Below are 113,931 nucleotides of genomic sequence, written 5' to 3' on the forward strand. Positions count from 1 at the left end.
TTGATTTTATTGCGGCACTGCCCAAAACCATATCAGCGGCTGCTGTTACAACCATTGCGCCATTGTCCGAATATAATGCTGTGGTACCTGTACCTAAATCAAGCGTGCCCGTATTTATGGTTAATGATTCTAACGCACCATATGACACATTTGTTATAGTCGTTGTATCAGCTACTTTGATATTAACGGTATTGGCATAGCGCTTATTGTTATCGGTAATTGGTGCTAATGTGTCTACATCGCTTAAAGATTCAACACGAATATCTAATGTGTCATTGGCCTTTATAATTCCACCTGAAATTATAGCTCCACCGTTGTTAGCCGATAATTGGATATTTTGCTCTGCTGCCAGAGACGTATCGGTAAGGGTGATTGCATCTGCTATATTGCTGGTTGACGTCAATACAATATCCTGTTTTGCAGAAACTGTATTGTTAAGCTCAATCTTACCCTCTGCGGTCAGCGTAAAACTGCCCGTAGAGGCTGCTGCGTCTCCGCGCATGCGTACGCCAACCCCGGCTTCAGTTGCTATTAGTTCAATCCGACCCGCATACATACCACCCAGCATTGTCGAGTCTATTGCATAATCAGATGTCACGCCCAATGTGTTAATCGCTGCCGCTGTTCGGCTTGATAAGTCCCATTCATTTGTTCCGGCAATAAGTTTGATATCGTTTGCGTTTACTTGTCCATCTAATGTTACGGACCGTGCGACTATATCAAACATCTGCTGAGCGCTTAAGTTGGCGCCACTGCCATTGATTAGCACATCACCTTGCTTTATTTCTAAACCAGTTAAATCACCATTGGTAAAAATGGGCGTTCCGGTAGACAAGGTCACGCGGTCCGTATTTATGAATCCACAACCACCGCACGTAATACCCCACGGATTTGCAACAATAACGTCTGCTTTTGCGCCCGCAACCTCGGTATAACCTACAAGGGTTGAGCGATTGGCAGCCACTACTTCATTTAGAATTACAGCCGCTGCATTATTAAGATTGGGATTGACTTGTACTTGACCAGCTAGTTCTGATGGCGCAGGGGTGAAGTTAGCGTTTGCGTTGTTGTTAAGCACTAACCCCCTGGAATCTACATTGTATTGGGTAAATCTGTTATGAGACAACCCATTAGCATTAGCTCCAGCTATATCTACAATTGGCACGCCATTGGTTGATGTATATATCTGTGTAGCATTGTTAGCCGAAATGACATCGGCAATACCAGTAGTAGGCCACATTAAACCTACAGACACTAGTGCTGATAACAACACTGTGGACTTCACTGATCCAGATACTGAATTTTTACCGCGTGAGCGGGCTAATTCAGAGGCAACCACATAACATCCTAGGTTCTTGTTCCACACTAAACGGAATACATGATTCATAGTAGCGCACCATTTTTAGTTAGAATGCAATGCCAATACGGACGTAGCTGATATAGCCTTCGTCAGTCATATAGTTTGGCTTTTTGATTGCTTTTGAGGTGTTAACGTCGATATTGAGTGAAGCAATTGACAGCGTCATGCCTAAGGCTGCGCCACTGAGCGAACCGTCCGGTACATTTTTAGAGTTGTTGCTAACTTGGCCATAGTCAAGTCCTGTATATACACGGAGAGAACTTGTAAGACCGGCAATTGCCGCTGTATTTATTGGCAGTGTAAGGTCATTACGCACGTAAAAACCACTTTCACCCGATAGACTGTTAGACGAAAAACCTCTGACAGTGTATATACCGCCAATTAACAATGCCTCAGAACCAAATAGTACATCTTCAGCGTACTGACCAGTAAGTCGTGAAGATGCTATAAGTGTTTTATTTTTTACATTAAAGTTACTTGAAAAGCTTCCAGCATATTTCCACTTGTTAAATTGTGCTTGGGGCGCGACTGTGGGCAAGTCAGCTTCATCCTTCAGTGCACCAAACCAATCCACTCCTTTCACATGACCAATTGAAACTGTGCCTGTGCCTATGGAGTATGATTTTGTGTAGGTTAAATCAAGATCAATATTTGATAACTTACGACTGCTAATAGAAAGAAAATTATCGTCGAGGTAATTTTTGCTGTCTTTGTTATTAACTGTAGACGATACACTCCATTTTGAAGAGCGGTCTCTGAAGAGTGTGCGATCTAATCTTAAGGATAGATTTTGTGATGTTCCTGATGACTTAAGTGAATTACCGCTGGCTAGCATTAGTGGACTACTGTAATTCGATTCTGAGCCGTTGATAGAAAACGTGCTATAGCCTAAAGGTACCACATACGTGAGAGAGTTTGATTTTGATCCTCTTTCAGAGCCATCATACGGTGTTGTTCGGTTGTGACTTATGCTAATAAAATCGTTAAATCCAAATGGATTGTCGAGGGTTAAATTGCCTGTTGCTTGATCCTGACCCGTGGACTCTTGACCATAATTGTCATAACCGAGGTTGGCACCCCACCTTTTCTTTGTTTTATTTGTTAGTGTTAAAACACTCGTGCCTATGGTTTTCCCAGGGGTAATCGACATTGTCACGTTATTGGATTGTAATCGATTGATCTGGTCTATTGTCTGTTCTATATCTCGTAGATTAAGCGGCTCACCTATTACCCCTGGATACACATTCATTATTGATATAGAGTTTGTGTTGTTATCGTTTATACTAATCCCTTCCAACAGGCCTTCTACAATTTGTAAGACTAATATACCTCCTTGCAAATCCTGTTTCGCTAAGTAAACGCGTGTAGTAATAAACCCTTTTTCTAAGTAAATTGCAGTAACTTCGGCCATCAGTCGCTCGATATCACCCACATTCATGCAAGTCGATTCATAAGCTTTTAGTAGAGATTTGAAATCTTTTGGTTTTAATTTCTCAACGCCTTCCATTTGGATTTCATTAACTTGTATACATATCCCATTTGTTATAGAAGGCTTTATTTCTTCCAGTGGAGGACTTAAATTTGCTGGAGGTCTACTGCTTTTTAAATCTTCTTCATATTGCAATTGTAACCTTAACTGCTGTTCTTGTTGAATCTGTTGCTGTTGCCTAACGGCGTCATTAATATCGTTAAGGTTTGCTGCAGATAGGGGCGATGAACATAATAATCCGAATGTGATGCAGAATAATGATGTTGTTCTACCAATTTTTTTTATCATTACGGTGCCTTTGAAATCCCTTTGTACGTGTTCTCATAAGATAATGAGACAGTTTTTTAATGTTTTTCTTATCTAAATTTTTTGAATACTTTGAGTTGGCCAATACATAGCAACTTTTTGCTATTGGTAAATAACCCACTAGTTAAATAGTTAGTCACCCAGCTTTTCTCTATCTTAGCGTGAGCTTGCTTGCATTTTACCTTTTTCAAAGCTTTTTGTAGGTGCTTGCAGAATATTGACGTCAATATACTGACTTGCACTTCTTTATTATTTTGGTGGCTTTCTAATATCTTTTTTTAATTCCAAAACGTTATATCACAAGATTTCGCGGGTATATTGATTTATTGTTTCCTTAGTTACAATTTTGGCTTTACTCATGCGCACTATTTATTTGCACAACTACCGGATTTGTGGATTTTTTTTGGTGCGAAATTTACAATTAACGTTCATTATCATTCAACATTATTTCATTCGATGTTCTGCACCTGCTCGCGCATCTGCTCGATAAACACCTTTAGATCCACTGCTGCCTGGGTGCTGCGACTGTCGATCGCTTTTGAGCCCAAGGTGTTGGCCTCACGGTTGAATTCCTGCATTAGGAAGTCCAGTCGCCGGCCCATTGCCTGGTCGCCATTCAGTGCGTGCCGTGCTTCCACAACGTGAGTGTCTAGGCGGTCTAGCTCTTCCGCCACATCCATTTTCTGCGCAAGTAACACCAATTCCTGCTCTATGCGTGAGGCATCCAGCTCAAGGCTGACTTCGTTGAAGCGGTCTATCAACTTCTGTCGATGAGCGGCGAGCATGCGCGGCATCATTTCGCGCAAACTGGTAACGCGTTCGCTGATTGCCAGCAAACGCTCTTCTAGTAACTTTTTCAACTCACTGCCTTCGCGCGCTCGTTGTGCCTTGAGCGCCTTGAGGGCGTCTTCGAAGAGCGACCTTGCTTGTGTGCTCAACTGACCGTCATCCTGCTGGCTCACTCCTAGTACGCCGGGCCAGCCAAGCACTTCCAGTGGGTTGATAGTAACGGGGCTGTCGATCTGTTGACTGATTCGTCGCGCTGCTCTAAGGAGCTCGTCGACCAAAGGCTGATTGACCTGCAACGATGTCGCATTATCTGCCGCAGGGTTAAAACGCAGTGTGCATTCCAGTTTGCCGCGCGCAAATTCCTTGCGAAGCCGTTCCCGTAGTGGACCCTCGAGCGCCCGAAACGCCTCCGGTAGTCGTAAAGTAGGCTCAAGGTAGCGATGATTAACGGAACGAATTTCCCAGGCTAAATTGCCTTGGTCGGTGCTTAATTCGCAGCGTGAGAACGCGGTCATGCTGTAAACCATGGACTGGCCTCCGGTGTGTAGATCAAGGGGGGGAGTATTCTACTCCGGTCGACTCGCAGGTGTCGCCCAGTCGGGTTGGCCCGTATAATCCTTACACACATACCCGCAGTATAAGGATTCCATGATGAAACGACCCAGTGGCCGCGAAGCCGATCAAATGCGCCAGGTAACTTTAACCCGCCATTACACCAAGCATGCTGAGGGGTCGGTACTGGTCGAGTTCGGCGACACCAAGGTTATCTGTACCGTCAGTGCTGAGTCTGGCGTTCCCCGCTTCTTACGCGGCTCCGGCCAAGGCTGGGTAACAGCCGAGTACGGCATGCTGCCACGCTCCACCGGCGAGCGCATGCAACGCGAAGCCAGCCGTGGCAAACAGGGTGGCCGTACTCTGGAAATTCAGCGTTTGATTGGCCGCTCGTTGCGTGCAGCGGTCGACCTGAAGAGTCTGGGTGAAAACACCCTGTATATTGACTGTGACGTGATTCAGGCCGACGGTGGTACCCGTACCGCTTCTATTACCGGTGCCTGTGTTGCTCTGGTAGACGCACTGCGCGTGATGAAACAACGCGGAGCGATCAAGAAGATGCCAGCGGTACAGATGATTGCGGCAGTGTCTGTCGGCATTTATCAGGGCGTGCCGGTACTGGATCTGGACTATCTTGAAGACTCAGCTGCGGACACTGATCTCAACGTGGTCGTGACGGATAAAGGCGGCTTTATTGAAGTGCAGGGTACTGCCGAAGCGGCGCCGTTCAGCGCTGAAGAGCTCAATGCCATGCTGGCGCTGGCCAGACAGGGTGTAGATGAGCTGTTTATTAAGCAATTGGCTGCGCTGGAAGATTGATGAGGCCATTGTTGCAGTGACCGATTCGCCCCTAGGTAAGGAGTACCTGATATGACAGATGAAACTCCCACCGTTGCAGAGCCTGTTATGCCAGGACCGGAAGCGCGTAAATGGGCCTTAATCGCCCATTTGTCGGGTTTTGTCGGGTGCCTGATTCCCTTTGGCAGCTTGATTGGGCCTTTACTGGTCTGGCAGCTGAAAAAGGACGATGACGTGTTTATCGATGATCAGGGCAAGGAGGCGTTGAACTTTCAGATCAGTGTGGCTTTGGCCGGGCTGGTTAGCGCGTTGCTGATGATTGTCTTGATCGGATTTTTGTTGATTTGGGTAGTGATCATCGGTGCGGTTATTCTGATGATCATTGCGGCAATCAAGTCCAATGAGGGGCAGACCTATCGGTATCCCTTCTGCTGGCGGGTGATCAAGTAGCTTCGAGGGTTCGCCGCGCGGTCGCGGCGCCAGCGAAGTCGAGCAATAGCGGCGAGGGCGCTGGCTTATCCAGCAGCGCCAGCCCAAGGTACAAGCTATCGCTCAGATGCTCAGCGTCCAATCATAATCGATGATGACCGGGGCATGTTGCGAGAAGCGCGCATCACGGGGAATACGTGCATTCTTGACGAAGCGGCGCAGCCCAGGTGTGAGTATCTGATAATCAAAGCGCAGGCCTAGATTCAGACTTTCTGCCTGCTCGCTGTCCGGCCACCAACTGAACATTTCGGCCTCACGCGTGACTTCGCGCAAGGCATCCACATATCCCAGATTGCCAAAAATCTCGTCCATCCAGGCCCGTTCTGGGGCCATGAAGCCTGGCTCGTTCTGACAGTCGCGCCAGTTTTTTACGTCCAGCTTGAGGTGCGAGCTGTATAACGAACCGCAATAAATGAATTCACGGCGCTTGCGTCGCTGCTTGTTCAGATAGCCGGTGAAGTCATTCATGAACTTGAACTTCTGGTTCAGGTTCGCATCACCTCCGCGCCCGGAAGGCAACAACAGGCAGCCTATGCTGACCTTGTCGAAGTCGGCCTGGATGTAGCGGCCATAACGATCGGCCAACTCAAAATCCAGGCCCATGATGATCGCCTTGGGCGCGGTGCGGGTATAGATTGCGACACCGCCCTGGCTGGGTACCTCGGCCTCGAAGCAATACTGCCAGTAGCCGTCCAGCCAATAGGGATCCTGCTCCAGTTCGGGGGCGGTAACCCGTATATCCTGTAGACAGATGACGTCGGCGTCCTGTGTGCGCAGCCAGTCAAACAGGCCCCGGGCTGCCGCCGCCTCGATGCCGTTAACATTCAGACTGATGATGCGCATACGTGGCTCCCCCAAAATCGAAAGTGTATGATACCCGAGCCAGCATTTTTTTTGTCAATAAGAGGATCGGGATGCACGAATATCAGCGCGAGTTCATACGTTTTGCCTTGGACCGCAAGGTCCTGCGTTTTGGTGAGTTTACGCTGAAATCCGGACGCAAGAGCCCCTATTTCTTCAATGCGGGTCTGTTTAACACCGGTTCGTCGCTAAGTCGTCTGGGACGTTTCTATGCGCAGGCGTTTGTGCACAGTGCGATTGAGGATGTTGACGTCATATTCGGGCCCGCTTACAAAGGCATTCCTTTGGCAGCAGTGACAGCAGTTGCACTTGCTGATAGCTTTGATCGCGATGTGCCATATTGCTTTAATCGCAAGGAAGCCAAGGATCACGGCGAGGGTGGAAGCCTGGTAGGTGCCCCGCTCGCGGGACGCGTGCTGATAATAGATGATGTAATCACTGCAGGTACCGCTATTCGCGAAGTGATGCAGATCATCAGCACGGCAGGTGCCAAGCCGGCTGCCGTGATGGTCGCACTCGATCGCCAGGAACGTGGAAGAGGCGAGTTGTCAGCGATCCAGGAGGTGGAGCAAGATTTTGCTATTCCGGTGGTCAGTATCGTTTCACTGACGCAGGTCCTGGACTTCCTCGAAGAGGATGCGGAATTGCGTCATTATCTGCCGGCAGTCCAGGATTATCGTGCAGAATATGGAATCAAGGAAGGACAGTCCTGACAAGGGTGTAGTCCTGGCTTTTGCACCCGGAGTCACTGGCTCCTCGCACAGAGTTATTGCTTATGCTTAGGTCATTTTGCATCATTGTTGGGATTATCGGTTGTGCGCTCAATGCGCATGCTGAGCTCTATCGTTACGTTGATGAAAACGGCATAACGGTTCTCGATGATCGCGTACCGTCAGGATCCGTAAAGCACGGCTATGAAGTGCTCGATAATCAAGGCCGTGTCCGGCAGACAATCCCTGCTGCGCGCTCGCCGGAACAGTTGGAGGCTGATCGAGCGGCCCACGCGGCGCAAAAGCAGCAGCTCGAAGACGACACTACGTTGTTGCGTCTTTACAGCAGCGTCCCCGATCTGGAAAGGGCAAAAGCCCGCCAGTTGAGCCAGATTCAGATCTTGATTGAAACCACCCACAGCAATATTTCTGATCTGCAGGTGCAGCGTGAAGCATTGCAAGGTCGGGCCGCGATTCAGGAACGTGCCGGGCGCGCTGTCGATGAGATGATACTGCGTGAGCTAGCCGAAGTGGATGCCGAGATCGCTCGCCTGGAACGATTGATCTCTGCCAAGCAGATGGAAGTGGAGGAGGTCAAGTCCAGATTCGCGGTAAGCCGCGCCAGGCTTGGGGTGCTGCTGGGTAGTTAGCATCTCAAGTCTAACTCAGCTCAGTCTTCCTTCAGGTTGAAGGCGTTCGAATGTGCTTACCGCGTCGCGAAAAACCTGTGGGATAGGCGAGGGTCGGCGATTGCTCTGGTCCGCATGGACATAGACAATCTCGCCGTTGACCAATATCTCGGTATCCCGATAAATCCCGATCAGAAATTGCATGCTAGAGTTACCCAACCGGGCAATGCGCACATGCACCTCAAGCACATCGTCAAAGCGCGCTGGCGAGCGGTATTCCAGTAACGTCCGTACGGCAAAAAAATCGCTGCCCTTGGCACCGGTCTCGCCACTGTAGGTTTGACCCATCGCGCGAAAATATTCGGTGATGCCCACGTCCGCATAAGTCAGATAGTGACCGTTGAAGACAATGCCCTGCATGTCTGCCTCGGCCCAACGTACCCGCAGTGACTGGCTGAAACGGAAGTCATCCTGTTGCATCGGTTAAATATCCTGCTTGCTGTTAGTGATGAGCGTGCCGACGCCTGTGTCAGTAAAGATCTCCAGAAGGATCGCATTGGGTACCCGCCCGTCGACGATAATTGCGCTGCCGACACCGCCTTGTACTGCGTCCAGCGCGCAACGGATTTTCGGCAACATACCACCGTAAATAGTGCCATCGGTGATCAGCGCATCAACCTGCGCTGTGGTCAAGCCAGTAAGCACGTTTCCGGCCTTGTCCATCAGCCCTGCGATGTTCGTCAGTAGCATCAGCTTCTCGGCCTGTAATGCCTCAGCAACCTTGCCCGCCACCAGGTCGGCGTTGATGTTGTAGGAGGCCCCGTCGACACCCACTCCGATGGGTGCGATGACTGGAATATAATCGTCGGAGACCAAGCGGTTGATCAATCGGGTATTCACCTCGACCACCTCGCCGACATGGCCGATATCGATGATCTCCGGCTTGTCGAGACCTGGCGTATGGCGGGTTACCTTGAGCTGGCGGGCCTTGATCAGGCCCGCGTCCTTGCCGGTCAGGCCGATTGCGCTACCGCCGTGTTGATTGATCAGATTGACGATGTCTTTGTTGACCTGCCCACCCAGTACCATCTCGACCACATCCATGGTCTGAGCATCGGTCACCCGCATGCCGTCGACGAAGTGACTTTCAATGTTCAGGCGCTTGAGCAGGTCGCCGATCTGCGGTCCGCCACCATGCACTACGACGGGATTGATGCCCACCGTCTTCATCAGCACAATATCGCGGGCGAAACTGTTTTTCAGCTCATCGCTTTCCATCGCATTGCCACCGTATTTGATGACAATGGTCTTACCGGTGAAGCGTTGTATATAGGGCAGCGCTTCGGTCAGTACCCGGGATACCTGGGTGGCGGCGTCACGACTCAGCATAGTGGTCAGTTTTCTCCTGAAAAAGTCAGAATGTCAGTTGCAGATCGCTGGCGACCAGGGCCAATTGATCACGGAATAATTGCTTTATGCGTTCCAGCTCATCGGGCTTGTCCGCTTCAAAGCGCAGTACCAGCACGGGGGTAGTATTCGATGCACGCACTAGGCCCCAGCCATGGGGGAAGTCGACGCGGATGCCATCCAGAGTTGAGATACGGCCAGGGCCCCATTCGGCCTGTTTCTTCAGTGCTTTGATCAGCTCGAATTTACGTTGCTCGCCTACGGTCAGATTGATTTCCGGAGTAACCAGTCCGGCCGGATGCTTACTGAATAGATCCTGGCCCTGACTGTCTTCCGGTGGTTGAAGCGACATAAGCTCGAGAAGCCGGCAAGCGCTGTAAAGACCATCGTCGAAGCCAAACCAGCGCTCTTTAAAGAAGATATGGCCGCTCATTTCGCCACCCAGTAACGCGCCGGTTTCGATCATCTTGGCCTTGATCATGGAGTGCCCCGACTTCCACATGACTGGCCTGCCGCCCATGCGGCTGATCAGCGCTGGCAAACGCCGGGTGCATTTAACATCGAATACGATGTCGGCCCCGGGGTGGCGCGTCACTATGTCTTCGGCAAAAAGCATCAACAAACGATCGGGATAGATCATTTCGCCGCTGCTGGTCACCACGCCCAGACGATCGCCATCGCCATCAAAGGCAATACCTATGTCTGCGCCAGTGCGTTTCACTTCGGCAATCAGGTCCTGCAGATTCTCGATGTGCCCCGGATCAGGGTGATGATTCGGGAAATGACCGTCGACCTCGCAGTAAAGCGGTATGACGTCGCAGCCCAGATCTTCGAGGAGCGATTGGGCAATGACGCCCGCCACACCGTTGCCGCAGTCGACGACGACCTTGAGCGACCTTACGAGCACCACGTCCTCGGCTATTTGGCGGCGATATGCGTCCAGCAGCTCCACCTGCTGACGACCACCAGAGCCGGTATTGAGGTCGTTTTTCTCGAGGCGTTCGCGAAGTGCCTGAATGCGCTGGTCGGCCAGTGTTTCGCCGGCAATGACGATTTTAAGACCATTGTAGTCGGCGGGATTGTGACTGCCCGTCAACATGACCCCGGAAGTAGCTTGTGTGGTGTGAGTGGCGTAGTAAAGCACTGGAGTTGGGACCATACCCAGGTCGATCACCTGACAGCCACTTTCCATGAGGCCGCGAATCAGCTGCTCAACCAATGTTGGGCCGGAGAGGCGACCATCACGGGCTACGGCGACGTTTGGCTCGCCGCAGGCGATGCTTTCACTGCCGATGGCGCGGCCGAGCCAATAAACTGTTTCGGCTTTCAGGGTCTGGTCTACCACGCCACGAATGTCGTAGGCGCGGAATATCTCTGCTGGGATGTTGGGTATGGTCAAGTGCGTCGTTTCAGCTGTGGCCGAGTTGCCGAACATGTCGCTGTCGACATCGGCCATATCGTCGATGATATCAATGTCGAGGATGTCGTGATCGGGCAGTACCGGTTTTGATGGCGCTAGCGCTTTCTTACTCGCTTCTGCAGAGCTGTCCTCGCGGTCTGGAATGGGTCCCGGTTTGCGGCCCAGTCCGGAGGCCAGTTGCATGATCTGCTGGGCAACCGGCGCCAGCGGACTCATGCGCAAGTCTGCAATCTTGTGTCCTTGAGCTAGTTGGCTGAGCACGGATGCATCAGCTTTGAGGTCAATCGTCCAGCTACGTTGCAGCCAGAATAATCCGGCAAGAATGCCAAAGAGGGCCAGTAGCGCTGAGGCGAGCAGCAGCAGTGGGTTGGCTACACCCGCAACCAGTGCGGCACCGGGTTGAAACTCGATATGCCATGCCGGGTTTTCAGATGGCAGGGTCAATATGTCACCAAATCCGCTGCCCGCCTCGTACAATGTTTGCGTAGGAGCACCCGGAAACTTCTGAATCAGCTTCACCTGACCGGCGTCTATCGATAGCGGTGGAAGGGATACCAGTACACGCTGTAGATCGAAGGCGGCGACTAAGGTTCCGCCGATAGGTGCGTTGTTGGAAACACGTAAAGGGGTTACCACAAATAGACGCCATTTCCCGTCGATCGGATGAGCTTCCATAGGCACTGGCATGTTGCGCTCGGCTCGACGGACCATATCCAGCACAGCAAAACTGGGTGGCTCCTGTCCGTCAGTGGGCGCCTCGGCCTGACCGATTGCGAAGATCCGTATGGACTGGCTGTTAGCCAGATAAAAGCGCAGCATACGTTGGGTGCTGGCGCTGCTGCCCTGTTGCAGTGCGACCTGAAGCTGTGGGTTGGCGGCCAGACGTGACAGGTCATTTTGCAGCTGTTGAGCAGACAGGTTCAGAGCGCCAAGCTGTTGTGTTGCATAGGCACTGGCCAGGTCATCACGATAGCGATCGTTATTGTTGGCAAGCAGAGCGAGCCACATCAGACATGCGGCTAGCGCCAGTCCAGTGAGTGCAATCAATAGTGGCACGAGGGTGCTGGGCAACGATAACGACGACTTGGCTGGGTCCTTGCTTCTGGATTTCATCACTGGGTAACGCCTCCCTGTCCATTGCGCTGAATTGATTTCAACGACTGCCTGTATGACCGAACCCGCCAACACCGCGTGCGCTGTCTTCGAACTCGTCCACCACTTCCAGTTGTGCCTGCAATACCGGAACCAGTACTAGCTGCGCAATGCGCTCGCCGGGCGTCATCGTGAACGCCTGAGCGCTCCGGTTCCAGCAGGATACCATCAGCTGACCTTGGTAATCGGAATCTATCAGACCCACAAGGTTGCCCAGTACTATTCCGTGTTTGTGGCCCAGACCAGAGCGAGGCAGAATCATCGCTGCTAGCCCTGGATCGTCAATATGAATGGCTAGCCCCGTGGGTATTAATTCGGTTTGACCGGGCTGTAGCGTTAAAGGTTCATGCAATAAAGCGCGCAGATCCAAGCCAGCCGATCCTTCTGTGGCGTAGTGGGGCAGGGGCCATTCCTGGCCGAGCCGGTGATCGAGTATCTTTGCCTGTAATTTACGCATGGGAATGTCCATTTTTTATTTTTAACCCTCATTCGATCGCGTCGAGGTGATTTCCTATGTAGCCGATAATCTGCCGAGCAAGCTTTTGCTTGCTTGCTTGCGGGAGGTGCTCCTGGTGTAGGGCGCGATCGATCAAAGTCACCGCATTATCATCACTGTTAAAGCCAATACCAGGCGCGCTGACGTCGTTGGCGATGATCAGGTCAAGATTCTTGTGGGTGAGCTTATCGCGGGCATAGGCCAGGACGTCGTGGGTCTCTGCGGCAAAACCCACGCACCAAGGTCGCTGCGCGTGGCTGGCGATCTCGGCCAGGATGTCCGGGTTGGGTACCAGCTCTAAAACCAGGCCGGCATTGGCCTGGGGATCTTTCTTGAGTTTTCTGGGTGCATAATCCACCGGACGGTAGTCAGCTACCGCAGCAGAAGCGATGAAGATGTCAGCGGGCAGTGCGGCCTCGCAGGCCGCCTGCATATCCCGTGCGCTGATTACGTTGATGCGATCAACTCGCGGCGGCGTTGGCAAATGGACCGGCCCGGCGACCAGGGTGACTCTGGCACCCGCTTCGGCAGCTGCTTCGGCCAGTGCGAAGCCCATTTTGCCGGAGCTGTGGTTGGAGATATAACGTACAGGATCGATCGCTTCCCGTGTCGGTCCGGCATTAATCAGCACATGCTTGCCGGTCAGCAGCTTTCGCTCGAAACATGCGCTGGCCAGAGCGGCGATCTCGGTAGGCTCGAGCATGCGACCCAGCCCTACATCACCGCAGGCCTGTTCGCCGGCAGCTGGCCCGAAGATGCGCACATCCCGCTCGCGCAGCAGGGCCAGATTCGCCTGAGTGGCCTGATCGCGCCACATCGCCTGGTTCATTGCCGGAGCTATTGCCAGTGGTGCATCTGAGGCCAGCACCAGGGTCGTCAGAAGATCATCTCCGCGGCCCTGGGCCAGTCGCGCCATCAGGTCTGCTGTGGCCGGCGCAATCAGCACTAGGTCGGCCCAGCGGGCCAGGTCGATATGTCCCATGGCGGCTTCAGCAGCGGGGTCAAGCAGATCCCCGTGAACCGGATGGCCGGATAGCGCCTGTAGCGTCAACGGTGTGATGAACTCGCGAGCAGCCTGCGTCATGACGACACGGACTTCTGCGCCGGCATCGCGAAGGCGACGTATAAGCTCCGCGCTCTTGTAAGCCGCGATGCCGCCACTGACACCCAGGAGCACTCTCTTGTTCACCAACCGCTGCATGTCTGACCCCCAGCTAGTGCGCCCGTGGCGCTACGTGTGCAAAACCCACCTAAAATACCACAGCACAAGCATCAAGGCCTGCACCTCGACCGGTCAGATTACAGCCTCTATACTAAATTTTCATATCACTGCGCACGAACAGGAAGTACGTGCTCTCGACGCAAGGAACGGCGTATGCCTATTACCGACTGGCCAGTGGCCGAGCGGCCCCGTGAGAAGTTACTCAATCAGGGCGCTGCAGCGCTATCTGATGCTGAGTTGTTGGCTATTTTTCTGCGTACCGGCCTGCCTGGACTCAGCGCAGTCGATCTGGCGCGGAAGTTATTGATTGGGTTTGGCAGCTTGCGTGCGCTCTTGCATGCCGAACAGGCTGATTTCTGTCTACATGCTGGACTGGGCCCGGCCAAGTTCGCACAATTGCAGGCAGTCATGGAAATGGGGCGCCGACACTTGTTCGAGGATCTCAAGCGCGGGACCGCATTGACGTCGCCGGGTGCGGTGCGGCATTACCTGCGCAGCCGTATGGCTCATCTGCCACACGAAGTCTTTGCTTGCCTGTTTCTGGATAATCAGCATCGGGTGATTGTTTTCGAGGAGCTGTTTCGCGGCACGCTCGACAGCGCCAGCGTCTATCCGCGAGAAGTGGTCAAAAGGGCATTAGCTTGTAACGCCGCCGCATTGATTCTGACGCACAACCATCCGTCGGGTGTGGCCGAACCCAGCCAGGCTGACCAAATGCTCACCAGGCGGCTGAAGGAGGCGCTGGCATTGGTGGATATCCGCGTGCTTGACCACCTTGTTATAGGTGATGGTGAGCCCGTATCCTTTGCCGAGCGAGGGTTGATATAACGCCCTAAAAATTAAAAGTCATTGCTTGCGAGGGCATGTTTTGGTATAAAGCTCCGCTCTTCTCGGGGCTGCGCTTGCACGGATTCATTTGGCGAGTCTGTATGATGCTTGCCCCGGCTGGAAAACAAATTAATTTATGGCTTCCAACCAGTTCGGGTTGGGCAAGTGGTTGGAGAGGGTTAACCATGTCTCGAGTATGTCAGGTGACCGGTAAAGGTCCAGTGACTGGGAACAATGTTTCCCACGCTAACAACAGAACCAAACGTCGTTTTCTGCCTAACCTGCAGCACCATCGTTTTTGGGTTGAGGCAGAGAAGCGTTTTGTACGTCTTCGTACGTCCACTAAGGGCATGCGCATCATCGACAAGCGCGGTATCGATGTAGTGCTTGCTGAAATGCGCGCCCGCGGCGAAAAAGTCTAAGGAGCAGTCCCATGCGTGAATTGATTCGTTTGGTTTCTTCTGCCGGTACTGGTCATTTTTACACTACCGACAAGAATAAGCGTACTACTCCCGATAAGATCGAAATCAAGAAATTCGATCCGGTTGTTCGCAAGCACGTGAACTACAAGGAAGCCAAGATCAAGTAAGATCTGGCTTGCAACAAAAAACCCGCCTCGGCGGGTTTTTTGTTGTCTGCTGATTATCACCCTGGCCTATTCTCCGCCAACTGCAAAGTTCGGCAGGCGGTCCACAGGCTGTGTGAAAGCGAAGGGGATGGATACGGTGTCCAGGCCCACATTCTTTTGTACGACAAAGTGCAGGTGAGGACCGGTACTGTTTCCGGTATTGCCCGACTGCGCGAGCAGACTGCCGGTGCGCACTCGCTGACCTTCATTGACCACCACCGAGCGCTGCTTGAGATGCAAATAGACGCTCATCGTGCCGTCATCGTGCAGCAGCCGCACAAAATTGCCCGAAGGATGGGTGCCACGGCCGTTCTGATTGTTTTCTATCTTGATGACAACGCCGTGTCTGGCCGCCATGATCGGTGTGCCCTCAGGCATTGCGATGTCGATGGCGTATCGACCTTTTGCGCCTGTGTGACTGTAGCCACCACCAGGCCCCTGCGTGACGCGAAAGGGGCCGCCTTTCCAGGGCAACGGGTAATCTATCAGTGCATGCTTAGCCCGGGGATCACCCAGCGCATGGCGCAACTTGTAACTGAAGCTGGGGGCTCCGGTGCCGTCTGGCGCTAGCGTCAGCAGACGAATCTGCTCGCGGGGTTGCAGTACCCAGCGCACGGGTTTCTCAGGTACTCCGGTCAAATGTCGCGCCGACTCGATGCTCAGCTCGACCTCGACCGGAGCGTAAAGCTCGTTGTGCACGATCAGCGTTTCGCCACCCGGATGTTTCTTGGTCGTGACATAGACCTGTTGATCGAAAGTTTCGACCATGGCGTCACGGAACGTAAAGACCTGCGCGCCCTTGACCTCCTTGTCGGTATAGGTCACCACGCCGTTAGCGTCGGTATATTTGTAGATAGTCGAGGCGTACAGCAGAGGGCTCGCCAGAAGTAGCGTCAGGCCCAGAAAAAAGGTTCGCATCCTTTGCAACCCTCATAGTGAATAGAAATGCGTATGGCTCAATGGTAACCCGATCAGCGGACTCTGGCGAGCCGTGCATCCGGGCTAGTATTGCGGGGGTCAGTAAGCGCTTGGTGCGGGCTGCAGCGAGTAGCTGCGCAATGTCGCAGCGAAATCTTGCAACGCGTTTATGCCACTTGCCTCCGCTTGGACGCACCATTCGCGAAGAGCATGCAGCATGTCGTGACTATTCGCGCTGGTTCGCGTCCAGATCTGCTGCAACGCCAGGCGCTTTTCGTATATTAACCGCAGACGCTGACTGTGCTCGAGAACCTGCTGGAGGCTCTCTTCGTTGCGACTGCTAAGCAAGCTGCTTTCCCGGCTCAGCAGTTTTTTGGCGCGGCGGAACAGATGCTGGGCGGAGTCATCGACACGCTGCATCTCCTGAGAAACCAGCGGCTTGATGACCAGTTTGCGATATTGCGCCATGATCTGAAAACGGTTGTTCAGCACTGCCATTGCAGTATCCATATCCAGGGTCTGCTTACCCTCTATACGGTGGGCAATAGGTGCCGTGCGTCGGACTTTGGCCAGGCCCAGCATGCTGAATAGACGAATCCACATCCAGCCGATATCGAATTCCCATTTCTTTACCGATAGCTTGGCCGAGTTGGGATAGGTGTGGTGATTGTTGTGCAGTTCTTCACCGCCGATGATGATACCCCATGGGAGGATGTTGGTGGCAGCATCCCGGCACTCGAAATTGCGATAGCCCAGGGCATGACCCAGACCATTAATAACGCCTGCGGCCATAACGGGAATCCACATCATCTGTATCGCCCATACAGTTATACCCAGTACGCCGAATAGTGTCAGATCTATGATGGCGAGGAGCGTTACACCGGCTAGCTGAAAGCGACTGTACAGATTGCGCTCGATCCAGTCGTCCGGGCAGTTCTTGCCGTAGATGCGAAGGGTGTCTTCGTTTCTGGCCTCTTCCTTATAGAGCTCGGCGCCTTTGCGCAATACCGTTGCTAGGCCCTTGTGCACGGGGCTATGAGGATCCTCGATTGTTTCGCATTTGGCGTGATGTTTGCGGTGGATTGCAGTCCACTCACGGGTATTCATGCTGGTTGTAAGCCACAACCAGAAACGGAAGAAATGCTTTAGCGCCGGGTGAAGTTCCAGCGCGCGATGGGCTGAATAACGGTGTAGATAAACGGTCACGCTGACAATGGTGATATGGGTCAGGACCAGTGTCACGGCAAGTATTTGCCAGCCGGATAGTTGTAATGAACCTTGATACCACATGGTCTGTAGTTACCTCTCTGAAGACTTTTCTTGCTGCATCGGCGACGTTACTGAGGCTCGATTATGTATCAGCGCAACCACAAATGACACGACCGTCAGTCATTTGTGGTTGCGCCGCGCAGGTGGCGAGAGAGAGTATGTAACTTATCTTGTACATGGGGGATATATTTGTATAAGTAGTGTACAAAAGTAGTGCTAGTTAACGTCACTATTTTTGGAGAGTCTCATGATTGCATTTACTCAACATTTTACCCGCCAAGCCCGTCATTTGATGTTCGCTTTTCTGGGAGCAGGCATGCTGGTCGCGGTGCCTGTCCACGCTGATGATCACGCTGGTATGGCGAAAATGGACATTGTCGATACAGCTGTCGCTGCAGGCAGCTTCAACACATTGGTTGCCGCAGTGCAGGCTGCCGATCTGGTTGAGACGCTGAAAGGCGAGGGCCCGTTCACCGTTTTTGCTCCCACTGATGAAGCTTTTGCCAAGATTCCTGCTGCTGACCTCGATGCCTTGCTGGCGGACAAGGAAAAACTGACTGCAGTACTGACCTATCACGTGGTTGCCGGCAAGGTAATGGCGGCTGATGTGGTCGGCATGACAAGCGCTGAAACAGTGCAGGGCAGCTCACTGACGATTGATGCGACTGATGGCGTAATGGTCGATTCAGCGACTGTAGTCAAAACGGATATCGAGACCAGCAATGGCGTGATTCACGTGATTGATACGGTACTGATGCCCGGTATGTAATATTTTTTGTTGGTAGCAAAAAGGCAGACTTTGGTCTGCCTTTTTTATTGACTCAAGGTACTCTTTATCGGCCTTGGTTGATGTCAGTGTCTCTCAGGTTTTCTGTAGCAGGTTCTCTTCGTTGGACGCGCGCAGGTCAGCGGCAACCTGCTGGTCGATGGTGGTATCAGCGGCGACATCCTCGGCTAACGTGGGCGACGAGGGTGAGGTGTCCTTGGCTGGAACCTGGTGGGGCGACATGGGGGCCTCGATAGCTGTTGCCGGAGAGCTAGGGCCGCGCAAGTGAATGCGATAGATTGGTTCGGGCATTTCGATGCCGGCCTGATCGTACGCCGCTTTGACCTGGCGGATAGCCTCGCTGCGGGCCTTCAGAAAATCACTGTCGCGCTGGTTGATCCAGGCTAGAAAGCGCAACTGCACGGTGCTATCGCCCAGTTCGGCTACCAGTACCTGCGGTTCCGGATCTGGCAGAATCCCAGTCGTGGAGGCTAGTGTATCAACCCCCAGTTTGCGTGCTTCCTGCAAGTTGAAGTCGACCGAGACACCTACCATGAACTCCAGCCGCCGCAGGGGATTGCGCGTGAAGTTGGTCATTGCCGAGGTGATAATCAGACTGTTGGGTATGCGTAAATGGTTGCCATCGCGGGTCATCAATACCGTGTCGCGTGATGTGAGACGCATAACGGTGCCATTAAATGTGCCGACCTCGATGATATCGCCGACATCGAAGGGATTGCGCGCGCTCAGCAATACGCCGGCTAGATAATTTTCCACGATATTGCGAAAAGCGAAACCTACCGCTATGCCGGCTACCCCTGCGACCCCAAGGATAGCGCCAATCAGCGCCGTGGCATCGAGAATCTCAAGCACGATTAGCACGCCCAGCCCGGTTATGGCCAGCCGCATAATGCGTTTACCGAGATTGGATGCAAGCTCCGAGAGTCCAATATGACGTAACCACGCGCCGCGCGAGCCAGCCCAGCGTCCCAGTAGCCAGAACACAATCAGCACGACCAGCGCCACCAATATTACGTGTGCAAGCTGGAGTAACTGATTGCCCATGTCCTGAAATTTTTGTGTGGCTGGGCGTACCCGTGCTGAAACGTCAGTTTCTTCTACAAGCCGGCTTTGCACATGGATGACCCCCTCGACGCGACGGGCTATAGCCATCAGTTCCCGTACCGAGCGGGCGTTCGGTACATCACCGGTCAGCGTGACCACACCTTGATTTACGTCGACCTCGATGTCGTCGACAATATCGATGGCCCCGAGTACGGCTTGCAGCCGCGAGCGAATCGCCGAGTCGTCAGGGGTATTGGTTACCCGAATTTCCGGGCCCAACTCGACGCTATCCTGTGCTAGCGCGGGCAGAGAGCTGAACGTCAGGCAGATTAAGGCCGCGAGCGTGGCGGTGAAGATGCGTTTAATCATGGCTGGTTCCTTTATCTTTGGCCCGAATCAGAGCACGTTTGGCTAGCGCTCGATCTGATCTGACTACGTAACCCGGCGCACATCTATGATCATGCCATGTCAGACCAAGAAAATGCCCCGGCATTCTGCGTTCAATAGCTATGTTACAGTCAGGATTAATCACATATCGATGGGGTTGTATGACAACTGAATCCTTTGTGCCGCTCAATATGGATCGCCATGAAGCGGTATGTGTTCGGCCTGGAGACCAGTCTTGGCAGACGGCGCCCCAGGCTCCGGTCAAGCGCTGGCCCTTGGAGCGCGAAGCGCCGGAAAGTGGACAGGTAACCAGCCTGGTGGAATATTTGCCAAACGCGCGTTTTCCCGCGCACTTACATCCGGATGGTGAAGAAATCTGGGTGCTCGACGGTGTATTCAGCGACGAGGGTGGCGACTACCCTGCTGGCAGCTATTTGCGCAGTCCGGCAGGTTCGAGCCACAGCCCGTTTTCGAAACAGGGTTGCCTGATTTTCGTCAAACTCAACCAGTTTGCCGATAAGGATGACCGTGAAGTACGCATGCTGCCTTCGGATCAGATATGGAGCAAGCGCAGCGATGGCATCGTGGAGTGCGTACTGCACCGGTTTGCCAGTGAGATAACGCTGTTGCAATGTTGTGCGCCGGGGCAGGCGCTGGAGTTGCCCCAGGGTCACGGAGAGCTGCTGGTGCTTAGTGGTAGTCTGCAAAATGCTGAAGGTGATCTGCCGGCCCTTAGCTGGCTGCGCTGTCCGGATATGGGCGGTCAAAAGTTGGCTAGTCGGGACGGTGCGGTATTGATGATTAAATCTGCCGACCTGGGGGGGTACTAGGCAAACAGCCAGATAAGAGCTATGCCTAGAATGATCCGATAGATGACGAAGGGTTGCATGCCAATACGGCTGATAAAGGCTAGAAAAAAGTGGATACACAAAAATGCGCTGATGCCCGACATCAGCACACCACCAGCCATGAAAACCCAGTCTACCGGTAGGCTTGATTTGTACAGATCCCAGGACTTCAGCGCGCAGGCCATCAGGATAACCGGAATGGACAGTAGAAACGAAAAGCGCGCAGTGGCTTCACGGCTCAACCCCAATAACAGGCCGGCAGTCATCGTGATACCCGAACGAGAGGTTCCCGGAAATAAAGCCACAGCTTGTGCTAGACCAATCAACAGCACATCCTTCCAGCTCATCTGATTAACCTCCCGGACACCGCGGTGGCGCCAGTCTGCCCAGCTCAGAACCAGACCGAACACGATCAGCCCGGCGGCAATATACAGCGGCGAACGCAGTTGGTCTTCGATCGCATCCTTCAACAAAAGACCCGCGAGACCCACTGGTATGGTTGCAAGAAGCACACCCCAGGCCAGCTTGGCGTCATCATCCAGCTGCCGGTGAGTAACCGAACGGGTCCAGCTGATAGTCATGTTGACCAGATCGCGGCGAAAATACAGCATCACGGCAGCCAGGCTGCCTAGGTGTAAAGCCACATCAAATGCCAGGCCCTGATCCGTCCAGCCCAGCAGCAAAGGGGCGAGAATCAGGTGAGCAGAACTGGAAATCGGGAGGAATTCGGTAAAACCCTGTATTGCGGCCAAAACGACGATTTGCAGCCAATCCATGAAGACTATCCATTGCGCTAGTGAATTCAGGCGGCAATTAAACCACGCCCGGTTTCCTCAGGCGACTGTTCCGATCAATGAAACGCCCGTTGTGCGCTGCTATCCTGGCTATGGTCGACCAACACGGATGGTGATCAGGATGACCGCATAGTTGCGGCATGGCATCGTATATCTACCGACAAGAACAAGAGGATGGCTGCTCATGCGCTGGAAACACCGACCCGAAGGATCCAACTGGGGCGACTTTGGCCCCAACGATGAGCTGGGCAGACTCAATCTGCTGACCCCCGACAAGGTGCTACAGGGTGTAGCTGAAGTACGCGAGGGTCGCAGTTTCTGCCTCAGCTTGCCACTGGATTACCCTGGTGGTAATGCCCTAAACCGGTTGCGTCATGCGCCCAGGCGTTTCACCTCCGGCCGTGGTGACAAGCTCAACTACAACTTCGCACTCAATCGGATCAACCCGTCCTTTACCGATGTGGTCAGCGACGATGCGGTACTCCTGTATACCCAATACTCGACCCAATGGGATGCGTTGTCGCATGTTGGCAGCCTATTCGATGCCGATGGTGACGGCGAATCTGAGCCCTTGTATTACAACGGCTGGCGGGCCGGGGAGGATATTCAGGGCCCGGCAGGGCACGAGGACGTTCTCGAGGGTGTCAATGCGCAGCGTCTGGGTATCGAGAAGATGGCGGAAACGGCGGTCAGTGGACGGGCGGTCATGATTGATCTGGAGCGTCATTGCGGGCACGAGCGTGTTCTGGTCGATCATGCTCGGCTGCAAGAGATCATGCAGGCCGACGGTGTCGTCGTCGAGCCCGGTGACATGGTGTGCCTGTATACCGGATTCGCTGATGTGATTTTGAGCATGCACCGTCAGCCCGATGCAGAGACATTGGCATCCAGTTGTGCCGTACTGGACGGCCGCGACCCGGCGCTGCTGCAATGGATTACGGATAGCGGGTTAAGCCTGCTGATTGCCGATAATTATGCCGTAGAAGCTTACCCTGCTCGTGAGGGACAGGGTTGCTGCGCTGCCTTGCCGCTGCACGAGCACTGTCTGTTCAAGCTAGGCATTCATCTGGGCGAGCTTTGGTATCTCACCGAGCTTGCTCAGTACCTTCGTGCGGCTGGCCGCAATCGCTTCATGCTCACTGCGCCACCGCTTCGCCTGCCTGGCGCAGTAGGTTCACCGGTAACGCCGGTGGCACTGGTCTGATCAGCGGTCGGCGCTGACCTGAAAGCTGTCCGACAACTGGTGCAGGCGGGTTGCAGTTTCCTTTACCTGGCCCGAACTGGATCGGAGTGTACCGATGACCTTGGCCATGGAGGCGGTGACTTCCGCCACATGCCCCGCTTGTCTGCCATGTTCTTTGCTATTGGTGTCCATGACTGCAATGACCTCGAACAGCTCTTCCACCGTCCGATGCAACTTGTCGTTGTCATTAGCCGCGTTGCTGGCGCGGGTCAGTTGCTGGTCAACATCGCTAACGCCTTGCTCCATCAGGTTCACAGCCTGGTGGGTCGCGTCACGTATGGCAGTGATGCCTTGATTGATCTCGGCAGCAGCTTTGGCGGTGCGTGACGCAAGCGCGCGGACTTCATCGGCGACCACAGCGAAACCACGACCGTGCTCCCCCGCCCGCGCAGCTTCGATTGCTGCGTTCAGCGCCAATAGGTTGGTCTGGCTGGTAATGTCTGTGATCATCGAGACCATACCGGCGATCTCGCCGGAGCGCTGGTCCACTTGCTGCACACTGCTGGCGGACGTTGCCACGATATCGCGGATCTTGCGTGTACCGTCGGAGAGGGTCTCCAGTCGCTGACTGGCCGACTCCACTACCTCGGCCATGGTGCGTTTCATCTGCGCGGCTGTCTGCGAAGCGCTATCGATCGTTCTTACCTGAGCTTCAATCATGCCGAGCATCTGCTGGATAGTCAGTGTGACCTCCTCTGCGGTGTCGCTGGCTTTCTCGTTATGTCCTAGCATTTGCTCGCTATTGTGCAGCGCATGTTGACTGGCGTGTTTGACGCGCCCAACGATGGTGTCCAGATTATCGATGAAACTGTTGGTCCAACGCCCTAGTTCGCCGGTTTCGTCAGCGACCAGCCGCGTGGTGTCCATGCGCTGGCTAAGGTTACCTTCACCCTCAGCAATATTACGGATGATCTCGGTCATGCGACCCATGCGCCTAGCCAGCTTCAGCGTGCCGCGGCGCCAGAACCAAAATGCGCTTAGAGCGACTACACCCAGATTGAGTAGACTGGCAGAAGGTTGGCCAAGGCCGGCGTAGGCAATAGCAATCTGGCTGCAGCTGATGAGTAACATCAGAGCCAGAAACTGCTTCATCAGGTCATAACTTAGGGATCGGTATCGGTAAACCTCCTCTAGGTCGGCTTCGCACATCATACCCCAGCGATCGGGAGAGCCACTCAGGCTAAAAGTCACACCTTTGCCAATGACTGGAATGTGACGGTAATCGGAGTAGCCCGGATAAGTGACGAACAAATTCTGTCCCTTGCGGATGGTCTCACGCACGCCTGGGTGCAATGCTTTAGTGGCCGGGTCGGTAAAGCGCACCTCGAACTCGGTATGCTCGCGCACGTTGACCGTTCCCCACTGGGTGGTGATGCCTTCCTTGAGGTTGCCGCCGTGGCTGAAGGTATTGTCTTCGAAGCGCGAGCGAGAAAGTGCACGGCCGGGCTCAATGCCTGAGTCGAATCGTGATTCGACCATAAACACATAGTTGTCGCCGGATTCCTGATAGATGTGACCGGCCTCGCGTTGGATCAGATCACCGAGCACGTCGTTTGGAACACGGGCGCAAAGACAACACTGCTGGCCCTGGTATTCCAACGGCTGGTAGAACATCAGTGTTACTGGATCATGAAAGCTGGAGCTTGATGGGCCGAGGGCTTTGGTTCGCTGATCAATATAAGGGCCATGCAGGAAGGGTTGACACAAACCGCTTTGAACCGCTTTCGGGTTCAGTGCAGTGGAGGACGTCCGTGTGGCGGTGCTTATCAGAGAGCACCCGGTAGCGTTGACAATAAACAGTTCACTGGCATCGGCGATCTTGCGTATCCGTGTCAGCAGGTATTGATGGTCCACTGTGGTACCAGCGTCTTCCAGGTCGCGGGCTATACCCTGCAGCGTGGTCCACTGGTTGTCGCACCATTGCTGCAGCAGACGCATGCGAGTATCGGCCACGCTATTGAATATTTCCTCTAGCTGCTCATACCGATTGTTGTTTATCCAGCAAGCCCAGCCCATGCCAAGTTTGCCGGCCGAGCCGAACCAGGGTAACCAGCTGCGCTCAGCGCCTGTGAGGGTCATCTCATCACTGCGAATGGACACTAGGGTGCTCTCCGATGGGAAGGGAAAAGATTTCTTTTGCAAGAAACGCCCCACCAGAGATATAAAGCGGCATTTTTACGAACTACGCGGCCTCTCTGCCACGCGGGTTTCAGAGGTGTGTCCGGGCTTAGCACGTGTTTGGAGCATCCTAACCCGGGACATGATCTTTGCCTGCCCCGAACCGGTGCGCCAGGAGTTGGGCGCGACTTGTTCCCTCAGGCAGGCGCCCATCGGCGATGCAGCCAGGTCGTCCCTACCGCGAGTGCGATCAGACCGAACGAAAGAATGAAGAGCATGGCCTCGGTAACGGGTACATAGGGGTTGTAGGGCATCGCCAGGAACAGGCCGCCGACCACAAACAAGGCTCGCAGCGGCCAATGCAATAGACCCCGCTCGCTTAAATCACCCAGTTTGGGTAGGTAACCCTGCAGCCCACCGGCAATCAGGATGATACCGCCTACGGCACAGGTGATCGCAATGATGATCTCCGAGGCCGATCCCTGCAGCAGCAGTGCTGGCTCGAGCACGAAGAAGAAGGGTATGAAATAGATGATACTACCCATTTGCATCGACACGAAGCTGGTCTTCATTGGACTGCTGCCGGCGACGGATGCCGCGGCAAAAGCGCCAATCGCAACGGGCGGAGTGATAAAGCTGAGCATGCCCCAGTAGAGAATGAACATATGCACTGCCATTGGGTTCATGCCGCCATTTATCAGCGCGGGTGCCAGGGCTATCGCCAGGAAAATATAGGCGGCAGTGACTGGCATACCAATACCCAGTATGAAGCTCGTCAGCGCGCCCATGATCAACAGTACCAGCATGTCACCACCGGCAATAAACAACAGGTCGTTGGCAATGGTGCCGGACATGCCGGAAACCGCCAGCGCACCCATGATCAGGCCCACGCCCGCCATAAGACCGGTCAGTTCCGCAAAGAGCGCACCACAGGCCTCAGCGAACTCCTTGAAATCCTTCCATTGCCAGCGGCTATGCTTGCGTAGCTGGTTGATTACCAATAGCAAAGCGGTGGCGTAGAAGGGTGCAATGGCCTCCTGTTTCATGAACAGCAGCATCCAGATAAGAAAGGCGAAGACGAAAATGTAATGCCAGCCTTCTTTCAACGTCTGTTTTATCTTGGGCAGATCAATCGCTGGCAGGCCCTTGAGGCGGTTGCGTGCGGAGTAGAAATCGATCTGAACGAAGAGTCCGAAGAAATATAGCGCAGAGGGTATCGCTGCTGCCAAGGCGATCTCGCCATAGGGAATGTCCAGAAACGTCGCCATGACGAATGCAGTGGCGCCCATGACTGGTGGCATGAGGACGCCGCCGGTCGAGGCACAGGTCTCGACACCGGCTGCGTATGTCTTGGTGAAGCCGACCTTGCGCATAGCCGGGATCGACAGTGGTCCGGTGGTTAGAACATTGGTTACCACGCTGCCCGACATCGAGCCCATTAGGCCGCTGGAGAAGATTGATACCTTGGCCGGTCCGCCACGGACCTTACCCAGCAACGCGAACGCCAGGTCGATAAAAAACTTCCCACCGCCCGTGCGCTGCAGTGCTATACCGAACAACAAAAAGCCGATGACCAGATTGGCGAACGCCTGGGATGGAATGCCCAGTAGACTTTCATCACTGTTAGTGTGGTAGATAGCAACCAGGTCGATCGGCGTGGAAATACCGGCGAAACTGTCGGGCAGATATCCCGCCAGCATCGGGAACAGCGAGGCCATGAATACAACGATGAAAATCGGCCAGCCGCCACAGCGGCGGGTCGCTTCGAGCGCAATTGCCCATGTCAGCAAGCTGATATACACCACACGCTGAGGCGCCGCATACTCCCAGCCTTCATCCACAGCCTCGTTGGAATTGATAATGAAGAACACGCAACAACCGATACTCGCCAGGGCCAGCATCCAATCGTACCAAGGTGTCTGGTTGACGCGCCGGCCGCGACCGGCGGGGATGGCAATGAACACCATCGGCAGCATCATTGCCAGCAGCCCGTATATGTACTGGCTGGTCAACATGGTAAAGCCGGTGTAGCTACCAAAATTGAAAATCTGATAAATGGCTAGCGCCGCGGTCATGACGGCGGTTATACGCAACAGATTTCCGGCTACTGGATTGCGGATGGATTCTTGTTCTTCGGACATGAGCTGCCTCGTGCTAAAGCGTGATCTGGCGAACCGTTAAGAAAACGGACAGGGTGGAGCTGCGCTAGCGGCTGAAGCCAGGATCAAACCCTGCCTCGGTCAATGCTACGCTCCGGCGTTTCATCCAGCTTGACTGGAAAGCCTGGCCGCGCTCGTCAATGGCGGCGAGTTGCTGCTCCCAAGCGGTCTCGAGCACTCGCTGACGGTCTAGTAGGCGCTGGTTATGGGCCTCATACTCTATACTCCAGACGCCTTGTTCGCGAAAATAGCGAACGGCGCCCTCGTGGTACGGCATGACCCAATCGAATACTTGGCGACTGAGCTCCCAGCCCTCTGCACCGGGCGCAAGTGTTTTGAAGCTATCGTAGTGCTCGTCTACAAACTGGGTTAATGCATAGACTTCATCGGCGTTGCGGTCAGCATTGGTCACCAGAATGGGCAGTGCGTAGCCTCCACCATTCCAGGGATCCTGTTCTGAGACCCCCGCACCCCGAGTTTCGACCTGGGGCAGGTAATACGGGATGACATTTTTCGCGCGAGCCCAGGCGGTCTTGTCTTCTTCGGACTCGTTGGGCATTTCCAGCCAGCTGATACCGCGTGGGCTGGCGGCAATGCGTTCCATCAATGGTGTGCGGGTAGACATAGGCATCACATCGGCGTGGCCGTTGATAATGGCCTCGATCGCCTCGTTGGTGCCGGAGGCGTCCACACGTCGTACGTCATCCCAGGTCAGGCCACCGTAAGCCAGAACAGCACTGGTGATCATGTTGATCGAATCGGCACCGCGAATGAAAATCACCTTTTGCCCTTTGAGTTCCCGCGGGTGCTCCAGGCCGGTGTCGCCAGCGGCTGCCAAGCCAAAACTCTGAGTGCCTTGAGAGGCTAGCACCATGCGGATCGGTTGCGGACCCCAGTCCGGCTTGTTGAACAAAAAGATCCCTTCCTGGCCAAAATAACTGGCAATGCCGCAGAGGCAATAGCTGGCGCGCCCGGTTTTCAGCGGGATCATCCGTGACACGTCGTTACGTCCAGGCAGAATACGGATATTGCTACCTTCTTCGAACTTCAGGAGTCCGCCCAGAGCTGCTGCCTGCGCGTAACCGGCAGCGCCGGTACCATAAGCGGTCCAGACCATCACGCGGGGTAATGCAGATTCTGACGCGACAGCCAATGATTGTGTCAGCACCATTGCTAGTGTGGCGACGAGCCGGTAGGAAGGAAATCGCATGGAAATAAACCCTATTTTGTTTCGCTGTGCGGAACATTGTTATGTTTATGTTTCGCTTAACAGAATAACATTTTACTTTACATGAAATGTATTGCAAAAGACTTGGCGTAATGAAACGTTAATCTTGCGTTTAAAAAGCCAAAAATTGATACAGATTGTTGCTCAGAGCAGAATATGGATTCAAGCATGTCGCGCCTGGTTGTGCGCAAAAAAAACCCCAATTCCTGAGAATTGGGGTTTTCTAGCAGCGCATTAAATTATGCCGCTTGAAACGCCTATTAGACCTTGGATTCCAGCTCAGGAATCGCATCGAACAGGTCGGCGACCAGACCGTAGTCGGCCACACCAAAAATAGGTGCTTCTTCATCCTTGTTGATCGCAACGATCACCTTGGAGTCTTTCATGCCAGCCAGGTGCTGAATAGCGCCAGAAATACCGACGGCAATGTACAGGTTCGGCGCGACGATCTTACCGGTTTGACCGACCTGCATGTCGTTGGGTACGAACCCGGCATCGACAGCTGCGCGTGATGCACCCACTGCAGCGCCAAGCTTGTCGGCGAGCGTGTAGAGCATTTCGAAGTTTTCGCCGTTCTGCATGCCACGGCCGCCGGAAACAACGATCTTGGCGCCGGCCAGCTCGGGACGATCGGACTTGGCCAATTCTTCATTGACGAAGCTCGATACACCGGCATCCTGGGCGCTGGATACGGCTTCAATGCTGGCGCTGCCACCTTCGGCTGCAACGGCATCAAAACCAGTGATACGCACAGTCATGACCTTGATAGCGGCGTCCGACTGCACGGTGGCGATTGCGTTACCCGCATAGATGGGGCGCTTGAAAGTGTCAGCGCTTTCCACTTCGATGATCTCGGAGATCTGGTCTACGTCCAGCAAGGCAGCTACCCGCGGCATGTAGTTCTTGCCGTTGGTGCTGGCCGGGCAGATTACGTGGCTGTAATTCTTACCCAGCTCGGCAATCAGCAGTGCGATATTTTCGGGTAACTGGTGGCCATAGACCGCATTATCGGCCAACAGAACCTTGGTAACGCCTTCGACCTTGGCTGCTTCATCGGCAACGGCAGAACAACCTTCACCGGCTACCAACAGGTCAATGTCGCCACCGATGGCCTTGGCAGCGGCAACGGTGTTCAGGGTCGCGCCATTAAGCGCGGCGTTGTTGTGTTCGGCAATAACCAAAATTGTCATTTAGATCACCTTGGCCTGGTTCTTCAGTTTGTCGACCAACTCGTCCACAGAGCTTACCTTGATACCGGCACTGCGAGCGGTGGGGGCTTCAACCTTGAGAGTCTTGACCGTGGAAGCGGTGCTGACACCCAGATCGTCTGGCTTGAGCACTTCCATCGGCTTCTTTTTCGCCTTCATGATGTTGGGCAGCGATGCGTAGCGCGGCTCATTCAGGCGCAGGTCCGTGGTCACGATAGCGGGCAGAGTCAGATCGACTGTCTGCAGGCCGCCGTCGATTTCACGGATAACCTTGACCTTGTCGCCTTCAACCAGCACCTCAGAGGCAAAGGTGCCTTGGGCATAACCGCTCAGTGCAGCGAGCATCTGACCGGTTTGATTGTTATCTGAGTCGATAGCCTGCTTGCCAAGAATGACCAGCTGGGGCTGCTCTTTATCGACGACGGCCTTGAGCAGCTTGGCGACGGCCAGTGAGCTCAGGTCTTCGGCGCAATCGACCAGGATGGCACGATCTGCACCCAGCGCCAGGGCGGTACGCAGCTGCTCCTGGGCAGCAGTCGGACCGATGGACACAGCGATAACTTCAGTCGCGACGCCTTTTTCTTTCAGGCGTACGGCCTCTTCCACAGCGATTTCGCAGAAGGGGTTCATGGACATCTTGACGTTGGCGAGATCGACACCGGAATTGTCCGCTTTGACGCGAATCTTCACGTTGTAATCAACCACGCGCTTTACGGCGACGAGGATTTTCATGGACGCTAGTCCTCCACAGGTCTATGGGACGCCCGAAGGCGCACGACAATTAAGGGGTCGCATAGGATACCGAGCCAAAACACGGCCCGATAGTGCCAATTTGCTAAATTACACGACAAAAGCGCCGGTATAACGGCGAAATTGCCGTTATACCGGTAGAGTAGAGGCTTAGGCCACGCTCATCAGCTTAGCGTAAGCTTCAAGATGGTGGTCGTCATCACCTAATTGATGACTGATCATGACCAACCGTTTGGCGTAATGGGCACAGGAATACTCCCAGGTCATCGCGATACCACCATGCAATTGGATCGCTTCTTCTGCGACCTTGCGTGCAGAGCGGTTGACCAGGAACTTCGCTGCGTTTAGCGTACGGCTGCGCTCGACGGCATCGGCTTCGTCTGCCACGCAGGCGGCCAAAATGGTCATCGATGTAGCCTGTTCCAGCTCAGTGCGCATGTCGACCATGCGGTGCTGTAGCGCCTGGAACTTGCCGATCGGCACGCCAAACTGCTTGCGTTGCTTGAGATAGTCCAGCGTCATGTCGCAGGCAACTTCCATTGCGCCGATGGCTTCGGCACACAGGGCGGCAATAGCGCGGCCAGCCTGATAGTTGATCGCAGTGTACGCATCGCCGGCCTGGCCGAGCAGTTCGCCCTGGGCATTGTCTAGGAATAATTCGCATCCTTTGCGCCCATCGACCGTGGCATAGTCGCGACGAGAGACACCGGTAGTGCTCGGATCAACGATGAACAGGCTGATGCCTTTTTCATCGCGTACATCACCTGCGGTGCGAGCCGAAACCAGAATCTTGCCGGCAGTGTGACCGCCGATAACCACAGCCTTGCGGCCACTCAGGCTCCACTTGCTGCCGTCTTGCTTGGCAGTAGTCTGCACGTCGTTTAACAGGTAATGACTGCTAGGTTCGTCCAGTGCAACGGCTGCCTGCAGCTCACCGGTAGCGATGGCGCCCAGCAACTCTTCTTTCTGGCTGTCTGATCCCAGCTGGGTAATCAGACCGCCAGCCAGGATCACTGATTCCATGTAGGGTTCCAGGCAGATACCACGGCCCAGCTCCTGCATGATCAACATGTTTTCCACACCGGTACCACCGAATCCACCGAGCTCCTCGGGGAAAGGTATAGCGGTCAGGCCCAGTTCACCCATCTGTTGCCAGAATTCGGGGCTAAAGCCGGTTTCGCTAGCGCTGAATTTCTCGCGCTTGTCGAATGTGTAGGCGTCGCGTACCAGACGTGCCGCGGTTTCCTGCAGCATCTGTTGCTCTTCTGTGAGTTTAAAATCCACGACTAATCTCCTACAGTTCAAGAATCATTTTAGAGACGATGTTCTTCTGGATCTCATTGGATCCGCCGAAGATCGACAGTTTGCGCATATTGAAATAATCACCCGCCAGCGAAGGGCTGGACTCGGTGTTCAGCATGTCGCCATCAAAATCATATTCCAGCTCTTCCGGTAGGAAGGGCAGGGCGTACGGACCAATCGCCTTGCGCAGCAGGTTGGTGATCGCCTGACGGATTTCAGTACCCTTGACCTTGAGAATGGAGCTCTCGGCACCGGGTACGCCACCTTCTTTCGCAGCGGCGATAATACGCAGCGTGCTCATTTCTGCGGCTATCAGTTCAATTTCGACGGCGGCAATCTGTGAGCGGAAGACGGGATCGTCGATCAAAGGCTTGCCGTTTCTGTGCTGTTGGGCTGCAACATTTTTCAGGTGCGTCATTGCCGCCTTGGAGGCGCCAATACCCGCCAGACCAGTACGCTCATGAGTCAGCAGATACTTGGCACAGGTCCAACCCTTGTTCTCTTCACCAACCAGATTCTCGACAGGGACCTTGACGTCATCGAAGAAGACTTCGTTGACTTCGTGATCGCCGTCCAGGGTGATGATCGGACGTACGGTGATACCGGGTGTGGCCATGTCGATCAGCAGGAAAGAGATGCCGCGCTGTTGCTGTGCTTCCGGATCGGTACGTACCAGGCAGAAAATCCAGTTGGCATGTTGGCCTAGAGTGGTCCATGTCTTCTGACCGCTGACGATATAGTGATCACCATCGCGTACGGCGCGGGTTTTCAGCGAAGCGAGGTCAGAACCGGCGCCGGGTTCGGAATAACCCTGGCACCACCAGTCTTCGCCAGACAGGATGCGTGGCAGATAATGATGCTTCTGCTCTTCGGTGCCGAACTTGATGATCACAGGAGCAACCATGTTGACGCCGAACGGAACCGTGCGCGGCGCGCCGAAAGCAGCCGACTCTTCGTCGAAAATATGTTTCTCGGAAGGGCCCCAGGTGGTGCCGCCGTGCTCTACGGGCCAGCCTGGCGCGTACCAGCCGCGCTTGGACAGAATTTTCTGCCAGCGATTGTGGTCGTCCTTGGATACGTTCTTGCCATTTTTTACCTTGGCAGCGATATCGTCCGGCAGTTCGGTTTTCAGGAATTCCCGCACTTCATCGCGGAAGGCGAGTTCTTCTGGGGTGTAATGAATTTCCATGTCAGGTCCTCGTTTAAATACAGATACAGGCCTACGATTATTGCCGTGAGGCCTCACTATTAGACATCAGCTTCAGAGATCAGCGAACTTGCGTCCCTCTTTGGCGAGCTTCTCGAGCAGCGGCGCCGGCTTCCACCAGGCTCCGTATTTCTTGTGAAACTCGCTTATTCGGGCATAAACCTTGTCTAGTCCCAGACTATCAGCATAAAACATTGGGCCGCCTTGGTGTGCAGGGAAGCCGTAACCATTAATGTAGATGACATCAATATCGCTGGATCGTTGCGCAATACCTTCCTCGAGAATTTTGGCACCCTCGTTGATTAGCGCGAACAGCGTGCGCTCAAGAATGTATTCGTCAGATAGCTGCCGTCTCTCGACGCCCTGCTCAGTGGAAGCGGCTTCGAGGAGCGCCGGCAGTGCCGGGTTCTCCAGCGGAGTGCGTGAACCTGCTTCGTAGAGATAAAATCCGCGTCCCGTCTTCTGTCCTAGCATACCTGCCTCGGCCATCCTATCAAGGATTGTCGGCAGCTTGTAATCTGCCGATAGCGTCTCACGCTGGCGGGTACGAATGCTCAGGCCAATATCCAGACCAGAAAGATCACGCATGGCGAAAGGCCCCATGGCCATGCCGAAAGAGCGTAGCGCACTATCGACTTGAGCGGGAGTAGCCCCTTCTTCAAGCAGAAACTCGGCTTCGCGCCCGTACTGGAAGACCATGCGATTACCGACAAAACCGTCGCAGACACCGACCGGTACAGCGACTTTTTTTAGTTTCTTGCCGATAACCATGGCGGTCGCCAGCACGTCATTAGCCGTTTTTTCACCGCGCACCACTTCCAGTAGACGCATCACGTTTGCCGGGCTAAAGAAGTGCAGACCCACCACGTCCTGCGGACGCTGGGTGAACTCGGCGATCTTATTGAGATCTAGTGACGAGGTGTTGCTGGCCAGTATGGCGCCGGACTTGCAATGAGTGTCGAGCGCCTTGAACACGGTCTGTTTGACCGTCATATCCTCGAATACCGCTTCGATCGCCAGATCCACAGTAGACAGGTCGGCATAGTCAGTAATACCTTCGACCAGTTCCAGGCGCTTGTTCATTGCGTCTTCGGTCAGGCTGCCTCGCTTGACGCTCATCATGTAGGTGTCGCGGCAACGCTGCATAGCCTTGGCTTTTGCGTCTTCGCTGATCTCCAGGATCTTCACCGCAATACCCGCATTAGCGAAGCACATAGCAATGCCTACACCCATGGTGCCGCCGCCGATTACACCAGCGGAGTTGATCTCGCGGGTCGGAGTGTCCTTGGGTAGATCATCTATCTTCGACGCCAGCCGCTCAGTGAAGAAGGCATACACCAACGCGGAGCGCTGCGGTGAAACCAGGCACTCGCCGAACAGTTCGCGCTCGCGGGCAAGCCCTTGCTCTAACGGCAGTGTAAAGGAGGCTTCGACGGCAGAGATGCAGCGACGTGGAGAAAACAGACCCGGCATTTTTTTCTCGATTTCGGCGCGTTTGGCTGCCACCAGTGCTGCGTTGTCGACACCCTCTAACTTGTCGGTGCGTTCTCCGGTGCGCCTGGCACCTTTGTTATCACGGAGCAGCTGTTGCGCATAAGCAACGCCGGCTGCCGTTAGGTCACCGTCGACCAGTTCGTCGATAATGCCCAGCTCGCACGCTTCGGCGGCACCGATGGGGTTACCGCTGACTATCATGTCCAGCGCTTTTTGCACGCCGACCAGGCGGGGCAAACGCTGGGTGCCGCCGGCGCCAGGCAGAAGGCCCAGTTTGACCTCTGGCAGACCGACCTTGGCGGTCTTCAAAGCAATGCGGTAATGACAGCTGACGGCGACTTCCAGACCACCACCCAGGGCGGTGCCGTGAACCACCGCCACGCTTGGCTTGTTACAGCCTTCGATGAAGTTGACCACTTCAGGCAAGCCAGGTGCTTTCGGCGGCTTGCCAAATTCCTTGATGTCGGCGCCAGCAATGAAGGTTGAGCCTTCACACACCAGAACAACGGCTTTGATTTCGGGATCGGCTTCAGCTGCCTTGAAGCTATCTTGTAGACCTTCGCGCACGGCAATACCCAGTGCGTTGACCGGGGGATTATTGACTCTGACAATCGCTATGGCGCCTTGTCGTTCCAGTGTGACCACGTCCGACATGCTCAATCTCCATCTGTTGTGATGACAATCTGTTTTACTGTGCGAAATAATGAAATCATATTCCGCCAGGCAAAATACAAAAAAAGTGCAGTGTTGTCGATGCTCTCTGCGGATGAAATGCGATGCGATTAGCGTGCGTGATGGTGGCCGCCCTAGACCCCTAAGCGCTCAATATCGCGTGCGAGCATAGCAAGTTGATGAGCCAACTGATTTTGTACCTTCTCTTCAGAAACCAGATAAGACGGCGCACCGCAGGTCAGAGCCATGATGGTACCGTCCTGCAGGTGCAGCGGTACGCCGGCAGCGTTCACGTTGCGATCCCAGTCCCCCAGAGAAAGGCAGAAACCATGGCGGGCATAATCTTCGAAGGCCTTATCCAGGCGGGCAGATGTTTCTGCCCAGTTATCCGGACTGCGGCTGGCAAGAGCGGCGATCACGTGACTGCGCTCGTCTTCTTTCATCGCTGCCAGATAGGCGCGTCCGGCTGCGGTGGTACCCAGAGGCAGGCGTACGCCGACATCCATGCGCAGGGAAGTAGTTTCCGCAGGCCGGCAGTTCTCGACATAGATCATCGAGAGACGATCACGGCAGGTAAGACCGACCGAGGTGTTGGTCGATCGGGCGAACTCGTCCATGTACGGCTTGGCCAGCTGGCGCACCCGCAGATTGGATACATAGGCATAACCCAATGCGAGTACCCCTGAATCGAGCTGATACTTTTCCAGTTGCGGGGAGTAGCTGAGATAGCCCAGTTTGGTCAGGGTATAGGTCATGCGCGAGACGGTCGGCTTGGGCAGGCCAGTTATGCGGGCGATATCCTGATTGCCCATTACCACTGCTCCCTGACTGAATGCGCGCAGCACATCGAGACCGCGCGATAACGCCTCGACAAACTTGCGGTCTTTGGTCGGGGTGTCTTCACTGACTGTACTGAGGTCTTCGTTCATGGCCTGTTACCTTGCATGTGCGCGGCGTGCACCCATTATCGCTGCTCGGAACGGTCTAGCAATGAGGGCGCCGCTGCGATGTTTTTATTGTAGCCTGACTGAAACAATACCGATTCTGCAGAGCGGTATGAACCTATCTGGGCCCCAATGATTGCACAGCCAAAGAGGATAGAATAGCATATTTTGGTATTGTATTCCGCTGTGCAAAATCATGATTCAAATAAGAGGTTCTCATGTCGACACCCGCTCATTCCATCGCCAGCGCGCAGTTGGCGCAGTCGGGACACGTCAATATCAGTGACATTCTGGCTAAGGCTTGCCAGGATTACGGTGATAAACCTGCTTTTTCCTGCGGTGCCGACACGCTCGGCTTCAATGCGCTGGCAGCCCGTGCCGACGCGTTTGCCCGTTACCTACGAGGTTCTGCCGGCTTGGAACCGGGCGATCGTCTGGCCATTCAACTCCCAAACCTGTTGCAGTATACCATCGCGATTTTCGGTGCGCTGAAGGCCGGTCTGGTCATCGTCAACGCCAATCCGCAGTACACCGCTTACGAAACACGTCATCAATTCGCTGATTCCGGTGCGAAGGCGGTTGTTGTGTTGGACAAGCTGGTACCGCTGGTACGCAAGATTCAGGGTGAGACCGAGATTGAACTGCTGATTGTGACCAGCCTTGATGATTATGCCAATCCCGAATACGCCAGCGAAGCGTCGGACGAGGTGAGGTTCATGCAGGCGTTGCGTGAAGGCGAAAAGCTCCCCGCGGTGCAGCCTGAGCGGGATCTGGATGATCTGGCGCTGCTGCAGTACACGGGTGGCACAACGGGAGTATCCAAGGGCGCGATGCTGACCCATCGCAATATCCTCAGCAACGTATTGCAGGCAACCAACATCATCCGTCCGGGCGACGTCGAGTATGGCAACGAGGTGCGCGTGTCGCCACTGCCGCTTTACCATATCTTCGCGTTCACGGCGAACTGCATCGCCTCGGTTGCTACGGGGTTTCACAGCATACTGATCACCAATCCACGTGATCTGGACGGCATGTTTGTTGATTTGAAACGGCACAAGATTACCCTGCTGACGGGTATTAACTCCTTGTTTGTATCTTTGATGGCGCATCCCGAGTTCGACAGCGTCGATTTTAGCAGGCTCAAATGGGTTAACTCTGGCGGCGCACCGTTGAACACAGAAATAGCCAAGCGCTGGCTGGCACGCACTGGCAGCGTTATACGCGAGGGCTATGGTCTGACCGAAACCTCTCCGGTAGTCGTCGCCTCAACCGCGTTTACGCCCTACAAGGAAGGCTTTATTGGTCGTGCAGTGATCGATACCGAAATGCGCACGGTGGATGATGATGGTAAGGAGACGCCTCGCGGTGAGCCCGGTGAATTGTTGATTCGCGGCCCGCAGGTCATGCAGGGCTATTGGCAACGCCCGCATGAAACCGCCGAAAGTTTTACCGATGACGGCTGGTTCAAGACCGGTGATGTCGGTGTGATAGATGAGGAAGGCTTCCTCAAATTGGTGGACCGCAAGAAGGATATGATTCTGGTGTCGGGTTTCAATGTCTATCCCAATGAGATCGAAGATGCGGTCATGCGGCATCCGGGAATACGTGAATGCGTGGCTGTGGGGATTGAGGACGAGAAAAAAGGCGAGGCGATCAAGTTGTTCGTCAGTCTGCATGATGCCAGCCTAGGCAAGGATGCAATTATTGCTCACTGCCGCGAACACCTGACCGGCTACAAAGTGCCAAGCCATGTGGAAATCCGCGATGATCTGCCCAAATCGACTGTTGGCAAGCTGCTGCGCCGGGTGCTGCGAGACGAGGCGCGGGCGCGGGCCGGATCATGAGTGCACTGACATATCAGGAAAGTAACGGACTCGCCGAGATTGCCATGGACGACGGCAAGGTTAACGCGCTTTCCGAAGTGATGATCGAGGATCTATTGGCGGCTTTGCAAACAGCCGCTGATGCCGATCTGCCAGTACTGATACACGGTCGACCCGGTTGTTTCAGTGCTGGCTATGACCGACGACTAATTGCCGCCGGAGGCCCTGCAAGTATTGCGATGCGGGCGGCTGGAGACCGGCTGACGCTGGCTTTATTGGATCATCCGGCACCCGTGGTGATTGCCTGCACCGGGCACGCTATGGCCAAGGCCGGCTTCCTGTTGCTGCTGGCCGACTATCGGTTGGGTGTAGTGGGTGGGTTTCGTGTGAGCCTTAACGAAGTCGCCATCGGTATGACCATGCCGGAACCTGCAATGGCTCTGGCCCGTGAACGGCTGGCGCCGACCTGGCTCTCTCGATGCGCCTTGCAGGCTGAGGCGCTTGACCCACAACAATCTGTGTCAGCGGGTTTCCTCGACGAGCTGACCGAGCCCGAGCAGCTGCTGGGCAAGGCACGCGAGAAGTTGACGACGCTGGCCGCGCTGGACCGTCCGGCCTACCGGGAAACGCGTCAGCTGCTAAACGCAGCTCTGCGTGCGGAGCTGGTTGAGCTATTCGTGCTGGCTCAGCGGCGCTGATCTAGCAGCACTTGCTTAGCTGTGCGTGCGTGCTTAACCGCGCTGGTATGTACCGATCAGGCGGTTCATTGCCAGGCAGTGAGGCTCGACCTTGGCCAGCAGTTCCCACAGGCTGAGGTCGGCTTGCAGGTCGAGATCTTTATCCAGCGCGAGTACCCAGAAATAATACTTATGCTGTCCGTGACCCTCGGGCGGCATCGGCCCGTTGTAGCCGGTTTTGCCAAAATTGTTTTTGCCTTGGGTATATTCATCTGTTCCTTCAGACAGTTGAGTTACAGAGCCGGGTATGTTGTACAGCGTCCAGTGCACAAACCCATAGGTGCCTTTTGGCGAAATCAACGGCGCGTCCGGATCATGACAGATTACGGCGTAGCCCTTGGTCCCCTCGGGAGCATTATTCCAGCTCAGCGCCGGTGAAACATCTTCGCCTTCACCGGTGAATTTACTCGGGATTGCGCCGTCGTGATTGAAGGCACTGCTAGTAAGCTGCATGTCGTTGGTAAATGCAAAACCCATACGGTACTCCTAGATTTTCTGCAATTGAGTGATCGACTCGCTGAGCGCGTCTTAACCGATTAGGGCGCTGAGCAGCCATAAGCCAAGTAGTAGCCAGATTACTGCGGCAACGAAGTGCCGCCGCAGGAGCGAACGCACACCAGCATAAATCAGCAGCAAGCCGATAATGACGGCGACGACGGTAAAAATATTACTGTTGACCCCAAGCGCGCGGGAAAAACCGTTCACAAAGGCCGTACTGGCCCCGCTCAGAACGGCGAACACCCAGGCCAAGCTGTCGACCACCAGACGCACCAGCGTACCTAAGGCTTCACCCAGCCATTCAAAGGGATTGGACGATAATTGCATCAATTGTTTCCATGGTTAGACCAAGTGTTAGCGCAGGCACACCTTAGCAGAAGTGGGCTCGGCGTCGAGCGTCACTCCGTCGGTGCCACCCCGACAGTCGTCGAGGCGGCTGGCGTGCTTAAACGCGCTCGATGACCGCAGCGACGCCCTGTCCCAGGCCAATGCACAGGCTGACCAGCGCGTAACGCGTGCCCGTGCGCTCCAGCTGACGCAGCGCAGTCAGGGTCAGACGCGCGCCTGATGCACCCAGAGGATGGCCCACAGCGATGGCGCCGCCGTTGGGATTTAGACGTGGATCGTTGAAGTCCAGTCCCAGCATCTTCGCGCAACCCAGTACCTGGGAGGCGAAAGCTTCGTTAATTTCGATCACGTCGATGTCGTCCAGGGTCAGACCGGCACGCGCCAGAGCCTTTTTGCAGGCTTCAACGGGACCCACACCCATCAGGCGCGGTTCGACGCCTGCCACTGCACCGCTGAGAATCCGCGCCCGTGGCTTCAGGTTGTATTTCTTACCTACCGATTCGTTACCGATCAGCAAGGCAGCGGCACCGTCGTTGATCCCTGATGCGTTCCCTGCGGTCACAACGCCGCCGTCGAACAGCGGTCGCAGTTTGCCCAGTACTTCCATATCGCTCTGTGGGCGAGGATGTTCGTCCTGATCGACTATTTTAGCCGGCTTCTTGCGGCCCTGGGACACTTCGATGGGGTGAATCTCTTCCTGAAAGAAGCCCTCAGCACGTGCTTTTTCATATAAAGCCTGACTGCGTGCAGCATAGGTATCAGCCTGTTCGCGGCTTATATCCAGTTTCTCTGCTACGTTATCAGCGGTCTCTGGCATGGTATCGCAGCCGTAATCCTTCTCCACCCTGGGGTTGGGGAAGCGCGCACCGATAGTGCTGTCGAAGGCACGAAATTCTCGTGAATAAGGGCTTTCGCTCTTGGCAATCACAAACGGCGCACGGCTCATGCTCTCGGCGCCACCGGCAATGATCAGATCTCCTTCGCCGGCGCGGATCATCCGGTGGGCGTCCAGCACAGCGGCCAGGCCTGAGCCACACAGGCGGTTTACCGTGAGGCCTGGTACCTGCGGTGGCAGGCCCGCCAGCAGCCCGGCGTGGCGAGCTAGGTTGCGAGCGTCTTCGCCCGCTTGGTTGGTGCAACCCATGACCACATCTTCATAATCGTGTTGATCGAAAGGGTTACGTGCAATTAGTGCGCGCATCACTTCGGCGAGCAGGTCATCGGGACGCACACTGGCCAAGGCGCCGGCATGGCGGCCAAAGGGGGAACGCAAACCATCATAAATATAGGCAGTCATGGGCAGTTACTCCTGGAAGTCGGGGGTGGTCAGTGGCAGATCAAGTTGCACGCGGCGGCGCAGCCAAGGGCTGGGACGGTAACGCGGCTCACCGTAAGCTGCCTGCATGTTGGTCAGGATGGTCAAAATCCGATTTTTATCATAATACTCGCCGAAAGCCAGTGGGCCTTTCGGGTAACCCAGGGCCAATTGCAGCGCACGGTCGAGCGTGTCGGGCTTGGCGATGCCTTTCTGGGCAATCTCACTGCCCAGGTTCACCACACTGGCGATCAGCCGCTGAATAACAAAGCCGGGTGAGTCGTTGATGACTTCCACCGGCACCCCGTCGGCAGAGAGCGCCTGGCGTGCCTGGGCTACCAGCGAAGGATCGGTGGCCGGCTGGCGCATCAGGGTGCGGCGCTTGTCCCAGTCGGCGAGGCAATCCAGGGCCAGAGTGCGGGCGGCTGGCAGCTGCAGGTGGGTGAGGGCGGTGGTGCAGTCGTCGCCCAGCGGGGTAATCAGACAGATTGCCTTGACAGAGGGCGCTGGGCCTTGCTCGAGGGTAACGCCACCTGCCGTGAGGACGGCGGCCACATTGGCGCGCAGTGTCGGATCCTCGCTATGCAGCCAAAACGGCCGCTCGACAATAACGGTCTCGATTACGGGTTCTTGAGGCTCGATTTTCTGGCCATCCTGATACCGATAGAAACCCTGGCCCGTCTTACGCCCGAGCAGGCCGGCGGCGACGCGCTGGGCGGCAATGAAGGAGGGTGTGTAACGGGGGTCGTGATAAAACTGTTCGTAAACCGATTCCATTACCGCGTGGGACACATCCAGACCGGTAAGGTCGAACAACTCGAAAGGACCCATCCGAAAGCCTGGCCCGTCGCGCAGTATTCGGTCTATTTGTGCCGGTGTGGCAACGCCTTCGCTGAGTATGCGCAGGGCTTCAGTGCCGAACGCGCGTCCTGCGTGATTGACCAGAAAGCCGGGGGTGTCGGGGGTGATCGCCGCAAAGTGACCAGCCTGTTCGGCCAGGTTGACCAGATTCTGCACAACGTTGTCGTCAGTGCGCTCGCCGCGCACCACTTCGACAATCTTCATCAAGGGCACAGGATTGAAGAAATGGAAGCCTGCCACCCGCTGGGGATGCGCGCAGGTACTCGCGATTCGAGTGACAGAGAGCGAAGAGGTGTTGGTCGCCAGGACGCAATCCTCGCGCACCAGTGCCTCAAGTTGGCCAAACAGCTTCTGTTTTACGTCGACCAGCTCGACGATGGCTTCAATGACCAGATCACAATCCTTCAACGCCTTCAGATCGTTCGCAGGTTGCATGCGCTGCATGATCGCATCGAACTCGTCTTCGCTTATTTTACCCTTGGCAACGGCGCGCTGCAGCAGGTTGCGATTGAAACTGATTGCATCCTCGATGGCTTCAGTTCGGGTATCGTGGATCAGCACTTGCTGACCACTGCTGGCAAACAGTTGGGCGATGCCTCGACCCATGGCGCCTGCGCCGATCACACCAATTCGGTTGAACATGCAATGCTTCCTCAGTTATTATCGTTTCGCTGTGCGAAACGGTATTTCGTTCATGACCGTGTGAGATTAAATCCTGCGCCTGACGAGTGCAAGTTCGTCAGCGGCCCCGGTGTGGCATACTTCGCATCCCATCCACTAAGACTGCGAACTGCATCAGTGTAGTGAATATAAGGTGACCTAGCCGTGAACCCCGACCATCGTCAGGCAGTGGCACAATCTGTAACCGGTTTCTTTCAGGATCTGGGCTGTGAATTGCTCGAGTATTCCGAAGGTCGTGCGGTTGTTGGATTGACCCTGACCGAAAAGCACTTGAATAACGCCAGCAATCTGCATGGCGGCGTCACCGCCAGCCTTTTGGATATTGCCATGGGCCTGTGCGGCACCTGGGCGTCCAGCGCAGAAGAGCGCCGCGTGGCGATTACGTTATCGATGAATGTGAACTTTTCCGCTACCGCCGCTCTGGGCGCCCGTGTACGTGCAGTAGCTACCTGCCGCAGCGCGGGACACAAGGTGTTCATGGCCGCCTGCGACCTGCTTGATGACAATGACAGTTTGCTGGGCTTTGGCGAAGGCGTATTCAAAAAAGGCGCTTACCGCAAGGATTTGCCGTGAGTTTTAGAGCCTGCCTTAAATGATGGCTGCGCTCCTGCCGCTGGGAGTTGCCCTCGAGCTGTCCGCGCTGTTGACGCAGTTGCCTTGGCTCAGTTGGCTGGCAGCGTTGGCATTTATATCGTATTTTGCGCTTAATTTTCACTGGCTCAATCCGTATCCGCGTTGGCTAGGGATTGTGACGCTAGGCGTGTTGTTACTGGCTGTTTTCAATCCACGGACAGACGCGTCAATGTGGCCAAAGCTGGCCAGTTCGGCTGCGTACTACACTAGCTTTCTAGGTGCTCTCGGTCTAATGCAGTTGCTGGCCAAGCGGTTGCCGCAGCTCAGCGAGCTGCACAAGGCGCTTTTGTCAGGCTCCAAGATAGTGTTGTATCCCCGATATGTTTTGACGGCGGGCAGTATTGGCTCGATCCTTAATTTCGGCATGATGAATCTGCTCTGTGACACCCTTGTGACGCACCTCAGGCGCTATCCCTTGACCGATCTGCAGCGCCGCGAAGGACTGCGCAGCGTGATGGTAACGACCCTGCGGGGTTTTGCGTTGGTGCCCTTGCTGGCGCCAACAAGTGTCACCATAGCGATTATTTCCCGTGAAATGCCAGAGTTGTCCTGGAGCAGCATGGTGCCTTACGGCGCTGTTGCGGCAGTCATGATGATTCTGGTCGGCTGGCGCCGTGAAACGCGCGGTCTGCTGGCGTTACGCGACAACATCGGTGATACCACCCGAGCCGAGGGCATGTGGGGTTTGCTGGGCGGAAGTTTGCTGGGTCTCATACTGATCGGCCTGCTTGCCTGGCAAACCGTACTCAGTGCGCCCCAGTCAGCGATGCTGCTGGTCCCCGTCGGCGTTACGCTGTACCTGTTGTGGCGTGATCGCTCACCCATAAAAGCGCTGGGTGAAGTTGCCGACAATATGTCGAGTATGCACAACGAGATGTTCATCTTTGGCTGTGCTGCTTTGCTGGGTGGCGCGCTGGGGGCGATTGCTCCCCTTGAGGAGATTGCCGGCTGGCTGGCGGCTGAGCCTAAATATAATCTGCTGCTGGCAGTGTTCAGCCTGTTCAGCACGATTACGCTCGCGGTGCTCGGTGTGGCGCCGATCGTTTCACTTTCACTCATCGCAGGACTTCTGTCACAACTTGCGCTACTCGGGGTGCCGATCATGACGCCGGCAGTTGGCCTGATGTGCGGTTTTTCGCTGGCCATGATTTGTTCGCCGTTCGGACCTTCGACGTTGATACTGGCGCGTTACAGCGGCGAGACGCCTTTTCGTGTGGCCTTCGGTTGGAACGGACGCTTTGTTGCCAGTGTGATGCCGCTACTGTTGTTGCTGCTCTTCGGCACTTACTGGTGGCACAGCTGAGCCAAGATTGAATCGAGGTCTGCGCCGACCAGGTGATGGTAGATAAACTGATAGGTTAACTTAGCATGCCCGAACTACCCGAAGTGGAAACGACCCGTCGAGGTATCGCGCCGCACCTGGAAGGGCGCACCGTTACCCAGCTGATTGTTCGTGAGCGGCGGTTGCGATGGCCGATCCCGGAGGATCTGGCGATCCAGATCGAAGGTCAGACATTTACGCAGATCCGCAGGCGGGCAAAATACCTACTGATGGACATCGGAGGCGGCAGCCTGATAAGTCATTTGGGCATGTCGGGTAATCTGCGGCTGGTTTCCGTGGGCACGCCAGCGCTCAAGCACGAACATGTGGATATCGAGCTGGATTCGGGTATGGCATTGCGCTATACGGATCCGAGGCGGTTCGGCTCGATGCTGTGGATCAAGACCGGGGAGGTGCACCCACTTTTATCGCGTCTTGGTCCGGAGCCTTTGTCTGAGCTGTTCGACGGCGAGCGCTTGTATCAATGCGCCCGGGGCAAGACCAGTGCCGTCAAGCCGCTCATCATGGATAACGCAGTGGTTGTAGGCGTTGGCAACATCTACGCCAGCGAGGCCTTGTTTGCCGCGGGTATTGACCCGCGACGGGAAGCCGGTCGGATCAGTCGTGCTCGTTATCAACGGTTGGCCACGGAGATCCAGCGGATACTTGCGCATGCAATCGAGCGCGGCGGTACCACCCTGCGGGACTTCACCGGTGGCGACGGTCAGCCGGGCTATTTTCAACAGGAACTCTTTGTCTACGGACGTGGCGGCGAGTTGTGCAAGTTGTGTGGCGGCACCTTGTCGGAATGTCGACTTGGGCAACGTAGCTCGGTTTTTTGTCGCCGTTGTCAGAGCTGAGAGGCGCCTGATCCGGCGCTTACAACGGGTGTATTGTGCTAAAGGTAAGGTTCTGGCTTACTGTTGGAGAGCTCGCGGGCAGTGCGTTGGCCGATTTTGCCGTCGCCACGTTCCGAAACGCCGGGAATATGCCTACAATAACGAGTGAAGGCTGTCCCGGACGGACAGCTCAACAAGACTAAAGGCCTGTCGGGCCACAACCAGGGACTTTCACTATGCGCCTGTTACGTCACACCACAGCCTTGATGGCCGGTTTGCTGCTCAGCGGCAGTGTACTTGCCGCCGATCCGACCTCCACCGGATATAATGAATACACTGACGAGCCGGGTTACTACGCCATGGTCGGCGACCTTATTATCGCCCGGCCTTTGCTGGCCGGTGTTACCGCAATCGGCGCCGCGGCCTTTGTCGTTAGCCTGCCGTTTACTCTGTTAGCGGGTAATACCGCTGAAGCCGGGCAAGAGCTGGTCGTTCGACCGGGCCGTGCGACATTCGTCCGCTGTCTGGGCTGCACCAAAGATGGTTACGGCCGCAAGCAGAGCGACGAGCGCCGCTGATTTCAAGTGGCCGTGGGGCAATGATCCGCGGCAGCAGCCCGCAGCCTTTTCAAGAGTAGTTGGCTGATGCGCAACATTTTCAAACCTCTCTGGGTGCCAGTGCTTTTGCTGGCACTAATATTTTTGTTCGTCTGGAAATCGGACCTGGCTACACTCGCGGCCGGTATCGCGCTTTTCATGCTTGGCATGTTTCACCTGCAGGATGGTTTCCGCGCCTTCACCGGTGGAGCTCTCGAGCGCTGGCTCAAGCGCAGTACCAACAGAATGTGGAAAAGCCTGCTATTTGGTGTGGTCAGTACCGCGGTGGTGCAGTCGAGCTCACTGGTCACGCTGCTCACCATTGCGTTTCTGAGTGCCGGCATGATCAATCTGATCGCTGGTATCGGTATTGTCTTTGGCGCCAACCTGGGTACCACCACTGGTGCCTGGTTGATCGCTTTGGTCGGCTTGAAGGTGGATCTGTCCGTGGCAGCAATGCCTTTGCTGGTCTTCGGCGTGTTACTGGGGCGCCGCGTCGAGAGTTTCTGGAAAGGGCTAGGCCAGCTTTTGCTGGGTATGGGCTTGCTGTTTCTGGGTATCGATTTGATGAAAGCTGGCTTTAGTGGTTTTGAGGGCGTACTGACGCTGGACAGTTTGCCTGCAGCGGGCTGGGCGAGTGTACTGATTTATGCTTTTATTGGTTTGCTGGCGACCGTGCTGATGCAGTCAAGTCATGCGGCGCTGATGCTCACTCTGGCGGCTTTGGCCAGTGGTCAGCTGCTATACGGTAATGCGCTGGCCATGGCGGTGGGTGCAAATCTGGGCACCACGGTGACCGCCATTATGGGTGCGATGGGCAGTAACAACGCCGGACGTCGGCTGGCCGCCGCACATATTCTTTTTAACCTGGTGACAGCCCTTGTGGCGTTGGTGATTTTGCCCAGCCTGGTCAGGTCTGTCGATTGGGCTGCGGCATTACTGGGTATCGCGGCGGACGCCCTGACCCTGAAACTGGCTCTGTTTCATACCTTGTTCAATCTGCTCGGGCTGGCAATCATGTTGCCGTGCATTCCGTTGATGTTGAAATACCTGATGCGCTGGCTGCCGGACATGCCTTCGGCGCGAGCCCCGGAGGCCGAGCCGCTGAGTCTGAGTGAACAACCGCGGATGCGGGCGTTATTTCTGAACGAAACGGCCCTGCTGCACGCCGATACTGCGTTGAAAGTGCTGGACCAGGAAGTTCGCAACCTCGCCGTACTGGCCAGACAGGTCGTTGCTGCGGCGGTTTATCTGTCGCCAGGCGATCTGCCGGACATCTCTCACCAGGCGCTCCATCGACTGGTGTTACGCAAAGTGCCGCTGGAGCAGCGCGAAGATGCTGAAGCCCTTTACGAGCGCCACGTAAAAGGGGTGTATGCCGACATCATCGACTTCTGTAGTCGTCTTGATCGGTCGCTCACGCCTGAGCAGCAACAGCGGCTTCTGGATGATAACGCAGCAGCCCGTGAGCTGATCGAGGCAGTGAAAGCGGCTAACCATTTGCAGCTCAATCTTCGCAAGCATGTAGACAGTCCGCAGCCGGCGATACACGAAGCCTACGATCTGTTACGCGAGCAATGTGGCCTGGCAGTGGTAGAGCTGAGCCGACTGCTCGACATGCGCGGCGACCGTGAGGCTCAGACAGAATTGTTCGAGCGATACGAAGAAGAGGAAAGGCTCTTTGCTGACCATTACCAGCAACAGGTGCAGGGCCGCCTGCGCAATCGTGAACTGGACGGGTGGCAGGCCACATCGCTGCTCAATGATTTGCACTACGTTCTGCGTACTCGGCGGCATTTGTACCGCGCTCACATCATATTGGCCGAGGAACCGCTGATCCCGATCGAGGCGGTATTGAATGAACGAATAGAACCGTCGCTTACTCTGCCATAGGCATCGTTACCGAAGGCACCGTTGCGGACGCCCCCGGCACAGGCTCGACAGCTTCCACTCGGGCCTGACCCACACCGCGCGGATCACTGGCGGCATCCAATCTGTTGGTGGTCTTGTCCCATTGCACCGCATGCATGTCGCCATAATCACGTCCCACCCACTTGATGCTATGCCCTAGCGCTTCCAGTTCGGCCTGCTGGACTGCACCAAAGGTACCGTCCTCGACCTGAATGTGGTCTGGCAAATACTGATGGTGGAAGCGCGGCCGGCTGACCCATTCGGTGGGCGGCTTGCCAGCTACGGCTTCCAACGCGCCAAGCAATACCATGGTGATGATTCGGCTGCCGCCCGGTGTGCCGAGAACAGCCAGTTGTTGGTCACTTTCCAGCATGGTCGGCGTCATGCTAGACAGCGGTCGTTTGCCCGGCGCAATCGCATTGGCGACACTGCCAGTTAAATTGTAGGCGTTTTCCCCGGTTGGATCAGCGGCGAAGTCATCCATCTCGTTGTTCAGCAGTACACCGGTGCCCGGCACAGTAAAAGCGGCGCCGAAAGGCAGATTGATGCTCAAGGTCGCTGATACCGCATTGCCGTTTCGATCAATCAGGGAAAAATGCGTCGTGTTATTGCCTTCGCTGAAGGGCGCGGGTGGGCCCAGTTCGGCACTCTTGGTGGCGCGCGTGGCAGTAATCCCAGAGGCCATGGTGTGTGCATGCTTGGCGGAGAGGAGACGAGCAACCGGGACTGCAACAAAATCGCTGTCGCCAAGCTGCAATCGATCGTAATAAGCCCTGCGCATCAGTTCGACCAATTGATGAATGCGGGAGGTAGAGTCGGGTGCAGCCGCAGGGAGTGTCTCCAGGCCTTGAAGAATACCAGCCAATGCGATGCCGCCAGCAGAGGGCAGGGGCGCAGTGATAATGTCATGACCAAAGCTGGTGAAACGCACGGGCTGACGCGCAATAACCCGATAGGCATCGAGATCGGCCTGCTGCCATACGCCTTTGGAACCCTGCACCGCCGCTAACAGCTTGTCCGCAACAGGGCCCTGGTAAAAGCCGGCGCGGCCCTTTTCCGCCAGTTGACGAAGTGTTTCGGCCAGTTCCGGCTGGCGAATGATGCTGCCCTCTGCGGGTAATTCACCCTCACGCAAAAATAGCCGTGATGTTTCAGCATTGGCGCGCATAGTGTCCAGCCGGTAGCTACCCAGTGCGCGATAGCGGCTGGTGACAGCAAATCCCTGTTCGGCAGCGTCTATTGCCGGTTGCAGGCTTTCGCGCAACGGCAACGCGCCGTACTGCACGCTGAGCATTACCAGTGCAGCCGGCAGGCCGGGTATGCCTGCAGCGCGCGGGCCGTTAATCGCCGGATCGCGTTGCACCTGGCCCTCCCGGTCCCGGTAGAAGTCCTTATCGGCTTTCATCGGAGCTGTTTCCCGTGCGTCGAGAAATAGGTACCGCGGTGCGGGCCTAACATTCTCGCGTATCAGGAAAAAACCACCTCCGCCCAGCCCCGAGCTATAAGGCTCGACTACGCCCAGTGTGGCGGCGACAGCGACGGCGGCATCAAATGCATTGCCGCCCTGGTTGAGGATCCGGTGTCCCGCCGCGGTAGCCATTGGATGGGCGCTGGCAACGGCTTGTTGATTGAGGGATGCCTGTGCGGGCAGGCTACCAGCCAGGAACAGCCACAGGACCAGAAATCTGGTCGTCGGGCCGCACGGTTTGCGTATGTCAGATTTCATTGGATCGTTGGCCTGTGAGGATGGGATATATCTCGGTAGCGCTACCGAAATGAACTCCGTGTAACGGCCCCCGTGGCCTACTCGTGATACCGCTTGATCAGCGCAGCATTGACCGTCGGGTGAACGAACTTGGTAACGTCCCCACTGAGGGCGGCAATCTCGCGAACCAGCGAGGATGAGATGTAGGAATACTGCTCAGAGGGTGTCAGAAAGAGGCTTTCGACGTCGGGAGCCAGTACTCGATTCATATTAGCCAGCTGGAACTCGTATTCAAAGTCCGATACTGCGCGCAGACCGCGCAGCAATACGTTGGCGTTCACTTTCTTGACAAAATGCGCGAGCAACTCGGAAAAGCCGATGACTTCGACATTGGGGATATGCGCGAGCACTTCGCGCGCCATGGCCACCCGCTCTTCAAGCGTAAACGCCGGGTTCTTCTTGGTGCTGGCAGCGACTGCAACGATGACCTTGTCGAATAGGCGCGCTGCCCGCTCTACCAGGTCGGTGTGGCCTTTGGTGATGGGGTCGAAAGTGCCGGGATAAAGAACCGTATTCATTGCGACTGATCCTGCAGCAGTGGGGTTGATGCGCAGATGGTAGCCCAATGCCGTACTCAGGGCCAACCGACGCGCACCTGTCCCGTTAGACCTGGCTTTGCATCCGGGTAGCCAGGCTACTGGCCAAGCGCGAAATCAGGCCGTAGATGGAGAGTTGAGGATTGGCGCCAATGCTGGTTGGAAACAGCGATCCATCGAACACCGAGAGATTTTCTATCTGATGATGGCGGCCCATGCTGTCGGTTACCGCCTGCCCAGGGTCTTCCCCCATGGCGCACCCTCCCATGACATGAGCACTGGCCAGGCGCACATCGTAGATTGCATAGCGTAATGCTGAGACCTGCTGTTGATAGTCTGCCCAGCTGTGACTCAACTGGCCCTGACTGTGCACAGGTCTGACAGCCTTGGCGCCGGCAGCAAACTGAATTTCGCCCATCGCCAGCCAAGCGCGGCGCGCGCCATCCCAGATATAGTCATCCAGGGGGTAGTCAAGCACCGGGTTGCCATCTTCGCGCAAGGTGACCGAGCCGCCCTGACTGCGCTCGTCAAAGCCGTCGCGCATGAGGGCGATCAGAATGTTGCTCTGAGCCAGCGTTTGCATGCGTTCGAAGTTCGTCTGGCCGTGACCGCCGAGCAGCGCCGATGTGATGCTGGGTTGCATCGGCGGCACTTCGAGCTTGAAGCCAATCGGTCCTGTCGTGCCGTTTTCCCATTGAAACTGATCGGAATAGATCGACTGCGGCGCGCCATAAAACCCGTTGATGTCAGAATTGTACTGGGCCAGGCTGAAGTTAACTGGATGCAAGTAGGTACGTTTGCCCAGTCTCTGATGCGGATCGGGTGCGCCGGAGCGCATGAGCAGTGCGGGGCTGTTGATGGCGCCGCCAGCCAATATCACGTGTCGACCGCGCAACGTGAAGCGCTGACCGTTGGCCATATTCAGATTCGCATTCATCCCCCGACACTGCACGCCAGTTATCCTGTCGCCTTCCAGGATCAGCTTTTCCGCGCGGGCAGTGTGGATGAGGGTAGCGCCTTTATCCAGTGCGGCCGGGATCGTGGTCACCAGCATCGATTGCTTGGCATTGGTTGGACAGCCGGTGCCGCAATAGCCGAGATTCCAGCAGCCGCGGACATTGCGTGGGATCACTTTCCAATGCCAGCCAAGGGTCTCACATCCGTCGCGGATGACATCGTTGTTGGCATTGGGCGGTACGGCCCAGGGAGCCACCCCGAGGCGTTCTTCCATACGGGCGAACCAGGGCGCCATGCTGGCCGAATCAAGGCCTTTGACGCCATGTACATTGGCCCAGTGGGCCAAAGTCGGATCGGGCGTGCGGAAGCTGCTGGTCCAGTTGACTGTCGTGGTGCCGCCGACTGTGCGGCCCTGCAAGATACCGATGCCGCCATCGGCGGTGGCGCGTGCAGCGCCCTCCTGATAAAGCTCGGCATAGGCCTTGGCTTCGTCGTTCTTGAAGTCACTCGAGGTTTTTAGAGAACCCTCTTCAATCAATAATACTTTTAGGCCGGCCTGGGCCAGGATTTCGGCACTGGTACCACCGCCGGCACCGCTACCGATGATGACGACGTCGGCTTCAAAAGTACGCTCGGTATCAAAGTCGCTGGCATCCAGGACATCCCAGCCACGGTCAATACCTTGCAGAAAAAGATCAGGAACGGGCATGAAGATTCACCTACGGAGTTAGATAATGGGCGGACCGGGATAGCCAGCGGCGGCCCAGGAAGCAGGGGTGGCGTACCACGCCATCAGCAACAGTTGACTGAGCGCGCTATGGCCCTGGCGCAGCATATCCAATCGACTGCCCTGCCAGCGCTGCAGAAAGTGTTGTACATCAGTAGCCGATGCGGCGTCCCAGCTGCCCCAAATGCCGGTTAGCGGGCCACGGGTCAGCGGCATCGAAAGCAGCCCGAACAGGTCCTGAAGTTGTGTCTGCACGGCGGTCGAGGCCCATGACAAGGTTGTATCGAGCTGTCGTATTGCCGTCCCAAGTGTCGCCTCGTTCAGCGCTGGATGGGGTCCGACCAGTTCGCGCATGATTGCCGCTACTACCGGCAGATCGGTGTCACGCAGCACGACAAAACCGTTCCCGGGCTGGGCACTGCTGCAGCCGGAAAGGGTGGCGGTCAGGCCCACGGTGGCGAGCGTCGCGCTGGCACCCAGGCTGAGTTTCAGCAGGTCCCGTCGGTTGATCCGCGGGGAAGTAAACGAAGACATCATTAGCTCCTGACTTTCAACGGATAAACAGCTTGTAAACCAGCTTTAATATGGTACCGCCGTAGGGTGGATAAATCGGCCGCGCACCATTAAAGCGCTGTTTGATATACACGCCTTTGGCCTTACTGAAGGTCAGAAAGCCTTCGTGTCCGTGATAATGGCCCATGCCCGACGGACCAATACCCCCAAAGGGCATGTCGTCCTGTGCTACGTGCAAAATGGTGTCATTGATGCACATGCCGCCGGCATGGGTCTGGTTCATCAGGCGCTCCTGTTCGGCTTTGTCGTAGCCGAAATAATAGAGCGCCAGGGGGCGCGGACGGTCGGCGATATAGGCCATAGCCTCTTCAATACGGTCGTAGGGAACGATGGGCATCAATGGCCCGAAGATCTCTTCCTGCATAATCTTCATGTCGTCGGTGACATCCAGCAGCAATGTGGGTGGCAAGACCCGAGTATCGCTGAAGGTTTCGTCGGCCGGGTTCAGTTCGATTACGCGTGCACCCTTTTCGCGAGCATCCTGCAGATACCCCTGAATACGTTGGTACTGGCGTGGATTAACTACCTGTGTGTAATCAGCATTGTCGCGCAGGGTCGGATAGAGTCGGGAAAACTGAATGCGCAGAGCGTCTACCAGGCCGTCCACACGATCACGCGGGCAGAGCACGTAGTCTGGTGCGACACAGGTCTGGCCAGCATTGACGCCCTTGCCAAATGCGATGCGTTCAGCTGCGTCGGCCAGAGGTACATCCTTAGAGACTATTGCCGGTGACTTGCCGCCCAGTTCGAGGGTCACGGGTGTGAGATTCTCCGCCGCGGCGCGCATCACATGCTTGCCCACACCGGTGCTGCCGGTGAACAGCAGGTGATCGAAGGCCAGCTTGGAAAATGCCATGCCTACTTCCGCCTCGCCGGTGATCACGGCTACCTGGTCCTCGTCAAAAATGTCGCCGAGCATCTGTGCAAATATTCGGGCAGTTTCCGGGGTAGACTCGCTCATCTTAATCATCACCCGGTTGCCGGCGGCCAGCGCACCGGTCAAGGGTCCCATCGCCAGATACAAGGGGTAGTTCCACGGCACAATGACGCCGACTACGCCTAGCGGTTGGTAAATAACTTTTGCTTTGCCGGGCTGGAAGGCCATGCCCACGTGCCGTGAGGAGGGCTTCATCCAGCGTCGCAGGCGTTTGCTGACGTACTTGATGCCTTCGATCGCGGGCAATATTTCTGCTAGACGGGTTTCGTCCGCAGACCGTCTGCCGAAATCGGTGCTGATGGCCTGGATCAACGGCTCCTGGTAGCGCAACAGGGCTGTCTTTAGCGATTTAAGCGCGTCGATACGGCTACCGGCATCGGGCATTGGATGCGTACCAAAGGCAACACGTTGCTGGTCGAACAGCTGTTGCATGCGTGAAATCGACTTTTGCTGATCCTGCATATAGGCAATATCGGCTACCATGAGACGCTCCGGCAGAACCCATCAGGGTGCTGTTTTTATTAGATGAAGCGTATATTTAGAGCAATTGCTCTAAGCTGTCAATGCAGCTGCTCCGGTGGCGAGCGCACACACGCCATCCCGACGATTGGAAAAAGGCATGAAAACCCGCGACCGCATACTCAAGACAAGCCTTCAGCTGTTCAACGAGCTGGGTGAGCGCTCGGTTACGACCAACCATATTGCGGTGCATATGGGGATGTCGCCGGGTAATCTGTACTACCATTTCCGTAACAAGCAGCAAATTATTGCCGAGCTTTTCACCGGTTATGAACAACAGGTCAATGCTTACTTGAGCGTGCCGGAGGGTCGGCCGCTGGAAATTACAGATAAGGCGCATTATCTGGAATCAATCTTCAGAGGACTCTGGGAATATCGATTTTTGCATCGGGATCTGGAACACCTGCTCAATAGTGACCCAGATCTAGCACAGCGTTACCGGCTGTTTTCGCAGCGTTGTGTGCAGAGTGGGCAGGCGATCTACCAGGGGTTGGTGGACGCCGATATTCTGTGTCGACAACGCACCGAGCCCCAGGCAATGGCGATCAACAGCTGGCTGCTGATGACAGGTTGGGTAGGTTATCTGTATACCACCATGCTTGATGCCGAGCAGCCACAGTTGACTCCGGAACTGCTGCGCCGAGGAGTTTACCAGGTGCTGGCGCAGGAGCGCGGATTGCTGACCGAAACATCCCGCGAAGCGGTAGAGGCGATGCTCGATGATTATTATGTGCCGCTCTGATCCGCGAATTGGGCTGCGAACCATTCTGGTAGACGTCGTTCGAGATAGAAGCGGGGTCTGCCCGGTGAACCCTCAACGAAGCCTACATGGCCGCCGCCCGCGTGCAGTTCAAAATGGGTGCAGGGCGACAGTTCGGCCTGCTCGGGCAGGCTATGTGGATAGACGAACGGATCGTTGAGCGCCTGAATAATTAGAGTAGGTACCGCAATAGTGCCAAGAAAGAAGCGACTGCTGCAGCGTCGGTAGTAGTCTTCGGCGCTGGCATAGCCGTGCAAGGGTGCGGTGACCCGCGCATCAAAATCCCAGAACGAATCCATGCCTTCCAGTGAGCCAAGCGCCGCCAGGCTGGCATACTCGACGTCCCAACCCTGATGGGCGAACAGCCGTCGCTTGTTGGCAACATACGCCAGCATGTCGCGCAGGAAACGTGTTTGATACACCCGTGAAAATCCCACCTGCAGCCGGTCAGCGCACTGGTCGAGCCGAAAGGGTACAGACACGGCCACCGCTGCCTGCAGCAGCGAGTCGGAGGCACGTTCGCCCAGGTACTTGAGCAGCACGTTACCCCCCAGTGAATAGCCTGCGGCAGCCAGCGGACGCCCTGCGGCGACCGTATGCACATGCGTGACCACCTCGGCGAGATCGTCGCTGGCGCCTGAGTGGTAACCGCGGGGCACATGATTCGGTTCCCCGGAGCAGCCGCGCCAATTCACCGCCACGCTCTGCCAGCCTCTGTCAGCCAAGGCCTTTTGCTGGCCGAGAATGTACAGTGAGCTGGAGCTGCCGGTCAGGCCATGCAGCAAAATTACACATGGCTGGCTGGATTCTGCGGGACCATACCAGTCGAGGTCGATAAAATCACCGTCCTTGAGGATCAGTCGCTCCCGTCGTCGTTGCAACGCGGGTGCAGATCGACATAAAGGACCATACAGGGTGGGTAGGTGCCCGCCAGGTAGCCATTTGGCCGGGCGGAATAGCCTCATGCGTTGCGTTGCCAGAGGCAATACCAGACCTGCCCGGCCCGTTTTTCTCGATGCAGCGACCAATTCGCCGGGGATGCCAGCTCGCTGGGTCGGCACTCGCTTTCGGTGTAGATCAGCGCATCCGCACTCAGCCAGCCATTATTCTCCAATGCAGCGCAGGCCGGTGCGAGCAGGTCCTGGCGAAAAGGTGGATCGAGGAAGGCAAGATCGAAGGGCGCGGCGGGCGCTGTAGCCAGCAATGTCAGGGCATCCTGCTGGCGTACCTCGGCCCGATCGCAACCCAGGGTCTGTAGATGGCCGCGCAGGGTATTGACCACTTCCCGGCTAGTGTCGCAGGCCAGAGTCCAGGCGGCACCGCGGGAAAGGGCTTCAAGCGTCAAGGCACCGCTGCCGGCGAACGGATCAACACAGCGAGCACCTTCAACATGGCCGCTGAGCCAGTTGAACAGGGTTTCGCGAACCCGGTCGGGCGTTGGCCGTAGGCCTGGTTGTTCGCTGAAGCCAAAGCGCCGACTGCGCCAGGTGCCGGCGATGATGCGCAGTTGGCTCTGTTGGCCCGCAACCGGCTTCACGCTTCAGGCTCCGGCGCTTGAGGTACGGGTGCGTCTGCGGGTGCAATCACGCCCTCTGCTTGCTCAGGGGCCAACGCTGGGCCAATGGTAACGATGACCAGCTGGTCGGGCTTTATATGTCGCTGAAAAGCAGCCTGCACATCGGCAACGCTGAGCTTTTCCACCTGATCGAGAAACAGCTGCATCTGGTTCAGCGGTAAGTTGTAGAAGCCGATGGCGCCCAATTGGCCAACGATAGCGCCGTTACTTGCCGTAGACAGAGGGAACTCGCCCATGATCTGCCGCTTGCTGCGCACCAGCTCTGTTTCAGTGGGTCCGTCGCGCACGAATTCGGTCAAGGTCGAATCAATTACTTCCAGCGCCAGAGCGACTTGATCACTACGGGTCTGCATGCTGATCTGGAACGGACCAGATGCCTGCATCGGAATCACTGAGCTGTTTACCGAATAGGATAATCCGCGCTGCTCACGTATCTGCTCCATCAATCGGGAGCCAAAGCCCGATCCACCTAAGATCTGATTGCCGACGTACAGGGCAGCGTAGTCAGGATCATGCCGGCTTATACCGAGCTGACCTATGAGTATGTGAGTTTGCTGGGAGTCGAACAGCAGATGTTCACGCTTGGGTTGGAGGGGTGCCGGCTCGACCACAGAGGCGACAGCAGGGCCCGGGGGAAGTGCGCGGGAGAGTCGGCTGGCGATCCGCTCGGCCTCTTGCCGGTCCACGTTGCCGACCAATGCAATCACCGCATTGCCTGCAGTGTAGTACTCGCGATGGAAGGCCTTGAGCGCGGCGGGTGTAAGCAGGGCGAGACTCTCCGGTTGCCCTGAAGGCAGACTGCCGTAGGGATGGTCAGGATAAAGCGCGGTCCAGAAGGCCTCGCTACCCAAGGCCGATGGGCTTTGCAGACGCATTTGCAGGCTGGCCAGCAACTGGTTGCGCAAGCGCTCGAATGACTCTTCAGGAAAGGTCGGCTGGCTGACCACGCGCGTAAACAGATCCAGGGCGGGCTGTAACTTGTCACTGGCAGTCAGGGTACGCAAGTTCGTCAATGCCATGTCCCGGTGGGAACTATTGCTGTATTGCGCGCCAAGCTTTTCAAAGCCGGCGGCAATCGCGCCGGCATCCATGCCCTTGATTCCCTCGTTGAGCATGCCATTGGTCACCAGTGCCACACCAGGCTGATCACCGTCACGGCTGGCTCCGCCGGCAAACATCAGCTGCAGATCAAGCATTGGCAGCTCGGGGGCCTGCATGAAATATACCCGTGAACCTTCATCCGTAGTCCAGTGTTGCAGATCCAGGCTGCGGCGCGCTGGCGCTTTCTCCAGATCTACCCGTTGCAGCGATTCGAGCGCTGGCAGCTGATCGGTCTGCACCACAGATTCGATAGTCTCCTTGGCCGCCGTCTCGGCTTGCGTGGTATCCATCTCTGGCACTGTTGCCTGCGCCGGTTCGTCCTTCACGCCGATCGACTTGCTCAACAGCAGGCCAAGGACGATCACCAGGAAGATGCCCGCGATCACCCAGCGCGCTATAGGTATGGTTCTGGCTGCCATCAGTTGGCTCCTTCAATGGCTGTGTTTGGTGCGGATTCGGGCGTTGGCACAATCTGTCCGCGAGTCAAGCGCTGGGGCACTAGATAACGACGGGCAACAGCACTGACCTGTTCCGGCGTGACAGCTTCAAGCGCAGCGGCGTCCTGATCGAGCAGTGTCCAGGACAGCCCCACGCTCTCAAATTGACCAATCTGATTGGCCTGATGGGTGATGCTGTCGCGGGCGTAAACATCTTCGGCAACCAGCTGGGTCTTTATCCGTGTCAGTTCGGCGGAGTCGGGCGGCGCGTTCTTGAGCAGATCGATCTGCTCCCACAGTGCTGCTTCAAGCTCGGCGAGTGTGACATCGCGTGACTGGTTGGGCAGACCGCTAAGAGTGAACAAGGTATCGCCACGGCTGAAGGCGCTATAGCTGGCAGATGCTGAAGTAGCTACGCCGCTGCCCCGTTCCAGACGGCTGGGCAGACGCGAGCTGTATCCGGCATTCAGTACACCTTCAAGCAACCTCAGGGCGTGTACTTCCCAAGCTTCAGTGGCAGTGCTCAAACTGGGCACATTGAAGCTCAAGATCAGGCTTGGCAGTTGCACATCCACTTCGATGGTGACGTTGCGCTCGGCCCCGCCAGGCAGTTCCAGGGGTGCCTTCTGCGGCGGCAATTCGCCGGCCGGAATCGGCCCGAAATAGCTGTCGACCATGGGTCTTACTTCTTCCAGAGATACATCGCCAACGATCACTAGAATCGCATTGCCCGGCTGGTACCAGGTGCGATACCAGGCACGCAGATCGTCAATGGTCAGCCGCTCGATATCATGCATCCAACCGATCACAGGCTGGCCATAAGAACTTGCCATATGCGCCTGGGTGAGGAAGCGTTCGTAGGCCAGACTGTTGGGGTTATCGTCCACGCGCAGCCGGCGCTCCTCCTTGATGACTTCGATCTCGCGGAGAAATTCATCTTCGGGCAGTCGCGCACTGTGCATGCGTTCGGCTTCCATCTCCAGGGCTATGGCCAGCTGTTCGCGGCTGAGCACCTGATAGTAGGCAGTATAATCACGGCTGGTGAAGGCGTTTTCCTGTGCGCCGAGGCTGCCCAGCAGCTTGGAAGCCTCACCTGGACCGAGATTTTCGCTGCCCTTGAACATCATATGTTCCAGCGCATGGGAAATGCCGGTCTGCCCGGGCGGCTCGTTACTGCTGCCAACGCGGTACCATAACTGTGACACCACCACTGGGGCACGATGGTCTTCACGAACTATTACCTTCAAGCCATTGTCCAGATGAAACTCATGGGTGGCCTGGCTTGGCTCCTGAGCCATGGCGGGAAGGCCCACCAAGGCCAGGAGTAGAGCAGAAAAAGCGGTTTTCAGCCGTAGCATGCAAGCATCCTGTAGGAAAATACCGCCTGTGGCGGAAGTGGGGTAGGATAACCTAACCTTCAATGCGGCGGTCAAACACCCGCTGCCCGATTCTAGATAGTGACAGTCAATGTTCGGTTCCAGAGACAAGCCAGAAAAGCCCGCGATACCCCAGGATCAGCAAGACAAGAACAAGCCAGAGAAAAAGGGGCTGTTCGGCTGGGGCAAGCGCAAGAATGAAGACCCCGAAACTGACACAGTTAACCTGCCACCGGCAACCGCGCAGGACAGTGACCAGGCGGCGCGCGAGGCTGCGCAGTCCTTGTTCTCTGGCCTGGGCCAGGCTGAAGCGCTCCCGCAGTCCGCCCCGCGGGAGCTCGAGGCGCCAGCTGGCGGCTTCCTTGCGCGGATGAAAGTGGGTCTGTCGAAGACCAGCGTCAATCTGGGCGAGGGCATGGCCAACATGTTCCTTGGCGAGAAAGATATCGACGACGAGCTCCTCGAAGAGCTGGAAACCCGACTGCTGATGGCCGATGTCGGTATCGAGGCTGCCACACTGATTATGGAGTCGCTGCAGCAACGCGTGCAGCGTCGGCAGCTGTCCAATCGCAAAGCGCTATATCGGGCGTTGCAGGATGAGTTGGAAACCCTGCTCAGCGACGTGGCCAAGCCCATGGTGATTCCTGCCGAGAAAAAGCCCTTCGTGATACTGGTCGTGGGCGTAAACGGTGTGGGCAAGACCACTACCATCGGTAAGCTTGCCAAGCGCCTCCAAAACGAAGGTCGCAGCGTGATGCTGGCGGCCGGAGATACGTTTCGTGCTGCCGCGGTAGAACAGTTGCAAGTCTGGGGCGAGCGTAACCATATTCAGGTGGTGGCACAGCACACCGGGGCTGACTCGGCTTCGGTCGTGTTTGATGCGCTGCAGGCGGCAAAGTCCCGCGGTGTAGACGTGTTGATCGCCGATACAGCCGGGCGGCTGCACAACAAAGACAATCTGATGGACGAGCTGAAGAAGGTCAAGCGGGTGATGGCCAAGCTCGATTCGGATGCCCCCCACGAGATTCTGTTGGTACTTGATGCGGGAACGGGTCAAAACGCTATTTCCCAGACCAAGTTGTTTGACCAGGCGGTCGGCCTGAACGGGCTGGTGCTGACCAAGCTGGACGGCACGGCCAAGGGCGGGGTGATTTTCGCGCTGGCCAAACAGTTCAAGTTACCCATTCGTTTTATCGGTGTCGGTGAACAGATCGATGATTTACGACCCTTCACTGCGCCCGAGTTCGTCAAGGCGCTGTTTGGGCGAGAGTAGACCATGATTCGTTTCGAGCAAGTCAGCAAGCGTTACTCTAATGGCCACATGGGTCTGGATAACCTGAGCTTTCATATCAAGGTCGGCGAGATGGTCTTTATCACCGGCCACTCTGGCGCGGGCAAAAGTACCCTGCTCAAGCTGATCATGTGCATGGAACGCCCGAGCTCCGGCCAGGTTCATGTGGGTGGCCAAAATCTGCGGGAGCTCAGTGGTGATGATATTCCCCATCTGCGCCGGCAGGTCGGCGTTGTTTTTCAGAACCATCAACTGCTGTTTGATCGCACGGTATTCGACAATGTCGCGCTGCCGCTGATCATCAATGGTACTCCGTCCGCCGAAGTCGGCCGACGGGTGCGTGCAGCCCTGGACAAGGTGGGCTTGCTGAGCAAGGAAAATCTGTATCCCATTGCGCTGTCCGGTGGCGAACAGCAACGGGTCGGCGTCGCTCGCGCGGTGGTGCACAAACCAGCACTGCTCCTGGCAGACGAGCCGACTGGCAACCTTGACCCAGCCCTGTCGGCAGAAATCATGAGCCTGTTCGAAGACTTCAACCGGGTAGGCGTTACCGTCATTATCGCCAGTCACGACTTGCCACTGATTGCCACGCTGGATCATCGCATGCTGACTCTGGATCAGGGTCGGCTGCTTCGGGACGGGGAATAGGCATGGCTGACGACAAGCAGAAAACATCGGCCAAGCGCGGCGCAAGAGCACCCAGTGGCGCCGCCCGCTCCCGTCATAGCTGGAAGCATTCGCTGCGCAGCTGGTTTGGCAGTCACCGCGACAGCGCGCGCCAGGCTTTTGATCGCTTGCGGCACAACCCGTTGAGCAGCGCGATGACGATCATGGTCATGACTATCGTGCTGGCCTTGCCCATGGGGTTGGCAGTGCTGATTGGGCAGGTTGAGCGGCTGGGTGTTGATTGGCAGCGTGCGGCGCAATTATCGGTGTATCTGCAGGACGTGAAGGGCGAAGCGGCAGACAGCCTGCTGGAACGCGTTATCGCTCTGGATCAGGTCGCTGACGCCCAGCTGCTGGATGCGGAACTGGCGCTCGCCGAATTCAAGCAGTATTCCGGCATGGGCGATGCGTTGGATCAGCTGGCCTATAACCCCTTGCCAGCAGTGATAGTTGTTACACCCGTCAGCATTGAAGGCGGCGCCTCGACCCTTGAACCCCTGCGCGACCGTTTGGCAGCGCTGGAGGGGGTAGATCAGGTGCAGATCGACCTGTTGTGGATTGAGCGTCTGACTCGCATTCTTGCCTTGCTGGAGCGTTTTACCGGTGGTCTCGCAGTATTGCTGGTGCTCGCCCTCTTGCTGGTGATGATCAATACCATTCGGCTGGCCATTGAGAGCAGGCGCGATGAAATCGTTGTGATCAAGCTCGTCGGTGGTACTGATGCTTTCGTGCGTCGGCCTTTTCTCTATATCGGCGTTCTCTACGGTTTGCTTGCGGGCTTGCTAGCCTGGGTCTTGCTTACCATTGGCATGGGCTGGCTGAACAGCGCAGTGCGAGAGGTAGCGACGCTTTACCAGAGTGATTTTGAGCTGGCTGGGATGCCGTCGGTCGACGGTCTGACGCTGGTTGCCGGCGCGATGCTGCTCGGTCTTGTCGGCGCCTGGCTGGCTGTCGGACGACACATAGCCGACATTCAGCCGGAATAAGGCGTGACATATCGTCGCTGTGCTGAACTTGGCCGAGCATTCACAGTCCTACCAAGCAGTGATACACTCCTGTGTCAAATTTTTGGAGTCCAAACATGAGCACTGCCTTGCAGCCCATCCACAATCTGGTTCCCGGTGCGAACCTGGAAGCCTATATCCAGACCGTGGGCAGAATCCCGATTCTCAGTGTGGAAGAGGAGCGCGAGCTGGCTGATCGTTTGTTCTACAACGAAGACCTGGAAGCGGCGCGGCAACTGGTCATGTCACATTTGCGTTTCGTCGTGCACATTGCGCGAAGCTATTCAGGTTATGGTCTGAACCAGTCAGATCTGGTTCAGGAGGGCAACGTTGGCCTGATGAAGGCGGTCAAGCGCTTCAATCCGGAAATGGGTGTGCGTCTTGTATCTTTCGCTGTGCATTGGATTCGAGCGGAGATTCATGAGTTTATTCTGCGTAACTGGCGCATTGTCAAAGTCGCGACCACCAAGGCCCAGCGTAAGCTTTTTTTCAACCTGCGCAGCGCGAAAAAGAAGCTTTCCTGGCTTTCCGAGGACGAAGTCAACGCCGTAGCGGCTGACCTTGGTGTAGTGACCCGTGAAGTTCGCGAAATGGAAAGCCGTCTTTATGGTCAGGACGTCGGCTTCGATGGTGCGCAGGATGATGACGACGATTCCATTGCCTACGCGCCAGTGCATTACCTTGAAGACAAGCGCTATGATCCGGCAACCCAGTTGGAAAGCTCAGACTGGACCGACAGTTCAGTTGCCCAGCTGCAGAACGGGCTGGAACAGCTCGACGATCGTAGCCGCGACATTCTTTATCAGCGCTGGCTGGCGGAAGAAAAAGCGACCTTGCATGAGCTTGCTGCCAAGTATCAAGTGTCGGCTGAACGTATCCGCCAGTTGGAAAAGAACGCTATGAACAAGCTCAAAAAAAACCTCGATAGCGAAACAGCCGCCTGATCAGGTTCTGCAGCTGATCGGCCACCGCAAAGGCATCCCTATGGATGCCTTTGTTGTGTCTGGTCCTAAACACAATTTATCTGGAGCAAAGAATGAGTATCCGACCCCGCGTTGGCATGGCGACCCTTTTCAGTCTGGTAGTAATCGGTTTGTTTTTGCTTGGCTCCTGGATTGTGCAGCAACGCGAACCCGAACCCATGCAGTGGCAGGAGCGTTATCAGCAAAGCATCTGGGGACCTTTGCGCGAAGGTGAATTGAACCTGGCTGACGTCGATGCACCTCTTGGCATCGGTCGTCTGTGGATGATCAGCGTCGAGGACGAGCCGTTGTTGGTCAGTCGCTACAGCATGCAAAGTGACGATCTCAACTGGCGTGTGCAGGCGGTGATCAAGCTGGATGCACAGCGTACCGAGAGTCTGGTTCAAGCCCAGGACTGGACAGCAGGCATGCGCGATCAATCGGTATCTCCGTCAGTTGGTGCGGCATTGGCGGGTGAGTCAGTTGAACGTATCAGTCTGATTCCCTCCGAGCCAGTCGCGGTTAAGCGGATTATTGCTACCCTGGGTGAACCCGACATGCGAATGGATGTGAGCGCAGGTAACCAGGCCTGGGTGTACGGCAGGGTCGGTGCAGTTGTTGCGGTCAGTGGCGATCAGGCTCACTCGATCATGTTTGGTTTGCAGGATGGCCGTTAAAGCGGTTGCGATCTGTTAGATATCTAGGCGGTTGCGCCAATATCGCAGTGTAAGCCATTCGGGTAGGGGTTGACCTTTCTGCATCTCGCGCAGGTAATGGCTGCCGCCAAGCTGGCGTGATTGCTGCTGGATCCACCGGGCGCGGCGCTGCACATGGGCGGGTGGGTCGGCTGCGCTCCATTCCCGGGGGTTGGGCAGCACCGCCGCCAGCAGGCTGGCCTGTCGGTCGGACAGATAACTGGCGCCCACACCGAAATGGTTCTGCGCAGCAGCCTCCACGCCAAATACCCCGCGATCCCATTCTGCGATATTCAGATAGACTTCCAGAATGCGCTGCTTGGGCCAAAACACCTCGACCCAGAGGGTGAACCAGACCTCCAGGCCCTTGCGCGGCCAGCTTCGTCCGGACCAGAGAAACTGGTTTTTGGCTACCTGCTGGCTAATAGTGCTAGCCCCCCGTACGCTGCCGCCGCGACTGTTGTGTTCGACTGCTGCCTTGATCGCCGCGAGGTCAAAGCCAAAATGCTCGGCAAATTGCTGATCCTCGGCGGCAATCACCGCAATCTTCATACTGTCGGGTATGCTCTGGTAGGGTACCCATTGCCGGCTGATCCGATAGGCAGTGTTATCGCCACGGTGTTCGAGCCAGCGCTCAACCATGAGTGCCGAGCCGGGAGAGGGCACCCAGCGCAGCAGGATGACCGGCAGCAGGCTGATCAGCATGAGAATCAGCAGCCACTTGGTGACCTTGAGCAATACTGTCTTGAACATTGACGGGTCCTTCCCAGCGTTGGCCCGCAGTATAGAACGGAGTAATCAGGCATGGCCAAACTATTGCTTTTGCTGGCGTCTTTCAGCGGCTTCACCGGTGTGGCCCTGGGCGCATTTGCTGCCCACGGCCTGCGCGATCGGCTACCAGACAACCTGCTGAGCGCGTTTCAGACCGGGGTGCAATATCAGCTTGTGCATACCATGGCACTCATCGGTATCGCCTTGCTATTGTTGCGCTGGCCGGAGAGTACATTGTTTCGTTTTTCCGGAGGGCTGTTTGTGCTCGGTATGCTGTTATTTTCCGGTAGTCTGTACGCCTTGGCCCTGACGGGTATCGACAAACTGGGCATCATTACACCCTTTGGCGGCGTGACCTTTCTGCTGGGTTGGTTGTGCCTGGGGTTAGGCGTCTGGCGGCAGCTGTGATGGCCGCAGATCATGGTCAGCCCTGACCTGATCGCGTTACAATAGCGTCTTTGAGATCCTACCAAAGCCAGCGAGAAGCCCATGCAGATTCAACTCAATGGTGAAGCCTGTTCACTCGACCGCGCCATGACGCTGACCGACCTGATCGAGCATCTGGGTCTGAGCGGCAAGCGCCTGGCAATTGAATTGAACCTGGAAATCGTACCGCGCAGCCAACATGCCGGTACCTTTCTGGCTGACGGCGACCGGGTCGAAATCGTCCACGCCATTGGCGGCGGCTAAACTGGCGGCAACTAACCTGCCCTGCGGAGCAATCATGACAGATCTGAATCAGGACGCTTTTACCATTGCCGGCGTGCAATACGGCTCGCGGCTGTTGGTAGGCACCGGTAAGTACCGGGATATGGACGAGACCCGCGCGGCCATTGAGGCCTCGGGTGCGGAGATCGTCACTGTCGCCATCCGCCGCAGCAACATCGGGCAGAATCCAGACGAGCCCAACCTGCTGGATATAATCCCGCCTGATCGCTACACCATCCTGCCCAATACCGCGGGTTGCTATACCGCAGAAGACGCCGTGCGTACTTGCCGTTTGGCCCGGGAGCTGTTGGACGGCCGCAATCTGGTCAAGCTGGAAGTGCTGGCCGATCAGAAAACCCTGTTTCCCAATGTGATCGAAACCATCAAGGCCGCTGAAATACTGGTCAAGGACGGCTTCGACGTCATGGTCTATACCAGCGACGACCCGATCATCGCCAGACAATTGGCCGAGATGGGCTGCGTGGCCGTCATGCCTCTGGCGGGTTTGATTGGTTCGGGCCTGGGTATCTGCAACCCCTATAACCTGCGCATCATTCTCGAGGAGGCCACTGTACCGGTGTTGGTTGATGCCGGGGTAGGGACTGCTTCCGATGCAGCGATTGCCATGGAACTGGGGTGCGCAGGGGTCCTGATGAATACCGCCATTGCCCATGCGCGCAAGCCGGTGCTGATGGCCGATGCCATGAAGCATGCCGTCCTTGCCGGTCGAGGCGCCTTCCTCGCCGGACGGATGGAACGCAAGCTCTACGCTAGCGCCTCTTCGCCGCTGGCCGGCACCTTTTTCTGAACAGTGCCGTCACTGACTTGTTCCGAACTCAAGCGCGATCCGCCATTGCCGATAACCGAGCCTGACATGACCGACAACCACGACCTGCCCGACACCGCCACTCTGCCTGACGGGACTGCCGAAGCAGGCCATCCCCGCCGCGCCATCCGCAGTTTTGTGATGCGCGCTGGGCGCATGACCGACGCACAGAAACGCGGAATCGACCTGGGTTGGCCGCGTTTTGGTCTGAATCTGGAAAACAGCCTGCTGAACCTGGATGCGCTCTTTGGTCGCGAAGCGCCACGGACTCTGGAAATTGGTTTTGGCATGGGCCAGTCCCTGCTGGAAATGGCCCAGGCTGCACCAGAGCATGATTTCATTGGCGTTGAGGTGCACCGCCCAGGGGTGGGCTCACTGCTTAATGGCGTACTCACGACCGGTATCGACAACTTGAGAGTGTTCGACTGCGACGCCATCGAAGTAATGAATGAGTGTATCCCCGACGGCAGCCTCGACCGTTTGCTGCTGTTCTTTCCCGACCCTTGGCACAAGAAAAAGCACAACAAGCGCCGCATCGTACAGTTGGCATTTGCCGAGCAACTACGCAGCAAACTCAAGATTGGAGGCGTTTTCCATATGGCCACCGACTGGGAAGCCTATGCCGAGCATATGCTGGAAATCATGAGTGTGGCACCGGGATACCGCAATCTGGCGTTGGACGACACCTATGTGCCGCGGCCGGAAGAGCGACCGATCACCAAGTTTGAGCGGCGCGGTGAACGGCTGGGGCATGGAGTCTGGGATTTGAAGTTTGAGCGGGTGGAGTAAATAGCTCAGCTGAAATCCTATTTGGTTGGGCTATTTAGCTGCGATAGTAGGCTGTTTCCCCACAGGTTCAGTCAACGAGTGACGCGTCACATTTCTTCATGGACCTGGCCATGGGCGAGCATGGCGAAGAGTCCTGTTCCACCCAGGATATTACCTACTAGTACCGGGCCAATATGGTAAATAAGGGCAGTAGAGATACGCATCTCTCCATTGAGCACCAAACTGAAAATTTCGTTCGACCCGGCGATTACATGGGTAAAGCCGCCCGCAGCGATCAACCAGGTAAACATCACGATAACCCATACTTCGGAGCCCTTCGCCGAGGGCAGCATCCACACCAGCGCGGCTATAAAAAATCCCGCAGGGATAGCGCGCAAAAAAGCTTCGGTGGGTGTTAGTTCTGAAACATGCCGGGATATGTCCATTATTGCAGCTAGCACTTCTGCCGGGATAACGCCCCCGTGCACGCTGATGGCAGCTGTCAGGAAGGTTCCAAACAGATTGGCCGTCAGCACAACGGCCCAAAGACGAGCAGTGAAGTAAAGCCGATCGCGGCTGGTCTGGGCCAGCACCGGCAGTACAACAGTGATGGTATTTTCAGTAAACAGCTGAAGTCGGCACAGAATGACCAGAACAAAACCGAAGGAGTAGCCAAGGCTTTCGATCAAGGTCAGATAAGGGTGATCCGAGCCAAGATGGGTGCGGATAATTCCCTGGGTAAGAACCGAAGTCGATATGCCAATGCCTGCTGCTACCCCGGACCACCAGAGTGAGGTTACCGGTCGTTTGAGTTCCTCTTCGCCCTCGCGCAGAATAACCGAATAGACGGTAAGCGCAGTCAGGTTGCCATGCTCGGCGACTGCTTCGCGCTCTTCAAGGCTCAGTGATTCTTCGCTCGGATTTTGTGGCGGATTCCTCGACTCGCGCGCCTTTTCCTCATCGCGAGCCATTTGTTCGCCACGGGTGTCGGTGGATTTTTTATTCGAGGGGGTTTTCTGGTTGACTTCTTTGTCCGTCATTCAACCGTCCCCTCAACATCCGATAAGCGTATAGAAATGATAGCTGACCAGGAAGAAATCGCGAACGCTTAGAAGGGCAAGCGAAAAAGAAGAGGCTGTTTAGGTCGGCTGCTGCTGCGAATCAGCGCAGCAGGACTGCACGAAACAGAGGACGGTAGCAGCGTCAAAATGCTCAGCAGGCAGCCCCGGGCGATAGTTGATTTCTTCGAATCGCCGGCTGTCGATCTCGTTTCGCAATCGTAAAGCCATCCATTGTTCAGAAAAAAGACGGGTACTTACCCGTGAGGCGCTACGCAGTTGCACGTCGTGGTGTCGTGGGTCAGCGGTGATAATTCCAAAGCGCTCCTGTACGCGAAGCGGCTCACCTTCAAGTACCTGAACGAAATAGCCGTCCAGAAACAGCAATGCACCGGTCAAATCAAATGCGCTGTTGCGGTTGTGGGAGACGCGAATGATGTCGTAGACGGTCCATGCTTCAACATCGGGCTGAGCGCAACTGATGTAGAGCAATCGTTCAAACAGGGCTCAGGATTCCTTTACAGCTGCGAGCGAGCGGTCGATTTTGATGCGATCAAAAGGAAAGTCACGCACGTAACTCACTGAAGAATAGCCTGTACCGAAATCATCCAACGCCACATGTACACCCAGATCGCGCAATTCGCGTAATGATGACAGCGCTTGTTGCGCGTCGGCCACAATCAAACTTTCAGTGATTTCTAGCTCCAGTCGGTGAGCAGGCATGCCGCTATCTTGCAACGCCCCAAGCACATCGCGCAGCAGGCTGGCATGCCGGAATTGTATTGACGATACGTTGACGGCTATGCGCACCGATGCCGGCCATGTCATGGTGTCCCGGCAAGCTTGCTCAAGCACCCAACGGCCGATGGGTACGATCAGCAGCATATCCTCAGCCAGCGAGACAAAGTCGAGCGGATTAATCATGCCGAGCCGCGGGTGACGCTGATGCAGCAGCGCTTCGACGCCACAAACGACATCAGTTATGGCGTTGACCTGAGCCTGATAAGTCAATTCGAGCTCTCCACGCCCGAGGGCCAGGCGCAGGTCCGCCTCAAGACTGCGCCGCGCGCGCATTTCGGCGTCCATTTTTGGCTCGAATAAACGCAGGGTACCGCGACCGTCGCTTTTGGCACGGTACATCGCCAGATCGGCGCTGCGCAGCAGGCTTGTGGTGTCAGCTCCTTTGGCGAGTTTCGTTGCTTAATAGGCTGCCTGTCAGATCAAACTTTATTCACCGACGTTTGCTCAAGATGAAGCCTGTTGTATCACCAGAACCACATGCTTTTTCATCATTGTCAGGTTGGATGCGACATAATGATCGGAATCAGTTTTTGCACGCCGAGATGAATCGTGACTAAAAAGAAAATTGCTATTATCGGAGGAGGGTTGGCTGGGGTTTACGCGGCTTACCGTCTCTATGGTCGGGGAATTGAGTTTGATCTGTTTGAGTCACGCGCTCGTCTGGGTGGACGTATCCTGTCCACAGAACCAGGGGGCTTTGATCTCGGGCCTTCGTGGTTCTGGCCAGACTTCCAGATTCGCATGCAGAATCTGGTGGCTGAACTAGGCCTGCCAACATTTCAGCAATACGAAGATGGGGACGCGCTGGTCGAGAGTCCAGCCACGGGCATACTGCGCAGACAAGGGTATCGCTCGGGCAACATCTCAATGCGGATTGAAGGGGGTACCGGCCGTTTGGTGCAAGCACTGGCGTCCTCTTTGCCGCAGGCGGCTGTTCACCTCGACGCTGCACTGATATCCGTTCACATGGAAGATCAAGATCTGCGCCTGGTGTTCTCTGACCACCATATCCAATCATCGCTTTATTCACAGCTCTGGCTGGCTATACCGCCTCGGTTGGCAGGTCGCGTTCACTTTACGCCCTCCTTGTCGCCAATCGCGCTTCAACAGATGGCCAATGTGCCGACATGGATGGCTGCCCATGCAAAGTACGTTGCACGTTATGCCAGGCCATTCTGGCGTGAGCAAGGCCTGTCGGGTGATGCGTTCAGCCATGTTGGTCCATTAGCCGAAATTCACGATGCCTGTAATGAGAGTGGGTCTGCGTTGTTTGGTTTTGTGGGTATCGACGCGGCTGGTCGTCAAGACATGGCTGCCTCGGATTTAAAGGCGCTGTGCCGTGAACAGCTGAAACGCTTATTTGGCGATGCAGCGGCTAACCCTATTGATGACTACATTTACGACTGGGCAACAGATCCATTCACCGCGACGGAAGAGGATCAGATTGCGCAGGGGCAGCATGGCCGTCATGAGCTAAGTCGAGCGCACCTGTCCGCATGGGGCGAAACACTGCATTTGATCGGCAGTGAGGCAGGTGGCGAGCAGGGCGGCTATATGGAGGGCGCACTGGAGGCTGTCGACAAAGCGTTGAGTGAGTTGAGCAAAAGCGTGCCCGGCGCTGTATTACCGCAGGGTGATTAGAAATCCATGCACAGTTGTTTTCGTCGAATGCAGCTTTTGGCCCCTCGTGTTGCCTGTTTTGAGATGCACCATCGGCTCAGCCTATGCCCGGATATACGCCTGAGTGAGGCAGCTGGCAGCTGTGAGCGGCGGGTCCTACACTGATGCCCATTTGCAGATCGCTATGGAGCTACATTATGTCTTATGAAACCCTCGACTATCAGGTGCGCGATGGCATCCTGACGCTGACTCTCAACCGTCCTGATCGTATGAATGCGTTCAACGCAGCGATGTGCCGTGAACTGATTGCGGCTTTCGATGCTGCCGACGCCGATGATGCGGTCCGGGTCGTGGTGATGACCGGTGCTGGCAAGGCGTTCTGCGCGGGCGCGGACCTGGAGAAGGGCGGTGATACCTTCAACCGTCACAAGCGCCAGAATGAACCTGAGGGCGACACGCTGCGTGACGGCGGCGGCATGGTTTCGCTGCGCATCTATGAGTGTACCAAGCCGGTCATTGGCGCATTCAACGGCGCGGCAGTGGGTGTCGGCGCGACCATGACTTTGCCTATGGATATTCGCATGGCGTCGACCAAGGCCCGTTTCGGCTTCGTCTTTGCCCGTCGTGGCATCACTATGGAAGCCTGCTCCAGCTGGTTCCTGCCCCGACTGGTGGGTCCTATGCAGGCTGCCGAGTGGGTCTATACCGGTCGCGTATTTGATGCCGAAGAGGCACTCAAGGGCGGTCTGATTCGCAGTATTCATGAGCCAGACGAATTACTGCCTGCAGCCTACGCCCTGGCCCGCGAGATTGCCGACAACACATCGGGCATGTCTACATTGCTCAACCGTCAGTTGTTGTGGCGCATGATGGGTGCGGATCATCCAATGGAAGCGCATAAGGTCGATTCCCGTGCGATCGCCTTCATGGGCGAGTCTGCCGATGCACAGGAAGGTGTGCAGTCATTTCTTGAAAAAAGGTCGCCGCAGTTCAAGCTCAGTCCGAGCAAGGATCGTCCGACATTTTACCCCTGGTGGAATGAGCGGCTCTTCAAGTAAGGACGTTTTTGCACTCAATACATTCTGGAGTTCTCTATGAGTCGTCACTTCGAGCCCGCTAACGGGCTATGTGAAAATCGCGATCCGGGTACCGAAGGCTTTGTCTTCAACCAGACCATGCTGCGGATTAAATCCCCCGACGCTACTCTGGATTTCTATACACGCATTATGGGCATGACGTTGGTCAAGAAGCTGGATTTTGAGCAGATGAGATTCAGTCTGTATTTTTTGGCCGCGATTGACAGTCATGATCTGGGACACTGGTCCAAGGATCCGAAGGAGCGGTTGGTACAGACCTTTGGACGCCCGGCCATGCTTGAGTTGACGCACAACTGGGGTACCGAGGATGACGCGGACTTTACCTATCACAACGGTAACGACGAGCCCAAGGGTTTTGGCCACATCGGCTTTGCGGTACCTGATCTGGCAGCGGCCTGCGCGCGGTTTGAAGAACTGGGTGTGAGCTTCGTCAAGCGCCCGCAGGATGGCAAGATGAATAATATTGCCTTTATCCGCGATCCAGACGGTTACTGGATCGAACTGTTCTCTCCGGGGGACTTGCCTGGGGTACTCGGCTAAGCAGGCAGACCATGCGGTGCGGGATAAGCGCGATAACGGGCTTCGCGTGACTCCTCAGTTCAGGTCTTGACCAATAAGCGTTCAAGAGCCGCTCTGGGGCCAGCCGGTATCGCGCAGGAGCTATTGCTTACGCGCTCGACGAACACATGTATAAAGCGGCCCACAGCGCAAGCCGCCTCTGTCCCCGCCTTGAACACCGCCAGTTCGTAGTGCACTGAGCTGTTGCCCAGTTTGGTCACGCGTACGCCGATTTCAATGGCGTCGGGAAAGGCGATGGGGGCGAAGTAGTCGCAACCCGAGCTAACCACAAAGGCAATCTGCTCGCCTTGGTGAATATCCAGTCCACCCTGTTCGATAAGCCAGCTGTTCACCGCGCTGTCGAAATAGTTGTAATACACCACGTTGTTCACATGGCCGTAGACATCATTATCGTGCCAGCGGGTGGTGATGGGGTGCAGGTAGGGGTATTCGTTGCGTTGGGGTTTGCTCGTCATCTTGATGTCTCTGTGCAGAGTCTGCAATTGAGGGTAACCAGATTAGTCGTCCGGCGCCCCTTGGTATCGCATTTTTACGGATTAATCAGAACGCCTGACGATAGATGGCCAGTGCATCCGCTTCAGTCATTTCTCTTGGGTTATTGACCAGCAGGCGTTGTTGCAGCATTGCGTCCTTGGCCAGTTGCGGCAGCATGTCTTCAGGCACGCCGGCGTCGCGCAGGCGTGTAGGTAGATTGCAGCGCGGACTGAGGTCAGCCAGGGCTGCAACCAGCTGCTTGGTCAGGCTTGCCGCGTTGCCAGGCTTTAGGTCAGCGACCAGCAGCGGCGCCAATTCGGCGTACAGATTTTCTGCGGCCGGCGCATTGAAGCCAATCACCGTGGGTAGCACCAGGGCGTTGGACAAGCCGTGGGGGATATGAAAATGACCGCCCAGGGGATACGCCAGTGCATGCACGGCGGCCACCGGTGCATTGGCAAATGCCTGGCCGGCCAGCAGAGCGCCGAGTAGCATGGCCTGACGGGCTTCGCGGTTACGGCCATTATGAACAGCTTCGTCGAGGTTGGCGGCCAGCAGGCGCAGCGCTTCACGGGCCAGCATGTCGGACAGGGGATTCTTTTTGATCTTGCTGGTGTACGCCTCAATCGCGTGCACCATGGCGTCGATGCCGGTAGCAGCAGTGACAGCAGGGGGCAGGCCCAGGGTCAGGTCAGCATCGAGCAGAGCCATATCCGGCAGCAGAATCGGCGAGACTACGCCCATCTTGGTGGTTTCACCGGTGGTGATGATGGATATCTGGGTGACTTCCGAACCAGTGCCGGCGGTGGTAGGAACCTGAATCAGCGGCAGGCGCTGGCCTTTTGCATTGCCCACACCATAGATATCCTGCAGCTGTTGCTGACAACCTGGATGGGCGAGAAAGGCAACCAGTTTGGCTACGTCCATTGAGCTGCCGCCGCCAAAGCCGATGACCAGGTCGGCGCGCATTGCACGGCCCTGCTCTACGGCTGCCATGACGACAGACTCTGGTGGATCCGCCTGTACGGCATCGAATACTTCTACGGCCATGCCGGCTTTAGCAAAGCCTGGGAGAATGTCATCGAGCATCCCCAATTGGGTAATACCCGGGTCGGTCACGATCATCACACGGGCGGCGCTGCGTTCTTTGCAAAGTTCAGCCAGACGAATGGCCGAGCCGGATTCGCAGAGAATCTGGGCGGTGGTGGCAAACAGGAAGGGAGACATGGGCACCTCGGACAATGAGACAATTTGCGATACTGTATGGGTGCATGCTTTAAGCTGCAAGTCATAAGCGTCATGCGAATCGTAAACCTTGCCCTGCGATGATTCAGGCTCGGCTCTGGCATGAAGGGTTCGCTGTTGAGAGCTTGCTGCTACAGAAACATCTCGAGGAGATCATTGAGAAACAATCGGCCCCGCTCGGTAGGTCGCAGTTGATGGTCCCAGGGTTCGATCAGGCCTTTGCGCAGTGCTGCATCGAGTTGCGGTGTGATCGCTTCAATCGACTGGCCCGTGCGGGACAGATAATGGGAGGTCGCTACGCCGTCATTCAAGCGCAGTGCATTCATCAGAAAGTCGAATGGCAGATCATCGCCGGCGATGTCTTTGCGGCCGGCGCAGTAGTCTTTGCCCGGATCCATGTAGTCCTTGGGTTGCCGGGTTTTCCAGTAGCGCTCAATACGGCCGTCGGGGTAGGTCAGCTTGCCGTGGGCGCCGGCGCCGATACCAAGAAAATCACCGTACTGCCAATAATTAAGATTGTGCCTCGCCCGTCGACCGGGCTGCGCGTAGGCAGAGACTTCGTATTGTGCCAGACCCACCTCAGCCAGTCTGGCTTGACCGGCCTCCTGTATGGCCCAAAGGGTATCTTCTACGGGCAGTATAGGCGGCTTATTGTAGAACACGGTGTTGGGTTCCAGAGTCAGCTGGTACCAGGACAGATGTTCAGGACCCAGTTCAATAGCCTGGTTGATGTCTGCCAGTGCGTCCTCTAGGGATTGACCCGGCAGGCCGTGCATCAGGTCCAGATTGAGATTGTCGAATCCAGCCTTGCGAGCCATGGCAACCGCGGCCAATGCTTCCTGATCGTCATGAATACGGCCCAATGCTTTCAGATGAATCGCATTGAAGCTTTGGATACCGATGGACAGGCGATTAATACCCGCAGCCCGATAACCGGCAAACTTGGCTTGCTCGAAGGTACCGGGATTAGCTTCCAAGGTAATTTCGATATCGCGCGCAAACGTCAAACGGCTGGCCATGGCATCGAGCAGGCGGCCCAGACTCTCTGCGGAAAATAGACTGGGCGTGCCACCGCCGAAAAAGATCGAGGTCAGCTCACGGCCCTGGGCGCTCGGTAGATCCAGTTCCAGATCGGCAATCAGTGCATCGATGTATTCGGCTTCAGGCAGGCCCTGCTCACTGACGTGGGAGTTGAAGTCGCAATAAGGACATTTACGCACGCACCAGGGGATGTGCATATAAGCCGAAAGCGGTGGTAGTTGCAAGCGGCTAGAAGGAGCTGACATGTTACTTTGCCGATTACTCAATTGAGTCCCAGACGTGCTCGCAGCTGCGCCATGGCTTTGGCGCGGTGGCTCAAGCGGTTCTTCTCGGCCGGGCTGAGTTCGGCGCTGGAACAGTTGGCTTCGGGCACCCAGAACAACGGGTCGTAACCGAAACCATGATCACCCCGTGATTCGTTGAGGATGCTGCCGTACCAGACGCCTTCACAGATAATCGGCGTAGGATCATCGGCGTGGAGCATCAGTACCAGAACGGAAATAAAACGCGCACCGCGCTGCTCTGTGGATAGTCCTTCGAGCGCCTGAAGCAGCTTGGCATTGTTTGCCGCATCGCCACCTACACCTGCGTAGCGAGCGGAATAGATGCCGGGCGCGCCGGAGAGTGCGTCGGCGGCGATTCCCGAGTCGTCCGCCAGTGAGGGCAAGCCGGACGCTTTGCAGGCATGGCGCGCCTTGATGATGGCGTTTTCGACGAAACTGAGGCCATCCTCTACCGCTTCCTCGGCCACAAACTCGCTTTGCGGCAGCACGCTGACCGAGTCACCGAGCATCGCCTGCAACTCCTTGAGTTTGCCGGCATTTCCACTGGCCAGAACCAATTGCTGAAAAGGCAGTTTCGCCTCACTCATCGGGGAAAAACTCCTGCTGGAAGCGTAAGGTCTGGGTGACGGCGCCGTTACTGGGTCGGACTTCCACCTCAAAACGCAGCAGCCCGCGTTGGGTAGCCATGTAATTGGCGACAAAGTAGATCGCACCGTCTTCTTCTATCCGGAGGAAATCCAGGGTGGTTCGCTGCCCCAGCAGCGTCGTCACTGTACCGTTGAGCAGGGCATCCATTGCCACGGGCCCTTGCGGCGTCTGCTGCTGCACAGCAATGTTTAATACGCCGTGATTGGGTCCGCGGGTCAATCCGGTATTGGCAGCTATCTCCGGTGGCAGATAGCTGCTGTTAAAGGTGTTGTGGTACACCAGCATGTCGCCGAAGCGCTGGGGGCTGGCTTGTTGGGCGTTAGCCAGCAGAGGTAGTAGTAATAGCATGCTGCAGAGCAGGGCACGGAACATGATGTTTCTCCTATCGGGTAACCCGGTATATGGCGATTTCGCCCAACAGATTCGGCCACAAACCGCTTAGAAAACTGCTGCGGTGGGTCTGGTCAACCACCCGGCGATCAAGGATGCGAATCGAGCGCTCACGGCACAGGTCTTCGAAATCCTTGAAGGTGCAAAAGTGAATGTTAGGCGTGTTGTACCAAGTGTAGGGCATGAACTCCGAGACCGGCATGCGACCCTTTGTACCCAGATATAAACGGCAGCGCCAATGGGCAAAATTAGGGAAGGTCAGTATGGCTTCGCGGCCTATGCGCAGCATCTCTTCCAGTACTTGATCAGGGTAATGCACCGCCTGCAGCGCCTGGGTCATCAACACGCTGTCGAAGGTGTCATCGCCAAAATTGCCCAGGCCAGTATCCAGGTTTTGCTCGATCACGTTAACGCCGCGCTCGATGCAGGCGTTGATTTTCTCTGGATCAATCTCTAGCCCGTAGCCGGTTACCTTGCGGTGGTCGGACAGGTAACGCAGCAGCTCGCCATCGCCACAGCCCAGGTCCAGCAAACGACTGCCAGGTTTTATCCATTCCTGAATGATTTCCAGATCTGCGCGCATACTCATCAGGCCACCTCGATTTGGTTCATGTAGGCCTGGAATGCCTGGACGTAACGGGGAATGGGTAACAAGAAGGCATCGTGGCCTTGTGCTGCTTCTATCTCCAGGTAGCTGACCTGCTTGCCGGCAGCGAACAGGGCATCCACCAGTTCCCGCGAGCGGGCGGGGGAGAAACGCCAGTCGGTGGTAAACGACATCACCATGCACCGGGCCTGGATCGAAGCCATGCTGCTGGCCAGATTGCCACCGTGCGCGCCTGCGGGATCGTAGTAGTCCAGTGCCTTGGTCATCAGCAGATAGGTATTGGCGTCAAAGCGCTCGGAAAATTCCTGACCTTGGTAGCGCAGGTAGCTTTCTACCTGGAACTCGACGCTGGTGAAGTCATAATTGAGGACGTCGGTACGCAGCTCTCGGCCAAACTTCTCGCCCATGGAGTCATCGGACAGGTAGGTGATATGTCCGACCATGCGGGCCAGCATCAAGCCCCGCTTGGGAATAACCCCGAAGGCGGCGTAATCGCCGTTGTGAAAGTCCGGATCATTGATGATTGCCTGGCGCGCGACTTCATTGAAGGCGATATTTTGCGCAGAGAGTTTAGGCGCAGTCGCAATCGCCATGCAGTGACGGATTCGGGTGGGATAATTGATCGCCCATTGCAGCGCCTGCATGCCACCCAGGCTACCGCCAACCACCGCAGCCCAGCAGTCGATCCCCAGTCGATCGGCAAGCAGTGCCTGACTGTTGACCCAGTCGTCAACAGTCAGTACGGGGAAGTGTGCGCCGTATGACTTGCCGGTAGCGGGGTCAATGCTCGAGGGTCCGGTGGAACCGTGACAGCCGCCCAGGTTGTTCAGGCTGACAACAAAGAATCGATTTGTATCAATGGCCTTCCCCGGTCCGATGCACGCATCCCACCAACCCGGCTTGCGTTCATCTTCGCTGTTAAAGCCCGCAGCATGGTGATGTCCCGATAGTGCGTGACAGATAAGTACGGCGTTGCTGCGATTGGCGTTGAGCATCCCATAGGTTTCAAATACCAGTTCGAATTGAGTCAGCGACTTGCCGCATGCCAGCGATAGCGGCTCGGAAAACGCTTCACGCTGGGGTGTCACCAGACCGACTGAGTCAGCGGGGAATCTGGACATGAATAACCTGTTCCTGTGTGGTTTGACGACTGCCAGCCGGAGCCGCTTCAACTATCGAGGCGCCAGTCTAAAGAGCGCTAGTGCCTCACGCAATATATGCCCCATCTGCTATTCCCAACGATTCTGGCAACGTCTGCGGTGCAACGATCAAGACGCGTTTCTGCCGGCTTTGCTGGCCGCTGAGCAGACTGACCTGACGCTTGTTGACGCCAAACTGTTCGGTGAGGAAAGCCAGCAACATCTTGTTGGCCTTGCCGTCTACCGGCGGAGCGCTGATACGTACCTTAAGCCTCTCCCCATGTTGCCCGGCGAAACCGATGGTGCTTGCGCTGGGTTGCAGATGACAATCGAGGATCAGATCGGCGCCGTGCCAGGTGTAAAAAGCCGTCGGGCTGCCTTTTTCAGCGGTCACAGCGCCAGCGTTAGGCCTTGGGGCATACCGGTTGCTGCAGCCATGTTGGCGATCACCAGCATGTCGATCAGACGCAGCGCGATGAAGGCAAATATGGGTGAGAGATCCAGACCGCCCATGGATGGCAGAATGGCGCGGATCGGGGCCATTACCGGCTCGCTCAATTGTTGCACCATTATCGCCGCAGGATTGCCGCTTTGCGGCGCAACCCAGGAGAGGATCACGCTGATGATCAGTGCAAAGAAGAAGATCTTAAGAAATAGGGCTGCGACCGCTATGAACGACCAGACCAGCAAAAAGACGAGGTTTGGCAGGGCAGCGCCCAACAATTTGATGATGACGGCCATTAACGCCATCTGCAGGATCAGCGCCAGCACCAGGGAAGCAAAATCGATGCCGCCAAAACTGGGGACGATACGACGCAATGGCATCAATAGCGGTTTGGTCGCCTTGACGATGAATTGCGAGATCGGGTTATAAAAGTCTGCCTTTACCAACTGCAGAATGAAGCGCATCAGGACGATGACTAGATACAGGCTGCCCAGTGTCTGGATCAGATAAATGGCGGCCATATTCAAATTGTTCATGGGGCCTCCTCAGGCAAATTCCTTGGTCATTTCGGCCGCGCGCGTTGCCGCGGCCTGCATCGCGCGATCTACGATCGCGGGTAGATCATCTCGGGTAAAACTGTTGATTGCCTGCTCGGTTGTGCCGCCGGGAGAGCAGACGCGGCGGCGCAATTCGGCGGCATCGACGTCGCTATGCACGGCCATGTCGGCGGCGCCTAGGGCAGTAAAGAGTGTCAGCCGCTCTGCCGTTTCGCGTGGCAGACCGAGTCGCTCTCCGGCGTCAGTCATGGCTTCCATCATATAGAAAAAGTACGCCGGACCGCTGCCGGACACAGCCGTCACAGCGTCGATCAACTCTTCTTGCTCAAGCCAGAGGCTAATGCCTACCGCGCTGAGGATGCTTTCCGCTTGTTGTTTCTGTGTGTCACTTACGCTGGCGTTGGCAAACAAACCGCTGACGCCCTGACGACGCAAAGACGGCGTATTGGGCATGCAACGCACGATAGCACTGCCGTTGCCTAGCCAGCTTTCCAGACTCGTGCAGTCGATACCTGCAGCGATCGATATAATCAGCTGACCGGGCTTGCGCTCCCCAGGCAGTGCACGGCAAACCGCCTGCATAACCTGCGGCTTCACCGCCAGCAGAAGGACGTCGCATTCGGCCGCCAGCACGGCATTATCCGCGCTGGTACGAATGCTAAATTGCTTGCTGAGACGTTCGCATTGCTCGGGCGTGCGGTCACTGGCAATAATTTGTTCGGGCTTGATGTTCTGCTGCAGCATACCGCCGATCAGGCTTGTGGCCATGTTGCCGGCGCCGATGAAACCGATGATGGGAGCGCTCATGGGGTGTCCTCTGTCGGGTTGTTGGTGGCATTAATAGGGTTGCTGTTGGCGGTCTTGTGGCGCTGGCCGAATAGGGCAGTGCCCACGCGGACCAGCGTCGCGCCTTCCTGAACTGCTTCGTCCATATCGTCGCTCATGCCCATGGACAAGGTATCCAGCGGCAGTGGAATTGTCTCCAGACACTCCCGCAGCTGGCGCAGAGGGATGCGTCGAGCGTCGCTGTCATCGGCAGGGGCGGGGATAGCCATTAACCCGCGTAGGCGCAGCCCCGGCAACGCGGCGACAGCAGCGGCCAGTTCGGCAACGTCTTCGGGGAGTACGCCGGACTTGCTTGTCTCGCGACTGATGTTGACCTGCAGGCAGATGTTCAGTGAACCCATCTCGGCGGGTCGTTGCTCGGACAGGCGCTGGGCTATTTTCAGACGATCCACCCCGTGCACCCAATCAAAATGCTCGGCGATCAGACGTGTCTTGTTTGACTGAATCGGGCCGATAAAATGCCAGACAAGTGGCAGCTCGGCCAGCGCTTTGATTTTTTCCAAGGCTTCCTGCAGGTAGTTTTCGCCAAAATCGCGCAGGCCAGCATTCCAGGCTTCGCGAACCGCACTTTCTGGGCGCGTTTTGCTCACCGCAATCAGAGTGACATCCTCGCCATTGCGGCCCGCGGTCACCGCTGAGCGTGCAATACGTTCACGAACGTTTGCAATATTCTCTGCTATCGTAGACATTACCAAGATTACTACCTAGCCAATATCGGAAAAAGATCTTTAAGCATTCTACATGCTTGCAGGTTGCAATGGGGAACCCAATGGATATAACCGAGCTGTTAGCCTTCAGCGCCAAGCAGGGCGCGTCGGACTTGCACCTGTCGGCAGGATTGCCGCCCATGATTCGAGTCGATGGTGATGTGCGTCGTATCAACGTACCGGCAATGGACCACAAGATGGTGCATGGTCTGATCTACGACATAATGAACGACAAGCAGCGAAAGGATTTCGAAGAGTTTTTGGAAACCGACTTTTCATTTGAAGTGCCCGGTGTAGCCCGCTTCAGGGTTAACGCCTTCAACCAGAACAGGGGCGCCGGTGCGGTATTCCGTACTATTCCCTCCAAGGTTCTGAGCATGGAGGATCTGGGTATGGGGGATGTGTTCAAGAAAATATCCGACGTCCCTCGGGGTCTGGTGCTGGTCACCGGTCCAACTGGATCGGGCAAGTCCACCACGCTGGCGGCTATGCTCGACTACCTGAACTGCACTAAGTATCAGCATGTGTTGACCATCGAAGACCCAATCGAATTCGTGCATGAATCGAAAAAGTGTCTGATCAACCAGCGCGAAGTCCATCGCGATACGTTGGGTTTTGCCGAAGCGCTGCGCTCGGCCCTGCGTGAAGACCCGGATATTATTCTGGTGGGTGAGATGCGTGACCTGGAGACCATCCGTCTGGCACTCACCGCGGCCGAGACTGGTCACCTTGTGTTCGGTACTTTGCACACGACATCGGCGGCCAAGACGATCGACCGTGTTGTTGACGTGTTTCCCGCGGAAGAGAAGTCCATGGTTCGCTCCATGCTGTCCGAGTCCCTGACTGCAGTCATTTCGCAGACGCTGTTGAAAAAAATTGGCGGCGGGCGGGTGGCCGCCCATGAAATCATGATCGGGACCGCGGCCATCCGTAACCTGATTCGTGAAGACAAGGTTGCGCAGATGTACTCCGCAATCCAGACGGGCGGTAACCTGGGCATGCAGACACTCGATATGTGTCTCAAGGGCTTGGTGGCCAAAGGGATCGTTGCCCGGGAAAGCGCCAGAGAAAAGGCCAAGTCGCCAGACGCATTCTGATCGCTGCCGCGATGCTGCGGCAGCATGTCTTAGAAACGTCCTAGACCTGAAACGTCCTAGAAGAGAGATACCATGGAGTTCGAGAAACTGTTACGGCTGATGGTCGAGAAGGGCGCTTCGGACCTTTTCATTACCGCCGGTGTAGCGCCAAGCATGAAAATGAATGGCAAGATTTTACCCGTGACCAAGACGCCGTTATCTCCCGAGCAAACCCGGGAGACCGTGCTGGGTGTGATGACGGAAGCCCAGCGCCGGGAATTTGCTGAGAATCGTGAATGCAACTTTGCGATCAGTGCTCGCGGTATCGGCCGCTTCCGGGTCAGCGCATTTTACCAGCGTAACCTGGTGGGGATGGTCTTGCGCCGCATAGAGATCAATATCCCGACGATGGAAGAGCTGCGCCTACCCGAAATTCTCAAAAAGCTGGCGATGACCAAACGCGGACTGGTGATTTTTGTGGGTGCCACGGGTACTGGCAAGTCCACGTCGTTGGCGTCGATGATCGGTTATCGGAACAAGAATTCCAGCGGCCATATTATTACTATCGAAGACCCGATCGAATTTATTCACCAGCATCAGAATTGTATTGTCACCCAGCGGGAAGTCGGTATCGATACTGATTCATTTGAAGTTGCGCTGAAAAATACACTGCGTCAGGCCCCGGATGTGATCTTGATCGGTGAGGTTCGGACCAAGGAAACCATGGATCACGCCGTGACCTTCGCCGAAACGGGTCACCTCTGTCTGGCCACACTGCACGCAAACAATGCCAACCAGGCGCTGGACCGAATCATCCACTTCTTTCCCACCGAAATGCATCAACAGGTGTGGATGGATCTGTCATTGAACCTGAAAGCGATCGTCGCGCAGCAATTGATTCCGACCCCGGATGGCAAGGGCCGTCGCGCGGCTATCGAGGTGTTACTGAATACGCCTCTGGCTGCGGACATGATCCGCAAGGGCGAGGTGCATGAGCTCAAGCCCCTGATGGCTCGGTCCAACGAGTTGGGGATGCAGACATTCGATCAGGCGCTTTACAGATTATACAGCCAGGGTGAGATAACCTATGAAGACGCGCTGGCTCATGCCGATTCAGCCAACGATCTGCGCCTGCTGATCAAGCTGGGGCTGGAAAGTGACGGTAAAACGCTAATGATGGGAAGCAAGAACGACTTTGCTCTGGAAGGCAACGACGATGACCATCGGCGCTGATTAAGCGCCAGTCTTTGACTGCAGCCTGATCCCACTTTGAGGGGCTGTAGCCTTCTGAGTGCGTTGCCTCAAGCCAAGCAGCAGTATCGGGCAGTACCCGACCCCCGCACCTAATCAAGCCGGGCCTTCTTTAGGCTTGGTATACCAGTTTGCCATTAAAGACAGTGTGAGTGACCTTGCAGGGCACTCCCTGGCCAATGAAGGGGCAGTTTGCGCCCTTGGAAATCCAGTTTTGACCGATCAGACTGGCTGCCACTGGGTCAAATAATACAATATCCGCTGCTGCGCCAAGGCCGAGCGTGCCGGCAGGCAGTCCGAACGCGCTGGCGGGTCCACAGGTGAGCCGCGACAACAGTGCCGGTAGCTCCAACAGACCATCGGCCACCAGCGTCATGGCCAAAGGCAGTAGCACCTCGATGCTGCTGATGCCAGTTGCTGAGGCGGCAAAGGGTACACGTTTTGCCTCTTGCTCGTGGGGCTGATGGTGTGAGGAAATGGCCTGCACCACGCCACTTTGTAATGCCTGGCGCAACGCATGTCGATCAGTTTTACTGCGCAAGGGTGGTAATACGTGCAGAAGGCTGGAAAATCCTTCCAGGTCTTCATCGCATAACAACAACTGATACATCGCAACGTCAGCTGTTACCCGCAGTCCGCGAGCCTGGGCATTGGCGAGCATGTCCATGGCACGGGCACTACTCAGGCCGCTGAAGTGCGCCTGTACACCGGTCTGTTCGACCAGCAGCAAGTCGCGGGCCAGGGCGATGGTTTCAGCTGTTTCGGGAATGCCAATCAGTCCCATGCGAGTGGCGGTAGGGCCCTCATGGGCGCTGCCGCCCTCTGCCATTTCCGGATCCTGGGGCATGAACACAACGGGCACATCGAAACCCGCCGCGTATTCAAGGGCCCGGCGTAGGATTCGGTTACTTTTCATGGGTGCGAGACCTTGGGTAAAGGCTACGCAGCCAACATCACGCAAGGCCACCAGCTCACTCAGGTGTTCGCCACCCAACCCGTGGGTCAAGGCACCAAAGGGGAACACCCGAGCGTGCCCGGCGCGCTCGCAGCGCTCAAGAATCAGCTCGGCGACTGCCGGGGTATCCAGTACGGGCAATGTGTCTGGCAGGCTGCACAGGCTGGTGACGCCACCGGCTGCGGCAGCACGGGTTTCGCTGTCGATTGTGCCTTTGCGGGTGCGCCCGGGTTCGCGCAGGCTGACGTTCAGATCAACCAGGCCGGGACTGGCGATCAGGCCTCGAGCATCGATATGCTGCTGGGCCTGAAAGCCCTCCGGAGCGACACCGATGGCTACGATTAGACCATCGGCGATGTGCAGGTCAGTAAGTTGGTCGAGCTGATTGGCCGGATCGATGACCCGTGCGCCTTCAATCGTCAATCGCATGCTTGGCCTCCTGGTTGAACTGGCGCTGGGCGTTTTGGCCAGCCATGGCCATCGACATCACGGCCATGCGTACGGCGATTCCGTAGGTGACTTGATTGAGGATCACTGACTGGGGCCCGTCGGCGACTTCGGATTCGATTTCAACGCCGCGATTGATGGGTCCCGGGTGCATGACCAGGGCATCTGGCTTGGCCAATGCGAGGGTTTCGCGAGTCAGGCCGTAGAGTCGATAAAATTCCCCCTCGCTGGGCAGCAGGCCACTTTGCATGCGTTCCTTCTGAAGCCGCAGCATGATAACCACGTCAACGTCGCGTAGTCCGACACGCAAGTCGTTGAATACACGCACACCGTATTGCTCTATACCCGCCGGTAGCAGAGTACGCGGGGCGATTACCCGGATGTCGGGGCAGCCCAGAGTATGCAGTGCTTGCATGTTCGAGCGAGCAACACGCGAATGCAGGACGTCGCCCACAATGGCTACAGACAGGTCCCCGAAGCCACCGGCATGGCGGCGGATGGTCAGCATATCAAGCATGGCCTGGGTCGGATGGGAGTGATTGCCGTCACCGGCGTTGATGATTGCCACGTCCGGACACACTTGCTGGGCAATGAAATGGGCTGCGCCTGAGTCGCCATGGCGTACCACGAACATGTCGGCCGCCATGGCTTCGAGATTGCGCAGCGTGTCGTAGAGTGTCTCACCCTTGCTGGTCGAGGAGGTCTGAATATTGAGGTTCAGTACGTCGGCAGACAGACGCTTGGCTGCCAGCTCGAAGGTGGTGCGGGTGCGTGTCGAGTTCTCGAAGAAAACGTTGCATACCGTTTTACCGCGCAGCAGAGGCACCTTTTTGACTGCTCTCTCGCCCACTTCAAGAAACGAGTCGGCAGTATCCAACAGCTCGGTCAACAATTCTCTGGACAGACCTTCTATAGTCAGAAAATGGCGCAACTGACCCTGATGGTTAAGTTGCAGATGGCTGGGTATCAGGCTCATTGGACTCTCACTACTTTGTGACGGGGTTCAGGGTCAGTTGCAGCGGCTCAGGTCCGGTCAATTTTATCCGCTGATCGGCTGGCAGGGTCAGGCTGGTACCGAGCACGTCAGCCCGTATTGGTAGTTGCCGCGCCTCTATATCGATCAGTGCGACCAACGTTACCGATGCTGGCCGGCCGTAATCAAACAATTCGTTGAGTGCCGCGCGGATGGTTCGGCCGGTCATCAGCACGTCGTCAACCAGAATCAGGTTGCGGTCGTCCACGCTGAAAGGCAGTTCAGAGGGACGAACCCGGGGCGGTAAGCCATTCTGCTCGAAATCATCACGATAGAACGCAATATCCAGCGTCCCTAATGGCGCATCCGGCAGACATTGATTACGCAGTTGCTCAGCAATCCACACACCTCCGGTATGGATGCCGACGAATGCGGGGTCCTTGATTCCGCGCCGGGACAGATACGCGATCAGATCCGCAGCCATGCCCTCGAGCAATGGGGCTACATCGGGCAGAGCCTTCATGATATCTCCTTTGGCAGGTTGCCAAGCCAGGTTTCCAGTAGTAAGGCCGCCGCCAGGCTGTCGACGGGATTATCCCGGTAGCTGGCAGGTGTGCGGCCGCTGTCACGCAGGCTTTGTTTGGCCTCAAAAGTGGAAAGACGTTCATCCACGCAGTCGACTGGCAGGTTGAAGCGTCCGTGCAGGCGGCGTGCAAATTTTTCGGCCCGACCGCTCATCTCACTTGGGGTGCCGTCCATGTTCAAAGGCAGGCCTACGACCAGCATGTCCGGCTTCCATTCAGTGATGAGGCGACCCACCTGTTCCCAGTCAGGGACCCCGTCTCGCGCGCGCAACACAGTAACAGGCTCGGCTTTGCAGGTCAGACTCTGGCCCACAGCAACGCCAATTTGGCGAGTGCCGTAATCGAAGCCCATGGCCCGCTTGTGCGAGCCCATCAGGCGTGTCCGGCCTGATTGGTCATCAGGTTCAGATCCACGCCCAGCGTGCGCGCCGCGGCAGCTAGGCGTTGGTCGCTGGGCAACTCAAACAGAATGTGATTATCCGCGGGGCAGCTCAGCCAGACATTATCGGCTAGTTCCTGATCCAGTTGCCCGGCGTCCCAGCCGGTGTAGCCGAGCATGATCAGTACGTCGCGCGGACCTATTCCGTGAGCCATATCAAGCAGAATGTCCCGGGATGTGGTCAGTTGCAAAAGTCCCAGGTCCATGCTCGCTTCCCATTGCTCGGGACCTCGGTGCAGCACAAAGCCGCGCTCGGTCTGCACCGGTCCGCCGTTGTAGACCGGTACGCTGGCCACCGAACCGGGTATCTCGGATGTGGGTTGCAACTGATCGAGAATATCGGCCAGATTGAGATCGCCGGGCTGGTTTACGACCAGGCCCATTGCGCCCTGTTCATCATGGTCGCACAGATAAATAAGACTGTTGACGAAACGCGGATCAGCCATGTGCGGCATGGCAATCAGAAAATGGTGTTTGAGGTAGCTCGGGGTGATTTGGCTCATACGCTTAGTATTGGGGTTTGAGCGACAAGCTTCAAGCGCCAGCGGCGGTTACCAGCCAGACTAAAAGCTGGAAACCGTGTCACCTGGCTCGAATCGCCAGGTGCGGATGATTTCAAGCACATCCACATCCATCAGGTCGCCGGTAAAGGGCGCATAGGGTGCGGCCAGTCGGACGATCCGCTGGGCTGCGTTATCCAAAATGCGATGGCCCGATGATTCGAGAATCTGTACCTCGCGCAGACTACCGTCGCGGTTGATCGAAACGAGCAGCCGCAAACTCCCATAAATACGCGAGCTCCGTGCTTCGCCCGGGTAGTTCTGGTTACCTACGCGTTCGACCTTGCGGCGCCAAGCGTCTTTGTAATAGGCGCCCTTGTCTTGCATGGTGGAAGCAGCGTTGAGCCTATGCACGCGGGGTCGGTTGGCGAATAGCTGCCGCTCTTCTGCTAGCTGCGCCTCGAGACTGGCGATTTCTGCCGAGAGTTGACTCCGGTCAAAGCGCAACAGCGTGTTGGAGGTTTTCTTTTCCGGGGGTGGCGCCTCGGGCGCACTTGCAACGCGGTCGGGCTGTACCGAGGTGGTAGTGACCACCGGTTTCTCGACCACCGGCTTGGGCGGCGGCGCGCTGGCTTCTTGTGGGGGCGTCACTGTGTTGATCTCGGCATCCTGAAAAACCGATTCTGCCGTGGTGCTCGGCGCTGCTTTTTCATCCAGCGTACCGCTGCCTTCCTGATTGAGCTGAGCCAGATAATCGGCCTTCTCGGGTGCTCTCTCGCTGGGCTGAGTGGCCAGCGTGATCTCCAATGTCTTGGGTAGCTCGCTGGGCGCAGGCATGTCGAAGGTTATGCCAAGAATGACCAGTGCGTGCAATACCGCTGCCAGAAACAAGGTGAATCCCAGGCGATCGCCTGAGGTCACCTCCACAGGAGCGTGGTTGGCCGGATGATCAGTCAATTTGGTGGCTTTTTTCATGCTGTCCGTAGGCGGGATCTGTCTCGCATTTCTACGCAGTCTGCCGCGCAATCCCGAAAAAGTCTATGCGCCCGACCGCGCTTGAAGTTGGCGCTCGATTGCTGACATCAGCTGACCACCGATATCGGTCTGGTAAGCAGCATCTATCTCGCGGATACAGGTGGGACTCGTAACGTTTATCTCGGTGAGGTAGTCACCAATGACGTCGAGCCCAACAAACAAGAGCCCACGCTCGCGAAGCGAGGGGCCAACCTGAGCGGCAATCCAACGGTCACGATCCGTCAGGGGGCGCGCTTCGCCGCGTCCACCGGCAGCCAGGTTGCCACGGGTTTCGCCTTTTTGTGGAATACGTGCCAGGCAGTAGGGCACTGGTTCGCCCTCAATCATCAATATGCGTTTGTCGCCATTGCTGATCTCTGGCACATAGCGCTGCGCCATGATCTGCTGCTGGCCGTGTCGGGTGAGCGTTTCGATGATCACGCTGAGATTGCTGTCCCCCTCGCGAATGCGAAATATCATCGATCCGCCCATCCCTTCGAGCGGTTTGAGAATCACGTCACGGTGTTCTGCGATAAAAGAGCGCAGAATATCTGCGCGGCGGCTTACCAGATTAGGCGGAGCGCACTGGGGGAATTGAGTGGCGAACAGCTTTTCATTGCAATCACGCAGACTGGCTGGACGATTGACGACCAATACGCCTGCTTTTTCAGCCGCTTCCAATATGTGGGTGGAATAGAGAAACTCGTCGTCGAAAGGGGGGTCCTTACGCATCAGAATCACGTCGAGATTGGCTAATGGTTCATGCACGGCTTCGTTCAGGTCGAACCAATGCTCAGGATCGGCATGTACGCGCAACACGCGACCGTGCCCCATCGCCAGACCGTCGGCAAGATAGAGGTCTTGCGGCTCTAAATAGATTAGCTCCCACCCACGCTCTTGCGCGGCTAGTAACATGGCCAGGGAGCTGTCTTTCTTGTAACTGATCGCATGGATGGGGTCCATTACGATGCCGAGGCGAATGTGCATAGGGAGTCGGTCCGCTGAGTGAGGCTGAATGCTTGACGAGTGTAACCTCGGCTGGCCTGGGGTGAAAGGTTGACTAATGCTGCGAGATGTCTCATATCTTATGACTTGGAATCGAAATGCCGGCTTCCCTGATTGCCAAATAGATTGGCCGCCGAAATTGTGATAAAACTACGCGAAAAGGGAGACGGTTGTTTGGCGTCGCCATGACGTCGCTACCAACGACTCACCATAAATAACAAGGGCTCGTTAAATGGAAGAAAATTTCGAAAGCCTGAAAGTCATGGTCATTGACGACAGCAAAACGATCCGCAGAACAGCAGAAACGCTGCTCAAGAAGGTTGGCTGCACCGTGATTACCGCAGTGGATGGTTTTGACGCACTGGCCAAGATCGCCGACAACAATCCGGATATCATTTTCGTTGACATAATGATGCCGCGGCTTGATGGATATCAAACTTGTGCCTTGATCAAGAATAACAGCGCCTTCCGCGGTACGCCGGTGATTATGCTGTCCAGCAAGGACGGCTTGTTCGACAAGGCCAAAGGACGAATTGTGGGTTCTGATCAGTACCTGACCAAGCCATTCAGCAAGGAAGAGTTACTGGGCGCTATTCGCGCGCATGTGCCGCAATCTGACGACCTAGCGGGTGCATCAGAGGCCTGAGCCTTCGCATCTTTAGCCATACCGGGGGAGCCAAATGGCCCGAATATTAGTAGTAGACGATTCGCCAACCGAGTTATATAAGCTCACGGGCATGCTGGAAAAGCACGGGCATGAAGTTCTCAAGGCCGAAAACGGCGCCGACGGCGTCGCATTGGCACGTCAGGAAAAGCCCGACGCTATCTTGATGGATATCGTTATGCCCGGACTCAATGGATTTCAGGCTACGCGCCAGTTGACCAAAGATGCAGAAACTGCGCATATTCCGGTGATCATTGTGACTACCAAAGATCAGGAAACTGACAAGGTGTGGGGCAAGCGTCAGGGGGCCAAGGATTACCTGACCAAGCCGGTTGAAGAAGCTACCCTAATTAAGACATTGAAATCCGTGCTGGGAGCCTGATGGCTCCGGCACATGCCGCATAACAACCAAAACAGGCACGGCATGTCAGAACCTATTCATCCTTTCGATCTTCTCAGACAGCTCGCGCAGCATTGTCGCAGCCAGGCCATGGGCCTGCCCGCGCAGGACGTGGTCAGCGAAACCTGGAGCGGAGTTGGCTTCCGGCTGGCTGGCCAGGCGATGGTTGCAGCAATGGGCGAGGTCGCAGAAATTTTACACGAACCGCGTTATACAGCGCTGCCCCGGGTTAAAACCTGGGTACGCGGCGTCGCCAACGTACGCGGTCGTCTGTTGCCCATTATCGATCTCAGTCGTTTTTTTGGAGCCACCGTCAGCACCCCGCGCAAGCAGCGCCGTGTGCTTGTGCTTGATCGCGACGGACTCTTTGTTGGCTTGCTGGTCGATGAGTTACTGGGCATGCAGCATTTTCCAGTTACCAGTTTCACCACTGAGATGCCCACTTCTGATGAGGTGTTTCGACCGTTTGTGGTCGGAGCCTACGTTCAGGAACAGGTGTCTCTTGTATTCAATTTCAGGGCATTGGCGCGTGATCAGGCGTTTCTCGATGTGGCGATTTGATCAGGGGGCGACCGGCGAGTCCGGTAACGCGACAGACAAGAGCAACAACAAGAACCATGCGGTAGGCCAGGTAGGGGCCAGATGATGAAAAAGTTCGATATCCAGATTTTCTCCGCAATGCGAAGCAATCGCACGATTACTGGTCTGTTCGCAGCCCTGGTTCTTTCGCTGCTCTTGCTGTTCGTCAACTTTCTTTATCTCAACATTCAGAGCGGCTACGACACCGAGTACATCGGTCACGCTGGTGAGTTGCGAGTTCTCTCACAGCAGATATCCAAATCGGCCAGCGAGGCGGCTACAGGTACTCCGGAAGCCTTTGGTCTGCTCCTCGATGCGCGTAATGATTTTCAGCGCCGCTGGGACTTCCTGACCCTGGGCCGTTCAGAGACAGGTCTTCCTTCCGCGCCGGACTCATTGGGGGAGCAGGTAGCTCAAGTACAGGGAAACTGGGATCGGGTGCGTAACAACGCCGATGAGATCCTTGCCAGCGAAAGGACCGTACTGTCTTTGAATGACGTGGCCCTGACGCTATCGGATACCATTCCCCAGCTGCAGGTGGAGTACGAGGAGGTTGTGGACCTGCTTATTGCCAACGGCTCTCCTGCTGATCAGGTAGCCATTACTCAGCGTCAGTCATTGCTGGGGGAACGGATTCTAAACTCCGTGAACCGGGTGCTGGCGGGTGAGGACGACGCGGTAATGGCCGCAGATAGCTTCGGCCGAGACGCCAGTCTGTTTGGACGTGTGCTGCTTGGCATGCTCGAAGGCAACGCTACCATGGGTATTTCCCGGGTAACAGAACCTGAGGTGGTAGGGCGTTTGAATGAGATTGCCGACCTGTTTCGCTTCGTATCGGACTCGGTAGACGAGATCCTTCTGACCTCGCCGGAGCTATATCAGGTGAGCCTGGCCGCAAGCCAGATTTTTGCCGATTCGCAACTGTTGCTGGATAACGTATCCGGTCTGACAGTCGGTTTCGAAGCTCGAAGTGAAGCGCGCTGGATCAATACTCTGTTTGGCTACGTGCTGGGTATCGTGGCGCTGGGCTGTATTCTCCTGATTGGTTTGCAGATGACCCGCGAAACGCGAGGCCGTCTGGCCGAGACGGCGGAGAAGAACGACAGGAACCAGGCAGCCATTCTGCGACTGCTGGACGAAATTGCCGACCTTGCAGACGGTGATTTGACCGCCGAGGCAACGGTGAGCGAAGACTTCACGGGCGCGATTGCGGACTCGATCAACTATACCATCGATCAGCTTCGCTCCCTTGTCCGTACGATTAACGACACTGCTTTGCAGGTCTCCACTGCAGCCCAGGAAACACAGGGTACTGCCATGCATCTGGCGGAGGCGTCCGAGCATCAGGCGCAGGAGATTGCCGGGGCGTCGGCGGCGGTCAACGAGATGGCTGTTTCCATTGACCAGGTGTCCGCCAACGCCGCTGAGTCTTCGGCGGTAGCAGAGCGGTCGGTTGCCATCGCCAACAAGGGCAATGAGGTGGTGCAGAATACCATTGCCGGTATGGATACCATCCGTGAGCAGATTCAGGATACCTCCAAGCGGATCAAGCGCCTGGGTGAGTCGTCCCAGGAAATTGGTGACATCGTCAGTCTGATCAACGATATCGCCGACCAGACCAACATTCTTGCCCTTAACGCCGCTATTCAGGCGTCCATGGCTGGTGATGCTGGCCGAGGCTTCGCGGTGGTAGCGGACGAAGTTCAGCGTCTGGCCGAGCGCTCCTCATCGGCGACCAAGCAGATCGAAGCGCTGGTAAAAACGATTCAGACCGACACCAACGAGGCGGTCATCTCGATGGAGCAGACCACCTCCGAGGTAGTACGCGGCGCGCGTCTGGCACAAGACGCGGGTGTCGCCCTGGAAGAGATCGAAAATGTATCTACCAGTCTGGCAGCACTGATTCAGAATATCTCCAACGCGGCCCGGCAACAGGCGTCATCCGCGGGCCATATCTCTAACACGATGAACGTGATCCAGGAAATTACCTCGCAGACCTCCGCCGGTACCACGGCCACAGCGCGCAGCATTGGCGATCTGGCGGCGCAAGCCGAGTCGATGCGTAAATCGGTGGATGGCTTCACCCTGCCGCAGCAACTTTGAGATGGGCGCGCGGGTAGCCTGGCGGCTATCTGCACTCCGCAATGAGCAAGGGAAATACTGTGCAGAAAACGCCAAACTGGTCATTACAGCAACTGCCGGAGATGGATATGCAGCAACTCCATCAATGGCAGGCATTGCTTGAGGCGCGGACAGGAGTCTGCGTCACTGACCAGCGTAGGATGTTTTTGCAGACCAGTCTGGCTACCCGAATGCGCGAGTTGCAGGTAGAGGACTATCAAAGCTACTACGAGTACGTCACGGAAGGTCCGACTGGCGCTATCGAGTGGTCTGCCCTGATTGACCGTTTAGCTATCCGCGAAACCAGTTTTATGCGTCACAGGCCATCCTTCGACGCCGTACACAACCATATCGAGACAATACTCGCCAAGGGCAGGTCTACCCAGCCTCTGCAATTGTGGAGTTTGGGCTGTGCGAGTGGAGAAGAAGCCTACTCGCTGGCCATGATCACTGACCAATGCCTGGCTGACTCAGCCAGCCGTAGCCCCGGTTACGCAATATGGGCCACCGATATTAGCCTGAAAGCGCTTGAACAGGCTCGCCTTGCCCGCTATCCGGCCAGTCGGCTGGGCGGACTCACCGATACCGAACATGCACGCTGGATGAGGCCTGTCGACCATGGCAAGCTGGAAATCCTGCCTGTGCTGCGAGATCGAATTTGCTTTACCAGGCTGAACATCCTGGAAATGGCCCAGGCCCCGATACGGGATCTGGATATCATCTTTTGCCAGAATCTGCTCATCTACTTCCGACGCTGGCGCCGCCGCGACCTGCTCAACCTGCTGGCCAAGAAGCTGGCCCCAGGTGGCATGCTGATTATCGGATTGGGTGAAATAGTGGACTGGAACAATCCCCTGCTCGAGCGGGTACCCGATGAAAGGGTACAGGCCTATGTGCGACGGGATACTCACGGAAGTCTGGAGTGAATATGGGTGATCGGCATGATTATGTCGCCCTCGACTGGGTAAAAGGGGAGATTTCCGCGACGCTGAATCAAGCGCGTCAGGCCCTCGAATCCTTTGTCGAGAATCCGGGTGATTCGACCCGGTTGCGTTTCTGTCTGACCTATATCCACCAGGTGCACGGCACCTTGCAGATGGTCGAATTTTATGGCGCTGCCTTGCTCGCCGAAGAGATGGAAAAGCTTGCCCAGGCGCTGATGCATGGCAGTACCAGTCGTGAGAGTGAAGCCCTTGATGTGCTGATGCAGGCCATCTTGCAGTTGCCGACCTATCTTGATCGCGTGCAAACTGGGCGTCGTGATTTGCCCCTGGTTTTGTTGCCGTTACTTAACGATATGCGCACCGCTCGCGGTGAAAACCTGCTGTCGGAAAACGCTTTATTCACGCCAGACGTGGATACCGGAGGTCCGACAGATGATACGGAGCGTCTGGGCGATTTCGCTGAGCCTGAAACGGTACGGCAGCTGCGCAAGTTACGTCAGGCCATGCAGTTTGCCCATGCTGGCATCATCCGTAGTCAAGATGTATCAGCTAATGCACGGCAGCTAGGCAAGGTATTCGCGCGGCTGCAAGCATTGTGTCAGGGATCCGGTCATGCCAATCTGTGGGCGGCTTACGCCGGTGTTGTCGAAGGTCTCGAACACGGTACGATCGACAATGGCGCAGCGATTCGTCAATTGCTGCGTCAGGCTGACCGTGAGGCCAGACAGCTACTGGATCACGGATCTGCAGCGCTGGATTCCCCGCCCGCTCCCGAGTTGCTGCGTAATCTTCTATTTTACGTCGCCAAGAGTCCCGGAGGCAGTCCGCGCCTGGATGCGCTAAAGCAGCGTTATCAGCTCAAGGCCTTGCTGACCGAAGATGATATTGCCAATCAGAAAACCGGTTCACGCCTGGTCGGTCCGGATCGCAGCGCCATGCAGTCTGTGGTCGAGGCGCTGGGCGAAGAGTTGCTGCAGGTCAAGGATCGGCTTGATCTGTTCGTGCGTGGTGACCGTCGTCAAGTTGACGAACTCGCTGGGCTGATCACGCCGATGAAACAGATCGCCGATACTCTGGCGATGCTTGGCCTGGGCCAGCCGCGTCGGGTCCTGCTCGAGCAGATCGAGCTTGTGGGCGACCTGCTGGACAAGCAGCCCACGATTACTGATTCGTCGTTAATGGATGTGGCTGGAGGGCTGTTGTATGTGGAAGCCAGCCTGCATGGCATCTTGGGTATGGAGCGCGAGCGCGGCGACACGCAGGGCGGTGCTGTCGAAAACGATATGCAACGACTTGCTGCTGCCCAGGACATGGGGTTGGTCCATCGCCAGGTGGTCCAAGAAGCACGCAATGCGCTAGAACAGAGTCGTGAAGCTATCAACGCTTTCATCTCCAGCCAGTGGGATCATACCCAACTGGAGCCGGTTAATGGCCTCCTCAACAGCGTTCGCGGCGGCTTGGAAATGCTTCCTTTGGAGCGGGCTGCTGCCATTATCGGTACGTGCCGACGCTATATGGTCGAACAATTATTAACACCACAACGCATTCCTGAATGGCCAGAACTGGATGCTTTGGCTGATGTGATCACCAGTGTCGATTATTATCTCGAGCGCCTTGCCGAAGATGATAGTGAGCGTGGCGACAATATCCTTACAGTCGCCGCCGAACGACTTTCTGACCTGGGTTATACCGCGGGGGAGTCATTGCTTGAGGGTCTCCCAGGTGAAGCCGCCGAATCAGAGGTCGACCAATTATCCGTCGACGTCGAGGCTTTTGATCTTGAGGTAATCGAAGGACAGGGAGCAGAAGAGTCCCCAGCAGTTGAAGTGGACGCGGAGTCTATCCCTGAGGCCGAGGTTACGGGTATAGCATCGGCTGAAGACGAAGATGACGAGTTTGAAGCAGAACTCATTGAGATCTTCGTGGAAGAAGCGAGGGAAGTGCTCGATACTCTGAGCGAATATACTCCGGTCTGGAAGGCCAATAATGATGATCATAAAGCCCGAGCCGAAGTGCGGCGCGCCTTCCATACCCTCAAGGGCAGTGGTCGGATGGTCAAGGCCGGTATTATGGCTGAGCTCGCCTGGTCAGTTGAAAATATGCTCAACCGGGTCATAGACCGGAGTATCGATCTGACCCCTGCGGTGTTTGATCTAATCAACGCTGTGCGCTCACTGATGCCCCAACTGGTTGAGGATTTCTCCCTCGGTGCGCAACAGGGTCTGCCTGAAGTCGGTCATTTGGCGGCACAGGCTGATGCTTTGGCGCGCGGAGAGGAGCCCGATGGACTTTTCGGAGAACTCGACAGCGTACCGGGTAGGCACGAAACCCTATTGCAAGACGAAATCGTTATTCCTGCACTGCCGTTGCCTTTGGTGGACGTGGAAATTGAACCTGAGCACGATGACACGACGGGTGAGGCCGGCGAGCTGTCGGACGATCTAGCTGCCAGCGATGAGGTTGACGAGTCGGAGCAGCCCATCCCTGAGTTGGAAATTTCGTCTCAGGACCAGGGTCTTGACCCTATGCTGCTGGAGATTTTCCGCAACGAAACCCAATCCCATATTCAGCAGGTCAACGTTTTTGTCGCGCAGTGCGAGCAAGGGTTGCCCCGCGCGATCAGCGATGCGCTACAGCGAGCCCTGCATACGCTTAAGGGCAGCGCACACATGGCGGGCATCCAGCCAATCGCAGTGCTCGCGACGCCACTGGAAAAACTCGCCAAAGATTTCAAGGCCAACCTAATACCCGCAGATCAGTCTCTGGTAGATTTGCTCATGGATGCAGTTAGTCTGTTCGAGGCGGGCGTTGAACAGCTTGACAGTACGCCCCAAAGCACCCTCATGGGCACTGACGATTTTCTCGCGCGGCTTGATGTCGTGCAGACACAGGGTATGGCCAGCCGGGACAGTAGCCGTGCGGACCTTGAAGAGGGGACGGCCAACGCAGGTTTGCTGTCTATCTTCCTGACCGAAGGCATCGACCATCTGCTGGATATAACCGATACGCTCGCCCTATGGGAGGGCGGTGAAGGTCCGGACATCGATAGCCGCGAGCTGTGTCAAGCGTTGCGTGCGCTTGGTGAGGTGGCGGGGGATGTCGATCTGGACGTTATCGAATCCCTGTGCCAAAGCCTGGAAGACGTGCACGAAGCGTTAATGACCGGTCGGATTCAGATGCAGCAACCCACCGTACTGGTGCTAGCTATTGCGCACGAGCGGTTGATCGGGATGATGGATCAGGTTGCGGCGCACCAACACATTCCGCCGGCCACGGCAGAAATTGCTGAGTTGCAGGCACTCTTGCCGGTAACTCATGTCGAGCGCGACGACGCAATCGCAGTGACCACTACCGAGGTTCTGATACCGGCTCCAGAGTTAGCGACAGATAACTGGAACCCGCAGGATGCTGGTACCGATGCAGAGCTGGTAGATATCTTTCTGGAAGAAGCGCAGGAGATTATCGATAGCGCATCAGTGAGTCTGCAGCAATGGATTGCCGACCCGGTGAATACCCTCGCAGTTGAGTCCCTTCAGCGCGATTTGCATACACTCAAGGGTGGCGCTCGGATGGCGGAAATTCCGCCGATTGGCGATCTGGCCCATGAGCTTGAGTTTCTTTATGAAGGGCTTGGCAATCAACGGTATCAGCCCAGCTCAGGTCTCGATGACTTGTTGCATGCCTGCCACGACTGCCTTGCCGAAATGGTCGAAGGGGTCGTAGCGGGTCGTCCGATCAGTAATGGTTCCGGACTGATTAGCGCAATCAAGGGTTATCGTGCGCGCCCGGACCAGCCGCCGCAATTGCCTGGTAGGGACCAGATTGTGGCCGCAGCAGGGCAAGAGGATACTGCTTTTCCGGTTGTGGTGATCCCCGGCGAATCGATAGATGATCCCCTCGAAGGCATGCTCGGTATGTTCCTTGAGGAGGCGCGCGAGCTTATTGCGCCTTGTGACGGGCTGATGGAAAAAATGTCAACTGATGCTACAGCTGGCATCGAATTGACACGGCGCATTCAGACCCTTAAAGGTAGTGCTCGTATGGCCGGCCAGAGCGTCTTGGCTGAGCAAAGTAAGACTCTGGAAAGCGACCTGCAAGGAGAGAAAGGTTCACCGCAGGACTTGGCAGCGCAACTGCAGAAAATCCACGCTGCGCTGGATATGCTCGCCGGTGGTGTCGCCCCGGGACCCGCAGACTGGTCAATACCCGAAATGTCCAGACCCGCAGAGCCAGTGGTAACCGCTACCAGTGTCGCGCTTACGCAGGACACGCCCGCTGTGCCTCGGCAAACGTTGGCAGCGGTGAAGAATATATTGCAGCAGGCCATGGCGGCCAGTGAAGTAGATGACGAAGATCAGTCGATGCGTAGCAATGGCCAGGAGACGGTCAAGGTGTCGGCAAAGCTTCTCGAAGAACTGGTCAATCTGGCGGGCGAGACATCGATTTTCCGTGGTCGTATCGAACAACAGGTCAACGATCTGGCGCATACCCTGCAGGACGTCGACAGTACCATTGAGCGGGTACGTGATCAGCTGCGCCGGCTCGATATGGAAACTCAGGCGCAAATTCTTTCCCGGCACCAGGAGGAGATCGAGCAGGCCTACGAAGAATTTGATCCTCTGGAAATGGATCGCTACTCCCAACTGCAGCAGCTTTCACGCTCGCTGTTTGAGTCCGCGTCCGACTTGCTTGATCTGAAGGAAACGCTGGCGGCGAAAAGTCGTGACGCGGAGACGCTGCTACTGCAGCAGGCTCGGGTTAACACTGAATTGCAGGAAGGCCTGATGCGCACGCGCATGGTGCCGTTCGACCGTTTGTTGCCGCGTATGCGTCGGGTGGTGAGACAGGTGGCCAGCGAAGTGGGTAAGCAGGTGAGCCTGGAGATCGGCAACGCCGAAGGCGAAATGGACCGGAGCGTGCTCGAGCGGATGATCGGACCTCTGGAACACATGTTGCGTAACGCGGTGGACCACGGTATCGAGCTGCCGGAAGTGCGCCAGACTAATGGTAAGCAGGAAGACGGTCGCATAACCTTGGATCTGCACCGCGAAGGCGGCGAAATTGTCCTGCAGCTTGCCGACGATGGCGCCGGGATCAATCTGGATGCGGTGCGTCGCAAGGCGATTGAGCGTGGCTTGATGGATGTCGATGCGGAACTCACTGACCAGGAGGTACTGCAGTTTATTCTCGAAGCCGGCTTCTCTACGGCGGACAAGGTGACCCAGATATCCGGCCGCGGGGTCGGCATGGATGTGGTCAACTCCGAAGTGAAACAGCTCGGTGGCAGCATGAGTCTGGATACGCGCCCCGGCAAGGGCAGTACCTTTACCATCCGTCTGCCATTCACTGTATCGGTAAACCGCGCTCTGATGGTCTATTCCGGAGATGATCTGTACGCGATTCCGCTGAATACCATCGAGGGCATCGTGCGGGTTTCCGGCTATGAGCTGGAAGCCTATTACGCGCCCGATGCACCGCCCTTCGAGTATGCGGGCAAGCAATATGATCTGCGCTATCTCGGCGATCTACTGGTCACTGGTCAGCAGCCACGACTCAGCGGTCACAGTCTGCCACTGCCTGTCATTCTGGTGCGTGGTGCCGAGCATACGGTAGCGGTGCAGGTCGATGCACTAGCGGGCTCACGCGAGATCGTGGTGAAGGGTATGGGCAAGCAGTTTGCGGTCGTGCCGGGCATATCCGGTGCGACCATTCTCGGCGACGGACGCGTTGTGGTGATTCTCGACCTGCTGGCGATCATCCGCGCCCAGCAGGCATTGCAGTCGCTACAGCGGCTGGCTGCCGAGCGAGCTCAGGGGATTGCGGACAAGGAGGACGAGCGTGCCACGCTGGTTATGGTTGTTGACGATTCGATCACGGTACGCAAGGTCACTACCCGCCTGCTGGAACGCCACGGCATGGAGGTTATTACGGCCAAAGACGGCGTTGACGCTATTGCCCGGCTGCAGGATGTGCATCCGGATATAATGTTGCTGGATATAGAAATGCCACGTATGGATGGCTTTGAAGTGGCGACTTTGGTGCGCCATGACGCGCGTTTGAAAGATCTGCCGATTGTGATGATTACCTCGCGCACCGGTGAGAAGCACCGTGAGCGGGCGAAGGCAATCGGCGTTAATGACTACCTGGGTAAACCTTATCAGGAGAGCCAACTCCTCGAAGCGATTGGCAAGCTGGTCAAGGTTCGTGATTGATCCCGCAGCGCCTGCTATTGCACTCCTGGCGGACAAAGCGCAAAAGCGTCAGTTGCTTCAGGAGGTTCTTCAGAGCTTTGGCTATCGAGTGATTTTTGCACGGGAGCCCGAGGCGCTCGACTGTCAGGCGCTGGAAGCGATCAAAGCCGATGCCTGGCTACTGGAGCTTGCCGAGGAGTCCGAGTTGGCCGATTGGCTGCTTGAACACAGTCCGGTGCCGGTCTTGCTCGGCGCCGGTGAAATACCGCATCACGAGAGCGAAGATTATCCACGCTGGAAACGCCGGCTGTATGCCAAGTTACTGCCACTGCTAGGGGCTCCACCGGCGGGAGATCCGGCTTTTGCTCGAACCGTCGTGGATGCGGTCAATGCCGTATCTGTGATGCCACCGGCTCGCTGCGTCTGGGTGCTGGCGGCATCTTTGGGCGGCCCGGCAGCCGTTAAGCGCTTTCTCGATCGCTTGCCCGCGACGCTGCCCATTGCGTTTATTTATGCCCAGCATATCGATGCCGGCTTCGAAGCACAGTTGCCGGTGATTCTGGGGCGTCAGAATGCCTGGCGAGTGCTTAACTGCGTGAATGGTGCGCACTTACACAATGGCGAGGTCCTGGTTGCGCCCATCAAGCGCAGCCTGGATTTCGCTCCGGAAGGCCAGATTCGTCTCAGCGAAACACCCTGGCCAGGGCCTTATCAGCCATCGATCGAAGCGCTGCTTGATGCGGTCGTAGACGCCTTTGCCCCGGCGTGCGGCGCTATTATCTTTAGTGGCATGGGAGAAGATGGCGTGCAGGCATGTGGACGCTTACGCGCTCAGGGCGCCCAGGTATGGACTCAGGATGCGTCGAGTGCTGTCTGCTCTGTTATGCCTCAAGCAGTAGTAGATGCGGGCTACAGCTCTCGGCAGGGTTCCCCTGAGATGCTCGCCGACGCGTTGCGTTACTGGGTAGCACAAGAATGGCCGGTTGCACTTTAGCACCAGCCAACACTGAATCAGAGAGGACGCCGTATGTCGGACGTACTGGAAAGCCTGAATGGACTTGTTGTTCCGCTTGCGGAGCAGGCCCTGCTGTTGCCCAACGTAGCGGTGGCAGAACTGGTTGGATTTCGACTTAACCGGGTTCAGGAGAACGCACCCTCATGGTTTCTTGGCTGGACGCTTTGGCGTGATCAGCAGGTGCCGGTAGTTGATCCTTATGTGCTGCTTAATGAGCGGCCGGATGAGACTGGCAGACAGCCGCGTACGGTGATACTCAATGCCATCGGCGAACGTGCCGGCGTACATTACATCGCTATGCGTGTCTGGAGTATCCCGCGCTCACGCAAGGTGACACGCGGAGAGATGAGTGCTGTGGAAATCAGTATTCCTTACGTATTGCAATCGGTGAGGCTGGGCGAAGAGCTTCAGACCTTGTGCATTCCCGATCTGCTGAGTATCGAACAGACACTCGAAACTGCGGGCTTGCTCAGACCCTGAAGGCAAGCGCAGTCACACCGGAAAGCTCAGACGAGCCTCTGTGCCACCACCGCTGCGGTTAAGCAACTGAACTGTAGCGCCATGACCCTCGGCAATACGCTTGACAATCGCCAGGCCTAATCCGGTTCCTTTGGTAGTGCGAGCCCGGTCCCCCCGTGTAAAAGGCGTAAACAGCGCCTCGCATTCGGTAGGATCGATACCCGGGCCGCGGTCAAGAATCGCTACCACCAGATAGGGTTGAGCCGCTGCCCGGGTAATATAAGTGCACACCTCAAGACCCGCGCCGCCGTGGTGCAGCGCATTGTCGACCAGGTTGCCGATCACCCGCTTCATGGACAGGCGGCGTAACTTGATCAGCGGCACAGGCTCCAGGCAGAGCCTGACCCGTTCTTCACCCGTATTCAGCGGGGCGACGACTTCGCGAATGATGTCATTAATGTCCTCAGCCTCGATGGCCTCGGTGCTGCCGTCGCGCATAAAGGACATGAATTGATCAAGGATCGCATCCATGTCCTCGATATCGCGAATCATGCCCTCGGTTAAATCAGGGTCGGCACTGGCCAGCAGCTCGGTTGCCAGGCGCATACGGGTAAGCGGTGTACGCAGGTCATGGGATACGCCAGCGAGCAACATAGAGCGCTCCCGGTTAGCCTGCTCGACATCATAAGCCATCTGATTGAATGCGCGATAAACTTCTGCAATCTCGGCGGGGCAGTTGGTATCGAGGAGACGAACGCTCTGGCCTTTGCCGATACGACCAGCTGCACGCTCGAGCATTTTCAGGGGATGATTCAGTTGGCGAACAAATACCCACGCAGCTGCCATGGACAACAATCCGATGAGCCCAAGCGAAAGCACCACTGTCCAGATTCGCTGACCCCGCAGTGGGTGGGCGTAGAGCGGTACCTGTAACCAGCTGTCGCCGTAGCTGGGTTGATGAACCCAGAGTAGAGGTTCGCCCTGAATACGGACCCGGACCTGAGTCATATCGCCTAGCTCATCGCGCAGTTGATTAGAGAATATGCCCGAATAGGGCCAATGCACTTCTCCGGCTGGAACCATTTCGCTGGGAACCATGTGCAGGCCGGTGACCTGCTCAATCTCTGCACGAGCCTCGGGGTTGCTTGCCCAGTAGGAGCCGATAAGCATGGCTGTACCATGGCTGTACTGCCGGTCAACCAGGAGATCCTCGTTAGCCAGCAGATAAAGCATGGTCAGAATTTTTGAAAGCACCATGACTACCAGCACCAGTGTGATGGTGCGGGCAAAAAAACTGCGTGGCATCAACGGATGCCAGCCAGCCCCTCCTTTCACGAAGGCTTGCCATCCGGAACGAAGACGTAGCCGACACCCCAAACAGTCTGAATGTAGCGCGGCTTGGATGGATCGGGCTCGAGCATGCGCCGCAAGCGCGAGATTTGCACATCAATTGAGCGTTCCAGTGCATCCCATTCACGACCCCGGGCCAGCTGCATCAGCTTGTCACGGGTAAGTGGCTCACGTGGATGTTGCACCAGCGCCTTGAGCACAGCGAATTCGCCCGTGGTCAGCATGTGTACTTCCTCGCCGCGGCGAAGTTCGCGTGTGCCTAGGCTGAGCACAAACTCACCAAAACTGACTTCCTCGTCTACGCTACCGGGTGCACCCGGAACCTGAGGTGTCTGTCGACGCAGTACAGCTTTTATCCGGGCAACCAGTTCACGGGGGTTGAACGGTTTGGGCAAGTAATCGTCGGCGCCTTCCTCTAAACCAATGATACGGCTCGCCTCGTCGCCCTTAGCGGTGAGCATGATAATCGGTGTCTTGTTTTCCTGGTCACGCAATCGCTTGCAGGCGGTCAGACCGTCTTCACCAGGGAGCATCAAATCCAGAACTATCAAGGAATAAAGCTCGCGGGCAAGCAAACGGTCCATTTGTTCGGTGTTTTCAACCGCCCTGACCCTGTAGCCCTGTTCCGTTAGAAAACGCTCGAGGAGACGACGCAGTCTAACGTCGTCGTCAACAATCAGAATCTTTTCACCTTCACTGGTCATACAGGCTCCACCTTTATTTGGTATGAGACTATTGTGGCTGAACACGCCTTTACGCGGGCTCAGGCATTGTTACAAGAGGTTTCTTTTGTACAAGTTTTTAGGCCCCCGTGGCAAAGCTTTCTGTTCGTCAGGATGCGCCCCTGACGTGAAACTGTCGGTTATACTGCGCGGCTTGTAAAACTGATCGGACATTTTGCCATGGAATCTATCGCTTTACGCATTGCTACTGAGCTCGCCGTTCGTCCAGAGCAGGTCGATGCGACCGTGAGACTCCTGGATGAAGGCGCCAGCGTGCCGTTCATTGCTCGTTACCGCAAGGAAGTCACTGGCAGCCTGGATGACACTCAGCTGCGTTATCTTGAAGAGCGTTTGCGTTACCTGCGCGAACTCGAAGATCGCCGCTCAAGCATTCTTGCCACTATTAGCGAACAAGGCAAGCTGACCACCGAGCTTGAACGTGATATTCGCAGTGCCGACAGCAAGACTCGCCTGGAAGACCTCTACTTACCTTATAAGCCCAAACGGCGCACCAAGGGCCAGATTGCCCTGGAGGCAGGATTGGGCCCCTTGGCTGAATCACTTTTTAGCGATCCTGCGCTGACACCGGAGCAGGAAGCAACCACATTCGTGGATGCTGAAAAGGGCGTCGCTGATGTGAAGGCAGCGCTGGACGGGGCCAAGTACATTCTGATGGAACGGTTCAGCGAGCAGGCCAGTCTGCTCGAGCGGCTGCGTGGCGCTTTGCGTCAGGAAGGCCGTGTGGTATCCAAGCTGGTAGCCGGCAAGGAACAGGACGGCGCCAAGTTCCGCGACTATTTCGACTATGCGGAGGACCTTCGCAAGGTGCCTTCCCATCGGGCTTTGGCTATTTTGCGCGGACGCAACGAGGGCATCCTCAGTATCGCTCTGGAACTGGGTGACCCTGACCGACTGGCCAGCGTGGCGCACCCCTGCGAAGGTATGATTGCCCAAATGGTGGACATCCGCGATGAAGGCCGACCGGGTGACCGCTGGTTGGCCGAGGTGGTTCGCTGGACCTGGCGAGTGAAGCTGCTGGGTCAGCTGGAAACTGAGCTGCTTGGCGAGCTGCGCGAAAGCGCGGAGGACGAAGCGATTCGCGTGTTTGCCAGCAATCTCAAAGATCTTTTGCTTTCGGCGCCGGCCGGTCCCCGGGTTACCCTGGCACTGGATCCGGGTCTGCGTACTGGGGTTAAGGTGGTTGTCGTGGATGCCACCGGCAAGCTAGTGGCGTTCACTACTGTTTTCCCCCATGCCCCGCGCAACCAGTGGCAGGAGTCTTTGGCAGTGCTGGCTGCGCTGTGCAACAAGCACAACGTCACCTTGGTGGCGATTGGCAATGGCACCGCCTCGCGTGAAAGTGACAAGCTGGCAGGCGAGCTGATTAAACTCTGCCCGGCTCTATCGATGCAGAAAATCATGGTTTCTGAAGCGGGTGCATCAGTTTATTCCGCCTCTGAGCTGGCAGCGAAGGAATTCCCCGATCTGGACGTGACCTTCCGTGGCGCTGTCTCCATCGGACGTCGTTTGCAGGACCCGCTCGCCGAGCTGGTCAAGATCGAACCCAAGGCCATTGGTGTGGGCCAATACCAGCATGATGTTTCTCAGGTAAAGCTGGCCCGCAGTCTCAACGCCGTGGTCGAAGACTGTGTAAACGCGGTAGGTGTCGATCTCAATACTGCCTCGGCACCACTGTTGACTCGCGTATCCGGTCTTAACCCCACTATCGCCCAGAATATTGTTGATTACCGTGATCAGCACGGCGCCTTTGGCAGTCGTCGTGAGCTGCTCAAGGTCGCCCGCCTGGGTGACAAGACCTATGAGCAAGCTGCGGGCTTTTTAAGAGTGATGAACGGAGGCAACCCTCTGGATGCGTCGGCGGTTCATCCCGAAGCTTATGTGTTGGTCGAGCGGATTGCTGGCGAGACGGGTCGAGATGTACGCAGCTTGGTCGGCGATTCGGCATTTCTACGCAAGCTTGATCCCAAGGCTTTTACCGATGAACACTTTGGTATCCCGACGATCAGCGATATTTTGCTTGAACTCGACAAGCCCGGCCGTGATCCACGCCCGGAGTTCAAGGCGGCGACTTTCCAGGAAGGTGTGGAAACTATTCGCGATCTCACGCCGGGCATGCAGCTCGAAGGCGTGGTGAGTAACGTGGCCAACTTTGGTGCCTTTGTTGATATTGGCGTGCATCAGGATGGCTTGGTGCATATCTCCATGTTGGCGCATCAGTTCGTCAAGGACCCGCGCGACGTCGTTAAGGCCGGCGATATTGTGCGTGTGAAAGTAATGGAAGTGGATATTCCGCGCCAGCGTATCAGTCTGAGTATGCGTATGGATGACGAGCCAGGCGTCTCAGCGCAGACGCGCTCCGAGGCCCCACGCAAGCCCGCAGCACATCAGGGTGATCGTGCCAAAAGCAGCGAGCAGGGGCGTGGCCAAAAGGCTGGCGCTGGTGCCCAGCCAACCACAGGTGGTACCTTTGCCAACCTGTTTGCCAACGCAAAAGACCTGAAGAAGCGCTGATAATGAGCCTACACCCATCGTTAAACCGCATGAGCGCTTTCACCAAGATGCTTGGACTGCAGTTCAAGTCCATGGAAGCCGGTACCTGTACCCTGGCGCTGCCCATTCGTGAAGATCATTTCAATTCCACCGCACGGGTGCATGGTGGGGTTATTTTTTCCTTGTTGGACTCTGCCATGGGTGCCGCCGCATTCAGCGTGCTGGAACCCCACGAATCCACTGCTACAGTGGAGTGCAAAATCAACTATACGCGGGCGGTGGTGGGTGGTGAGCTGGAGTGTATCGGCAAGGTAGTGCACGCTGGCACACGTACCGTCGTAGTTGATGGTGAAATATGGCAGGACGGTGCCCTGGTTGCCAAGGCTCTGGGTACCTTCGCGCGGATATGATCCGCGCATTCAACTGTACGCCATGCGCGGTGCGCAGCGGCCCGTTATTGGTTAAGGAGTGACACCCTTGTCACCAGCATTCAGCGACACTCTCGACCTGCTATCCAGTCCGGCCCAACGCGAAGTTCTTCGTAACTGCCGGCACGGCATCGAAAAGGAAAGTTTGCGCACCACCCCCGGCGGGACCCTGGTGCAAACGCCGCATCCATCGGCGCTGGGGTCAGCACTGACTCACGGGAGTATTACCACCGATTACTCAGAGGCGCTGATTGAGCTAATCACCCCGGTTAACACCAGCCTGGGCGGGCTATTTGATAGTCTTGGAACGACCCACCGGTTTGTCTATGCGCAGCTGGGTGACGAGCTGCTCTGGACCGAGTCCATGCCCTGCAAACTACCCGCCGACAGCGATATTCCGATCGCTTGGTACGGTACGTCCAATGTCGGCATGTTGAAGAATGTATATCGCCGTGGCCTGGCAATCCGCTATGGCAAGGCGATGCAATGCATTGCAGGAATCCATTACAACTTCTCGCTGCCCCCTCAGTTGTGGACCATTTTGCAACAGCAGGTGGGTGATCTGCGGCCTGCTCAGGATTACCAGTCCGACCGTTACATGGCTATGATCCGCAATTTTCGCCGGTATGCCTGGCTGCTGATGTATCTATTTGGCGCGTCGCCAGCAGTCTGTGCGACCTTCCTGCAGGGTCGTGATCACAAGCTGGAAAGCCTGGGCAGTAATACCCTTTATCTGCCCTACGCCACTAGCCTGCGCATGAGCGACTTGGGTTATAACAACAATGCCCAATCGGACCTGAATGTCTGCTACAACACGCTCGACAGCTACATCCATAGCATGCAGGAAGCGATTAGTCTGCCTTTTGCAGCCTATGAGCAGATGGGTACGCACGATAGCGCCGGCCAGTGGCAGCAGCTCAATACCAATCTGCTGCAGATCGAAAACGAATTCTACAGCCCCATCCGACCCAAGCGGGTCGCTGACAGTGGTGAAAAGCCGGTCCACGCGCTTGCAACCCGGGGTGTCGAGTACATAGAAGTACGCTGCATGGATATTGATCCGTTCGTGCCTTTAGGTATCGAACCCACTACAGCCCGATTCCTTGACAGTTTTCTGCTCTACTGTGCATTGCAGGACAGTCCTGCGCTCACTGAGGAAGGGTGCGTTGAGACTGGTGACAACTTTGCGCTAGCGGTCAAGCGCGGACGTGAGCCGGGCCTGCAATTGACTGACGGTGGAGCCAGTCGCGAACTGACCGCCTGGGGTGTTGATCTGATGGAGCAAATTGGTCACTGCGCCACCCTGCTTGATGGTGCGCACCAGACGAGCGCATACACTGAAAGCCTGGCAGCGCAGCTAGCCAAGCTGGCCGACTCCGCACTGACGCCCTCAGCCAAAGTGCTGGATGCGATCGCCGCCCATGACAACAGCTTCTTTCGCTTTGCGCTGGCCCAGTCCCATGCGCATCAGGCACACTTTGCCGCCATGCCACTGGATCAGGAAACGTTGGCCGCCTACCAGGCAGAGGCGGCGAAATCGCTATCAGATCAAGCCGCGATCGAAGCGGCGGATGAAATGGACTTCGACAGTTTTGTCTCCAGCTATCTTGGCCAGGGTATTACCGGGTAAACACCCGGCGTATGTTCGGTTACTGGGTAACCAGGTTGGTAAACAACAGGTCGTCGACCAGTGGTTTGCCTTCTTCCTCCTCAAGTACCTCGCGGACCTTCGTGAGGGCCTTGCTGCGCAGCGCCTCCTTGCCTTCCAGCGTCGCGATACTCTCCAGGGTCTCGTGGGCGAACAAGCTGACCAGAGCGTTACGGATCAGCGGGTCGTGATACTCGATTCGTGGCACGGCGGTCCCATCGTTGGCACGCAGCGCAACATCAATTTTCATGTATTGTATCTTTGGCCCGGGACCGACGGTGCCGACGAACGCCGGCTTGAGCTCCACATACTGAACACCGGCTGCCGGAGCGCCCTCTTCGGCCTGAATAGGCAGGACGGCGAGGCTGAGTAGCAGGGGCAGGGCAAGAATGGTACGCATGGGGTGGACTCCTTTTGGTTGACCACAGGATAGCCGAGCAATGCTCCCCAGCCAACCAACGCCGTGGTGGATCTTATGGACGGCAATCAATCAACGGCATGGTCATTGACCCAGTTGCCCCGCTTGCGACTAGACTGTGTCAAAACCTGATAATGGAGTCATCATGAAAGCCGTATTGTGCAAAGAATTTGGTCCTGCCAGCAGCCTGGCATTGGAAGAAACCGCCGATCCCGTAGCCAAAGCCAACGAAGTCATCCTGGATATTCACGCTGCAGGAGTGAACTTTCCGGACACGCTGATCATCGAAGGCAAATACCAGATCAAACCACCGTTCCCGTTCTCTCCGGGCGGCGAAGCAGCGGGTGTTATCGCCAGTGTGGGTGAAAAGGTCCGTCACCTTAAGGCAGGTGACAGGGTCATGGGCCTCACTGGTTTTGGCAGCTTCGCGGAAAAAGTTGCCGTCGATGCCATGCGCATCCTACCGATTCCCAGTGATATGGATTTCGTTACTGCTGCCGGCTTTAGCATGACCTACGGCACCTCTATGCATGCTCTCAAGCAGCGAGCGAACATCCAGCCTGGCGAGACGCTGCTGGTACTTGGCGCCTCGGGTGGCGTAGGCCTGGCGGCAGTTGAAATCGGAAAGGCAATGGGTGCGCGGGTAATCGCGGCCGCGTCCAGTGCTGAGAAGCTGGCAGTGGCCAAAGCCGCTGGCGCTGATGAGTTGATCAATTACTCTGAAGTGAGCCTCAAGGATGCGGTTAAAGAGCTGACTAAAGGGCAGGGCGCGGACGTGATCTACGATCCCGTCGGTGGCGATCTGTTCGACCAGGCTGTGCGCTCTATTAACTGGAAAGGCCGTCTGCTGGTGGTGGGTTTCGCCAGCGGCCGCATCCCCGAGTTTCCGGCCAACCTTGCCTTGCTCAAGGGCTCATCCATTGTAGGTGTGTTCTGGGGCTCCTTCGCCGCACGCGAGCCGCAGACTAACCTGGAAAATTTCCAGCAGTTGTTTGCCTGGTTCAGCGAGGGCAAGCTTAAGCCGCTGGTATCGGAAACCTTCCGTCTGGATCAGTATGAAGATGCTCTGAACATTCTGACCTCGCGCAAAGCGGTGGGCAAGGTTGTGGTTCAGGTTCGCGACTGAATCGGCGTTACTGGCTGCCGGCAAACCCCTGCTGGCGCCAGGCTTCATATAAAAGCACCGCAGCGCTGTTCGACAGATTCAGGCTGCGGCTGTCAGGTAACATCGGAATACGCAGAACCTGATCCTGCGGCAAGCCTTCACGAACCGATGCGGGCAAACCCCGACTCTCCGGCCCGAATAAAAACATATCCCCAGGCTTGAACGCCGCCTCACTGAAACAGCGGGTGCCCTTGGTGCTGAGCGCAAATACGCGCTGCGGTTTGATCGCATCCAGACAGGCCTGCAGGTTGGCGTAGGTCTTTACCGCCGCGAACTCGTGGTAGTCCAGACCAGCACGGCGCAAGCGCTTGTCATCCAGCTCGAAACCCAGAGGCTCGATCAAGTGAAGGCTGCAGCCGGTGTTGGCACACAAGCGAATGATATTGCCGGTATTGGGCGGGATTTCGGGTTCGAGCAGGGCGATGTGGAACATAGGGTCTTCCAGTAAAAAGCTGGAAAGGATTCTAACCCGTGGGAGCAATGCCGCAAGTAGGGTGCAAGGATAAAAAAAGGTGACTCCGGCCTGCCTGAACCGGAGTCACCTCAAATACACCCACTATTAATAAAGCATCAAGCGTGCCAAAAGCATATAAGACGCCGTTTATTCAGTATCGTCCTCGTCATGACCGTCGATATTCATGCCCAATTCCTTGATCTTGCGGGTCAGGGTATTGCGGCCCCAGCCCAGCAACTGTGCGGCATCTCTGCGTCTGCCGGCGGTATGCTTGAGGGCGGTTTCAATCATGATGCGCTCAAATACGGGAACCGCAGTTTCCAGTAGGCTAGTCACGCCACGACCCAGCTCTTGGTCGGCCCAGATGCGCAAACTGTGCTCCCAATGAGCGTCTGCTGCACCATCCTGGGGCTGGGAGAGCATTTCTGGAGGAAGGTCCTCGACCAGCACTTCCCGGCTTGAGGCCATGACTGTAATCCACCGACAGGTGTTCTCCAGTTGGCGCACGTTACCTGGCCACGGCAGGCTGCGCAGATAGTCTCGTGTTTGCGGTTTGAGTACCTTGGGCTCAACCGCCAGTTCCTGAGCAGCGCGGGCGAGGAAGTGCTGGGCCAGTGCGGGAATATCTTCCCGGCGCTCGGCGAGTTTAGGAATATGGATGCGGATGACGTTCAGACGATGAAACAGGTCTTCGCGGAAGTGGCCAGCCTTCACCAGGTCTTCCAGGTTCTGGTGGGTGGCCGCGATGATGCGCACGTCGACCTTGATAGGTACGTGGCCACCCACTCGGTAGAATTCTCCATCGGCGAGCACGCGTAACAGTCGGGTCTGGGTCTCGGATGGCATGTCGCCGATTTCATCGAGAAACAGGGTGCCGCCATCGGCTTGCTCGAAGCGTCCGCGCCGCTGCACCGCAGCGCCAGTAAAGGCACCTTTTTCGTGGCCGAATAGTTCCGACTCCATTAAGTCCTTCGGAATGGCCGCCATATTCAGCGCGATGAACGGGTTACGCGAGCGCGGACTGTGGCGGTGCAGAGCATGGGCGACCAGCTCCTTGCCTGTGCCTGACTCCCCGTTAATCAGTACCGTAATGTTGGAGTGGGATAGTCGACCGATCGCGCGAAACACCTCCTGCATCGCAGGCGCTTCACCAATAATCTCGGGTGTCTTCGCGTCGACGACGTCAGGCCCCTGATCGTCCTTTTCCCGGCTGTGGGCCAGTGCACGACGCACTAGAGCTACGGCTTCGTCGACGTCGAAAGGCTTGGGCAGATATTCAAAGGCGCCACCCTGGTACGAGGCCACTGCACTGTCCAGATCCGAGTGTGCGGTCATGATAATGACCGGCAATTTCGGCATGCGTTCTCTCAACGTGGAAAGCAATTCCAGCCCGCTGGTACCGGGCATGCGGATGTCGCTGATGAGCACATCCGGTTGTTCGCGTTGCAGTCGGGCCAGGGCCGCGTCGGCATTATCGAAACTGACCGACTCCATGCCTTCCTGCTGGAGCGCTTTCTCCAGTACCCAGCGTATGGAACGGTCGTCATCGACGATCCAGACGTTTTCAGTTCGGCTCATGGGTTTTGTCTCCGGGTACAGGTTCCAATGGTAGGAACATTGTGAATACGGTGCGGCCAGGTTTGCTTTCACATTCAATCAAGCCCTGATGCTGGCTGATGATGTTCTGGGTGATGGAAAGACCCAGCCCGGTGCCTTCCGGGCGGCCGCTGACCATGGGGTAGAAAATGCTTTCGACTATGTCATTGGGAATGCCGGGACCGTTGTCGATAATCTGTACCCGACAGACCAGCCGGTGGCGTACCTGTCCAATGGTGAACTGACGCAAAGCGCGGGTACGCAGAGTGATGCGACCCTTTTGCAGTCCACCCTGTTCGGCGATGGCCTGCATAGCGTTGCGTACAATGTTGAGCAGCGCCTGAATGAGTTGTTCGCGGTCTGCCATGATGTCCGGGATGCTGGGGTCATAATCACGCACTAGAGTCAGTTCGCGCTGCGTCTCTGCCTCCACCAAGCTATAGACGCGCTCGGTTATCTCATGAATGTTAAGCGGTTGCAGATTGGGCGGTCGGTAGGGCCCGAGCATGCGATCAACTAGGTTACGCAGGCGATCGGCCTCTTCGATTATCACGTCTGTATAATCTTTCATTGATTCTTCCGGCAGCTGCCGAGCAAGCAGTTGAGCCGCCCCGCGGATGCCGCCGAGTGGGTTTTTTATTTCGTGCGCCAAGCCTCGTACCAGAGCCTTGGTGACTTCCTGTTTGGATAGTTGTGCTTCCTCTTTGGTGATTCGCAACAGGCGATCGAGGGGATGCATTTCCAGTAATAACCAGTGCGTATCAGCACTGACAATAGGCGTAACAGAGTAGTCAACCATCAGGCGGTGACCGTTGTTCAGGTCAAGCTGGGCTTCGCGTTTGGTAAACGGATTACCGTCAGCGACTGCGATGTACAAAGATTCAAGTGCAGTCCGATTGTCATGAAAAAGCTCACCAACTGGCTGTTGTGACACCCGCTGACCGCTCACCTCGAGCAATATTTCGGACGCAGGATTCATATAACGCACACATAATTCGTTATCCAACAGTAGGACGGCTGTTGTCAGGTTATCGAGTATCTGTTTCAAGAATCGGTCAGGCAGCATATTCATTCCCATGGCTTGTGCAGATAAATGCAAGAAGCGAACCAATAGAGGGCGTTCTGCATACTGGTATGTATCGGCGGTGGTGCCGACTGTCCGGACAGGTATGCGTGCAAGAATACAGTCGGCCTGATACTGCGGAAAAAGCCTCTAGGTCAGGCAGTTGCATGTACTCTGGTCGTTAGCTTGGGGGGCTAGTGTGTGAGGAGTACTGCTCAAGGTGGGCGTGTAGCGAACTGGCCACAAACAGTATCCATGCACGAAATCCGGCGCACCGGATTTCAGTATGCACAAACATGGTGCGTTATGTCATTTCGGCACGATTACGGTGCTGAAGCTCCACCTGGTCTAGGTGCTTGGGGCGCGGCGTTTTGGTTTGTGCGGCCCGGCTGGAGTACCGAGGTGCGCTGTATGTGGACGGTAATAGCGCCACTGCGCTGCACTTCTTCGCCGCGGGCATTGGTGACTATAGCTACTATCTGGTGAGAGCCGCGGTCAAGTTCGGGTAACGTAATCTGTTGGCTGGGTTGCCCGTTACCAGCAACAGCGGCTTGCTGCAGGTTGCCGTCAACGCTGGCTCGTAACAGATGGCCGGGTGAAAGGGGCGGCTCAGTATTGATCACCAGTGTAAGGTTGCCGTCATTGGCGCGGATCCCTTCGTCATTGGCCGGGCTGGTAATCTGCAGTGTGTTGTAACCGTCGTTCAGCTGGCCGTCGCGCTGCCCCGAGGAGGTTGAGAGCTCTTCAGGCATCTTCGGTATAGTCGATTCCAGCGTATTGATCGGGGGTAGGTCGATCTGCCGAGCGTTGGGGTTGGGCTTGTCGGTATAGACAGTGTTGCCGTCCTCATCGGTCCAGGTATATATCTGTGCGTTGGCGAAGCTGGTCAGCGAGACGAGCAGGGCGGCCAGTGCCCAGCACATAGGGTTTCGTAACATGGTAGTCACTCCTGTGAGTCTAATTCTTAGCCTTGCACTCAAATTTGATTCTGGCAAGGACTTGCAGACGGGCGAAAAAAAAGGGCGCCTCAAAGGCACCCTTTTTCGACCACGGTTATTAAACCGGGTTCAGACGCTGTAATACAGGTCGTATTCGAGCGGATGCACGAAGGTACGTACCTTGATTTCTTCCGCTTCCTTAAGCTCGATGTAAGCATCGATCAGGTCGTCGGTGAATACACCGCCTTTGGTCAAGTACTCACGATCAGCACTAAGGCACTCGAGAGCCTCCTTCAGGCTGCTGCACACTTGTGGGATCTGGCTCGCCTCTTCAGGCGGCAGGTCATACAGGTTTTTATCGGCTGCATCGCCAGGGTGCATCTTGTTCTGGATGCCATCCAGGCCGGCCATCAACAGTGCAGCGAAGCACAGGTAAGGGTTGGCTGCTGGATCGGGGAAGCGTGCTTCAATACGGCGTGCCTTCGGGCTGGAAACGTAAGGAATACGGATTGAGGCCGAGCGGTTACGGGCCGAGTAGGCCAACATGACCGGTGCTTCGAAGCCAGGCACCAGACGCTTATACGAGTTGGTGGCCGGGTTGGTGAACGCGTTCAGCGACTTGCCGTGCTTGATAATACCGCCGATGAAGAACAGGGCAGTATCTGACAGACCGGAATAGCCTTCACCAGCGAAGGTGTTCTTGCCGTCCTTGGAGATGGACAGGTGCACGTGCATACCGGAGCCGTTGTCGCCATACAGAGGCTTAGGCATAAAGGTGGCGGTCTTGCCGAAAGCGTCGGCAACGTTGTGCACGCAGTATTTCAGGGTCTGTACTTCATCAGCCTTGGCTACCAGCGTGTTGAACATGACGCCGATCTCGTTCTGACCTGCGGTCGCCACTTCGTGGTGATGCACTTCGATGGTCAGGCCCATCTCTTCCATGGCGTTACACATGGCGGTACGAATTTCGTGGTCATGATCGACAGGAGGCACTGGGAAGTAGCCGCCCTTGACGCCGGGACGGTGCCCTTTGTTACCCGTTTCAATATCTGCATCGGTATTCCAGGAAGCCTGTTCGGAGAAGATTTTGAACATGGAACCGGAAATGTCGGACTTGAATTTCACTTCGTCAAATACGAAGAACTCGGGCTCTGGACCGACAAAAACTTTGTCACCAATGCCGGTGGACTTCAAATACTCTTCGGCGCGGCGGGCAATACTGCGTGGATCACGCTCGTAACCTTGCATAGTTGAAGGTTCGATGATGTCGCACACCAGAATCAGGGTGGGCTCTTCGGTGAAGGGGTCGAGCACAGCGGTGCTGTCGTCAGGCATGAGGATCATGTCGGAAGCTTCAATACCCTTCCATCCAGCGATGGACGAGCCGTCAAACATCTTGCCTTCTTCGAAGAAGTCATCATTCACGTCGCGGGCGGGCATGGTAACGTGCTGCTGCT

Annotated in this window: 108 protein-coding genes and 1 pseudogene (1 of these 109 only partly in view); 44 read left to right on the plus strand and 65 right to left on the minus strand. The window is 56.3% G+C overall.

Annotated features, from left to right (window positions below):
- The 3 genes from ACJAXR_RS11690 to ACJAXR_RS11700 form a co-directional block, all read right to left on the minus strand.
- Positions 1–1,387 (minus strand): filamentous hemagglutinin N-terminal domain-containing protein (locus tag ACJAXR_RS11690; RefSeq protein ID WP_415058452.1); only part of this gene is annotated, 1,387 nt, incomplete at its 3' end.
- Between the two features lie 19 nt (positions 1,388–1,406).
- Positions 1,407–3,137: a ShlB/FhaC/HecB family hemolysin secretion/activation protein gene (locus tag ACJAXR_RS11695; RefSeq protein ID WP_415058453.1), complete on the minus strand. Its 1,731-nt coding sequence runs from the start codon at positions 3,135–3,137 to the stop codon at positions 1,407–1,409.
- Positions 3,138–3,604: 467 nt separating this feature from the next.
- A complete protein-coding gene (locus ACJAXR_RS11700) occupies positions 3,605–4,471 on the minus strand; it encodes a YicC/YloC family endoribonuclease (protein ID WP_415058454.1) in 867 nt (288 codons plus the stop codon).
- A 124-nt stretch (positions 4,472–4,595) separates the two neighbouring features.
- Here ACJAXR_RS11700 and rph point away from each other — a divergent pair, with 124 nt between their 5' ends.
- Both rph and ACJAXR_RS11710 read left to right on the plus strand, forming a co-directional pair.
- Entirely contained in the window at positions 4,596–5,315 is a 720-nt protein-coding gene (gene rph, locus ACJAXR_RS11705; RefSeq protein WP_415058455.1) for a ribonuclease PH, read from the plus strand.
- 51 nt (positions 5,316–5,366) lie between these two features.
- Positions 5,367–5,744 (plus strand): DUF4870 domain-containing protein, encoded by a 378-nt coding sequence (locus tag ACJAXR_RS11710; protein WP_415058456.1) that lies wholly within the window; start codon positions 5,367–5,369, stop codon positions 5,742–5,744.
- A 102-nt stretch (positions 5,745–5,846) separates the two neighbouring features.
- Here ACJAXR_RS11710 and ACJAXR_RS11715 read toward each other — a convergent pair whose 3' ends face one another.
- Positions 5,847–6,626: an exodeoxyribonuclease III gene (locus ACJAXR_RS11715; protein ID WP_415058457.1), complete on the minus strand. Its 780-nt coding sequence runs from the start codon at positions 6,624–6,626 to the stop codon at positions 5,847–5,849.
- A 71-nt stretch (positions 6,627–6,697) separates the two neighbouring features.
- Here ACJAXR_RS11715 and pyrE point away from each other — a divergent pair, with 71 nt between their 5' ends.
- A complete protein-coding gene (pyrE, locus tag ACJAXR_RS11720; RefSeq protein ID WP_415058458.1) occupies positions 6,698–7,357 on the plus strand; it encodes an orotate phosphoribosyltransferase in 660 nt (219 codons plus the stop codon).
- A 62-nt stretch (positions 7,358–7,419) separates the two neighbouring features.
- Positions 7,420–8,004 (plus strand): DUF4124 domain-containing protein, encoded by a 585-nt coding sequence (locus tag ACJAXR_RS11725; RefSeq protein ID WP_415058459.1) that lies wholly within the window; start codon positions 7,420–7,422, stop codon positions 8,002–8,004.
- A gap of 15 nt (positions 8,005–8,019) precedes the next feature.
- Here ACJAXR_RS11725 and ACJAXR_RS11730 read toward each other — a convergent pair whose 3' ends face one another.
- From ACJAXR_RS11730 to coaBC, 5 genes are read right to left on the minus strand one after another with little or no spacing between them, the layout of a single operon-like run.
- The gene (locus tag ACJAXR_RS11730) at positions 8,020–8,463 is read right to left on the minus strand and encodes an acyl-CoA thioesterase (protein WP_415058460.1); all 444 of its coding nucleotides are present in this window, start codon (positions 8,461–8,463) and stop codon (positions 8,020–8,022) included.
- Between the two features lie 3 nt (positions 8,464–8,466).
- Positions 8,467–9,372 carry an acetylglutamate kinase gene (argB, locus tag ACJAXR_RS11735; protein WP_415058461.1) on the minus strand — a complete coding sequence of 302 codons (906 nt, stop codon included), beginning with the start codon at positions 9,370–9,372 and terminating at the stop codon, positions 8,467–8,469.
- A gap of 25 nt (positions 9,373–9,397) precedes the next feature.
- Positions 9,398–11,923 (minus strand): phosphomannomutase/phosphoglucomutase, encoded by a 2,526-nt coding sequence (locus tag ACJAXR_RS11740; protein WP_415058462.1) that lies wholly within the window; start codon positions 11,921–11,923, stop codon positions 9,398–9,400.
- A 40-nt stretch (positions 11,924–11,963) separates the two neighbouring features.
- Complete coding sequence (gene dut / locus ACJAXR_RS11745; protein WP_415058463.1) at positions 11,964–12,419, minus strand: dUTP diphosphatase; 456 nt, start codon at positions 12,417–12,419, stop codon at positions 11,964–11,966.
- A gap of 28 nt (positions 12,420–12,447) precedes the next feature.
- On the minus strand, positions 12,448–13,659 hold the full coding sequence (coaBC, locus tag ACJAXR_RS11750; RefSeq protein WP_415058464.1) for a bifunctional phosphopantothenoylcysteine decarboxylase/phosphopantothenate--cysteine ligase CoaBC: 1,212 nt from the start codon (positions 13,657–13,659) through the stop codon (positions 12,448–12,450).
- 174 nt (positions 13,660–13,833) lie between these two features.
- Here coaBC and radC point away from each other — a divergent pair, with 174 nt between their 5' ends.
- From radC to rpmG, 3 genes are all read left to right on the plus strand, one after another.
- Entirely contained in the window at positions 13,834–14,508 is a 675-nt protein-coding gene (radC, locus tag ACJAXR_RS11755) for a RadC family protein (RefSeq protein ID WP_415058465.1), read from the plus strand.
- 185 nt (positions 14,509–14,693) lie between these two features.
- On the plus strand, positions 14,694–14,930 hold the full coding sequence (gene rpmB, locus ACJAXR_RS11760; protein ID WP_415058466.1) for a 50S ribosomal protein L28: 237 nt from the start codon (positions 14,694–14,696) through the stop codon (positions 14,928–14,930).
- 11 nt (positions 14,931–14,941) lie between these two features.
- Complete coding sequence (gene rpmG, locus ACJAXR_RS11765; RefSeq protein WP_070882577.1) at positions 14,942–15,097, plus strand: 50S ribosomal protein L33; 156 nt, start codon at positions 14,942–14,944, stop codon at positions 15,095–15,097.
- A 66-nt stretch (positions 15,098–15,163) separates the two neighbouring features.
- On the opposite strand, the gene ACJAXR_RS11770 is transcribed toward rpmG, so the two are convergent.
- Together ACJAXR_RS11770 and desA are read right to left on the minus strand one after the other, a co-directional pair.
- A complete protein-coding gene (locus tag ACJAXR_RS11770; RefSeq protein WP_415058467.1) occupies positions 15,164–16,054 on the minus strand; it encodes a peptidoglycan DD-metalloendopeptidase family protein in 891 nt (296 codons plus the stop codon).
- 99 nt (positions 16,055–16,153) lie between these two features.
- Positions 16,154–17,344, minus strand: coding sequence for a delta-9 fatty acid desaturase DesA (gene desA, locus ACJAXR_RS11775; protein ID WP_415058468.1), 1,191 nt, complete (start codon positions 17,342–17,344; stop codon positions 16,154–16,156).
- 226 nt (positions 17,345–17,570) lie between these two features.
- On the opposite strand from desA, the gene ACJAXR_RS11780 reads away from it, so the two are divergent.
- Positions 17,571–18,092 carry a fasciclin domain-containing protein gene (locus ACJAXR_RS11780; protein ID WP_415058469.1) on the plus strand — a complete coding sequence of 174 codons (522 nt, stop codon included), beginning with the start codon at positions 17,571–17,573 and terminating at the stop codon, positions 18,090–18,092.
- A gap of 93 nt (positions 18,093–18,185) precedes the next feature.
- Here ACJAXR_RS11780 and ACJAXR_RS11785 read toward each other — a convergent pair whose 3' ends face one another.
- A complete protein-coding gene (locus ACJAXR_RS11785; RefSeq protein ID WP_415058470.1) occupies positions 18,186–19,523 on the minus strand; it encodes a mechanosensitive ion channel domain-containing protein in 1,338 nt (445 codons plus the stop codon).
- A gap of 179 nt (positions 19,524–19,702) precedes the next feature.
- Here ACJAXR_RS11785 and ACJAXR_RS11790 point away from each other — a divergent pair, with 179 nt between their 5' ends.
- Positions 19,703–20,371, plus strand: a complete 669-nt coding sequence (locus ACJAXR_RS11790; protein ID WP_415058471.1) for a cupin domain-containing protein — start codon at positions 19,703–19,705, stop codon at positions 20,369–20,371.
- Here the strand turns inward: ACJAXR_RS11790 and ACJAXR_RS11795 are convergent.
- Positions 20,368–21,165: an undecaprenyl-diphosphate phosphatase gene (locus ACJAXR_RS11795; protein ID WP_415058472.1), complete on the minus strand. Its 798-nt coding sequence runs from the start codon at positions 21,163–21,165 to the stop codon at positions 20,368–20,370. The genes ACJAXR_RS11790 and ACJAXR_RS11795 overlap by 4 nt on opposite strands.
- Positions 21,166–21,367: 202 nt before the next feature.
- Between ACJAXR_RS11795 and ACJAXR_RS11800 the strand changes: the two genes are divergently transcribed.
- Entirely contained in the window at positions 21,368–22,387 is a 1,020-nt protein-coding gene (locus tag ACJAXR_RS11800; protein ID WP_415058473.1) for a cyclase family protein, read from the plus strand.
- On the opposite strand, the gene ACJAXR_RS11805 is transcribed toward ACJAXR_RS11800, so the two are convergent.
- The 9 genes from ACJAXR_RS11805 to ACJAXR_RS11845 form a co-directional block, all read right to left on the minus strand.
- On the minus strand, positions 22,388–24,505 hold the full coding sequence (locus ACJAXR_RS11805) for a methyl-accepting chemotaxis protein (protein WP_415058602.1): 2,118 nt from the start codon (positions 24,503–24,505) through the stop codon (positions 22,388–22,390). It lies immediately after the preceding gene.
- Positions 24,506–24,741: 236 nt separating this feature from the next.
- Positions 24,742–26,685: a TRAP transporter permease gene (locus ACJAXR_RS11810; protein WP_415058474.1), complete on the minus strand. Its 1,944-nt coding sequence runs from the start codon at positions 26,683–26,685 to the stop codon at positions 24,742–24,744.
- A gap of 64 nt (positions 26,686–26,749) precedes the next feature.
- The gene (locus tag ACJAXR_RS11815; protein WP_415058475.1) at positions 26,750–27,913 is read right to left on the minus strand and encodes a TAXI family TRAP transporter solute-binding subunit; all 1,164 of its coding nucleotides are present in this window, start codon (positions 27,911–27,913) and stop codon (positions 26,750–26,752) included.
- A 278-nt stretch (positions 27,914–28,191) separates the two neighbouring features.
- A complete protein-coding gene (locus ACJAXR_RS11820) occupies positions 28,192–29,121 on the minus strand; it encodes an electron transfer flavoprotein subunit alpha/FixB family protein (RefSeq protein WP_415058476.1) in 930 nt (309 codons plus the stop codon).
- Complete coding sequence (locus ACJAXR_RS11825) at positions 29,122–29,871, minus strand: electron transfer flavoprotein subunit beta/FixA family protein (RefSeq protein WP_415058477.1); 750 nt, start codon at positions 29,869–29,871, stop codon at positions 29,122–29,124. It abuts the gene before it with no gap.
- Between the two features lie 168 nt (positions 29,872–30,039).
- Positions 30,040–31,173, minus strand: a complete 1,134-nt coding sequence (locus ACJAXR_RS11830; protein WP_415058478.1) for an acyl-CoA dehydrogenase family protein — start codon at positions 31,171–31,173, stop codon at positions 30,040–30,042.
- A 10-nt stretch (positions 31,174–31,183) separates the two neighbouring features.
- Positions 31,184–32,380: an acyl-CoA dehydrogenase family protein gene (locus ACJAXR_RS11835; protein ID WP_415058479.1), complete on the minus strand. Its 1,197-nt coding sequence runs from the start codon at positions 32,378–32,380 to the stop codon at positions 31,184–31,186.
- 72 nt (positions 32,381–32,452) lie between these two features.
- Positions 32,453–34,546 carry a 3-hydroxyacyl-CoA dehydrogenase NAD-binding domain-containing protein gene (locus tag ACJAXR_RS11840; RefSeq protein ID WP_415058480.1) on the minus strand — a complete coding sequence of 698 codons (2,094 nt, stop codon included), beginning with the start codon at positions 34,544–34,546 and terminating at the stop codon, positions 32,453–32,455.
- 152 nt (positions 34,547–34,698) lie between these two features.
- Positions 34,699–35,493: an IclR family transcriptional regulator gene (locus ACJAXR_RS11845; RefSeq protein ID WP_415058481.1), complete on the minus strand. Its 795-nt coding sequence runs from the start codon at positions 35,491–35,493 to the stop codon at positions 34,699–34,701.
- Between the two features lie 233 nt (positions 35,494–35,726).
- Between ACJAXR_RS11845 and ACJAXR_RS11850 the strand changes: the two genes are divergently transcribed.
- Both ACJAXR_RS11850 and ACJAXR_RS11855 read left to right on the plus strand, forming a co-directional pair.
- Positions 35,727–37,352 carry an AMP-binding protein gene (locus ACJAXR_RS11850; protein ID WP_415058482.1) on the plus strand — a complete coding sequence of 542 codons (1,626 nt, stop codon included), beginning with the start codon at positions 35,727–35,729 and terminating at the stop codon, positions 37,350–37,352.
- Positions 37,349–38,029: a crotonase/enoyl-CoA hydratase family protein gene (locus ACJAXR_RS11855; protein WP_415058483.1), complete on the plus strand. Its 681-nt coding sequence runs from the start codon at positions 37,349–37,351 to the stop codon at positions 38,027–38,029. The genes ACJAXR_RS11850 and ACJAXR_RS11855 overlap by 4 nt, the downstream gene beginning before the upstream one ends.
- Positions 38,030–38,062: 33 nt before the next feature.
- Here the strand turns inward: ACJAXR_RS11855 and ACJAXR_RS11860 are convergent, their stop codons facing one another.
- From ACJAXR_RS11860 to ACJAXR_RS11875, 4 genes are all read right to left on the minus strand, one after another.
- The gene (locus ACJAXR_RS11860) at positions 38,063–38,545 is read right to left on the minus strand and encodes a YbhB/YbcL family Raf kinase inhibitor-like protein (protein ID WP_415058484.1); all 483 of its coding nucleotides are present in this window, start codon (positions 38,543–38,545) and stop codon (positions 38,063–38,065) included.
- 51 nt (positions 38,546–38,596) lie between these two features.
- Positions 38,597–38,893 carry a hypothetical protein gene (locus ACJAXR_RS11865; protein WP_415058485.1) on the minus strand — a complete coding sequence of 99 codons (297 nt, stop codon included), beginning with the start codon at positions 38,891–38,893 and terminating at the stop codon, positions 38,597–38,599.
- A 118-nt stretch (positions 38,894–39,011) separates the two neighbouring features.
- Positions 39,012–40,211: a 3-oxoadipyl-CoA thiolase gene (locus ACJAXR_RS11870; RefSeq protein ID WP_415058486.1), complete on the minus strand. Its 1,200-nt coding sequence runs from the start codon at positions 40,209–40,211 to the stop codon at positions 39,012–39,014.
- Positions 40,212–40,217: 6 nt separating this feature from the next.
- Positions 40,218–41,732, minus strand: a complete 1,515-nt coding sequence (locus tag ACJAXR_RS11875) for a 3-hydroxyacyl-CoA dehydrogenase (RefSeq protein WP_415058487.1) — start codon at positions 41,730–41,732, stop codon at positions 40,218–40,220.
- Between the two features lie 183 nt (positions 41,733–41,915).
- Between ACJAXR_RS11875 and ACJAXR_RS11880 the strand changes: the two genes are divergently transcribed.
- The 5 genes from ACJAXR_RS11880 (at position 41,916) to ACJAXR_RS11900 (ending at position 47,053) form a co-directional block, all read left to right on the plus strand.
- Positions 41,916–42,344: a PaaI family thioesterase gene (locus ACJAXR_RS11880; RefSeq protein WP_415058488.1), complete on the plus strand. Its 429-nt coding sequence runs from the start codon at positions 41,916–41,918 to the stop codon at positions 42,342–42,344.
- Between the two features lie 19 nt (positions 42,345–42,363).
- Complete coding sequence (locus tag ACJAXR_RS11885) at positions 42,364–43,707, plus strand: hypothetical protein (protein ID WP_415058489.1); 1,344 nt, start codon at positions 42,364–42,366, stop codon at positions 43,705–43,707.
- Between the two features lie 65 nt (positions 43,708–43,772).
- Positions 43,773–44,585 carry a bifunctional DNA-formamidopyrimidine glycosylase/DNA-(apurinic or apyrimidinic site) lyase gene (gene mutM, locus ACJAXR_RS11890; RefSeq protein ID WP_415058490.1) on the plus strand — a complete coding sequence of 271 codons (813 nt, stop codon included), beginning with the start codon at positions 43,773–43,775 and terminating at the stop codon, positions 44,583–44,585.
- 215 nt (positions 44,586–44,800) lie between these two features.
- On the plus strand, positions 44,801–45,142 hold the full coding sequence (locus ACJAXR_RS11895) for a multidrug transporter (protein ID WP_415058491.1): 342 nt from the start codon (positions 44,801–44,803) through the stop codon (positions 45,140–45,142).
- 66 nt (positions 45,143–45,208) lie between these two features.
- Positions 45,209–47,053: a Na/Pi cotransporter family protein gene (locus tag ACJAXR_RS11900; protein WP_415058492.1), complete on the plus strand. Its 1,845-nt coding sequence runs from the start codon at positions 45,209–45,211 to the stop codon at positions 47,051–47,053.
- Here ACJAXR_RS11900 and ggt read toward each other — a convergent pair.
- The 5 genes from ggt to ACJAXR_RS11925 form a co-directional block, all read right to left on the minus strand.
- Entirely contained in the window at positions 47,040–48,797 is a 1,758-nt protein-coding gene (gene ggt / locus ACJAXR_RS11905) for a gamma-glutamyltransferase (RefSeq protein ID WP_415058493.1), read from the minus strand. The genes ACJAXR_RS11900 and ggt overlap by 14 nt on opposite strands.
- Before the next feature lie 77 nt (positions 48,798–48,874).
- The gene (coaD, locus tag ACJAXR_RS11910; protein ID WP_415058494.1) at positions 48,875–49,354 is read right to left on the minus strand and encodes a pantetheine-phosphate adenylyltransferase; all 480 of its coding nucleotides are present in this window, start codon (positions 49,352–49,354) and stop codon (positions 48,875–48,877) included.
- Positions 49,355–49,439: 85 nt separating this feature from the next.
- Complete coding sequence (locus ACJAXR_RS11915; protein WP_415058495.1) at positions 49,440–51,038, minus strand: GMC family oxidoreductase N-terminal domain-containing protein; 1,599 nt, start codon at positions 51,036–51,038, stop codon at positions 49,440–49,442.
- 18 nt (positions 51,039–51,056) lie between these two features.
- Positions 51,057–51,590: a twin-arginine translocation pathway signal protein gene (locus ACJAXR_RS11920; RefSeq protein WP_415058496.1), complete on the minus strand. Its 534-nt coding sequence runs from the start codon at positions 51,588–51,590 to the stop codon at positions 51,057–51,059.
- Between the two features lie 16 nt (positions 51,591–51,606).
- Positions 51,607–53,049, minus strand: a complete 1,443-nt coding sequence (locus ACJAXR_RS11925; protein ID WP_415058497.1) for a coniferyl aldehyde dehydrogenase — start codon at positions 53,047–53,049, stop codon at positions 51,607–51,609.
- Positions 53,050–53,173: 124 nt separating this feature from the next.
- Here ACJAXR_RS11925 and ACJAXR_RS11930 point away from each other — a divergent pair, with 124 nt between their 5' ends.
- Positions 53,174–53,827: a TetR/AcrR family transcriptional regulator gene (locus ACJAXR_RS11930; protein WP_415058603.1), complete on the plus strand. Its 654-nt coding sequence runs from the start codon at positions 53,174–53,176 to the stop codon at positions 53,825–53,827.
- Here the strand turns inward: ACJAXR_RS11930 and ACJAXR_RS11935 are convergent.
- Genes ACJAXR_RS11935 through ACJAXR_RS11950 form a run of 4 tightly spaced genes read right to left on the minus strand, consistent with a single transcriptional unit; the run spans position 53,812 to position 58,317 of the window.
- Entirely contained in the window at positions 53,812–54,810 is a 999-nt protein-coding gene (locus tag ACJAXR_RS11935) for a hydrolase (protein ID WP_415058498.1), read from the minus strand. The genes ACJAXR_RS11930 and ACJAXR_RS11935 overlap by 16 nt on opposite strands.
- Positions 54,807–55,382 carry a 16S rRNA (guanine(966)-N(2))-methyltransferase RsmD gene (gene rsmD / locus ACJAXR_RS11940; RefSeq protein WP_415058499.1) on the minus strand — a complete coding sequence of 192 codons (576 nt, stop codon included), beginning with the start codon at positions 55,380–55,382 and terminating at the stop codon, positions 54,807–54,809. The genes ACJAXR_RS11935 and rsmD overlap by 4 nt, the downstream gene beginning before the upstream one ends.
- Positions 55,379–56,941, minus strand: coding sequence for a M16 family metallopeptidase (locus ACJAXR_RS11945; protein WP_415058500.1), 1,563 nt, complete (start codon positions 56,939–56,941; stop codon positions 55,379–55,381). The genes rsmD and ACJAXR_RS11945 overlap by 4 nt, the downstream gene beginning before the upstream one ends.
- On the minus strand, positions 56,941–58,317 hold the full coding sequence (locus ACJAXR_RS11950; RefSeq protein ID WP_415058501.1) for a M16 family metallopeptidase: 1,377 nt from the start codon (positions 58,315–58,317) through the stop codon (positions 56,941–56,943). Before ACJAXR_RS11950 ends, ACJAXR_RS11945 begins: the two co-directional genes overlap by 1 nt.
- Before the next feature lie 109 nt (positions 58,318–58,426).
- Here ACJAXR_RS11950 and ftsY point away from each other — a divergent pair, with 109 nt between their 5' ends.
- The 5 genes from ftsY (at position 58,427) to ACJAXR_RS11975 (ending at position 62,935) form a co-directional block, all read left to right on the plus strand.
- Positions 58,427–59,608, plus strand: a complete 1,182-nt coding sequence (gene ftsY / locus ACJAXR_RS11955) for a signal recognition particle-docking protein FtsY (RefSeq protein WP_415058502.1) — start codon at positions 58,427–58,429, stop codon at positions 59,606–59,608.
- A gap of 3 nt (positions 59,609–59,611) precedes the next feature.
- Positions 59,612–60,274 (plus strand): cell division ATP-binding protein FtsE, encoded by a 663-nt coding sequence (ftsE, locus tag ACJAXR_RS11960; protein ID WP_415058503.1) that lies wholly within the window; start codon positions 59,612–59,614, stop codon positions 60,272–60,274.
- 2 nt (positions 60,275–60,276) lie between these two features.
- Positions 60,277–61,278 (plus strand): permease-like cell division protein FtsX, encoded by a 1,002-nt coding sequence (gene ftsX, locus ACJAXR_RS11965; RefSeq protein ID WP_415058504.1) that lies wholly within the window; start codon positions 60,277–60,279, stop codon positions 61,276–61,278.
- A 95-nt stretch (positions 61,279–61,373) separates the two neighbouring features.
- Entirely contained in the window at positions 61,374–62,240 is an 867-nt protein-coding gene (rpoH, locus tag ACJAXR_RS11970; protein WP_415058505.1) for an RNA polymerase sigma factor RpoH, read from the plus strand.
- A gap of 92 nt (positions 62,241–62,332) precedes the next feature.
- On the plus strand, positions 62,333–62,935 hold the full coding sequence (locus ACJAXR_RS11975; RefSeq protein WP_415058506.1) for a hypothetical protein: 603 nt from the start codon (positions 62,333–62,335) through the stop codon (positions 62,933–62,935).
- Between the two features lie 15 nt (positions 62,936–62,950).
- On the opposite strand, the gene mtgA is transcribed toward ACJAXR_RS11975, so the two are convergent.
- Positions 62,951–63,706 (minus strand): monofunctional biosynthetic peptidoglycan transglycosylase, encoded by a 756-nt coding sequence (mtgA, locus tag ACJAXR_RS11980; RefSeq protein WP_415058507.1) that lies wholly within the window; start codon positions 63,704–63,706, stop codon positions 62,951–62,953.
- A 51-nt stretch (positions 63,707–63,757) separates the two neighbouring features.
- Here mtgA and ACJAXR_RS11985 point away from each other — a divergent pair, with 51 nt between their 5' ends.
- From ACJAXR_RS11985 to trmB, 4 genes are all read left to right on the plus strand, one after another.
- Positions 63,758–64,132, plus strand: a complete 375-nt coding sequence (locus tag ACJAXR_RS11985) for a DUF423 domain-containing protein (RefSeq protein ID WP_415058508.1) — start codon at positions 63,758–63,760, stop codon at positions 64,130–64,132.
- A gap of 81 nt (positions 64,133–64,213) precedes the next feature.
- Positions 64,214–64,414, plus strand: a complete 201-nt coding sequence (gene thiS, locus ACJAXR_RS11990) for a sulfur carrier protein ThiS (protein WP_415058509.1) — start codon at positions 64,214–64,216, stop codon at positions 64,412–64,414.
- A 34-nt stretch (positions 64,415–64,448) separates the two neighbouring features.
- Positions 64,449–65,240: a thiazole synthase gene (locus tag ACJAXR_RS11995; protein ID WP_415058510.1), complete on the plus strand. Its 792-nt coding sequence runs from the start codon at positions 64,449–64,451 to the stop codon at positions 65,238–65,240.
- A gap of 66 nt (positions 65,241–65,306) precedes the next feature.
- Positions 65,307–66,047: a tRNA (guanosine(46)-N7)-methyltransferase TrmB gene (gene trmB, locus ACJAXR_RS12000; protein ID WP_415058511.1), complete on the plus strand. Its 741-nt coding sequence runs from the start codon at positions 65,307–65,309 to the stop codon at positions 66,045–66,047.
- Positions 66,048–66,133: 86 nt separating this feature from the next.
- Here trmB and ACJAXR_RS12005 read toward each other — a convergent pair whose 3' ends face one another.
- From ACJAXR_RS12005 to ACJAXR_RS12015, 3 genes are all read right to left on the minus strand, one after another.
- Positions 66,134–67,066 (minus strand): formate/nitrite transporter family protein, encoded by a 933-nt coding sequence (locus ACJAXR_RS12005; protein WP_415058512.1) that lies wholly within the window; start codon positions 67,064–67,066, stop codon positions 66,134–66,136.
- 99 nt (positions 67,067–67,165) lie between these two features.
- Positions 67,166–67,576 (minus strand): BLUF domain-containing protein, encoded by a 411-nt coding sequence (locus tag ACJAXR_RS12010; protein ID WP_415058513.1) that lies wholly within the window; start codon positions 67,574–67,576, stop codon positions 67,166–67,168.
- A 15-nt stretch (positions 67,577–67,591) separates the two neighbouring features.
- Entirely contained in the window at positions 67,592–68,224 is a 633-nt protein-coding gene (locus ACJAXR_RS12015; protein ID WP_415058514.1) for an EAL domain-containing protein, read from the minus strand.
- A gap of 210 nt (positions 68,225–68,434) precedes the next feature.
- Here ACJAXR_RS12015 and ACJAXR_RS12020 point away from each other — a divergent pair, with 210 nt between their 5' ends.
- The 3 genes from ACJAXR_RS12020 (at position 68,435) to gloA (ending at position 71,142) form a co-directional block, all read left to right on the plus strand.
- Positions 68,435–69,526: a flavin monoamine oxidase family protein gene (locus tag ACJAXR_RS12020; RefSeq protein ID WP_415058515.1), complete on the plus strand. Its 1,092-nt coding sequence runs from the start codon at positions 68,435–68,437 to the stop codon at positions 69,524–69,526.
- Between the two features lie 176 nt (positions 69,527–69,702).
- On the plus strand, positions 69,703–70,563 hold the full coding sequence (locus tag ACJAXR_RS12025) for a crotonase/enoyl-CoA hydratase family protein (protein ID WP_415058516.1): 861 nt from the start codon (positions 69,703–69,705) through the stop codon (positions 70,561–70,563).
- Between the two features lie 36 nt (positions 70,564–70,599).
- Complete coding sequence (gene gloA, locus ACJAXR_RS12030; protein ID WP_415058517.1) at positions 70,600–71,142, plus strand: lactoylglutathione lyase; 543 nt, start codon at positions 70,600–70,602, stop codon at positions 71,140–71,142.
- 59 nt (positions 71,143–71,201) lie between these two features.
- On the opposite strand, the gene ACJAXR_RS12035 is transcribed toward gloA, so the two are convergent.
- The 11 genes from ACJAXR_RS12035 to ACJAXR_RS12085 form a co-directional block, all read right to left on the minus strand.
- Complete coding sequence (locus tag ACJAXR_RS12035) at positions 71,202–71,636, minus strand: acyl-CoA thioesterase (protein WP_415058518.1); 435 nt, start codon at positions 71,634–71,636, stop codon at positions 71,202–71,204.
- Between the two features lie 85 nt (positions 71,637–71,721).
- Positions 71,722–72,882: an iron-containing alcohol dehydrogenase gene (locus ACJAXR_RS12040; protein ID WP_415058519.1), complete on the minus strand. Its 1,161-nt coding sequence runs from the start codon at positions 72,880–72,882 to the stop codon at positions 71,722–71,724.
- Positions 72,883–73,031: 149 nt separating this feature from the next.
- A complete protein-coding gene (hemW, locus tag ACJAXR_RS12045) occupies positions 73,032–74,186 on the minus strand; it encodes a radical SAM family heme chaperone HemW (protein ID WP_415058520.1) in 1,155 nt (384 codons plus the stop codon).
- A 17-nt stretch (positions 74,187–74,203) separates the two neighbouring features.
- A complete protein-coding gene (gene rdgB, locus ACJAXR_RS12050; protein WP_415058521.1) occupies positions 74,204–74,812 on the minus strand; it encodes an RdgB/HAM1 family non-canonical purine NTP pyrophosphatase in 609 nt (202 codons plus the stop codon).
- The gene (locus tag ACJAXR_RS12055) at positions 74,805–75,245 is read right to left on the minus strand and encodes a DUF4426 domain-containing protein (RefSeq protein ID WP_415058522.1); all 441 of its coding nucleotides are present in this window, start codon (positions 75,243–75,245) and stop codon (positions 74,805–74,807) included. Before ACJAXR_RS12055 ends, rdgB begins: the two co-directional genes overlap by 8 nt.
- Positions 75,246–75,255: 10 nt before the next feature.
- Positions 75,256–75,846 carry a methionine biosynthesis protein MetW gene (gene metW, locus ACJAXR_RS12060; protein WP_415058604.1) on the minus strand — a complete coding sequence of 197 codons (591 nt, stop codon included), beginning with the start codon at positions 75,844–75,846 and terminating at the stop codon, positions 75,256–75,258.
- 5 nt (positions 75,847–75,851) lie between these two features.
- The gene (metX, locus tag ACJAXR_RS12065; protein ID WP_415058523.1) at positions 75,852–76,991 is read right to left on the minus strand and encodes a homoserine O-succinyltransferase MetX; all 1,140 of its coding nucleotides are present in this window, start codon (positions 76,989–76,991) and stop codon (positions 75,852–75,854) included.
- An 85-nt stretch (positions 76,992–77,076) separates the two neighbouring features.
- Entirely contained in the window at positions 77,077–77,403 is a 327-nt protein-coding gene (locus ACJAXR_RS12070) for a DUF167 family protein (protein WP_415058524.1), read from the minus strand.
- On the minus strand, positions 77,400–77,990 hold the full coding sequence (locus ACJAXR_RS12075) for a YggT family protein (RefSeq protein WP_415058525.1): 591 nt from the start codon (positions 77,988–77,990) through the stop codon (positions 77,400–77,402). Before ACJAXR_RS12075 ends, ACJAXR_RS12070 begins: the two co-directional genes overlap by 4 nt.
- 9 nt (positions 77,991–77,999) lie before the next feature.
- Positions 78,000–78,818: a pyrroline-5-carboxylate reductase gene (gene proC, locus ACJAXR_RS12080; RefSeq protein ID WP_415058526.1), complete on the minus strand. Its 819-nt coding sequence runs from the start codon at positions 78,816–78,818 to the stop codon at positions 78,000–78,002.
- Positions 78,815–79,546 (minus strand): YggS family pyridoxal phosphate-dependent enzyme, encoded by a 732-nt coding sequence (locus tag ACJAXR_RS12085; RefSeq protein WP_415058527.1) that lies wholly within the window; start codon positions 79,544–79,546, stop codon positions 78,815–78,817. Before ACJAXR_RS12085 ends, proC begins: the two co-directional genes overlap by 4 nt.
- An 80-nt stretch (positions 79,547–79,626) precedes the next feature.
- Between ACJAXR_RS12085 and ACJAXR_RS12090 the strand changes: the two genes are divergently transcribed.
- Together ACJAXR_RS12090 and ACJAXR_RS12095 are read left to right on the plus strand one after the other, a co-directional pair.
- Positions 79,627–80,661 carry a type IV pilus twitching motility protein PilT gene (locus tag ACJAXR_RS12090; protein ID WP_415058528.1) on the plus strand — a complete coding sequence of 345 codons (1,035 nt, stop codon included), beginning with the start codon at positions 79,627–79,629 and terminating at the stop codon, positions 80,659–80,661.
- Positions 80,662–80,733: 72 nt separating this feature from the next.
- Entirely contained in the window at positions 80,734–81,873 is a 1,140-nt protein-coding gene (locus tag ACJAXR_RS12095) for a PilT/PilU family type 4a pilus ATPase (RefSeq protein ID WP_415058529.1), read from the plus strand.
- Between the two features lie 130 nt (positions 81,874–82,003).
- Here the strand turns inward: ACJAXR_RS12095 and ACJAXR_RS12100 are convergent, their stop codons facing one another.
- The 7 genes from ACJAXR_RS12100 to gshB form a co-directional block, all read right to left on the minus strand.
- Positions 82,004–83,275 (minus strand): dihydroorotase, encoded by a 1,272-nt coding sequence (locus ACJAXR_RS12100; RefSeq protein WP_415058530.1) that lies wholly within the window; start codon positions 83,273–83,275, stop codon positions 82,004–82,006.
- Complete coding sequence (locus ACJAXR_RS12105; protein ID WP_415058531.1) at positions 83,259–84,269, minus strand: aspartate carbamoyltransferase catalytic subunit; 1,011 nt, start codon at positions 84,267–84,269, stop codon at positions 83,259–83,261. Before ACJAXR_RS12105 ends, ACJAXR_RS12100 begins: the two co-directional genes overlap by 17 nt.
- Before the next feature lie 10 nt (positions 84,270–84,279).
- On the minus strand, positions 84,280–84,789 hold the full coding sequence (gene pyrR / locus ACJAXR_RS12110; protein ID WP_415058532.1) for a bifunctional pyr operon transcriptional regulator/uracil phosphoribosyltransferase PyrR: 510 nt from the start codon (positions 84,787–84,789) through the stop codon (positions 84,280–84,282).
- A complete protein-coding gene (ruvX, locus tag ACJAXR_RS12115) occupies positions 84,786–85,223 on the minus strand; it encodes a Holliday junction resolvase RuvX (RefSeq protein ID WP_415058533.1) in 438 nt (145 codons plus the stop codon). The genes pyrR and ruvX overlap by 4 nt, the downstream gene beginning before the upstream one ends.
- Positions 85,223–85,792 carry a YqgE/AlgH family protein gene (locus ACJAXR_RS12120; RefSeq protein WP_415058534.1) on the minus strand — a complete coding sequence of 190 codons (570 nt, stop codon included), beginning with the start codon at positions 85,790–85,792 and terminating at the stop codon, positions 85,223–85,225. Before ACJAXR_RS12120 ends, ruvX begins: the two co-directional genes overlap by 1 nt.
- A gap of 60 nt (positions 85,793–85,852) precedes the next feature.
- Complete coding sequence (locus ACJAXR_RS12125) at positions 85,853–86,764, minus strand: energy transducer TonB (protein WP_415058535.1); 912 nt, start codon at positions 86,762–86,764, stop codon at positions 85,853–85,855.
- 63 nt (positions 86,765–86,827) lie between these two features.
- Positions 86,828–87,790, minus strand: coding sequence for a glutathione synthase (gene gshB, locus ACJAXR_RS12130; protein WP_415058536.1), 963 nt, complete (start codon positions 87,788–87,790; stop codon positions 86,828–86,830).
- Positions 87,791–88,040: 250 nt separating this feature from the next.
- On the opposite strand from gshB, the gene ACJAXR_RS12135 reads away from it, so the two are divergent.
- The 8 genes from ACJAXR_RS12135 (at position 88,041) to ACJAXR_RS12170 (ending at position 100,202) form a co-directional block, all read left to right on the plus strand.
- Positions 88,041–88,454, plus strand: coding sequence for a response regulator (locus tag ACJAXR_RS12135; RefSeq protein ID WP_150276618.1), 414 nt, complete (start codon positions 88,041–88,043; stop codon positions 88,452–88,454).
- 34 nt (positions 88,455–88,488) lie between these two features.
- Complete coding sequence (pilH, locus tag ACJAXR_RS12140; protein ID WP_415058537.1) at positions 88,489–88,854, plus strand: twitching motility response regulator PilH; 366 nt, start codon at positions 88,489–88,491, stop codon at positions 88,852–88,854.
- 42 nt (positions 88,855–88,896) lie between these two features.
- Complete coding sequence (locus tag ACJAXR_RS12145; protein WP_415058538.1) at positions 88,897–89,433, plus strand: chemotaxis protein CheW; 537 nt, start codon at positions 88,897–88,899, stop codon at positions 89,431–89,433.
- 84 nt (positions 89,434–89,517) lie between these two features.
- On the plus strand, positions 89,518–91,554 hold the full coding sequence (locus ACJAXR_RS12150; protein ID WP_415058605.1) for a methyl-accepting chemotaxis protein: 2,037 nt from the start codon (positions 89,518–89,520) through the stop codon (positions 91,552–91,554).
- Positions 91,555–91,613: 59 nt separating this feature from the next.
- Complete coding sequence (locus ACJAXR_RS12155) at positions 91,614–92,498, plus strand: CheR family methyltransferase (protein WP_415058539.1); 885 nt, start codon at positions 91,614–91,616, stop codon at positions 92,496–92,498.
- Positions 92,499–92,500: 2 nt separating this feature from the next.
- Entirely contained in the window at positions 92,501–98,728 is a 6,228-nt protein-coding gene (locus tag ACJAXR_RS12160; protein ID WP_415058540.1) for an Hpt domain-containing protein, read from the plus strand.
- The gene (locus tag ACJAXR_RS12165) at positions 98,721–99,701 is read left to right on the plus strand and encodes a chemotaxis protein CheB (RefSeq protein ID WP_415058541.1); all 981 of its coding nucleotides are present in this window, start codon (positions 98,721–98,723) and stop codon (positions 99,699–99,701) included. Before ACJAXR_RS12160 ends, ACJAXR_RS12165 begins: the two co-directional genes overlap by 8 nt.
- A 33-nt stretch (positions 99,702–99,734) precedes the next feature.
- Positions 99,735–100,202 (plus strand): chemotaxis protein CheW, encoded by a 468-nt coding sequence (locus tag ACJAXR_RS12170; RefSeq protein WP_415058542.1) that lies wholly within the window; start codon positions 99,735–99,737, stop codon positions 100,200–100,202.
- A 12-nt stretch (positions 100,203–100,214) separates the two neighbouring features.
- Here the strand turns inward: ACJAXR_RS12170 and ACJAXR_RS12175 are convergent, their stop codons facing one another.
- On the minus strand, positions 100,215–101,486 hold the full coding sequence (locus tag ACJAXR_RS12175) for an ATP-binding protein (RefSeq protein WP_415058543.1): 1,272 nt from the start codon (positions 101,484–101,486) through the stop codon (positions 100,215–100,217).
- A gap of 26 nt (positions 101,487–101,512) precedes the next feature.
- The gene (gene ompR, locus ACJAXR_RS12180; protein ID WP_415058544.1) at positions 101,513–102,235 is read right to left on the minus strand and encodes a two-component system response regulator OmpR; all 723 of its coding nucleotides are present in this window, start codon (positions 102,233–102,235) and stop codon (positions 101,513–101,515) included.
- Between the two features lie 198 nt (positions 102,236–102,433).
- Here ompR and ACJAXR_RS12185 point away from each other — a divergent pair.
- From ACJAXR_RS12185 to gshA, 3 genes and pseudogenes are all read left to right on the plus strand, one after another.
- Positions 102,434–104,611: pseudogene (locus tag ACJAXR_RS12185) on the plus strand (Tex family protein); the annotation flags it as partial.
- Positions 104,612–104,787: 176 nt separating this feature from the next.
- A complete protein-coding gene (locus ACJAXR_RS12190) occupies positions 104,788–105,174 on the plus strand; it encodes a PaaI family thioesterase (RefSeq protein ID WP_415058545.1) in 387 nt (128 codons plus the stop codon).
- A 67-nt stretch (positions 105,175–105,241) separates the two neighbouring features.
- Positions 105,242–106,822, plus strand: coding sequence for a glutamate--cysteine ligase (gshA, locus tag ACJAXR_RS12195; RefSeq protein ID WP_415058546.1), 1,581 nt, complete (start codon positions 105,242–105,244; stop codon positions 106,820–106,822).
- A gap of 19 nt (positions 106,823–106,841) precedes the next feature.
- Here the strand turns inward: gshA and ACJAXR_RS12200 are convergent, their stop codons facing one another.
- Positions 106,842–107,240 carry a flagellar basal body-associated FliL family protein gene (locus tag ACJAXR_RS12200; protein WP_415058547.1) on the minus strand — a complete coding sequence of 133 codons (399 nt, stop codon included), beginning with the start codon at positions 107,238–107,240 and terminating at the stop codon, positions 106,842–106,844.
- A gap of 163 nt (positions 107,241–107,403) precedes the next feature.
- Here ACJAXR_RS12200 and ACJAXR_RS12205 point away from each other — a divergent pair, with 163 nt between their 5' ends.
- On the plus strand, positions 107,404–108,384 hold the full coding sequence (locus ACJAXR_RS12205) for an NADPH:quinone oxidoreductase family protein (RefSeq protein ID WP_415058548.1): 981 nt from the start codon (positions 107,404–107,406) through the stop codon (positions 108,382–108,384).
- 7 nt (positions 108,385–108,391) lie between these two features.
- On the opposite strand, the gene trmL is transcribed toward ACJAXR_RS12205, so the two are convergent.
- The 5 genes from trmL to glnA form a co-directional block, all read right to left on the minus strand.
- A complete protein-coding gene (trmL, locus tag ACJAXR_RS12210) occupies positions 108,392–108,856 on the minus strand; it encodes a tRNA (uridine(34)/cytosine(34)/5-carboxymethylaminomethyluridine(34)-2'-O)-methyltransferase TrmL (RefSeq protein ID WP_415058549.1) in 465 nt (154 codons plus the stop codon).
- 168 nt (positions 108,857–109,024) lie between these two features.
- Positions 109,025–110,455 carry a nitrogen regulation protein NR(I) gene (gene ntrC, locus ACJAXR_RS12215; protein WP_415058550.1) on the minus strand — a complete coding sequence of 477 codons (1,431 nt, stop codon included), beginning with the start codon at positions 110,453–110,455 and terminating at the stop codon, positions 109,025–109,027.
- A complete protein-coding gene (gene glnL, locus ACJAXR_RS12220; RefSeq protein ID WP_415058551.1) occupies positions 110,442–111,539 on the minus strand; it encodes a nitrogen regulation protein NR(II) in 1,098 nt (365 codons plus the stop codon). Before glnL ends, ntrC begins: the two co-directional genes overlap by 14 nt.
- A 320-nt stretch (positions 111,540–111,859) precedes the next feature.
- The gene (locus ACJAXR_RS12225; protein ID WP_415058552.1) at positions 111,860–112,474 is read right to left on the minus strand and encodes a DUF4124 domain-containing protein; all 615 of its coding nucleotides are present in this window, start codon (positions 112,472–112,474) and stop codon (positions 111,860–111,862) included.
- 129 nt (positions 112,475–112,603) lie between these two features.
- A protein-coding gene (gene glnA, locus ACJAXR_RS12230) for a glutamate--ammonia ligase (protein WP_415058553.1) crosses the window boundary here: on the minus strand, positions 112,604–113,931 show its 3' portion. 76 nt of this gene lie beyond the right edge of the window; only the last 1,328 of its 1,404 coding nucleotides appear in the window; its start codon lies beyond the right edge, outside the window; the stop codon is at positions 112,604–112,606.

Source organism: Halopseudomonas sp. (genome assembly GCF_047631575.1).
GTDB lineage: Bacteria > Pseudomonadota > Gammaproteobacteria > Pseudomonadales > Pseudomonadaceae > Halopseudomonas.

Bases quoted from the DNA above. Each gene is read 5' to 3' on its own strand.
- ACJAXR_RS11695 (WP_415058453.1), bottom strand. From the start codon at position 3,137: ATGATAAAAAAAATTGGTAGAACAACATCATTATTCTGCATCACATTC.
- ACJAXR_RS11700 (WP_415058454.1), bottom strand. From the start codon at position 4,471: ATGGTTTACAGCATGACCGCGTTCTCACGCTGCGAATTAAGCACCGAC.
- rph (WP_415058455.1), top strand. From the start codon at position 4,596: ATGAAACGACCCAGTGGCCGCGAAGCCGATCAAATGCGCCAGGTAACT.
- ACJAXR_RS11710 (WP_415058456.1), top strand. From the start codon at position 5,367: ATGACAGATGAAACTCCCACCGTTGCAGAGCCTGTTATGCCAGGACCG.
- ACJAXR_RS11715 (WP_415058457.1), bottom strand. From the start codon at position 6,626: ATGCGCATCATCAGTCTGAATGTTAACGGCATCGAGGCGGCGGCAGCC.
- pyrE (WP_415058458.1), top strand. From the start codon at position 6,698: ATGCACGAATATCAGCGCGAGTTCATACGTTTTGCCTTGGACCGCAAG.
- ACJAXR_RS11725 (WP_415058459.1), top strand. From the start codon at position 7,420: ATGCTTAGGTCATTTTGCATCATTGTTGGGATTATCGGTTGTGCGCTC.
- ACJAXR_RS11730 (WP_415058460.1), bottom strand. From the start codon at position 8,463: ATGCAACAGGATGACTTCCGTTTCAGCCAGTCACTGCGGGTACGTTGG.
- argB (WP_415058461.1), bottom strand. From the start codon at position 9,372: ATGCTGAGTCGTGACGCCGCCACCCAGGTATCCCGGGTACTGACCGAA.
- ACJAXR_RS11740 (WP_415058462.1), bottom strand. From the start codon at position 11,923: ATGAAATCCAGAAGCAAGGACCCAGCCAAGTCGTCGTTATCGTTGCCC.
- dut (WP_415058463.1), bottom strand. From the start codon at position 12,419: ATGCGTAAATTACAGGCAAAGATACTCGATCACCGGCTCGGCCAGGAA.
- coaBC (WP_415058464.1), bottom strand. From the start codon at position 13,659: ATGCAGCGGTTGGTGAACAAGAGAGTGCTCCTGGGTGTCAGTGGCGGC.
- radC (WP_415058465.1), top strand. From the start codon at position 13,834: ATGCCTATTACCGACTGGCCAGTGGCCGAGCGGCCCCGTGAGAAGTTA.
- rpmB (WP_415058466.1), top strand. From the start codon at position 14,694: ATGTCTCGAGTATGTCAGGTGACCGGTAAAGGTCCAGTGACTGGGAAC.
- rpmG (WP_070882577.1), top strand. From the start codon at position 14,942: ATGCGTGAATTGATTCGTTTGGTTTCTTCTGCCGGTACTGGTCATTTT.
- ACJAXR_RS11770 (WP_415058467.1), bottom strand. From the start codon at position 16,054: ATGCGAACCTTTTTTCTGGGCCTGACGCTACTTCTGGCGAGCCCTCTG.
- desA (WP_415058468.1), bottom strand. From the start codon at position 17,344: ATGTGGTATCAAGGTTCATTACAACTATCCGGCTGGCAAATACTTGCC.
- ACJAXR_RS11780 (WP_415058469.1), top strand. From the start codon at position 17,571: ATGATTGCATTTACTCAACATTTTACCCGCCAAGCCCGTCATTTGATG.
- ACJAXR_RS11785 (WP_415058470.1), bottom strand. From the start codon at position 19,523: ATGATTAAACGCATCTTCACCGCCACGCTCGCGGCCTTAATCTGCCTG.
- ACJAXR_RS11790 (WP_415058471.1), top strand. From the start codon at position 19,703: ATGACAACTGAATCCTTTGTGCCGCTCAATATGGATCGCCATGAAGCG.
- ACJAXR_RS11795 (WP_415058472.1), bottom strand. From the start codon at position 21,165: ATGGATTGGCTGCAAATCGTCGTTTTGGCCGCAATACAGGGTTTTACC.
- ACJAXR_RS11800 (WP_415058473.1), top strand. From the start codon at position 21,368: ATGCGCTGGAAACACCGACCCGAAGGATCCAACTGGGGCGACTTTGGC.
- ACJAXR_RS11805 (WP_415058602.1), bottom strand. From the start codon at position 24,505: ATGACCCTCACAGGCGCTGAGCGCAGCTGGTTACCCTGGTTCGGCTCG.
- ACJAXR_RS11810 (WP_415058474.1), bottom strand. From the start codon at position 26,685: ATGTCCGAAGAACAAGAATCCATCCGCAATCCAGTAGCCGGAAATCTG.
- ACJAXR_RS11815 (WP_415058475.1), bottom strand. From the start codon at position 27,913: ATGCGATTTCCTTCCTACCGGCTCGTCGCCACACTAGCAATGGTGCTG.
- ACJAXR_RS11820 (WP_415058476.1), bottom strand. From the start codon at position 29,121: ATGACAATTTTGGTTATTGCCGAACACAACAACGCCGCGCTTAATGGC.
- ACJAXR_RS11825 (WP_415058477.1), bottom strand. From the start codon at position 29,871: ATGAAAATCCTCGTCGCCGTAAAGCGCGTGGTTGATTACAACGTGAAG.
- ACJAXR_RS11835 (WP_415058479.1), bottom strand. From the start codon at position 32,380: ATGGAAATTCATTACACCCCAGAAGAACTCGCCTTCCGCGATGAAGTG.
- ACJAXR_RS11840 (WP_415058480.1), bottom strand. From the start codon at position 34,546: ATGTCGGACGTGGTCACACTGGAACGACAAGGCGCCATAGCGATTGTC.
- ACJAXR_RS11845 (WP_415058481.1), bottom strand. From the start codon at position 35,493: ATGAACGAAGACCTCAGTACAGTCAGTGAAGACACCCCGACCAAAGAC.
- ACJAXR_RS11850 (WP_415058482.1), top strand. From the start codon at position 35,727: ATGTCGACACCCGCTCATTCCATCGCCAGCGCGCAGTTGGCGCAGTCG.
- ACJAXR_RS11855 (WP_415058483.1), top strand. From the start codon at position 37,349: ATGAGTGCACTGACATATCAGGAAAGTAACGGACTCGCCGAGATTGCC.
- ACJAXR_RS11860 (WP_415058484.1), bottom strand. From the start codon at position 38,545: ATGGGTTTTGCATTTACCAACGACATGCAGCTTACTAGCAGTGCCTTC.
- ACJAXR_RS11865 (WP_415058485.1), bottom strand. From the start codon at position 38,893: ATGCAATTATCGTCCAATCCCTTTGAATGGCTGGGTGAAGCCTTAGGT.
- ACJAXR_RS11870 (WP_415058486.1), bottom strand. From the start codon at position 40,211: ATGACTGCCTATATTTATGATGGTTTGCGTTCCCCCTTTGGCCGCCAT.
- ACJAXR_RS11875 (WP_415058487.1), bottom strand. From the start codon at position 41,732: ATGTTCAACCGAATTGGTGTGATCGGCGCAGGCGCCATGGGTCGAGGC.
- ACJAXR_RS11885 (WP_415058489.1), top strand. From the start codon at position 42,364: ATGATGGCTGCGCTCCTGCCGCTGGGAGTTGCCCTCGAGCTGTCCGCG.
- mutM (WP_415058490.1), top strand. From the start codon at position 43,773: ATGCCCGAACTACCCGAAGTGGAAACGACCCGTCGAGGTATCGCGCCG.
- ACJAXR_RS11895 (WP_415058491.1), top strand. From the start codon at position 44,801: ATGCGCCTGTTACGTCACACCACAGCCTTGATGGCCGGTTTGCTGCTC.
- ACJAXR_RS11900 (WP_415058492.1), top strand. From the start codon at position 45,209: ATGCGCAACATTTTCAAACCTCTCTGGGTGCCAGTGCTTTTGCTGGCA.
- ggt (WP_415058493.1), bottom strand. From the start codon at position 48,797: ATGAAATCTGACATACGCAAACCGTGCGGCCCGACGACCAGATTTCTG.
- coaD (WP_415058494.1), bottom strand. From the start codon at position 49,354: ATGAATACGGTTCTTTATCCCGGCACTTTCGACCCCATCACCAAAGGC.
- ACJAXR_RS11915 (WP_415058495.1), bottom strand. From the start codon at position 51,038: ATGCCCGTTCCTGATCTTTTTCTGCAAGGTATTGACCGTGGCTGGGAT.
- ACJAXR_RS11920 (WP_415058496.1), bottom strand. From the start codon at position 51,590: ATGTCTTCGTTTACTTCCCCGCGGATCAACCGACGGGACCTGCTGAAA.
- ACJAXR_RS11925 (WP_415058497.1), bottom strand. From the start codon at position 53,049: ATGGTAGCCGATATTGCCTATATGCAGGATCAGCAAAAGTCGATTTCA.
- ACJAXR_RS11935 (WP_415058498.1), bottom strand. From the start codon at position 54,810: ATGAGGCTATTCCGCCCGGCCAAATGGCTACCTGGCGGGCACCTACCC.
- ACJAXR_RS11945 (WP_415058500.1), bottom strand. From the start codon at position 56,941: ATGGCAGCCAGAACCATACCTATAGCGCGCTGGGTGATCGCGGGCATC.
- ACJAXR_RS11950 (WP_415058501.1), bottom strand. From the start codon at position 58,317: ATGCTACGGCTGAAAACCGCTTTTTCTGCTCTACTCCTGGCCTTGGTG.
- ftsY (WP_415058502.1), top strand. From the start codon at position 58,427: ATGTTCGGTTCCAGAGACAAGCCAGAAAAGCCCGCGATACCCCAGGAT.
- ftsE (WP_415058503.1), top strand. From the start codon at position 59,612: ATGATTCGTTTCGAGCAAGTCAGCAAGCGTTACTCTAATGGCCACATG.
- ftsX (WP_415058504.1), top strand. From the start codon at position 60,277: ATGGCTGACGACAAGCAGAAAACATCGGCCAAGCGCGGCGCAAGAGCA.
- rpoH (WP_415058505.1), top strand. From the start codon at position 61,374: ATGAGCACTGCCTTGCAGCCCATCCACAATCTGGTTCCCGGTGCGAAC.
- ACJAXR_RS11975 (WP_415058506.1), top strand. From the start codon at position 62,333: ATGAGTATCCGACCCCGCGTTGGCATGGCGACCCTTTTCAGTCTGGTA.
- mtgA (WP_415058507.1), bottom strand. From the start codon at position 63,706: ATGTTCAAGACAGTATTGCTCAAGGTCACCAAGTGGCTGCTGATTCTC.
- ACJAXR_RS11985 (WP_415058508.1), top strand. From the start codon at position 63,758: ATGGCCAAACTATTGCTTTTGCTGGCGTCTTTCAGCGGCTTCACCGGT.
- thiS (WP_415058509.1), top strand. From the start codon at position 64,214: ATGCAGATTCAACTCAATGGTGAAGCCTGTTCACTCGACCGCGCCATG.
- ACJAXR_RS11995 (WP_415058510.1), top strand. From the start codon at position 64,449: ATGACAGATCTGAATCAGGACGCTTTTACCATTGCCGGCGTGCAATAC.
- trmB (WP_415058511.1), top strand. From the start codon at position 65,307: ATGACCGACAACCACGACCTGCCCGACACCGCCACTCTGCCTGACGGG.
- ACJAXR_RS12005 (WP_415058512.1), bottom strand. From the start codon at position 67,066: ATGACGGACAAAGAAGTCAACCAGAAAACCCCCTCGAATAAAAAATCC.
- ACJAXR_RS12015 (WP_415058514.1), bottom strand. From the start codon at position 68,224: ATGTACCGTGCCAAAAGCGACGGTCGCGGTACCCTGCGTTTATTCGAG.
- ACJAXR_RS12025 (WP_415058516.1), top strand. From the start codon at position 69,703: ATGTCTTATGAAACCCTCGACTATCAGGTGCGCGATGGCATCCTGACG.
- gloA (WP_415058517.1), top strand. From the start codon at position 70,600: ATGAGTCGTCACTTCGAGCCCGCTAACGGGCTATGTGAAAATCGCGAT.
- ACJAXR_RS12035 (WP_415058518.1), bottom strand. From the start codon at position 71,636: ATGACGAGCAAACCCCAACGCAACGAATACCCCTACCTGCACCCCATC.
- ACJAXR_RS12040 (WP_415058519.1), bottom strand. From the start codon at position 72,882: ATGTCTCCCTTCCTGTTTGCCACCACCGCCCAGATTCTCTGCGAATCC.
- hemW (WP_415058520.1), bottom strand. From the start codon at position 74,186: ATGTCAGCTCCTTCTAGCCGCTTGCAACTACCACCGCTTTCGGCTTAT.
- rdgB (WP_415058521.1), bottom strand. From the start codon at position 74,812: ATGAGTGAGGCGAAACTGCCTTTTCAGCAATTGGTTCTGGCCAGTGGA.
- ACJAXR_RS12055 (WP_415058522.1), bottom strand. From the start codon at position 75,245: ATGTTCCGTGCCCTGCTCTGCAGCATGCTATTACTACTACCTCTGCTG.
- metW (WP_415058604.1), bottom strand. From the start codon at position 75,846: ATGCGCGCAGATCTGGAAATCATTCAGGAATGGATAAAACCTGGCAGT.
- metX (WP_415058523.1), bottom strand. From the start codon at position 76,991: ATGTCCAGATTCCCCGCTGACTCAGTCGGTCTGGTGACACCCCAGCGT.
- ACJAXR_RS12075 (WP_415058525.1), bottom strand. From the start codon at position 77,990: ATGAACAATTTGAATATGGCCGCCATTTATCTGATCCAGACACTGGGC.
- proC (WP_415058526.1), bottom strand. From the start codon at position 78,818: ATGAGCGCTCCCATCATCGGTTTCATCGGCGCCGGCAACATGGCCACA.
- ACJAXR_RS12085 (WP_415058527.1), bottom strand. From the start codon at position 79,546: ATGTCTACGATAGCAGAGAATATTGCAAACGTTCGTGAACGTATTGCA.
- ACJAXR_RS12090 (WP_415058528.1), top strand. From the start codon at position 79,627: ATGGATATAACCGAGCTGTTAGCCTTCAGCGCCAAGCAGGGCGCGTCG.
- ACJAXR_RS12095 (WP_415058529.1), top strand. From the start codon at position 80,734: ATGGAGTTCGAGAAACTGTTACGGCTGATGGTCGAGAAGGGCGCTTCG.
- ACJAXR_RS12100 (WP_415058530.1), bottom strand. From the start codon at position 83,275: ATGCGATTGACGATTGAAGGCGCACGGGTCATCGATCCGGCCAATCAG.
- ACJAXR_RS12105 (WP_415058531.1), bottom strand. From the start codon at position 84,269: ATGAGCCTGATACCCAGCCATCTGCAACTTAACCATCAGGGTCAGTTG.
- pyrR (WP_415058532.1), bottom strand. From the start codon at position 84,789: ATGAAGGCTCTGCCCGATGTAGCCCCATTGCTCGAGGGCATGGCTGCG.
- ruvX (WP_415058533.1), bottom strand. From the start codon at position 85,223: ATGGGCTCGCACAAGCGGGCCATGGGCTTCGATTACGGCACTCGCCAA.
- ACJAXR_RS12120 (WP_415058534.1), bottom strand. From the start codon at position 85,792: ATGAGCCAAATCACCCCGAGCTACCTCAAACACCATTTTCTGATTGCC.
- ACJAXR_RS12125 (WP_415058535.1), bottom strand. From the start codon at position 86,764: ATGAAAAAAGCCACCAAATTGACTGATCATCCGGCCAACCACGCTCCT.
- gshB (WP_415058536.1), bottom strand. From the start codon at position 87,790: ATGCACATTCGCCTCGGCATCGTAATGGACCCCATCCATGCGATCAGT.
- ACJAXR_RS12135 (WP_150276618.1), top strand. From the start codon at position 88,041: ATGGAAGAAAATTTCGAAAGCCTGAAAGTCATGGTCATTGACGACAGC.
- pilH (WP_415058537.1), top strand. From the start codon at position 88,489: ATGGCCCGAATATTAGTAGTAGACGATTCGCCAACCGAGTTATATAAG.
- ACJAXR_RS12145 (WP_415058538.1), top strand. From the start codon at position 88,897: ATGTCAGAACCTATTCATCCTTTCGATCTTCTCAGACAGCTCGCGCAG.
- ACJAXR_RS12150 (WP_415058605.1), top strand. From the start codon at position 89,518: ATGAAAAAGTTCGATATCCAGATTTTCTCCGCAATGCGAAGCAATCGC.
- ACJAXR_RS12160 (WP_415058540.1), top strand. From the start codon at position 92,501: ATGGGTGATCGGCATGATTATGTCGCCCTCGACTGGGTAAAAGGGGAG.
- ACJAXR_RS12170 (WP_415058542.1), top strand. From the start codon at position 99,735: ATGTCGGACGTACTGGAAAGCCTGAATGGACTTGTTGTTCCGCTTGCG.
- ACJAXR_RS12175 (WP_415058543.1), bottom strand. From the start codon at position 101,486: ATGCCACGCAGTTTTTTTGCCCGCACCATCACACTGGTGCTGGTAGTC.
- ompR (WP_415058544.1), bottom strand. From the start codon at position 102,235: ATGACCAGTGAAGGTGAAAAGATTCTGATTGTTGACGACGACGTTAGA.
- ACJAXR_RS12190 (WP_415058545.1), top strand. From the start codon at position 104,788: ATGAGCCTACACCCATCGTTAAACCGCATGAGCGCTTTCACCAAGATG.
- ACJAXR_RS12200 (WP_415058547.1), bottom strand. From the start codon at position 107,240: ATGCGTACCATTCTTGCCCTGCCCCTGCTACTCAGCCTCGCCGTCCTG.
- ACJAXR_RS12205 (WP_415058548.1), top strand. From the start codon at position 107,404: ATGAAAGCCGTATTGTGCAAAGAATTTGGTCCTGCCAGCAGCCTGGCA.
- trmL (WP_415058549.1), bottom strand. From the start codon at position 108,856: ATGTTCCACATCGCCCTGCTCGAACCCGAAATCCCGCCCAATACCGGC.
- ntrC (WP_415058550.1), bottom strand. From the start codon at position 110,455: ATGAGCCGAACTGAAAACGTCTGGATCGTCGATGACGACCGTTCCATA.
- glnL (WP_415058551.1), bottom strand. From the start codon at position 111,539: ATGCTGCCTGACCGATTCTTGAAACAGATACTCGATAACCTGACAACA.
- ACJAXR_RS12225 (WP_415058552.1), bottom strand. From the start codon at position 112,474: ATGTTACGAAACCCTATGTGCTGGGCACTGGCCGCCCTGCTCGTCTCG.